The sequence below is a fragment of the Billgrantia gudaonensis genome, from assembly GCF_900100195.1.
In the GTDB taxonomy this organism is placed as follows: domain Bacteria; phylum Pseudomonadota; class Gammaproteobacteria; order Pseudomonadales; family Halomonadaceae; genus Halomonas; species Halomonas gudaonensis.
In genome coordinates this window covers 55,278-167,181 of sequence record NZ_FNES01000005.1, presented here as the reverse complement: position 1 = coordinate 167,181, position 111,904 = coordinate 55,278, and the positions used below count along the sequence as shown (strand labels likewise).

The following is a 111,904-nucleotide window of genomic DNA, read 5'->3' as shown; positions in this document are numbered from 1 at the left end:
CGCTCACCATGGCCTTTCTGGCCGTGCCGATTCTCGGCCAGCGGCTAACCCGACTCGACGTACTGGCGGGCATGATCGCCTACTCGGGCGTGTGGACGATCGCCACCCGCGGTGCGGTGTTCGACGTGGCCTTCGCCGACCCGCTGGGTGTCGGCATGGCGCTCGCCTCGACCCTGCTGTGGGCGCTCTACTGGCTGCTCAACGCCCGCGATCACCGCTCGCCGCTGGTGGCCCAGTGGCAGAACTTCAGCGTCGGGGTGCCGGTGCTCAGCGTGCTGCTGCTGGTGGGGCCGGGGTTCGCGTGGCACGGTTGGGCCGGGCTCGGTGCGGGCGTCTATGTGGGGCTCTTCGAGATGGGCATCGCCTTCGTGTTGTGGCAGTTGGCGGTCCATGAGGTGTCGCGCACGGCCAAGGTTTCCAACCTGATCTTCCTCTCGCCGCCGGTGTCGCTGCTGCTGCTGTTTCTCGTCGTCGGCGAACCGGTCCTGCCCTCGACGCTGGTGGGGCTGGTGCTGATCCTCGGCGGCCTGGGGCTGCAACAGTGGCAGAAGAGTCCGGCGCCGGCGGTTCAGTCCTGACCGGCTTCGGCCAATTCGGCACCGTTGGCTTCCAGCAGCGGCGCCAGCTTGGGCCACACCGTGTCGAGGATGGTCGGCTGTGCTTCGGCCGTGGGGTGGATGCCGTCGTCCTGCATCAGCTCGTCCTTCAGCGCCACGTTGTCGAGCAGGAAGGGCACCAGGGGCAGGTCGTAGTCGTCGGCCAGGCGGCGGTAGACACCGGTGAAGGCGTCGCGGTAGGCCTGACCGTAGTTGGGCGGGATGTCGATGCCGAGCAGCAGCACCTCGGCGCCGGCTTTCCGGCTGACCTCGATCATGTCGGCCATGTTGGCCTCGAACTGGCCGGGCGGCAGGCCGCGCAGGCCGTCGTTGCCGCCCAGCTCGAGCAGAACGATGTTCGGCTCGTGCTGTCCGAGCAAGTCGGGCAGCCGGTTCGCGCCGCCGCTCGAGGTTTCGCCGCTGATGCTGGCGTTGACCACCTTGGCCTTTCCCCCCAGGCGCTGCTGCAGCAGACTGACCCAACCCCGATCGGCCTCGATGCCGTAGGCCGCGCTCAGGCTGTCGCCCATGATCAGTACCACCGGGGGGGCATTCGCGGTGGCGGGTGCGGTCACCAGCCATAGCGGGAAGGCCAGTAGTGCCAGCCAATGGGTGGCGCGCGCCATGCGGCCCAGGAACGTTCGAACCCCATCACCAGGGAAGCCTGTCACCATGTCCCACTCCTCGACTCGTGATACCACAGCGGATCCTGCACCGATTCTACACGCCGCGGGCCTGTTCAAGGAGGTCGACAGCGGCGAGCGTCGGCTCACCATTCTGAGTGACCTGGACCTCACCGTGTTCCCCGGCGAGAGCGTGGCGATCCTGGGTCAGAGTGGCGCGGGCAAGTCGACTCTGCTGGGGCTGCTCGCCGGTCTGGATGCGGCGACGCGAGGCCGGCTAGCGATGTTCGGTCACGACCTCGCCGACCTCGACGAGGACGGCCGCGCTGCCCTGCGTGCCGGCCGGGTGGGTTTCGTGTTTCAGAACTTCCAACTGCTTCCCACACTGACCGCGCTGGAAAACGTGTTGCTGCCGCTGGAGCTGACCGATATCGGCGACCCTCAGGCTCGGGCGCGGGACTGGTTGGGTCGGGTGGGCCTGGCCGAGCGGCTGGATCATCTGCCCAAGCAGCTTTCCGGCGGCGAGCAGCAGCGGGTGGCTTTGGCGCGCGCCTTCGTCACCGGCGCCGAGCTGGTGTTCGCCGACGAACCCACCGGCAACCTCGACCCGACCACCGGAGCGCGCGTCATCGACCTGTTGTTCGCCCTCAATCGCGAGGCGGGCACCACCCTGGTGCTGGTGACTCACGACCATGCCCTGGCGCGGCGCTGCGGGCGCTGTCTGCGGCTGAGTGATGGCCGCCTGGCCGAGATGGCTCGCGAGGAGGTCGAGGCATGAGAGCGCTGGCCCTCTCCGCTCGCGGCCTGCGCCGCGATCTGCGCGCCAGCGACGTGCGTGCACTCTTCGTGGCGCTGGCGCTGGCCGTGGCGGCCTCGACCATGATCGGCTTCTTCCTCGACCGCCTCGACCGTGGCCTGACCCGCCAGGCGGGGCAGTTGATGGGCGGCGATCTGGTGCTGGAGCAGTCGCGGCCCTTCGGCGAAGAAGTGCGCAGCGCCCTCGAGGAGGCCGGCCTGACGCTTTCCGATCAGGTCGACATGGTGTCGATGGTCTCCCACGAAGGCGCCTTTCAGCCGGCGAGTCTCAAGGTGGTGGATTCCGTCTACCCGCACTATGGCGAGGCGCGCGTCGACCGCGGGAACGGGGTCGAGCGCATCGCCAGTGGTCCGCAGCCCGGTGAGGTGTGGATCGCGCCGCGCTTGGCGCTGCTGCTCGAGGTCGAGCTGGGCGAGAGTGTGCGGGTTGGCGAGACCGAACTCACCGTCGGTGGCCTGATCGAGCGCGAGCCCGATCAGTCGGCGGGTTTCGGCAACTTCAATCCGCGCCTGATGATGCATCGTGACGACATGCAGGCCACCGGCCTGGTGCAGGAGGGCTCACGGGTCGAGTTCGAGCTGCTCGCTGCCGGACCGGTCGAAGCGGTGGACAGCGTGGAGCCGCTGCTGGAGCGGTTGCGCCGCGACGGGGTGGAAGTGCGCGACGTGCGACGCGACCAGCCTGGTCTGGGCAATGCCCTGGAGCGTGCCGAGAAATACCTGAGTCTCGCCGGCCTGGCGGCGGTGCTGCTGGCTGGCGTGGCGGTGGCCATGGCCACGCGGCGCTACGTGGATCGCCACCTGGATACCGCCGCACTGCTGCGCTGTTTCGGGGCCTCCCAGCGACAGCTGACACGGCTCTTCGCCCTGCAACTGCTGTGGTTGGCGCTGGCCGCGTCGGCGCTGGGGGCGATTCTGGGGCTGGCCGGTCAGGCAGCGCTGCTCGCGCTGCTCGCCGCTTTCCTGCCGCTGGAACTGCCGCCTCCGGGCGTGTTGCCGTTGGCGCTCGGCGTATTCACCGCCGGGGCCGTATTGGTCGGTTTCGCCGGGCCCACGCTGCTGCGCCTGAAGCGTGTCAGCGCGCTCAAGGTGTTGCGCCGCGAACTCGATCCGTTGCCTGCCTCGGCGTGGCTGGTGGTGGCGGTGGCCAGCCTGGTGTTCGGCGGCCTGCTATGGCTCTACTCCGGCGACCCGGTGCTCGCCGTGGCGCTGCTGCTGGGTGGGCTCGCCATGCTCGTCGTGCTGTGGGGGCTCGGTGCTTTGCTGCTCGGACTGGTGCTGCGCCTCACCGCTCGCCTGCCTCAAGGCGGCGCCGATGACACCTGCCGCGCGCTGCGCCTGGGGGGGCGCCAGCTGGCCCGGCGGCGTAGCGCCAGCCTCGGGCAACTGCTCGCCTTCGCCGTGACCTTTTTCGCCATGGCGATGATCGCTCTGGTGCGCGGCGACCTGCTCACCACCTGGCAGTCTCAGCTCCCAGAGGACACGCCCAATCACTTTGCCATCAACATCCAGCCGAGCGAGCGCGATGCCTTCGTCGAGGTGCTCGAGCCTGCCGCCGACGATCGTACGGCGCTTTATCCCATGGTGCGCGGTCGCATCACCGCCATCAACGACCGGCCGCCCCAAGAGGCGGTGCCGGCGGAGTCGCGCGGCGACAACGCGCTGCGCCGCGAGCTCAATCTCACCTGGCGAGAAACGCTGCCCGAGGGTAACCGTCTGGTGGCCGGCGACTGGTTCGACGAACTCGCGGACGACGACTGGCTGAGCGCCGTGGATGCCCGGCCGCTCACCCAGCGTGTGCCGATCTCTCTGGAGGATGGCCTGGCCGAGCGCTTCGGCCTGTCGCTGGGCGACACCCTCGCTTTCACCATCGGCAGTCAGGAGGTCGTCGGTGAAATCGCCAGCCTGCGCGATCTCGACTGGGACAGCTTCCGCCCCAACTTCTACGTGATCTTCCCGCCCGGGGTGCTGGAGCGGTTCGGCCACAGCTACATCACCGCCTTCCATCTGGATGGCGACGACAGCGACACCGTCCGCCAACTGGCGAAGCAGTTCCCTGGCGTCTCGCTGCTCAACGTGGACGCCATCCTCGCCCAGGTGCGCGACCTGCTCACCCAGGTGACCCGTGCCGTGGAATTGGTGCTAGGTTTCGTGCTGCTCGCCGGCGTGAGCGTGCTGTATGCCGCGCTCACGGCCAGCCGCCCGGTGCGCGCCCACGAGAGCGGCCTGCTGCGAGTGTTCGGCGCCGGCAACCGGCTGATCTCGCGCGTACAGGGTGCCGAGTTCGCCATCCTCGGCCTGGCCAGCGGTCTGATGGGAGCCCTGCTCGCCGAACTGGCCACGGCGGGACTCTACGTCGCCTGGCTCGACCTCGCTCCGCGCCCGCATCCCTGGCTGTGGTTGGTGTTGCCGCTGGGCGGCGCCGCGCTGATCGGTGCCATCGGCCATGCGCTCTCCTTTGGGTTGCGCCGTCAGGCCCCGGCGGCGAGTCTCGCCCTGCTGGGGGAGGCGTAGCGCGGCGGTACTGCTAGACTGCTTCATTCTGAACTGCCATTTCACAAAGGAGGTGACGAGGTGATGTCGACGTTCGCAAGACGGCCGTGGGGGCGCTTCGCTGGAGGAACGACGTTGTTGGCAGCCCTGTTCTGGGCACCACCGGCCCTGGCCGATGACGCCGAGCGTCTGGAAACCGATCTGCGCGGCCTGTTCGGTGCCGAGGGCGCAGTCGAGATCGGTGAGGTTTCGAGTGCCTTTCTGCGTTCCCGGGTCACCGCCGAGGACGTGGCCTTCATCGGCGAAGAGGGTGAGCGCCTGATCATCGACCGCTACGTGGTCAGCGGCGACTACGACAGCCCCGATGAGGTCATCCTGGAAGGGCTGCGCCTGGACGATGGGCGTTCCGGACCGGCACTGGTGGAGATCGAGCGCCTCGTACTCGGCGAGCCGTCGCGGGCGGTCTTTGCCCTCGATGACAGCCTGGCCCCGCAGGACGTCCGCATCGGCAGCCTGGCCATGGACGACATCACCGTCGACCTTGCCTCGGAGCTGGCCCGGGAGATGTTCCGCGAGGACGAGCTGGGCGATGCCCGGGGGCGCGTGAGCATTGCGAACGTCACTGGCGAAGGATTCAGACACGACGCCATCGAGCGTCTAGAGTTGACCGATGTCGCAGGCGAGGGCGAGAGCCTCGGCGAATTCGGCGCCGGTTCCTTCACCCTTGCCTCACTGAGGCTCGAAGGCTTGCGCGGCATCGACCAAGAGGGCGAAGAACAGCTCGATGCACTGGTGCTCAGCGACCTCGTCGTCGATTCCGATCGGCTCGTCGGCAGCCTAGCGCGGTTGAGCGTCGACGGAGACTTCAGCGATGGCCAGGGCGGCGTGGAGGTTGGTGATTTCCAGGCCGACCTGGCACGCATGATCGAACTGGCGCCGGAGGATGAGCGAGCGCAGCTGCGCATGGCCAGTAACGTGCTCACCGACGGCAGCGGCGAGCTACGTCTCGACGCCGCCTTCCTCGGCACCTGGGAGGAGGGCGACGACCGGAGCCGTATCACCAGTGACAGTCAGGTCACGATCCACGATGCCCTGAGGCTGCTGCTGGATGTCGAGCTTCCGGTGGTACTGCCGGAGGGCGTCACCCCCGAGGCCGTGTTCGCCGATGTCGAAGTGCTCGACATGGCGACGCTGCTGGGCGGGGAGGCACGCCTGACCTTTGTCGAGCAGGGGCTGTTCGGCCGCCTGGTCACCCTGGGTGCGGCCATGGAGGGGGTGACCGAGAGCCAGTACCTCGAGCAGGCCCGCACCCAGGCCGAAGGGTTCGGGATGATGTTCGGACCCGAGGTGCAGCAGTTCCTGCTGGGGTTGGTCGGTCTGGCCGAAGGCGCCGCCCAAGAAATCGATGTGACGGTGAGCCTGCCTGCCGAGAGCAACCTGAAAACCTATACCGGCGATCCCCTGGCGCTGCCCGACAAGCTGTCGCTCGAGGTCGAGACACGCTGATATCCGGCCACCACTCGGGTGGGTCGGGGCATTGCGAAGGCGCCGTCAGGCGCCTTCGTCTTCTGCATGCCGGCTATGCCAGTGTCGTTTCCGCGTCGAGCTGCAGTAGCGCGCAGCGACCGCACGACTGTTCCACGCCTTCCCACATCGGACTTTCCACTCGATACTTGCCGCTGCTCAGGCGCTTGACCCGGATCGTGGCGACGAAGGGACCGCCGACGACGAGCGGGTCGGACTTGCCGCCGATGGCCATCTCCAGCGTCTCGCCTTCCCCGGCCTGCCAGGCCGTTGCCTCCGCCGGTGTCTTGGTGTTGGCGCCGTTGGGACGGGCCTACGCTTTCGTCCGAAAACTGCCTGCGCTCGGTCATACGGCGTTAAACATCGGCTCGTGGGCGAGTCCGATCAAAGTACTCATTGACACCACGTAAACTCGCGCGCGAGCCCAGTCCGTCTTTTCACCGATTTTCGCCTTGCCCGACCACCGCGCGACGACGTTTCGGACAACGCTTAGAACTCCTCCAGCGTCTCGCGGTAGTCGATGAAGTCCTCGCGGCGCGTTTCGATGCGACCGGCGGCAGATCGGTCGCCGTTGCGTTCGGCGACGTCGCTGCCGACGTCGAGCTGGCGGATGGCACGGTCGATCTCGCCGTTGAGCTGCAGTTGTTCGGCGCGTGCCAGATGGCCCCAGGCCTCGCGGCCGCTGCGGCCTGCGGCTTCGGCGAGCAGACCGAAAGCCTGGGGTTCTTCCGGACGGTCCTCGGTGAGGTCGCGAAGCACGCGATAGGCTTCTTCGGGGTCGCGCTGCAAGAGGGCTTCGCCCAGTATCAGGCGAGCCGGCACATAGCCGGGCATCAGCCGCAACAATTGCTGGCTGCGCTGAATGGCGGCATCGTAGCGGCCGGCCTCGAAGGCGACCTCGGCGGCGCTGGCCGGTAGGAGGGCCAGGTCGGGCAGCGACTCGGCGAGCCGGTCGAGCTCGTTCAGCGCGCCGTCCACGTCGCCTCGTCGGGCGGCGATGAGTGCCTCGAGGTAGCGTCGGGCCGACTCGGGGGCGTCGCCCTGGGCCAGGCGAGTGACGGCCTGTTGAGGCTCGCGCTCATGCAGGGTCAGCAGTGCTCGTGCCCGGATCATGTGGTATATGGGGGTGTCCCGCGCCGATTCTCTGGCTTCCAGTTGGCTGGCACGGGAGGCGATATCGCTGAGACGCGACTCGGTGAGGGGGTGAGTCAGCAGGAACTCGGGAGGGTTGCCGCCCTGCAGGCTGACCTGGCGCTGCATCGCGCGAAACATGCGCACCATGGCCTGAGGGTCGAAACCGGCCTGGGTCATCGCTTGCAGTCCGATGCGGTCGGCCTCCTGCTCGAAGCGCCGCGAATAGCTGAGCTGGTCCTGCAACAGTGCTGCCTGGGAACCCATCGCGGCGGCCATGCCGGCATCGCCGCCGCCGCTGGCAGCGATCAGCATGCCGGCCAGCATGGCTGCCATGGCGGGCAACTGGGTCTGCTCGGCACGCGCCACGCTGCGGGCATAGTGACGCTGTGAGAGGTGGCCGAGCTCGTGGGCAATCACCGACGCGACGGCATCCTCCTCCTCGGCAAAGGCGAACAGCCCGGCATTGACCCCGACCACGCCTCCCGGAACGGCAAACGCATTGAGCGTGCGACTTTCCACCAGGGTGATCACCGTGCGAGTGCTCGCCAGATCGCTGTGCGGCAGGAGTCGCGATACGAGAGACTCGACGTACGCCTGCGCGAAAGGATCCTGCCAGGTGGGTGCCTGGGCACGAAACTGACGCAGCCAGGCCCGTCCCAGCTCGTACTCCTCGTCGGTGACGCCTTGGCTGGCACCGCCCAGGCTGGGCAGCCCATAGTCATCCGCGGCCTGGGCAGGCAGCAGCGCAAGGCCGGCGATCAGCGAGCCGGCTATGAGGCCGGAGCGAAGGTGACGCAGCATGGCCTTCCTCGTGGTAGCAGAACGATCGGTTCTCTCTCGGACATTGCTTCGACCTGCAAAGTGCCTTTAAATCGCAGGGGATTCGATGACGCTGGCAGGCGACATCGCCATTCATCATCTCGGGAGACCCCATGGCTGTGCAACCCGACGACGTGCTCGATGCCCGTGGCCTTCCCTGCCCGCTGCCGCTGCTCAAGGCCAAGCAGGCGCTGTCGCGCCTCACCGAGGGACAACTGCTAGAGGTGCTGGCGACCGATGCCGGCTCGTGGCGCGATTTCGAGACATTCGCCGAGCAGAGCGTACATCAGCTCGTGGCCCGTGAGACGCGCGACGACACCTTCCATTATTGGCTGCGCAAGGGCGGGGAGCCAACGCCATGACACTGCGTACCGTCTTCAAGGGCTGGGTCGAGCACTACTTCTCCGATGAAGAAGCCGTGATTCTACTGGTGCTGCTGGCACTGGGGTTTGCCGTGGTGGTGGTGCTGGGCCGCATGCTGGCACCGTTTCTCACGGCGCTGGTGATCGCCTTCCTGCTGCAGGGGGCCGTGAGTTGGCTGGAACGGCAGGGCGCCCCCCACCTGCTGGCGGTGATGGTGGTCTTTCTCGGTTTCATCGGCATATTGCTGGCCATGGCCTTCATCCTGATGCCGCTGATCTGGAACCAGTTGGTAGGCCTGGTTCAGGAGACGCCGCGCATGTTCGCCAGTGGGCAACAGCTGCTGGACGACCTGCAGGCGCGCTACCCCAACCTGATCACCCCCGACCAGATCCAGAACTGGATCGCCGCGGCGGGGCGTGAGATGACGCAGTTCGGGCAGCGTGCGCTGACGCTGTCGTTGGCGTCGCTGGGCAACGTCGTGGCGCTGATCGTCTACCTGGTACTGGTACCGATCCTGGTGTTCTTCATGCTCAAGGATCGTGACCGCCTGGTGGGCTTCACGCTGTCTCTGCTGCCGCAGCAGCGCGACCTGATGACGCGCATCTGGCAGGAGATGGACGACCAGATCGCCAATTTCGTGCGCGGCAAGTTCATCGAGATCGTCATCGTCGGCACCGTCTCCTTCCTCACCTTCGCCTTCTTCGGGCTGCCTTATGCGGCGCTGCTGGCCGTTCTGGTGGGCTTCTCGGTACTGGTACCCTATATCGGTGCGGCGGTGGCCACGCTGCCGGTGGCGGCGGTGGCCGGCTTTCATTTCGGGATGACCGACGAGTTCGTCTACGTGCTGGTCGCCTACGGCATCATTCAGGCACTGGACGGCAACGTACTGGTGCCGATCCTGTTCTCCGAGGCGGTCAATCTGCATCCGGTGTCGATCATCCTGGCGGTGCTATTCTTCGGCGGAGTTTGGGGGTTCTGGGGCATCTTCTTCGCGATTCCGCTGGCCACGCTGATCAAGGCGCTGGTCTATGCATGGCCGAGGGGGATCCAGTCACGTCAAGCGGACGTGGCACAGCAGGAACTGGTGGAGGAGTGACGGCGCGCCTCAAGACTCGGCGTCCAGTTCCTGTGCGGCTTCCAACACCTCCTGAGCGTGGCCCTTGACCTTGACGCCGCGCCATTCCCGGGCCAGCCGGCCTTCGGTGTCGATCAGAAAAGTGCTGCGCTCGATGCCCAGGTGCTCCTTGCCGTAGAGCTTCTTGAGCTTGATGACGTCGAACAACCGGCAGAGCGTCTCGTCCTTGTCGGAGATGAGCTCGAAGTTGAAGTCCTGCTTGGCCTTGAAGTTTTCCTGGGCGCGAATGCCGTCGCGGGAGACGCCGAGGATCACGGTGTTGGCCGCGTCGAAGGCCGCCTTGCGGTCGCGAAAATCGCCCCCTTCGGTGGTGCAGCCCGGGGTGCTGGCCTTGGGATAGAAGTAGACGACCACCTGCTTGCCCCGGAGTTCGGAGAGGGTCACGGTGGTGTCGCCGGTGGCGCTGGCGGTGAAGTCGGGGATGGGCTGGCCGATGGCTACGGTCATGGGAGCTCCTGGTCGATCGTGAGGGTTCAGGGGAGCCCTCGATTACACGCAACTGCTGCGGCGCTGTCAAAGCGGCCGGCGTGCTGTACAGCCTTGGGCTGCCTGAGTACCATTTACCCTTTGGCAACGGGGCGCTGCGGTGGATCCAATGCGCGAGAGCGGCAACAGCGAGAGGTAGGACATGATCACAGGCAGCATCGTCGCCCTGGCGACGCCGATGAAAGTCAATGGCGACATCGATTGGGAGGCCCTGCGTCGCCTGGTGAATTTCCACCTCGACAACGGTACCGATGCCATCGTCGCCGCTGGCACCACCGGTGAGCCCACCACCATGTCGTTCGCCGAGCACTTCGACGTCATCCGTACCGTGGTCGAGGAAGTGAACGGCCGCATACCGGTCATTGCCGGGACCGGTGCCAATGCCACTTCCGAGGCAGTGGAACTGGCGCGCTACGCCAGCGAGGTGGGCGCCGACTACTGTCTCTCGGTGTGTCCCTACTACAACAAGCCCACCCAGGAAGGACTCTACCAGCACTTCAAGGCGGTGGCCGAGGGCAGTCGCCTGCCGGTGATCCTCTACAACGTGCCGGGGCGTACCTGCTCGGATCTCTACAACGAGACGGTATTGCGTCTCGCCGAGGTGAGCAACATCATCGGCCTCAAGGATGCGACCGGCAACCTGGAGCGTGCCGAGGACTTGATCGCGCGTTTGGCGGGCAGCGGCTTCATGCTCTATTCCGGCGACGATGGCACGGCCTGCGACTTCATGCTGATGGGCGGCCACGGCGATATCTCGGTGACGGCCAATGTCGCGCCGCAGGCCATGCATGAACTGTGCGTCGCGGCGGTGGCCGGCGATACCGATCGGGCACACCCGATCAATACGCGCCTGATGCCGCTGCATACCAACCTCGGTATCGAGGCGAACCCGATCCCCGTCAAGTGGGCCCTGAATCGCATGGGGCTGATCGAGCCGGGCATACGTCTGCCGTTGACCTGGCTTTCCGAGAAATACCATTCGACCGTGGGCGAGGCCCTGCAACTGGCCGGCGTGATCGATGATTGAGCGGTGCCTGCCCACTCGGCGACGCACTGCCCCGACAACCCGATGCAAGGTGGATGCATGAACTCTGCGCTGAAATGGATGCCGCTGGTGGCGGTCGCTGCTCTGGCCACTGCCGGCTGTGCCCGCGAGGGCTTCTACGATGACCGAAACCTCGACTACGTGGAGGCACAGCGCAGCGATCCACTGGTGCTGCCCGAAAGCCGCAACGACCGGCGTTATCAGGATGCCATGCCGGTACCCCGTGCCAACGCCTCGCGGCCTGGGAGCGAGCCCGCCGAGACGCCGCTGCCCTCGCGCCTGGCTGCCGGACGTGCCGTGGAGCGCGACTTCGTCGAGCGTCGTGAAGTGGGCAGCGATCGCTGGCTGGTGGTCGGCGCCGACCCGGGCACGGTATGGCCGCAGTTGCAGGACTTCGCCAGTTCCCGCGGGCTCTCCGTTCAGGACGTGAACAACGAGCGCGGCGAGATCGTGACCAGCCAGGGGCGGTTGAGCGTGAGTCAGGGGCTGCGCTCCGGCGACAGCGAAGTGCGCTGTGAGCAGGGGGGACGTCCGGTGGCCAGCTGTCTGAATGCCCTGGAGCAGCACTTCAGCGCGCGCAGCGCGACTGCCAGTGCCGCGTCGCTCAGCGGGCAGCGCCTCGCCACGCAAGAGCGCCTGCGTTTCACCCAGCGCAGCAGCGGCGAGTGGGTCGTCGAGATTCCGCTCGACATCGACCGCGTCTGGGCAGAGCTCGACCACCAGTTGGAAGCCGACTTCGCCGTCGAGGGGCGTCGTCAGCTGCTCGAGCAGGATGCCGACGACCACGACTTCCTGATCGAGTACATGACGGCCAGCGAGCGCGAGCGCGGCATGATCGACATCATCCTCAGCCCGGACGTGCGCCAGATGCCGCAGACCATTCGTCTGGCGCTGGAGTCGGAGGGGCCCGAGCGGACGGTTCTTCGCGCCATCAACGAAAGCGAGCGGCGCTTCACCGAAGAAGACGCCCGTGAGCTGCTGGAGCGGGTGGCGAGCCTGCTGCGCTGATGGCCGGGAGGCGTGAGCCGGACGGTCCGGACGGGCGATTGCACTTCGCATTGCTGGGCAGCGGCAGCAAGGGCAACGCCACCCTGGTCAGCGACGGCGAGACCTGCTTGCTGGTCGACTGCGGTTTCGGCCTGCGCGAAGCGGAGCGGCGCCTGGCGCGTCTCGGTGTGCACCCACGCCAGATCGATGCCGTGCTGGTCAGCCACGAGCATGGGGATCACGTGCGCGGAGTGGGGCCGCTGGCCCGGCGTCACGGCGTGCCGGTCTACCTGACCCCGGGCACGTGGCTCGCCGGTCGGCTGGGCGAGATGCCGAGCCATCATTGGATTACGCCGCAAGCGCCCTTTGCGATCCGCAGCATCCGTGTCGAGCCGGTTACGGTGCCTCACGACGCCCGCGAGCCGGTTCAGTTTCGTTTCACGGCCGGCATGCGCAGCCTGGGCGTGCTCACCGATCTCGGCCACGGCACCGATCATGTGGCCCGAGCGTTCGCCGGCTGCGATGCCTTGGTACTGGAGTGCAACCATGACGTGCAGATGCTTGCCGAGGGCCCCTATCCACCGCGTCTCAAGCGTCGCGTGGGCGGCAACTGGGGCCATCTGGCCAATGCCCAGGCAGCGGCACTGCTGCCGCGGCTGGGGCTCGATCGTCTCCAGCGCATCGTCTGCTCGCACCTCTCCGAACACAACAATCGTCCCGAGCGGGTCAGGGAGGCCCTGACGCCGCTGCTCGACGGTGACGACTCGCGGCTGCTCGTGGCCGCCCAGGTCGAGGGCGTGGCCTGGCAGCGCATCGATTGATCTCCCTTCCTTTCCGTATCCGTGCCCGGAGGCATCCATGGAAAAGCGTCAAGAACTCTATGCCGGCAAGGCCAAGTCGGTCTTCGCCACCGACGACCCCGACCATCTGATACTGACGTTTCGCGACGATACCAGCGCCTTCGACGGCGAGCGCATGGAGTCGCTGGCACGCAAGGGCAGGGTCAACAACCGCTTCAACGCCTTCATCATGGAGAAGCTGACCGAGGCTGGGATTCCCACCCACTTCGTGCAGCGCCTCTCCGACACCGAGAGCGTGGTCAAGAAGCTGGACATGATTCCGGTCGAGTGCGTGGTGCGCAATCTCGCCGCCGGTGGGCTGGTCAAGCGCCTCGGCGTGGAAGAGGGCAAGGAACTGAACCCGCCCACCTTCGAGCTGTTCCTCAAGAACGACGCCCTGCACGACCCGATGATCAACGAGTCGCTGGCCGAGACCTTCGGCTGGGCCACCCCCGCACAGCTCGCCGAGATGAAGTCGCTGACCTTCCGCGTCAACGACGTGCTCAAGCGGCTGTTCGCCGACGGCGGCCTGCTGCTGGTGGACTACAAGCTGGAATTCGGCCTCTTCAAGGGTGAGATCGTGCTGGGCGACGAGTTCTCTCCGGACGGCTGCCGGCTGTGGGATGCCAAGACCCGCGAGAAGCTCGACAAGGACCGTTTCCGCCAGGGACTCGGCGGGGTGATCGAGGCCTACGAGGAGGTCGGGCGGCGCATCGGCGTCGGTTTCGACTGAAACCATGGCTCGCTCAGCCTTGGGCCGCCACGATCTCGATGACCTGCAACAGGGTCCGATCGTCCTCGTCGGCTACGGCCTGAAAGCGCACGTCCACGTCGCGCAGCCGCACGCCGTAGATCCGCGACTCGCTCCCGTTGCGGTAGGCGGGGCGCGGGTCCTGGGCCAGCACTTGTTCGATCAGGGCGCGTAGTGAATCGCCATCGGGGCGAGTGGCCAGCGCTGCATTCGCGGCGGCCGAAAAACTCACGTCCAGAAGCCGAGGCGCTGCGCTGGCATAGCCGCCGCGTGCTTCGGGGCGCGACTCGGTCCAGGGCAGGTAGGGCTTGATGTCGAGCACCGGCGTGCCGCTGACGAGGTCGGCGCCGCCGAGCAGTAGCCTCACGCCGTGGCGCGTGTCGATGTCGAGGAGTTCCACCAGCGACAGGCCCAGCCGGTTGGGCCGGGAAGGACTGCGGCTGGCGAACACGCCGACCTTGGCGTTGCCTCCCAGGCGGGGAGGGCGCACCAGCGGCGTCCAGCGTGGTGGACTTCGGTGGAAAAGGAAGGTCAGCCACAGGTGGCTGAAGGCATCGAGCCCGCGTACGGCGAGAGGGTCGTCGTAGGGCGCCACCAGCGTCAGCACGGCACGAGCGGCCGGCGCTAGCCCGGGCTGGCGGGGGATGCCGAACTTGTCGGGAAAGTCGCTTTCCAGGTGGCCGATCGGGGTCAGCGCATGAGAGGGTGTAGTGGGTTGCGTCATGGAGCGATTATGCCCGTCCCAGACGAGGTGGGCGAGTCCATTGGCGCCAGGCTCCTGCTTGTGTACTCTCGTTGCAGTCTCATTGGCGCAGGGCAAACATGATGCAAACGGCGATGAGCGGCGCCAGGCAGGCAACGCCGCGCATCCTCTATCGGCTGGCCAAGGCGAAGGATGCCGCCGACCAGGCCGAGGTCTTCCACCATGCCGTGATGCAGGGCGCCGCGGCGCACTATAGCGTCATTCAGCGCGAAGCCTGGGCTGGGGTGCTGCCCCGGGAAGCCAGTGCCTGGGTGGCCCGACAGGCGCTCTACACCACGCTGGTCGCGACTTGCGACGGTCGCTGCGTGGGCTTCACCGAGCTGGACATCCCTTCCGGGCGTATCGTCACTCTCTATGTGTGGCCGTCGTTGGCACGCCGCGGCATCGGCACCACCTTGCTGGTTCACGCCGAGCGGCTACTGCTGGAACATGGCGTCGACCGCGTGCGGATCGAGGCGAGCCTGATGCTCGTCGATGCCTTGGTGCGGCGGGGCTGGCGGGATCTCGGCGAGGAGTGGGTGGAACGCGGCGGCGAGCAGATCGAGCGTCGCCGCCTCGAGAAGCGTCTGATTGCCGTGGAGACCTGACTTCTCAGCCCTGTTCGATGAAACGCATCGACAGGTCGATCGCCTGGATGTCCTTGGTCAGGGTGCCGCTGGAAATGCAGTCGACGCCGGTTTCTGCGATGGCACGCAGGGTCGATTCATCGACGTTGCCCGAAGCTTCCAGGGTGGCGCGGCCAGCCGTGCGCTTGACCGCCTCGCGCAGGTCGTCGAGCGAGAAGTTGTCGAGCATCACGATGTCGGCACCGGCGTCGAGCGCCTGATCCAGTTCCTCGAAGGTTTCCACTTCGACTTCCACCGGCAGGTCGCTGGCGATGCGCCGTGCTTCATCCACTGCCGCAGCGATGCCGCCGCAGGCGGCGATATGGTTCTCCTTGATCAGGAAGGCGTCGTACAGGCCGATGCGGTGATTGTGGCCGCCGCCACAGGTGACCGCGTACTTCTGGGCGAGGCGCAGGCCGGGCAGGGTTTTGCGGGTGTCGAGCAGTCGCACGCCGGTGCCCTCGAGGCGATCCAGGAAGTGGCGGGTACGAGTGGCCGTGGCGGAGAGAGTCTGCAGTAGATTGAGCGCGGCGCGTTCACCGGTCAGCAGACTGCGTGCAGGGCCTTCGAGTTCGAGCAGGCAATCGCCGGCCTCCAGGCGGTCGCCGTCGGCGGCGGCCCAGCGCAGCATCACGCTGGCATCCAGACGACGAAAGAGCTCGTCGACCCAGGCCACGCCGCACAGCACGGCCGGCTCGCGGGTGATGACCCGCGCCCGTGACCACTGCGCCTCGGGAATCAACTGAGCGGTGATGTCACCGGGCCCGACGTCCTCGGCCAGAAGGTGAGCGGCGCTGGCCCGGATTTCCTCGGCAAGGGCATCCTGGTAGTGCATGGCGGCTCCGGTTCTGTTGATGGGGTTCGGGATTCGTCATTATAGGGGAAACACCCATCTCGGCGTCAGGGGAGCGGCATGCGAATCGACGATCATTGGCTGGTTGGCGCACGGCAGGTACCGTCGCCCAATCAGGACGCACGGCCGGCGAGCGAGGTCTCGGCGGTGGTGCTGCATTCGATCAGCCTGCCTCCGGGCGTGTTCGGCGGCGATGCCATCGAGCGACTGTTCACCAACCGCCTCGACCCCGCTGGGCATCCATTCTTTGCCGCCATTGCCGGGCTGCGCGTCTCGGCGCACCTGTTGATCCGCCGCGACGGCGAGTGCGTGCAGTTCGTGCCGTTTCAGGCACGTGCCTGGCATGCCGGTCGCTCTCGTTGGCGAGACGGAGCTCGCCAGCGCCGTGCGCTCAACGACTTCACCGTGGGCATCGAGCTGGAAGGCGATGAGGTGACGCCGTACCGTGCCGCCCAGTATCAAGCCCTGGCGCGCACGCTGCGGGCCTTGATGGTCGCCTATCCAGCCATCACGCCATCACGTATCACCAGCCACGCCCATATTGCACCGTTGCGCAAGAGCGATCCTGGGGCAGCCTTCGACTGGGCCTACCTGCGCCGCTGTCTGGTGAAAGAGTCGTGGGAGAATTAATCATACGGTAGTTTTATTACATCCGCCGCGGATGAGGTCGTCCCCGGCCATTGGTTGCGTAAGAGCTTGTGTTGCAATGCAATGTGGAAATAATGGAAAAGATTTTCATGACGTATGAATTGGCAGCGCGCCCCGTTTGCGGTATGTTCTGCGACATTGGTGGTACGTACCACAGCGCTTATTATGTAAAAACACTACAAGTTGCCGCCCGGCGGCCCGGTTTCCCCTGATCGTCAGCCAAGCTACCGCCCCCGTCGTGACGACGTGGGCCATACTGACATCACATCGTCATTCGGAGAGACGTCTATGAGTCTGGAAGCAAGAGAGGATCTGGATCCGATCGAGACCGAAGAGTGGCTGGAATCCCTCGAATCGGTTCTGGACCATGAGGGCGAGGAGCGTGCCCGATATCTGCTGACGCGTCTGGCCGATCGCCTGCGCCGCGATGGTACGCAGCCCCCATTTTCGGCAACTACGCCGCATCGCAACACCATCCCGGTGCATCGCGAAGCGCCGATGCCGGGCGACCTCTTCATGGAGCGCAAGATCCGTTCCATGATCCGCTGGAACATGGCGGCGATGGTCACTCGTGCCAATCGCAAGCACAAGGGCATCGGCGGCCATCTGGCCAGCTACATGTCCAGCGCGACCCTCTATGAGGTGGGTTTCAACCATTTCTTCCGCGCCCCCAACGGCGACTTTCAGGGCGACTTGGTGTTCATCCAGGGCCACAGCTCCCCGGGCATCTACGCCCGTGCTTTCCTCGAGGGACGGCTCACCGAAGACCAGATGGACAAGTACCGCCAGGAAGTCGATGGCGACGGCCTCTCCTCCTATCCGCACCCTTGGTTGATGCCCGACTTCTGGCAGTTGCCCACGGTCTCCATGGGACTGGGGCCGATCATGGCCATCTATCAGGCCCACGTCATGAAGTACCTCGATCAGCGAGACCTGCAGCCGATGCAGGATCGCAAGGTCTGGGCCTTCCTGGGCGACGGCGAATGCGACGAGCCGGAATCGCTGGGTGCGATCCATCTGGCCAGCCGCGAGAAGCTCGACAATCTGATCTTCGTCATCAATTGCAACCTGCAGCGTCTCGACGGTCCGGTGCGCGGCAATTCGCGGATCATGGACGAGCTCGAGGGCGTCTTCCGCGGCGCGGGCTGGAACGTGCTCAAGGTGGTCTGGGGGCGGCTGTGGGATCCGCTGTTCGAAAAGGACAAGAAGGGCGTCCTGCAGAAGGTCATGGACGAGACCGTCGACGGCGAATACCAGAACTGCAAGTCCAACGGCGGTGCCTACACCCGGGAGCACTTCTTCGGCAAGTACCCGGAAACCGCCGAAATGGTCAAGGACATGTCCGACGAGGACATCTGGAAGCTCAACCGCGGCGGTCACGACCCCTTCAAGGTCTATGCGGCCTACCATGAAGCGGTGAACAACACCAACGGCCGTCCCACCGTGGTGCTGGCACACACCGTCAAGGGCTATGGCCTGGGTGCCGACGGTGGCGAGGCGGACAACGAAGCTCACCAGGTCAAGTCCATCGACGACCAGGAAGTGCTCAAGCGCTTCCGCGACCGTTTCGGCATCCCGATCTCCGACAGCGAGATCGAGCACGAAATGCCCTACTACAAGCCGGCCGACGACACGCCGGAGATCAAGTACATGCACCTGCAGCGCGAGCGGCTGGGTGGCTACCTGCCGGCGCGTCGTCACGACTTCGAGCCCCTCGACATCCCCGGATTGGACGACAAGATCTTCGCCAGTCAGATGGGTGGCTCCAAGGGTCGCGAAGTCTCTACCACCATGGCCTTCGTGCGCATCCTGAACGGTCTGGTCAAGCACAAGGGCTTCGGCAAGCAGGTGGTGCCCATCGTGCCCGACGAGGCTCGCACCTTCGGCATGGAGGGGATGTTCCGCCAGCTCGGCATCTACACCTCCGAGGGACAGAAATACGAGCCCATGGACAAGGGCCAGTTGATGTTCTATCGCGAGGACAAGGCCGGTCAGGTGCTCGAGGAGGGCATCACCGAGGCGGGCGCCATGTCATCGTGGATCGCCGCGGCCACCTCCTACGCCAACCACGGTCTGCCGCTGCTGCCGTTCTACATCTATTATTCGATGTTCGGTTTCCAGCGCATCGGCGATCTGGCCTGGGCAGCCGGTGACCTGCAGGCGCGCGGCTTCCTGGTGGGCGGCACTGCCGGACGCACCACGCTCAATGGCGAGGGCCTGCAGCACCAGGATGGCCACAGCCACATCCAGGCAGCGACGATCCCCAACTGTCGCAGCTATGACCCCACCTATGCGCATGAAGTGGCGGTGATCATCCAGGACGGCCTGAAGCGGATGTTCGTCGACAAGGAGCCTTGCTTCTATTACCTGACGGTGATGAACGAGAACTACGAGCACCCCGAGCTCGACGAGGTGCCGGCCGACGATATCGTCAAGGGCATGTACCGGCTCCGCGGAACCCAGGGCCAGAAGGGCCACGTTCAACTGCTGGGATGCGGCACCATCCTGCGCGAGGTCGAGCAGGCCGCCGAGCTGCTCGAGGCCGACTGGGACGTGGGTGCCGACATCTGGAGCGTGACCAGCTTCAACGAGCTGCGCCGCGAGGCGCTGGAGATCGACCGCCAGGCCTTCCTGCACCCCGAGGACGAGCGGGGCAAGCCGCACGTCACCGCCTGTCTGGAGGGCATGAAGGGGCCGGCCATCGCCTCCACCGATTACATGAAGCTGTTCGCCGATCAGGTCCGTGCCTGGGTGCCGACCGACTACCATGTATTGGGGACCGATGGCTATGGCCGCTCGGATACCCGCGAGAAGCTGCGCCACTTCTTCGAGGTGGACCGCTACTACGTGACCGTGGCCGCGCTCAAGGCGCTGGCCGACCGTGGCGAGCTGGATCGCAAGGTCGTCTCCGAGGCGATCGCGAAGTACGGCATCGATCCCGACAAGCCCAATCCGCTGACCAGCTGATCCCGGTGGCCGGGCGGGGAAACCCGCCCGTTCCAGGCACGATTTGGAAGGAGCGCGACCTTGAGTAGCGAAATCATCAAAGTTCCCGACATCGGCGGCAGCGAAGATGTCGAAATCATCGAAGTGGCCGTTGCCGAAGGCGACGTCATCGACGCCGAAGATACTCTGATCACTCTGGAGTCCGACAAGGCCAGCATGGATGTCCCCGCACCCAAGGGTGGCAAGGTGGTCAAGGTGCTGGTCAAGGAGGGCGACACCGTTTCCGAGGGCGACGACATCCTCGAGCTGGAAGCGGAAGGCGGCGGCGAGGCCGCGGCCGACGACAAGGATGCAACGACCGACGAACCCGCACCGGCCGACGCGGCGCCGGCCGAGCCGGAGAAGCCGGCGGCCCGTTCCGGTGCTGGCGCCAGTCGCACCGTCGAGGTCAGGGTGCCCGATCTGGGCGGCTCCGAGGACGTCGAGATCATCGAAGTCGCGGTCGCCGAGGGCGACGAGGTCGCCGAAGAAGACACTCTGATCACCCTGGAGTCCGACAAGGCTTCCATGGACGTGCCGAGCCCGTATGCCGGCAAGCTGGTGTCGCTGGCCGTCAAGGAGGGCGACACCGTCTCCGAGGGCGATGTCATCGGCACCATGGAGATAGCCGGAGAAGGTGGTGGTGAAGAGGCCGCGCCGACAGAGGCACCCGCGGAGTCCCCGGCAGCCGAAGCGGCGCCCGAAGCAGCGGCGCAGGCAGCTCCCTCCGGCGAGCCCGAGCGCAAGGAGATCCGCGTGCCGGACCTCTCCGGTGCGTCCGACGTGCCGATCATCGAGGTCGCCGTCAGTGCCGGCGACGAGGTGAACGAGGAAGACCCGCTGATCACCCTGGAATCCGACAAGGCCTCCATGGACGTGCCGAGTCCCTACCAGGGAAAGTTGGTCGAGCTCACCGTCAAGGAAGGCGACACCGTTTCCGAGGGCGACCTGATCGGCTATATCGAGACGGCCGGGGCCGCCAAGCCAGAGTCGGCGGCACAACGGTCGGAGAAGCCGGCGCAGGCGGCCAAGGCCGACAAACCCGCCCCGACCCCTGCCGGCACGCCGAGCCCCGAGGCGCAGATGGCGGCTCACAAGCCGCGTTCGGGCAAGCTGGTGCATGCCGGTCCGGCAGTGCGCATGCTGGCCCGCGAACTGGGTGTCGATCTGGCCCTGGTCAAGCCTTCCGGACCCAAGGAGCGGGTACTCAAGGAGGACGTCCACGCCTACGTCAAGCAGGTCATGGCGGGCAAGGCCGAAGCTCCCGCCCAGGCCGCCGCGGCGGGGGGTGGTGGCATTCCGCCGATCCCCGATCAGGACTTCAGCCAGTTCGGCGAGGTGGAAGAGAAGCCCATGGGACGCCTGATGAAGATGGGCGCCACCAACCTGCATCGCAGCTGGGTCAATCTGCCTCACGTCACCCAGTTCGACGAGGCTGACATCACCGAACTGGAGTCCTTCCGCAAGTCCATGAAGGCCGAGGCCGAGGCTCAGGGCGCCAAGCTCACGCCGCTGCCTTTCCTGATCAAGGCGTGTGCCTTTGCCCTGCGCAAGTTTCCGCAGTTCAACGTCAGCCTCAAGGCCGACGGCGAGACGGTGGTGTGGAAGCATTACGTCCACATCGGCATCGCCGTGGACACGCCGGAAGGGCTGATGGTGCCGGTGATTCGCGACGCCGACAAGAAGTCGTTGATCGAGCTGGCCAAGGAGAGCGTCGAGCTGGCCGGCAAGGCACAGTCGAAGAAGCTCAAGCGCGAGGAGATGACCGGCGGCTGCTTTACCATCTCGAGTCTCGGCTCGATCGGTGGCACGGCTTTCACGCCCATCGTCAACGCCCCTGAGGTGGCCATCCTCGGCGTCTCCAAGGCGCAGATGAAGCCGGTTTGGGACGGGACGGACTTCGCGCCGCGACTGATGATGCCGCTGTGCCTTTCCTACGACCACCGGGCGGTCAACGGGGCCGATGCGGCGCGCTTCACGGCCTTCCTGGCCGCCGCGCTCAGCGATATCCGCCGTCTGCTGATGTGATCCGTCAGACGGCCCGTACTGCGACGGCGCCCCGTACCGGGGCGCCGTCGTCGTGTGGCGATACCAAAGTGCAACTGGCTCACTAATCATCTGAAATGGCAGCGCCTTTTTCGATTTCTGGCGGTGCGGGCGGTGAGGTTCCGGTTGTCTGGCCGAGATGGCGCGGGTAAGGTTTCCTGCCAACCGTTTCCCTGCGTTATTCCAACGACATTACCTCATTCAAGGAGCACACCGATGCGTTTGATCCTCTTGGGCCCTCCCGGGGCCGGCAAGGGCACTCAGGCCCAGTTCATCTGCGAACGGTTCAACATCCCGCAGATATCCACCGGCGACATGCTGCGCGCTGCGGTCAAGGAGGGCAGTGAACTCGGTCTCAAGGTCAAGGAGATCATGACCACCGGCGGGCTGGTTTCCGACGACATCATCATTGCCCTGGTCAAGGAGCGCATCGCTCAGCCCGACTGCGAGAATGGCTTTCTGTTCGACGGCTTTCCGCGCACCATTCCCCAGGCCGAGGCGATGAAGGAAGCCGGGGTGAAACTCGATCACGTTCTCGAGATTGCCGTGGACGACGAGGAGATCGTCAATCGCCTGGCCGGCCGCCGCGTGCACCCCGACTCCGGACGCGTCTATCACGTCGATTACAATCCACCCAAGGAGCCGGGCAAGGACGACGTCACCGGCGAGGCGCTGATCCAGCGCGACGACGACCGCGAGTCCACGGTGCGCAACCGCCTCTCGGTCTATCACGAGCAGACCGCACCGCTGGTCGACTACTACCAGCAGTGGGCCAAGGAAGACCCCGAGGCGGCACCGGCCTACCACCGGGTGGCCGGTGTGGGCAGCGTCGACGAGATCACCGGCCAGGTGCTCGAGGCACTCGAGGGTTAACCCCGTTCGGCTCGGTTCATGAAGGCCGGCCTCGGCGGGCCTTCGTCGTCGTGGGCCGGGTTGCGTATAATGCGCCTCTACACTGATCTGCGATGACCCGAGACCATGTCGACCCTGCTGGCCCTGGATGCCTCCTCGCGTGCCTGCTCCGCTGCCCTGCTGATCCGCCGTCCCGGCGAGACGGACGCCCTGATCGCGCGCTTCGCCCACACGCCCCGTGAGCACACTCGCCGTCTCTTGCCGATGATCGACGAGGTGCTGGCCGAGGCGGGCCTGGACCCAACGGCCCTGGACGCCGTGGCCTACGGTCGCGGCCCCGGTTCCTTCACCGGCCTGCGCATTGCCGCAGGCGTTGCCCAGGGGCTCGCCTTCGGCCTGGATCGACCGCTGCTTGGCGTTTCCACCCTGGAGGCTCTGGCGCTGAGCGCCCACCGACGTCATCACTTTCGGCACATCGTCACGGCGCTGGATGCGCGCATGGGAGAGATCTACGTGGCGGCCTGGCGCTGTCATGATGGCATTGTAGAAGCGCTCAGCGCCGAGGCGGTGCTGCCGCCCGAGCGCCTGCGTCTGCCAGAGGAGAGCGACGAATTCGACTGGGTGGGCGTGGGCTCCGGCTGGGCGCTGCGGGAGGCCATGCCCGCCACGGTTCTGGCGAGTCTCGGCCAGTGCCTGGTCGACCCGGAACCCGCCGCCGAAGAGATGGCGTTGCTCGCCGCGCGCGATCTGGCTTCGGGGGGCGGCCAACCGGCCCAGGCGGTGCAGCCGGTCTATCTGCGCGATACCGTCGCCTGGCAGAAGGGACGATGAGCGATTCCCGGGCGGCGGTCGTGGTATCGGATGCCGGCCTGGCGCAGCGGCTGGGGTTGCCCCTGGGGGATGCCGCCGAGGCCGAACTGGTGCTGCGCCGCGAGGGCGACCGGCTGGTACTGGGTGGTGATCCGCGGCGTTTCGGCGCACCGCTGGCGGTGGATTTCGTCGCCGGCCGAGTCGCCCATCGGCGCCGTTTCGGCGGCGGGCGCGGCCAGCTGATCGCCCGTGCCTGTGGCCTGACGGGAGGGGTCACGCCCAGCGTGATCGATGCCACTGCCGGACTGGGACGCGACGCCTTCGTGCTGGCGAGTCTCGGCGCCGAGGTGTTGATGATCGAGCGGGTGGCGGCGATCGCCGCGCTGCTCGACGACGGCCTGGCTCGGGCGCTGGCCGCTCCCGATACAGCGGCGATGGCGGCTCGACTGCACCTCGCCCATGGCGATGCCACCCGTGAGCTCGCCGCCCTGGTGGCGGCTAGCGGGGTGGCGCCCCAGGTGGTTCATCTCGACCCCATGTTTCCTCACCGTGCCAAGTCCGCGCTGGTCAAGAAGGAGATGCGCCTGTTCCGTGTCCTGGCCGGCGACGACGACGATGCTCCGCGACTGCTCGAGGCGGCGTTGGACGTGGCCAGCCACCGCGTGGTGGTCAAGCGTCCGCGCCAGGCGCCGCCCATCGCCGGGCCGCCGCCGCGCCATGTCCTCGAAGGCAAGACGAGCCGCTATGATCTCTACGTCCATCGCTCCCTGAAAGGATGAGCCGTGGTTCAGTCGCGGGTGACCAACTGCAGGCGATGGCGTAGCGCCGGGTCGAAGAGTGCCCGTGTACGTTGTGCCGCTTCCGGCAAGGCCGTCGCGTAGTACAGCCGGCCCTCTCGTTGGACGATCCAGCCTTCGGCTTCCAGGCTGTCGATCAGCCGGGCGAACAGGCGGCGATCGAAGAACTCGGGAGCGTTGCGGCCGGAGAGCATCGCCAGGCGTTCGGCCATCTGCTGGCTGCGCTCGATGATGCCATCCCGGTCGTGGCTGCCCGTTGGCACCTCGAGCAGCAGCGACAGCAGCAGGTAGCCGCGCTCCAGCGATGGCTGCATCAGTCGCCCCAGCAAGCGCAGCTGCTCGCTGGCTTCGAGCGCGTCGGCACGTCGCCAGCCTTGGGCGTCGGCGTTGAGCAGCTCCGCACGAGTCAGGGCATCGAGCAGCGCCGGCAGGGTTCGATGCAGCGAATCGCCGGGCAGGAAGAGCTCTCTGGCCAGGATCGGCCAGGGAGGTCCGAGGCACTCCTGCAGACTGGTCAGGTCGTGGTGCGCCTCGTGGCGGAAGGCGAAGGCGACGAGCCCCGCCGAGGCGAACAGGTGCAGCACGTTGTTGCGATACCAGGCGAGCAGTTCGGCCTGCTCCGGGGTGGCGGTGAGAATGTCGCCCAGCGGATGGCGGCGTCGCCGAATCATGCCGAGGCCGATGACGTGGTCGATCCAGTGGGTCGGCTCCCCCTCGGGCAGACTGGCATGGTCGCCGCCCGGGCAGCGCCGCTGCAATGCGGCGAGCAGGGCCAGCTGACGCGCCATGAGGCTTTCTTCGATGGCGTGGTAGGGCGTGGCCAACAGCACCAGGGCGACCAGGTTGACCGGGTTCAGTGCAGCTGCGGCATTGATGCGTTGGGCGAGCTCCGTTCCCAGGCGAGGTAGCGACTCGCTGATCCAGGGGGCCCGCGAGGTGGCCTCGCCGCTGCGCCAGGCCGGTACGCTGGCGTCGAGGAATGGCGCAAGCAGCAGCGGCTCGCCGATGTTCACGGCGACCCGACCGAAGGGCTGGCGCAGCCGGGCGAGCACGCGGAGCAGGCCCAGCGGTGACTCCTTGCGCTTGCCTGCCCCGCGCAGCTCGCGTTGATAGCTGCTGCCTTCGAGTATGCGTTCGTAGCCAATGTAGACGGGGACGAAAGCGAGGCGCTGCCGGTCGTCGTCGGCGGCCAGGCGATGGAAGGAGCGAAGCGTCATCGCCAGCATGCCGGGGCGTGGGGTGAGCAGGCGGCCGCTGCGTGAACGCCCGCCCTCCATGAAGAATTCCAGGGGATGGCCGGCGGCCAGCAGGCGATGCAGGTATTCGGTGAAGACCGCGGCGTAGAGGGAATTGCCGCGAAAACTGCGCCGCAGGAAGAAGGCGCCGCCACGGCGCAGCAGTGGGCCGATCAGCGGCATGTCGAGGTTGCGCCCGGCGGCGATGTGCGGTGGCATCAGGCCGTCGCGGTAGAGCACGTAGGAGAGCAACAGGTAGTCGATGTGACTGCGGTGGCAGGGCACGTAGACCAGAGTGTGGTCGCCGGCCAGCACCTTGACCCTTTCGAGGCCACGCACGTCGACGCCGTCGTAGAGCCGGTTCCATAGCCGACGCAGTACGCCGTCGAGGAAACGCAGCACCGGATAGGTCATGTTCGAGGCGATCTCGTGACCGTAGCGTCGCGCGCGGCGGGCCAGGCGAGCCTGCGGCCGCCCCTCGATGTCGGCTTGCTCGGCCATGGCTTGGCGCACGCTGGGACTGGCCACCAGCCCCTGAATCAGCGTGCGACGATGGGACAGATCGGGGCCCAGTACGCGCGTACGGACACGCCGGAAATGGACGCGCAGCAGGCGGGCGGCCTTGCGTTCCGCCAGGGCGGTGCCGCGGTCGTCGAGCAGGTCGCGCAGGTGCAGTGGGGCTCCGAACTGGACTTCTACGTCGCGCCCGTTGACCAGTACAGACAGCGCGCGGCGCAGGCGGCCGGTGAGCGGCCAGCTGTCGGCGGCCAGCAGTCGCCACATCCCGAAGCGTTTGCCGGGGGCGCGTCCCCAGAAAATGCTCACGGGGATCAGTTGGATTTCCAAGTCGTGATGCTCGGCGACCAGGTCGATGGCGTCGTGAAGGGCGTGTCGTCGGTGTCGGCGCTGCGGCCGCGGGAGGGCGAGCATGGCCGGCAGGCGCTGCGCAGCCACCCGATAGCGACCGGTGGCCGGCGGCAGATCATGACGCCGACACAGGCACTCCAGCAGCAGGGCATCGGAGAGGGCGGGGCGAGGCAGAACGTAGAGCGTGATCGCCTGCGGGTTCAGCGCCAGCGTCGTCGGGTCTGGCTCCAGGTGGCGCACTGCCACCCAGCGACCGAGGAGTCGCTTCAGCAAGGAGCGCAAGGGCTTGGGCAGGGAGCTTGCAGCGGCCATCCGTTTGCCTGTCCGATGAGCGAGAGAGCAGTATAGCTCGGGTTGGTGCTGGGTTGGCAGGCGCGGGACTGTCCCTCGGGAAGTGAGCGTGCGTCAATGCCAGCGTGTCGAAACGAAGCAACCAGGGAGTCGGGGCATGCAGGGCATCTGGCGGGAGGGCAATCGTTTCCGGTTATTGGCGGAGTCTTCTCGCTTCCTGCCAGCCGTCTTCGAAGCCATCGACGAAGCGAGCGAGTCGGTGTTGGTGGAGCTCTACCTGATGGAGTCGGGGCGCCTGGCCACGGCGCTGATCGATGCCCTGACCCGAGCTGCGGGGCGCGGCGTGACGGTGGCCCTGATGCTCGACGGTTACGGCGCCATGGGGCTGTCGGCGGCGGACCGGCGGCGCCTGGAAGAGGGAGGCGTGGCGCTGCGTCTGTTCAACCCGCTGGGATTTCATTCGCTGGTCCGCAACCTCACCCGCGACCATCGCAAGCTGGTGGTGGTGGACGGTCGGCTCGCCTTCACCGGCGGTTTCGGGGCCGTGGACGAATTCCTCGAGGCTTGGTACGAGGTGGCAGTGGCCATCGAGGGGCCGGTGGTGGCGGACTGGGTGCGATTGTTCAGCCGCCTTTGGGATTCGCCGATGACTCGCGGTACCGGCACTCCGGCGTTGGTGCATCGAATCGGTGTGGCCGAGCAGCGGCGCGAGGACTATCGGGGCATGCGCGGACGGGTGGTCTGGGGGCAGGGCTATCGCTACCAGGCCATCCGCCACTCGCTGCATGGGCGCATCTCTGCCGCTCAGCGGAGGATCTGGCTGTGCACCCCTTACTTCGTGCCGACGCTGACGCTGCGCATGCGGCTGGCTCGGGCGGCGCGGCGTGGCGTCGACGTGCGACTGCTGCTGCCGGGCAAGAACCATGACGTGCCAGGGGTGCGCTACGCGGGGCAGCGTTTCTATCGACGCCTGCTGCGCAGCGGAGTGCGTATCTTCGAGTTCCAGCCGAGCTTCATCCACGCCAAGTTCGCCCTGGTCGATCGCTGGTCGAGCGTCGGGTCGTGCAATTTCGATCACTGGAGCCTGCATTGGAACCTGGAGGCCAACCAGGAGGTGGACGACGCCCGTTTCGCTAGCGAGGTGGCGGGACTCTTCGAGCGCAACTTTGCCGCCAGCCACGAGATCCACCACCGCGAGTGGATTCGACGCCCCTGGTGGCAGCGCGCCCGGGAGTGGTGCTTCGGTACCCTGGATGCGTGGCTGACCAGGCTACGTTAGTGGCGAGCCACGAGCCACGAGCCACGGGTTTCGAGTTGCGGGTTTCGAGGGGCGAGTTAGGCTATTGCCCGCAGCCCGCAGCCCGCAGCCCGCAGCCCGCAGCCCGCAGCCCGCAGCCCGCAGCCCGCAGCCCGCAGCCCGCAGCCCGCAGCCCGCAGCCCGCAGCCGCTTACCGCCTTCCCTTGCCGCGACCGGCCGGTTTCTTCTTGCGTGGCGTGGGCTTGGCTTTCTCCGGCGGTACGCGAAAGTGCAAGTAGAGATCCAGCACCAGCTCCGGCAACTGGCCGGCCAATTCATCGAGCCGCGAGGCATCGGCGGTGAGCTCGGCCATGTCGGGCTCGTCGTCGAACAGGCCCGAAAGCGCCATGAAGGGCAACAGCAGAGTGGCGACGGCCTCTTCGTCTTGAGCGAACCAGCTCGTTTCGTCGAGGAATACGCCTTCCATGAATCCGGCGCACCAGTCGCCGATGGGCGTCTCCTCCGGAGGCAGGCCATCGAGGGACGTGTCGAAAGGCAGTTCGGGAAGCCCGCCCTGCTCGAGTACGTCGATGGCATTCCTGCGCAGCCGCTCGAGCAGCTCGAGGATTTCGCTGCGCTCGGTGGCGTCGGCGAAGCGGGGCTCGCCGTGAAACAGCTCGGCGATCCACACCGCCGGCTCCACCTCGCTCGGGGCGACGGCCAGCGCCACCAGGAAACCGTGGGCGCCAATCAGGTCGAGAGCCTCCTCGCTGACCCGATCGGAGGCAAAAAAGTCGTCGAGCCGTTCTAGCTGGTCATCGTCGAGGAGCGGTTCGGGCTGGGGCGTGTCTGACATCGTGGCTCTCGCTGCATTTCGGGGGATCGCGGGATAGCGGGCTGGACGCCGCCATGACAGGACGGCATTCTAGCATCCCATGGACCGACCAGCGCTTCCCGACCCCTGTGCCGATTGGCTCGACAGCCTCGACGAGGCGGCGTTGCATCGAGCGCTGCATGAGCGCGTCGAGGCCGCTTTTCAACTGTGCCGGGAGATGCATGCGCATCTGCCTCGTCCTCGGGTGTGGCTCGACCTGCGCGGCCAGTGCGCCGGCCAGGCACACTTCGGCCGCGCCGGGCTGCGTTTCAATCCCGTGCTGCTGCGTGAAAACCGCCAGGCGTTCTTCGTCGATGTGGTGCCCCACGAGATGGCACACTGGCTGGTGCATCACCTCGAGCAGGGCGACCGAATGCGCCCCCACGGCCACGAGTGGCGCACGGTCATGCGGCAGCTGTTCGGCCTGCCCGCGCGGGTGACTCACCGTTTCGACACTCGACATGCGAGTCCGGCACCTTATCGCTATCGCTGCGCCTGCCGCGAGCATGCCTTCACCGCACGCCGTCACGCTCTGGCTCGCGGAGGACGGGTCTATCGCTGCCGCGAGTGTGCTCAGACCTTGGTCTATCAGTCTTTGGAATTGGTTTCTATATAGGGTGCAACCTCATGAAAATAAAAAGAAAATCGTTGATACCAAGGTCTAAGTGGAAGGTGGCGTGCAGAGGTATATGCTGAAAGGCAGATTCCGGCTCCGACCCACAACGACAAGCGGTCGGTGACATACACTGAGAGGGTGCATTTCCTGGAAGAGGCCATTCAATGACCGAACAGCAGAAAGTCTATCCGGTACGCGACGACTTCGCCGCCAACGCCTGGGCCGACAAGGCCAAGTACCAGGCCATGTACCAACAGTCCGTAGACGATCCCGAGGGCTTTTGGGCGGAGCAGGCGAAGCGCCTCGACTGGTTCAAGGCACCGACGAAAATCAAGCATACGTCCTTCGATTCCCACAACGTCGATATCCGCTGGTTCGAGGACGGCAGCCTCAACGCCAGCGTGAACTGCCTCGACCGCCATCTCGAATCGCGCGGCGATCAGACGGCGATCATCTGGGAAGGCGACGACCCCAAGGACTCCAAGCACATCTCCTATCGCGAGCTCCATGCGCGCACCTGTCAGATGGCCAATGGGCTAAAGGAATTGGGCGTGAAGAAGGGCGACGTCGTCACGCTCTACATGCCGATGATCCCCGAAGCGGCCATGGCCATGCTGGCCTGCGCGCGCATCGGCGCCATCCATTCGGTGGTATTCGGTGGTTTCTCTCCGGATGCGCTGGCCCAGCGCGTGGTCAATGCCGATTCCAAGCTGGTGATCACCGCCGACGAGTCGGTTCGCGGCGGCAAGCAGGTGCCGCTGAAGGACAACGTCGATGCCGCCCTGACTCGCGACGGCACCGAAGTCTGCGAGAAGGTGCTGGTGGTCGAGCGCACCGGTGGGGAGATCGGCTGGAAAGAGGGGCGCGACGTCTGGTTCCACGAACTGGTCGACAAGCAGTCCACCGACTGCCCGGCCGAGGAGATGAACGCCGAGGATCCGCTGTTCATTCTCTACACTTCCGGTTCCACCGGCGCTCCCAAGGGGCTCAAGCACACTACCGGCGGCTATCTGTTGCATGCTGCGCTCACGCATCAGTACGTCTTCGACTATCGGGAGGGCGAAGTCTACTGGTGTACCGCCGACGTGGGCTGGGTCACCGGTCACAGCTACATCGTCTATGGGCCGCTGGCCAACGGCGCCATCACCCTGATGTTCGAAGGGGTGCCTAGCTATCCGAGTCACGGCCGCATGGGGGAGATCGTCGACAAGCACGACGTCGCCATTCTCTACACCGCGCCCACGGCGGTGCGTGCGCTGATGGCGCATGGCGACAACGTCATGGACTCCAGCAAGCGCGACAGCCTGCGCCTGCTCGGCTCGGTGGGCGAACCCATCAACCCCGAGGCCTGGGAGTGGTTCTACCGGGTGATCGGCAATTCGAAGTGTCCCATCGTCGATACCTGGTGGCAGACCGAGACCGGCGGCATCATGATCGCGCCGTTGCCGGGAGCCATCGATCTCAAGCCGGGCTCCGCGACGCTGCCGTTCTTCGGCGTGTTGCCGGCGCTGGTCGACAACGAAGGCAACCTTCTGGAAGGGGCCACCGACGGCAATCTGGTGATCCTCGATTCCTGGCCGGGGCAGGCTCGCTCCATCTGGGGCAATCACGAGCGCTTCGTCCAGACCTATTTCTCCACCTATCAGGGCATGTACTTCACCGGCGATGGCTGTCGTCGCGACGAGGACGGCTACTACTGGATCACCGGTCGCGTCGACGACGTACTCAACGTCTCCGGTCACCGCATGGGTACCGCAGAGATCGAATCGTCGCTGGTGGCTCACGAGGCCGTGGCCGAGGCGGCCGTGGTGGGCTTCCCCCACGACATCAAGGGGCAGGGCATCTACATCTACGTGACCCTGGGGGATGGCTTCGAGGAGAGCGATGAGCTCAAGAAGGAGCTGACCCAGTGGGTGCGCAAGGACATCGGGCCGATCGCCTCGCCGGACGTCATCCAGTGGGCCCCGGGGCTGCCCAAGACGCGCTCGGGCAAGATCATGCGCCGCATCCTGCGCAAGATCGCCGCCAATGAGTGCGATGGACTGGGGGATACCAGCACCCTGGCCGATCCCAGCGTGGTCGACGAGCTCATCGAGCATCGGGCCAACCGCTAAGGTGGCCTTGCCCGTTTCGCTTGACCCCTTTGCCGGCCTTTGGGCCGGCTTTTTGCTGGCTGTCGTCAAGGAAATGTCAGTTGCCTTGTCGAGCGCTTGGGAAACGCTTTGGCGTTGGGGTAACATGCCGTGACCGAATGTCGTGATCGTTGCCCCACGCGATCGTGCCAGCGCCCCTGCAGTCGGCTTGCCCACTGCCCGAGGAACCGGAGGAGAATCCATGGCCTTTGCCCAGAAATTCATCGTTGCCGATGACCATCCGCTGTTCCGTGCAGCCCTGACTCAGGCGTTGCGTCAGCTGGCACCGCAGGCCGAGATCGTCGAATCCGATACCATGGAGGCCACCAACGAGGTGGTCACCCGCCATCCCGATGCCGACTTGATTCTGCTCGATCTGCACATGCCCGGGGCGCACGGCTTTTCCGGGTTGATCCAGCTGCGTGGTCAGATGCCGGACATCCCCGTGGCCGTGGTTTCCGGCAGCGACGAGCCTCATGTGGTGCGCCGCGCCATCGATTACGGAGCTTCGGGCTTCATTCCCAAGTCGTCGTCACTGCAGCTGATCGCCGAAGCCGTGAGCGAGATCCTCGACGGGGAGGTATGGTTGCCCCAGGAACTGGCCGATGCGCTGGGTGAGGTCGACGAGGAGGAAGCTCGTTTCGCCGAGGCCATCGCCTCGTTGACGCCGCAGCAGTTCCGCGTGCTCAACATGCTGACCGAAGGGCTGCTCAACAAGCAGATCGCCTACGAGCTCAACGTCTCCGAGGCCACCATCAAGGCCCACGTCACCGCCATCCTGCGCAAGCTGGGCGTGCACTCTCGAACCCAGGCGGTGATCGCCGCCCAGAAGCTCGAGGTGGAGCCGCCGAAGGTCGAATCCTGAGCTTCGAGCTTCGAGCTTCGAGCTTCGAGATACGGGTTTCGGGTTTCGAGGGGCGAGTTAGGCTATGGCCCGCAACCCGCAACCCGCAACCCGCAACCCGCAACCCGCAACCCGCAACCCGCAACCCGCAACCCGCAACCCGCAACCCGCAACCCGCAACCCGCAGCTAGGCCCTGGCTGCGCGGCTGGCCTGCAGGGTGCGGGTGAGCAGGGCACGCAGGGCGGCGGGGCGTACCGGTTTCTGCAGCAGGTGGTAGCCGGTGCGCTTCACCTCCTCGGCGACTTCTTCGGTGCGGTCGGCAGTGATCACGATGCCCGGCACGGCATCCTCGAGGCGCTCGGCCAATGCCTCCAGGGCCATCAGGCCGGTGACCTCGTTATCCAGGTGGTAGTCGGCGAGAATGGCGTCGGGGTCGCCGTCCAGATGACGCAGGATCGACTTGGCACCGCCGATGCTGGTGGCGGTGAACACCTCGCAGCCCCAGCCGGAGAGCATGGCTTTCATGCCTTCGAGAATCAGCGTCTCGTTGTCGATGCAAAGGATGCGCGTACCGGCGAGCTTGTTGCCGGCACGGCGGGAGGCAGGGGCTTCGCGGGGAGGACTCACCCGTTGGGCAGCGACCAGCGGGACGCTCACCGAGAAGACGGTGCCGAAGCCTTCCCAGGAGCGCACGCGTAGCGGATGGTCGAGTACCCGGCTCATGCGGTCGGCGATGGATAGGCCGAGCCCCAGGCCTTTCTCGCTCTCCTTGTGGCGCGAGACCTGGTCGAGGCGACGAAACTCCTGGAATATCTCTACCTGCTTGGATTCGGGAATGCCCGGGCCTGAGTCCCATACTTCGATGGTGAGCCGCTCGGCGTGACGCCGGCAGCCCAGCAACACGCGTCCTTCCTGAGTATAGCGGATGGCATTGGACAGGAAGTTCTGAATGATCCGGCGCAGCATCTGCGGGTCGCTGTCGACCCAGCTCCGAGTCGAAACCACCACCAGGTCGAGTCCGCGCTCCTCGGCCATGACCTCGAACTCGGCGCGCAGCGGCTGGACGATGTCGGCCAGCGCGAAGTGGCTGCGTCGCGGCGTCAGTGCGCCGGCATCGAGCTTGGAGATGTCGAGCAGAGTACCCAGCAGTTCTTCGGCGGCCTGCAGAGAGTTGTCGATATGGCCGATGGTGCGCCGCAGTTCCTGGGCATCCACCTCGGGGGAGAGCGCCGAGGTGAACAGTCGCGCCGCGTTGAGCGGCTGCAGCAGGTCGTGGCTCGCGGCGGCCAGGAAGCGGGTCTTGGAGGCATTGGCGTCCTCGGCGACCTGCTTGGCCTGGCGCAGCGCCTGTTCGGCCTCGGCACGTACGCGGTTCTCCTGGCGTAGGGCGGCATTGGCTTCGGAGAGCGCCTGGGTGCGCTCGCGGACACGCTCTTCGAGGGTTTCGTTGGTCTCCTTGAGGGCGAACTCCGCCAGGCGGCGCTCGGTGATGTCCTGGTAGAGGGAGAAGAAGCCGAGGATGGCTCCGCTGTCGCCAAAGTGCGGCGTATAGGTGACCAGCATGTAGCGAATGGCATCGCCACTGCCCATGGAGACCTCGAAGCTGACCCGCTCGCCGGCGAGAGCGCGGCGAATCCAGGGGGCTCGCTCGCGAGCCATCTCGCCGGTGATCACCGTATCGACGTGCTTGCCGATCACTTCGTTGCGGTCGATGCCGAAGGCCTGCTCGTAAGCGCGGTTGGTGAAGAGGTAGCGGCACTCCTTGTCGAAGTAGGCGATCAGCGCCGGCACGTTGTCGGTGTAGATGCGGATGTTGTTCTCCGAGCGGATCAGCGCTTCCTCGATGCGCTTCTGCTGGGTGATGTCCAGGTAGGTATAGACGAAGCCGCCGCCGGGCATGGGATTGCCCTGCACTTCGAGCACGCTGCCATCCTGGCGGTAGCGCACGTAACGGTGGGGTTGACCTTCGCGAATGTTGTCGAGGAGCAGGCGGACGTGTTCCTCGGGGTCGCCGGGACCGTATTCGCCGTTGTGGGCGTTGTAGCGGAAGATCTTGTCGATGGGCGCGCCGACGCGAATCAGATGGTCGGGAAAGCGGAACAGCTCCAGGTAGCGCTGGTTCCACACCACTAGGCGCAGGTTCTGGTCGACCACGCTGATGCCCTGGCTGATGTTCTCGATGGTGGCCTGAAGGAGGGCACGGTTGAATTCCAGCACCTGGGAGGCTTCGTCGACGATGGAGATGACGTCGGAGATGCCGATGCCGCGCCCCTGCAGTGCCGAGTTGACCACGATGCGTGCCGACGAGGCGCCGAGCACCGAGGCCAGGAAGCGTTCGGTGAACTGAATGACGTCGATGGAGGCGCGGGCGCTCTCGTCGAGACGCTGACCGCTGCGCCGCGCGTAGTCTTCGAAGGCGCGGGCCACCTGACCGGCGCCCAGGAAGCGTTCGCACAACACCTTGAGGTCCCCCACCGTGGTGGCCCCGGTCCAGGGGCGATTCACCGAGGTTTGGCGGGTCTCCACGCTGTCGACGAACAGCGAGGCCTGGATGCGCTCGACGACCCGCTGAGCGGTGACCTGCGACACGAAGATGTAGAAGAACAGGTTGAGCCCCAGCGACAGCATCACGCCGTGGGTGAAGGAGTCGCCCACGTTGAGCCCGAACAGGGCGGTGGGGGTGAGCCAGGCTGCCCCGAAGGGGCCGCCGTCGAGCCAGTCGTTGGGTAGCACGCCAGCGTTGATCATCGCCGGCATCAGCAGACTATAGGCCCAGATCGCGAAACCGGCGTTCATGCCGGCCACTACGCCCATGCGGTTGCCGCGCTTCCAGTAGAGGCCGCCGATCAGCGCCGGGGCGAACTGGGCCGCTGCGGCGAAGGAGAGCATGCCGATGGAGGCCAGCGAGCCGAACTCGGCGACCATCTGGTAGAAGCCGTAGGCGAGACCGAGGATCACGCCGATGGTGATGCGCCGGGCACGCAGCACCAGGCGTCCGTAGTCGCGGGGCCGGGCATCCAGCCAACGCAGTCGGAACAGCGCCGGAATGACGATCTCGTTGGAGATCATGATCGACACTGCCACGGTGGCCACGATCACCATGCCCGTGGCGGCAGAGAAGCCGCCGATGAAGGTGAGCAGGGTGAGCCACTCGTTGCCCGAGGCCATGGGAATGGCCAGCACGAAGGTATCGGGCTCCACGCTGCCATCGGGGAACAGGGACAGCCCTGCGGCCGCCAGCGGAACGACGAAGAAGGCGAAGGCCAGCAGATAGAGCGGGAAGAGCCAACGTGCCTTGGTGGCATCGTCGCGGTGGGTGTTCTCCACCACGGCGACGTGGAACTGGCGGGGCAGGCAGAGAATGGCCAGCATCGCCAGCAGGGTCTGTGCCCAGAAGCTCTGGCCGAAATCCTGGTCGGCGAGCTGGCGCTGCAGTTCGAGCTGAGTGTCTGCCTGTCCCAGCAGGTCGCCCAGTCCGTCGAACATGCCCCAGGTGACGAAAGCGCCGAGCAGCAGGAATGACAGGAGTTTGACCAGCGACTCGAAAGCCACGGCGTGGATGAGCCCTTCGTGGTGCTCGGTGGCGTCGGTATGGCGAGTGCCGAAGAGGATGGCGAAAGCGGCCATCACCATGGCCACGAAGAAGGCGGTGTCCGTGAACAGCGGCGTTGGCCCCACTTCGCCGTTGCCGGTCAGGATGTCGAAGGAGACCGCCACGGCCTTCAGCTGCAGAGCGATGTAGGGCAGGGTGCCGATCAGGGCCACCAGGCTGGCGAAGGCGGCCAGCGATTGTGCCTTGCCGTAGCGCGAGGCGATGAAATCGGCGATGGAGGTGATGTTCTGTCGCTTGGCGACGCGAATCATCTTGGCCAGTACCGGCCAGAACAGCAGGAACGTCAGGATCGGCCCCACGTAGATGCTGGCGAAAGACCAGCCGGCGGTGGCCGCCTGGCCGACGGCGCCGTAATACGTCCAGGAGGTGCAGTAGATGGCCAGCGCCAGGCTGTAGATCACTGGTCGCCGACGGCTGGCACCATGCTCCCGGGCACGACGGTCGCCGCGCCAGGCAATGGTGAACAGCACGGCGATGTAGAGCAGCGATACGGCGATCAGTAGCCAGCCAGCGAACATGCGAACTCCCCCTGTGTCTGTGCCCATTCTAGGGCAAGGCGGGGGGCCTCGGCATCTGGTGGCATCGCCAGGTCGGGCGGTAAGGCCGCGGTGTCTCTCAGGCGTCGGTGCACACGGCGCCGAACAGCGGGTTCGAGTCGTCGAGACGGCGCAGTCGATCGGTCCGGGGGGTGCGCGACTCTCCCTCCAGCGGGACCAGTTCCCGGGTCGTGCAGTTCATCAGGTAGGCCTGATGGGAGAACCGCTCGACGTACTCCCGCTCGAAGCGGTAGAGAATGAACTCGACCAGCCGCTGGTCGTCGGCTTCGCTCTGCGAGCTCGCCAGGCTCTGTTCATCGACCACCGTGAAGGCCGTGGTCAAAGGCGCGAGGAAGGTCCAGGGGCGCCAGAAGGCGGTGCTCTGTTCGGTGTCGACCACCCGCGCCGAGTCGGGCAACTGCGCGCGCTTGTGCTCGAACCAGGTGTATTCGTGGTGGATCTGGTAGCCGAGGATGCCGAGCCCGGCGCAGACCGGAACGATCCAGCGTGGCAGCCGCTTGGCGGAGAGCGTACGAAGCAACAGGCCGATGCCCGCCGCGCCAAGTCCGGCGAAGACCGCCGCAATCAAATGCCAAATCATGATAGGAGCTTCCTGACAGCCATCGGGCTTCCCGAGGGAAGCCCGATGAACGGTTGGTTCCGGCGCCGCGATGGCGACGGGGTGGAATTATGATTCAGTGATCGACCGCTGAGCCAGCTCCTTTGGGATAGCGGACGCTTTCCACCAGATCCTGGATCTCCTGGGGCGGTTCTTCGGTCGCATTGGAGACCAGGAAGGCCACCCCGAAGTTGACCAGGGCGCCGATCGCACCGATGGAGAGCGGCGAGATGCCCAGCACCCAGTTCTCTGGGGTGTCCGGCAGGTTGTTGGTCCCGGGAATGAAGAACCAGCCCTTGTAGATGAAGATGTAGACCAGGGTGAAGATCAGGCCGGAGAGCATGCCTGCCACGGCGCCCTTGTTGTTCACCCGCTTGGAGAAGATCCCCATCATCAGCGCCGGGAACAGCGAGGCGGCGGCGATGCCGAAGGCCAGCGCCACGACCTGTGCGGCGAACCCGGGCGGATTGGCGCCCAGATAAGTGGCGACGACGATGGCAATGGACATGGAAATCCGCGCGGCCAGCAACTCGCCTTTCTCGGTGATGTTGGGGTTGATCGACCCCTTGATCAGGTCGTGACTGATCGCCGAGGAGATGGCGAGAAGCAGACCTGCCGCCGTCGACAGAGCCGCTGCCAGACCGCCCGCGGCGATCAGGCCGATGACCCAGCCGGGCAGATTGGCGATCTCCGGGTTGGCCAGCACCAGGATATCATTGTTGACCGACAGTTCGTTGCCTTCCCAGCCGCGATCTTCGAAGTCGGCAGAGTCGTTGTAGAACTGGATGCGGCCGTCGTCGTTCTTGTCCTCGAAGGTGATCAGACCGGTTTCTTCCCAGGTCCGAATCCATTCGGGACGGTTCTCGTAGAGGATGGGGTTGGTTGCCGCCTCCTCGACGTTCTCGACCTGGCCGGCCATTTCCGGGTAGATGGTGGTGGCCAGGTTCAGGCGCGCCATCGAGGCCACGGCCGGTGCGGTCAGGTAGAGCAGGCCGATGAAGACCAGTGCCCAGCCGGCGGACCAGCGTGCGTCGGCCACCTTCGGCACCGTGAAGAAGCGGATGATGACGTGGGGCAGGCCGGCGGTACCGATCATCAGCGACAGGGTGAACAGCACCATGTTGAGCTTGTTGTCCACGTCCGCCGTGTACTCGTTGAAGCCCAGCGCGGTGACCACTTCGTTGAGCTTGGTCAGCAGCGGCACGCCGGATTCACTGTGCTCGGAGAACAGGCCCAGCGGCGGCAGAGGGTTGTCGGTCAACTCCAGAGAGATGAATACGGCGGGAATGGTGTAGGCGATGATCAACACGATGTACTGGGCCACCTGGGTGTAGGTGATACCCTTCATACCCCCCAGCACCGCGTAGAAGAACACCACCACGGCGGCGATGATCAGGCCGGTGGTCGCGTCGACCTCCAGGAAGCGCGAGAAGGCCACGCCGGCACCCGCCATCTGGCCGATGACGTAGGTCACCGAGGCGACGATCAGGCAGATCACCGCCACCAGTCGAGCCTGCTTGCTGTAGAAACGGTCACCGATGAATTCGGGGACGGTGAACTTGCCGAACTTGCGCAGGTAGGGGGCCAGCAGCATGGCCAGCAGCACGTAACCACCGGTCCAGCCCATCAGGAAGGTGGAATTGGCATAGCCACCGGCGGCGATCAGGCCGGCCATGGAGATGAAGGAGGCCGCCGACATCCAGTCGGCCCCGATCGCCATGCCGTTGGTGATCGGATGCACCCCGCCACCGGCGACGTAGAAGTCTTTGGTCGAGCCGGCCTTCGCCCAGATGGCGATGCCGATATAGAGGGCGAAGGAGGCACCCACGAATAGGACGTTGATGGCGAATTGACTCATGCTGGCTTACTCCTCAAGCCCGAATTTTTTGTCGAGTTGATTCATCTTCCAGGCGTAGAAGAAGATCAGGGCGATGAAGGTCAGAATGGAGCCTTGCTGGGCGAACCAGAAGCCCAGGTCGGTTCCGCCGATGGGAATGCCGGCGAGCAGGGGGCGAAGCAGAATGGCACAGCCGTAGGACACGGCCGCCCACACGACCATGCAGCCGGCGATCAGGCGGAGGTTGGCCTTCCAGTAAGCCTCGGCATTGGATTTTTCGTCTGCCATGTTGTTGCTCTCCACTTGTTGTTGAGGTTGGAAGCGACATAGAGAGTTGGAGGTGGTATAGCGGGAGTCTTGCGCTCACCGCGCCGCCCTCTCTATTGATGAAAGAGGCGGTCATGACGTGGCGAGCCAGGCCGCTAAGTCGTCATGGCATCCCTGCGGTTCCTTGCGATGGCCGGCAAGGGAAAGCCTCACATGACTCACTAGCAATACTGGGCAATGAGCGCGGAAAAAAAATCCCAGACTTTGGTATCATGAACGAATATCGATACAAGTCGGAAAATATTATTCCTTTATAAACAAGTGCTTATTGCGTGCTATGGGACTTTTCGGGAAGAGGGTTAAGCAATATTGAACGATGGTATAGGGCGACGATGTAAACAGGTCATCACAGCGATCGCCTTGTAATACGATCGTCTAATGCGGCCTCCGTTAGGACGATTGTCTAGCTACTCTCTGCCACGATCCTTTTGCTACCCTGCCAGTGGAAACACTTGGCAGGTCGCCCTGATGAACCGCCGTGCACCGGGTGATTCGGCTCCGGTTCCCTTGCTGGAGGAGGGCGCTGGCGACACTGCGACCGCGCGATCGAGTCGTTAACGAGCAAACCCGCGGCAACGCAGCTTCGACACGGCCCCAGCGCCGGCGTGTGGCCGTCGCTTCTTGAGGAGAGTGCCATGGTGGACATCGATCTCTCTCAGCCCCCCTTCACGCTGCTGGACGATGCGGGGCGTGAGCGCATACGCAACGGTGTCGATCTGGCCTACTTCGACCGCGATGAGATCATTCTCGATACCGGCCAGTCGGGCGAATACGTCTTTCTGATCCACAAGGGAGAAGTCGCCGAGCTGGATACCACCCTGCCCGGGGCTCGCGAGCGTATCGGCCACTACACTCAGGGCGACCTGTTCGGTGCCATCAGCATCCTCAACGGCAAGAGTCGGTACCGTTTCCGTGCCGAGCAGGAGAGCCTTTGCTATCTGCTGCCCAAGGCGCTGTTCCTGGCGCTGTGCGACGACTACCCCGCCTTTGCCGAGTTCTTCCGCCAGACACTGGCCCACAAGACACGCCTGTTGACCGAACAGCGGGCCGAAGGCGGCGTGACCATGGCTGGCTTCATGTTGGCCAAGGTCAGCGAGTGCATGCGCGAGCCGCTATGCGTGGGACCCGAGGCGACCATCGCCGAAGCGGTGACCACCCTGCGCGACAGTCATGCCGACAGCCTGCTCGTGCAAGGGGCGCACGGGGCGGGCATGGTGACCAAGACCGATTTGCTCAATGCCCTGGTGCTCGACGGCCTTAGCCAGGATCGGCCCGTGCTGGAGGTGGCGCATTTCGAGCTGGTCACGGTCCTGCCGGCACAGTATCTCTTCGAGGCCCTGGTGATCATGACCCGCCACAAGGTGGAGCGCGTGGTGGTGATGGAGCAGGGGGTTCCCAGCGGCGTGGTCGAACTCACCGACGTGCTGAGCTTCTTCTCCAGCCGCAGCTACGTGGTCAGCCTGCAGGTCGAGCAGGCGGGCAGCCTGGAAGCCCTGACCCGCGCCAGCCACCGTACGCCGGAACTGGTCAAGGCGCTGATGGCTCAGGGAGTCAAGCTGCGCTTCGCCATGGAGCTACTGGCCGCGCTCAACGGCCGCATCATGTCCAAGGCGTGGAATTTCCTGATCGAGCAGCGCTACCACTCGCACAGCTGCCTGGTGGTCATGGGTAGCGAAGGGCGTGGCGAACAGATCCTCAAGACCGATCAGGATAACGCTCTGATCCTCGAGGACGACCTGGAGTGGCCCGACCTCGACGAGTGCATGCGGACGCTGACCGACACGCTCATCAAGCTGGGCTATCCTGCCTGCCCCGGCAACATCATGGTCTCCAACCCCGAGTGGGTGGGCACCGAATCGCAGTGGCGTCAGCGCATCGTCAAGTGGGCGGCGACACGTGACGGCGACAGCCTGATGAAGCTCGCCATCCTGCTCGACAGCCATGCCGTGGCGGGCAATCCGGCGCTGCTCGACCGAATGCGCGACGTGCTGTTCGAGCAGTGTTCGCGTGACGAGCTGCTGCTCTCCTACTTCGCTCGTGCTGCGCTGCGCTTTTCCACCCCGCTGACGCTGTTCGGTTCGCTGAAGAAGCCTCAGCACGGCATCGACATCAAGAAGGGCGGGATCTTTCCCATCGTCCATGGCGTACGCACCATGGCGCTGGAGCGGCGCATCGAACCCACCTCGACGCTGGAGCGTCTGGACGCTCTGGCGGCGGATGGGCGGCTCGACGAGCGCACCGCCGAGAACCTCGGCGAGGCACTGTCGCTGTTCACCGAGCTGCGCCTCAAGCAGCAGCTGGCCCGGCTCGATGGCGATCTGGAGGGCAAGGATGCCAACCGGGTGGTCGTGCAGGAACTGTCGTCGCTGGAGCGCGATCTGCTGCGCGAGGCGCTGCATATCGTCAAGGAATTCAAGCAACATCTTTCGCACCGTTATCACCTGGAATACAGCTGATTGCCGGCAGGCATCGCATGGCGAGCGTGCCACGACACCATCAACGACGAACGAGAGGAGCCAATCGGCATGCTACGAGCCTTGCGCCGGGTCAGCGATCGCCGCCGTCACGTGGACGGCGAGTATGGCTGGCTGTTCCATCCCTACACCGGCGACGAGCTGGTTGCCATCGACTGCGAGACGACGGGGGTGGATACCCGCACTGCCGAGCCCGTGGCCATCGCTGCGGTGAAAGTGCGCGGCGATCGCGTTCTGACCAGTGAGTCGCTGGACCTGCGCCTGCAACGGCCGGCGACGCTGTCCGGCGACTCCATTCGTATCCACGGCCTGCGCGGCGTCGACCTGGACGATGGCGAGCAACTCGAGCGAGCGCTGGTTCGCCTGCTCGACTTCATCGGCAATCGTCCCCTGTTGGGCTGGCACCTCGATTTCATTCTGGCCGTGCTCGATCGTCAGCTGCGCCCGCGTTTCGGTTTCGACCTCCCCAATAGCGGCATCGATGTCTCCCAGCTCTATTTCCGGCAACTGCGGCGCAGCCACGTAGAGGCCGATGCCGCGGGGTTGCGCTTCGAGACCGTGGCCAAGTCCCTGGGGGTGCCGGTGATGGGACGTCATACGGCACTGGGCGATGCGGTGACAACGGCGCTCATGTACCTGCGCCTGGAGCGCACGGCAGGCGCACGCCACCAGGAGGCGTGAGACCGTCAGGCAAGGGGCCGCGGCACCTCCACGCAGACCTTGCCGATGGATCGTCCCCGGCAGGCATCGCTGCCCACGATTACCCTGGAGAGGCCGCCGTGCGGCGTGCCAGGCGGCGCCGGCAGTGGTAGCATGGCGGCCGTCATCCACCCGACCCTGGCAGCGCCGTGACCATGCAAGACGTCGTGACCTTCGATCCGCTCGCCCCTGAGACCGACCATGCCGCATCCGCCCCCAATTCCCATGCCGAAACGGCGGACGGCGGCTCGCCGCTGGCGCGACTCGGCGCCAAGGGGCGGCGGGAATTCAACAAGCTGCAGAAGCGCCTGCGCCGCCAGGTGGGTAATGCCATCATCGATTACGGCATGATCCGCGAGGGCGACAAGGTGATGGTGTGCCTGTCCGGCGGCAAGGATAGCTACACGATGCTGGAGATTCTGCGCAATCTGCAGCGCAACGCACCGGTGAACTTCTCGCTGACGGCCGTCAATCTCGACCAGAAACAGCCTGGCTTTCCCGAGCACGTGTTGCCGGAATACCTGGAATCGACCGGGGTCGACTACCACATCCTCGAGCGCGACACCTACTCGGTGGTCAAGGAGAAGACGCCGGAAGGCAAGACGACCTGTGCGCTCTGTTCACGCCTGCGGCGCGGCTCGCTCTACGGCTTCGCCGAGGAGATCGGTGCCACCAAGGTGGCGCTGGGTCACCATCGCGAAGACATCCTCGAGACGCTGTTCCTCAACCTGTTCTTCGGTGGCAGCCTCAAGGCGATGCCGCCCAAACTGCTCTCCGACGACGGCAAGAACATCGTGATCCGCCCGCTGGCCTATTGTCGCGAAGCGGACATCGCGGAGTTCGCCCGGTTGATGGATTTTCCGATCATTCCCTGCAACCTGTGCGGTTCCCAGCCCAACCTGCAACGTCAGGCCGCCAAGGAGATGCTGGCCGAGTGGGAAGCCAAGCACCCCGGTCGTTTGGAGAGTCTGTTCAAGGCGGTCACCAACGTGGCGCCGTCACAGCTCGCCGACCGTGAGCTTTTCGATTTTCAGGGGCTGGAGGAAAGGCAGGCGCGCATGCAGGCCGATCGCATCGCGCTTCGCAACGAACTCTGAGCCAAGCGGCAACCGACGCAACGCGCCCCCGCTGGGTCACAGTGGGGGCGCGTTGGTCTGGTCGGCGCGTTTCAGTGCTCTTCCTGAGCCTGTTCGATCAGCGCCTCCAGGTTGAGGATGTTGACTTCGCGTCCCGAGACTTCCACCAGCTTCTGCTGCTGGAAGCGTCCGAGGATACGGCTGACGGTTTCCACCGCCAGCCCCAGGTAGTTGCCGATGTCCGCGCGCGACATGGAGAGGCGGAAGCTGTAGGGCGAATAGCCGCGCCGGCGAAAGCGGTCGGAGAGGCTGGTGAAGAAGCTCGCCAGACGCTGGTCGGCGGTCTTGCGTGAGAGCAGGCGCATCATGCGCCGATCGTCGCGCAGTTCCTTGCTCATGCTGCGGTAGAGCTGGCCGCGCAGCTCGGGCAACTGCTCGGACAACGAGTCGAGGCGGTCGAAAGGGATCTCGCAGACCGTGGTGGTCTCCAGGGCGATCACGCTGCCCGGGTAGGCCTGCTCGTCGATGCCGTCGAGCCCCACCAACTCGCTGGGCAGGTAGAAGTTGGTGACCTGATCCTCTCCCGAGCCTTCGGTAGTGATCTGCTTGAGACTGCCTGAGCGTACCGCATAGACGCTGTTGAAGCCGCTGCCCTGACGAAACAGTGCCTCCCCCTTCTTGAGGGGCGCGCGGCGGCGAATGATCGCATCGAACTGTTCCATGTCCTCGATCTCGAGCGCCAGAGGCAGGCACAGGGAACTCAAGCTGCAGTTCTGACAACGGGTTTCGTGCAACAGCGAGCGCCGCTTGCTGGCCGCATTGACAGCCATGGCCACCTCCTCGTCGTGATCATGGCGTCATTATGGAGCATTCTGCAGCGCGGGAAAATGGCGGATGCGACGATTGGACGCAGACAAGTGGGGAACTTTGCGGTTCCCCCTAGGCCGGGGAAGGCGCTGGTTCGCCAGGTGGGGGGCTGTGACGGGCGTCGAAGGCGTGGGCCAGGCATGCGGCGCGCAAGCGGCCCAGTGGCGTGACCAGCAGGCGATTGCCCTGGCGTTCCACCAGGCCGTCGCGGAGGGGAGCTTCGAGGCGGCGCAGCGCCTCGGCGAAGTAGCGTGTGGCGTCCAGGTCGAAATGTTCGCCCACGGCATCGAGATCCAGCGCCATGTCGCACAGCAGCCGCTCGATGGCATGGCGTCGCACTCGGTCGTCGAAAGTCAGGCGCAGGCCCTGGGCGACCGGCAGGTGGCTGGCGTCGAGGGCGGTTTCGTAGGCGGCCAGGTCGAAGGGATTGCGGCTGTAGGTATCGTCGATGCGGGAGTAAGCCGAGACGCCAAGTCCCAGCAGGTCGTCGGTGGGTCTGTCGGAGTACCCTTGCAGGCCGCGTGCGAGCCGGCCCTGACGCTGGGCGATGGCAAGGCTGTCTTCGGGGCGGGCGAACTGGTCCAGGCCGAGATGCACGTAACCCGCGGCCGTCAGCTGAGCAACGGTGGTACGCAGGATGGCGAGACGTTCGGCGGTATCGGGCAGTGCCTCGGCTTGGATGCACCGCTGGACGGGAAAGTGTTGCGGCTGGTGGACGTAGTCGATCACCCGCAGGCGCGGTGGCGCCATGGCGATGATCTGCTCCAGGGTCGCCGCGAAGCTGTCGCAGGTCTGGCCGGGAAGGCCTGCGATCAAGTCCAGGTTGAGCGAACGAAAGCCCAGGCGGTCGGCCTCGTCGATCAATGCCTCGGTGAGGATTCGCGGCTGAACGCGATTGACGGCGCGTTGTACCTTCGGGTCGAGGTCCTGCACGCCCAGGCTCAGGCGGTTGAAACCCAGCGCCTGTAGATGGCGCAGGGTGAAGACGTCGGCTTCCCGCGGGTCGACCTCGATGGCGTAATCCCTATCGCGACTGCCCGACAGGCCGAAACGCGCGTCGAGCCGGTCGATCAGGTCGCTCATCTGGTCAAGGGAGAGGAAGGTGGGCGTGCCACCGCCCCAGTACAGCTGCTCGATCTCGCGTCCGGTATCCAGGTGGCGGCGAGCCAGGACCATCTCGCGGTCCAGGCGGGAAATGTAGGGATCGGCCAGCCGGGTGAGCTTGGTCGCGACCTTGGAACGATCGCAGTAGAAGCAGATCTTGCGGCAGAACGGCAGGTGCACGTACAGCGCGAGAGGACGTCCATGGCGGTTGCTGCGCGCCAGGGCGGCCTCCAGGTCCGGCTCGCCGAAGTCGCTGCGAAAGGCCCCGGGGGTCGGATAGCAGCAATAGGAGTCGCCGCCGCTGGCATAGCGACGCAGCGTAGCGTCGTCCCAGGCAGGGAGCTCGGGCATCTCTCGATGGGCTGACGTCGCGGAGACGAGCATGGGGCACTCCGGCATGGCGAGAAGTGTCTTCATGCTAGCGGGCGCCCGTCCGAGGCGGATTGAGCTGCGTCAAACGAAGTGCAATGGCGAAGAATTCCCGCCTCAATGCGCCAGGGTGTGGCTGTTCAGGGGCAGCAGCGTCCCGAGCTGCCAAAGCGCGAAGCCGATGATCGTCAAGGCGGCCACGCTGCGCGTGGCCGGATGGCGAATCAGGGCCCCCATCTGGCGCGCGGCCAGCCCGGTGACGAGCAGGGCGGGCAGGGTTCCCAGGCCGAAGGCGCCCATCAGCGCGGCGCCATGCCAGGGGTCGGCAACCGCCAGGCTCCAGGCCAGCATGGAGTAGACCAGGCCGCAGGGCAGCCAGCCCCAGATGGCTCCCAGTGCCACTGCCTGAGGAACCTTGACCACCGGCATCAGCCGGCGGCCAATGGGCTCGAGATGCTTCCACAGTCGCTTGCCCAGCGCTTCGACCTTGAGCAGCCCCTTCCACCAGTCGGCGATGTAGAGCGCCATCAGGATCAGCATGACGGCAGCGAAGGCCTGCAGTACCAAGCGCAGTTGGGTACTCAGTGCGAGCAGGGTGCCGAGGCTGGCCACCAGCGCACCGGCGACCATGTAGCTGGCGATGCGTCCGGCGTTGTAGCCGAGCAGCAGACCCGAGAGGCGTGCCGGCGAACGCATGCTGGGCGGTACGGCAAAGGTCAGCGCGCTCATGATGCCGCCGCACATGCCGATGCAGTGTGCGCCCCCCAGCAGGCCGAACACGAAAGCGGCGGCCAGCGGCGGCAGGTCGAGGCCGGTCGGGTCCATCAGCGGTCGTCGCGTTCGGAGGGTGAGTCGACGTCCGTCGCGTTGCGGCGTTCGCGGCGGCGCTTGCGTTCTTCCGGCGTGAGGTCGTTTTCGTCCTCGTCGAAGAGGATACGGTGGGCGGGGCCCTCGAGGTCGTCGAACTGGTCGTTCTTGACTGCCCAGAAGAAGGCCCACACGGCGAGGCCCAGCAAGATCAGAGAGAGAGGAATCAGCAGGTAGAGAATGCTCATGCGGTCACCGGGCGGGCGGCAGAAGATGGATCGGTGGCGTGGGTACGGCGAAAACGGCCGAGACGCAGGGCGTTGCCCACCACCACCAGCGAGCTGGTCGACATGCCCAAGGCGGCTACCCAGGGAGGCACGATGCCCAGCGCTGCCAGCGGGAGAGCCGAGGCGTTGTAACAGACCGACCAGATCATGTTCTGGCGCATGATGCGGCGCGTGGCACGGGCGATCTCGACGGCCTCGACGATACGACCCAGACGCGGACCGAGCAAGACGGCATCGGCGCTGGTGCGAGCCAGGTCGGTGGCGCCGTTCATGGCCAGCGAGACGTCGGCGCCGGCCAGGACCGGGACATCGTTGATGCCGTCGCCAACCATGGCGACCGTGTGTCCCTCGGCCTGGCGCCGACGGATGTGGGCCAGCTTGTCCTCGGGGCTGGCGCCGGCACGCCAGTCGGGGATGCCGAGCTGGCCGGCAAGGGACGCAACGGCGGTCTGGGTGTCGCCGGAGAGCAGCTCGACGGCAATGCCACGTTCGATCAGGGTGGCGATCGTCTCGGCGGCGTCCTCGCGCAGGCGGTCGTGCAGGGCGAACCACGCTCGAGGTTCGCCGGCCTCCGCGAGCAGCAGCCAGGTACCGTCACCGGGGGGCGTCGGGTCATGATCGGGGGCGGCGAAGGCGGGTTTGCCGAGCCGCCAGGGGATGCCGTCGATCAGCCCGCTCACGCCCTGGCCGGTGACGCTACTGCGTTCGCGGGCAATCGGCTCGGCGCCGCGCCAGGGACGAAAGGCGCGGGCGATGGGGTGTTCGGAGTGCGCTTCGAGAGCTGCCGCCATGGACCGGGCCCGTGCGGCCGGCAGCTGGCCGAGAGGGCGCGTCTCGACCAATTGCATCTCGCCACAGGTCAGGGTGCCGGTCTTGTCGAAGATGATGCGGTCGACCTGGGAAAGGGTCTCGATGGCGTCGGCGCGGGTGACCAGGACGCCACGGCGACGCAGCTGGCCATGACCGGCGGTGAGTGCCGTCGGCGTGGCCAGCGCCAGCGCACAGGGGCAGGTCACCACCAGCACGGAAAGCGTGACCCAGAGGACCCGGCCGGGGTCGATGAACCACCATACGGTGGCCACGCCGAGCGTCACGAACAGCAGGCGCAGCACGAACAGGTGCGCCATGCGCGAGGCCAGTTGGGCGAGACGCGGGCGGCTGGCGAAAGCGCGGTCGGTGAGGTCGACGATGCGTGCCACGCGAGCATCCTTGCCGGCGTGGGTGACGCGCACCGTCAGCGGACCGTCGATGTTCAGGCTGCCGCCGGTAACGCTGTCGCCGATGCCCCGGGTGACCGGCTGATACTCGCCGGTGAGCATCGACTCGTCGAGGCTCGATTCGCCTTCCTCGATGACGCCATCGGCGGGCACGCTGTGGCCCGGCTTGACCAGCACCCGGTCATCGCTGACCAACTGGTTGGCCGGCAGGATGCGTTCTTCACCGCTCGGCTCGAGGCGCACGGCCGAGAGCGGCAGGGCGCCAGCGAGGGCATTGCCGGTATGTCCGCTGCGCCGACGTGCACGTGCCTCCACGTAGCGCCCGAACAGCAGGAAGAAGGTGAACATCGCCACCGAGTCGAAATACACCTCACCGGTGCCGGTGAGTACGGCATAGCCGCTGGCGAGATAGGCGCCGCCGACGGCGATCGAGACCGGCACGTCCATGCCCAATACCCGGGCACGAACGTCGCGCAGCGCATTGCGAAAGAACGGCATGGCCGAGAAGAACACGACCGGGGTGGCCAGGGCGAATGAGAGCCAGTGGAAGAGCGCCAGGAAGTCGGCGCTGATGGCCCCCGGGGCGGACACGTAGATGGGAATCGAGAACATCATGACCTGGGCCATGCCCACCGCGGCCACGATCAGGCGCCGTACCGTCATGCGCTCCTCGAACTGCAGCCGCTGCTGAGCGAGATCCGGCTCGTACGGCTGGGCGGTGTAGCCGATGGCGGCGAGTTCGGCGAGCAGGCGCGAGAGCTTCAACCGGTCAGGATCCCAGCTGACGCGCACGCGATGGTGGCTGAGGTTGACGGCGCTGGTGGTGACGCCATCGAGTGCGTTCAGACGGTGCTCGATCAGCCAGGCACAGGCAGCACAGGTGATGCCGTCCACGGCCAGTGTGGCATGGACGAAGCCGCTGTCGCCTTCCGGGTGCACGAACTCGCTCTGCAGTCCCGGGTCGTCGAATACCGCCCAGGTTTCGGCTTTCACCGTCTGGCCCTCGTCGGGACGTTCGGGCAGCTCGGTGCGAAAGCGATAGTAACTTTCCAGGCCGCCGTCGATGATGGCATGGGCGACCGCTTCGCAGCCGGGGCAGCACAGCGGATGGCGCTCGTCGGCGAGGGTGATCGACCAGGAGGCGTTGGCCGGCACCGGGTTGCCGCAGTGGTAGCAGTCGGCGACGGCAGCGTCAGCGAGGGATACGGACATGGCAACCGGCATGAAGGGTGACGAAGATGGCCATCAATCGCGCCCGGGCAGGGCCGGCGTCAGGGCGAAGCCCCCTTCGCTGGGGAAGTCGGCCTCTCCCACCAGGCGCCACTCGGGATCCTCCTGGCTGGGTTGCAGTTGCAGGTACCAGCGATAGCGCAGGTTGTCCGGTGCCTGGCCGAGATAGCGACCGTCGCGGGCGTGTTCGAGAGTGAATTCCTGGTCGCGATCGCCGCGGGTCGGGAAGATCAGTTCGAGGTGGAGTCGCTCGGGGCGGGCCTCTCCCTCCAGGTCGACGATGATGTCGCTGGTCAGGGGATCGATGCGCAGGTCGGCGGCGAGCGAGAGCTCCGCGGCACGGCGCTGCTTGGCCAGCACCATGTTGATGGCCGTGCCGTGCTCGTAGTAGTCGTCCTGCACCATGCCATCGAAGGAGCGTACCGAGAGCACGGCGAACGTGGTGCTGACGCTGATGGCACTGAATAGCAGGCCGATCAGGAACCAGGGCCAGAACTGCTTGTACCACGGCGTGATGGAGTGCGATTCCATGGTCATCTCCGGGCGTCTCCCAGGAAGCGGATCTCATGCGTCAGGGAAATGTCGTCATTCTGCAGCGACTGCAGTCGTAGCTGTATGGCGTGGCTGGGCTGTTCGATCACCTCGGGTGCGGCGGTGACCTCGATCACTTCCAGGCGCGACTCCCCGCCGGGCACGCGAAGCGTGTCGGTGTCGAGGGTCAGTCCCGGCAGTCCGCTGACGGAGAGGCGGTAGTCGTGTGCCACACGGTCGAGATTGCGCACCCTGAGAGTGTAGACGTTGCTGATTCGCCCTTCGCGCGTCATCTGGTAGAGCTGGCCGCGTTCGCGCTCGACGTCGATGCCTACCAGACTGCGGTCGCTCACCGCCCAGGCGAACAGCCCGATCATCACGACCAGAGCCGCCAGGTAGCCGAGCAGACGCGGCCGCAGGATATGGGACTTCTTGCCCTCCAGGGCGTTCTCGGTGGTGTAGCGAATCAGCCCGCGCGGATAGCCCATCTTGTCCATGACGCTGTCGCAGGCGTCGATGCAGGCGGCACAGGTGATGCATTCGTACTGCAGGCCGTCGCGGATGTCGATACCGGTGGGACAGACCTGCACGCATAGATCGCAGTCGATGCAGTCGCCGTGCCCTGCGGCTCGTGCGTCTTCATGGCCGAGGCTGCGCTTGCGGGGGCCGCGGGGCTCGCCGCGCGCTGCATCGTAGGAGACGATTAGGGTGTCGGCGTCGAACATCACGGACTGGAAGCGCGCATAGGGGCACATGTAGATGCACACTTGCTCACGCAGCCAGCCGGCATTGAGGTAGGTGAATACGGTGAAGAACCCGACCCAGAAGTAGGACCAGCCGTGGGCGGACAATGTGGGCAGTTCCACGACCAGTTGCCGAATCGGCGTGAAGTAGCCGACGAAAGTGATGCCGGTAGCGGCGGCAATGGCCAGCCAGATGATGTGCTTGCCGGTCTTGCGCCACGCTTTTTCGGCATCCATGGCGGCGCGGTCGAGCTTGATGCGGCGATTGCGCGGGCCTTCCAGGCGATGTTCCACCCAGATGAACAGGAAGGTCCAAACGCTTTGCGGGCAGGTATAGCCGCACCATACGCGCCCGGCGAAGACGGTGATGAAGAAGAGCCCGAAAGCACAGATGATCAGCAGCCACGACAGCAGCATGAACTCCTGCGGATAGAAGGTCGCGGCGAAGAGATGGAACTCCCGTGAGGGAAGATCGAACCAGATCAGCGGCCGGTCGCCCCACTGCACCCAGGGCAGCCCGAAGAAGGCCAGCATCAGCAGCCAGTTGGCGCTGCGGCGGAGGCGCTGGAAGACGCCCTTGATCTCGCGCACGTAGATGTGGCGACGCCGGGCGTACATCTCCTGCTGGTTGGCGTGGTGTGGCGTTTTGCCACGCGGCGCGAAGTGGCCCACGGGGTCCGGGGTCACGTCTCGGGTCGGGATCTCGTCTCTCATGGCGAACTCGCGGCGGGAGCCTGGGTTAGGCAAGCGATGATGGTCGCCTCATTGTACCGGGGCGGGCACGGGGATCGGCAGAGTGCGACGGGAGGCCGCACCCTGCCGTGTCGGGCTCAGTCTTCCTGGCTCAGGCTGTAGACGTAGGCAGCGACCAGATGGACGCGCTCTTCGCCGATGTAGGCTTCCTGGGCCGGCATGTGGCCGTTGCGACCGTTACGCAGGGTCTGGCGGATCGAGTCGGCGACGCTCTGCCCCGGCGCCTGGTAGAGCCAGGTGTCGTTGGTCAGGTTCGGTGCACCCAACCCCTGGTTGCCGGTGCCTTCGGGTCCGTGGCAGGCGGTGCACACGGAAGCGTAGGTCGAGGCGCCCTGCTCGGCTCGTTCGGCGTCGTGCTCCAGACCGGAGAGCGAGAGCACGAACTGGGTCACGTTCTCGATGTTCTCCGCGCCGAGCTGCTGCCAGGAGGGCATCAGGCCATTGCGTCCCTGCTCCAGGCTGGTCACGATCTGCTCCGGCTCGCCACCGTAGAGCCAATCGTCGTCGGTGAGGTTGGGGAAGCCGTAGCCGCCTTCGGCATTGGCGCCGTGACACACCGCACAGTTGTTCTGGTAGATGCGCTCGGCCACCTGCATCGCCTCGTCATCCTGCGCCAGCTCGGGAATCGGCACTTCCTGATACTGGGCGAAGATCGGCGTGAAGCGTTCCTCGGCACGCGCCACTTCTTCTTCCCATTGGCCTTCCTGGGTCCAGCCCAGCAGGCCGGCGAAGTTGCCAAGCCCCGGATAGAGCAGCAGATAGCCCAGCGAAAAGACGATGGTGCCAATGTAGAGCTGCAGCCACCAGCGTGGCAGCGGATTGTCGTACTCCTCGATGCCATCGGCGGCGTGGCCCGTGGTCTCGACGTTGCCTTCGGCGTCCGGCGTCTTGTCGGTCTTGCGGTTGGCGTACAGCAGCCAGAAGGCGAACACCAGCGAGCCTAGCGTGATGACGATGATCCAGGCGCTCCAGAACCCGGAAAGGGAGTCGTCCCAAAGATTGTTCATGCGTTCCTGTCTCCCCTGTCTTGGCGGGAATCGGCGGGTCGGGAACCGGCCTCGTACGATGTCTCGTCGTGACGAGTCGCGGGGCGGTGGTCACGGTCGTGGGTGTCATCTTCATCGGCGAAGGGCAGGTTGGCCGCTTCGTCGAAATCCGGCTTGCGTCGCCGCGAATAGGCCCAGGCGGTGATGCCCAGGAAGGCGAGTATCAGCAGGCCGGTGATGATGCCGCGAAAGGTTCCGGTATCCATGATCAACGTGTGCCCTCGAGCACGGTACCCAGTTGTTGCAGATAGGCGATCAGCGCTGTGATCTCCTGCTCGCCGCGCACCTCGCTGGTGGCGTTCTCGATCTGCTCGTCGGTGTAGGGCACGCCAAGGGCACGCAGGGTGCGCATCTTCTTGGGCGTGTCTTCACCGTCCAGCGTGTTCTCGAACAGCCAGGGGTAGGCGGGCATGATCGATTCCGGCACCACGTCGCGGGGGTTGTACATGTGGGCACGGTGCCAGTCGTCGCTGTAGCGTCCACCCACCCGGGCGAGGTCGGGGCCGGTGCGCTTGGAGCCCCACAGGAAGTTGAAGTCGTAGATGAACTCCCCGGCCACGCTGTAGTGGCCGTAGCGCTCAGTTTCGGCGCGGAAGGGGCGAATCATCTGCGAATGACAGCCGACGCAACCTTCCCGGCGATAGATGTCGCGGCCTTCCAGTTCCAGAGCGGAGAGCGGGCGCAGGCCGTCGACCGGTTCCGTGGTCTGTTTCTGGAAGAACAGCGGCACGATCTCGGCCAGGCCGCCGAAGCTGATCACCACCAGGATCAGCACGGCCAGCAGGCCCACGTTCTTTTCGACGATCTCGTGTCTCATTGGTCTTGGTATCCCCGGTTGTTCAGGCGGTCTGCGGAATCGGCTGACGCGCGGCTTCGCTGCGCTTGACCGTCATGAAGACGTTGTAGGCCATGATCAGCATGCCCACGACCCAGAAGAGGCCGCCGACCAGGCGCACGATGTAGCCGGGGCCGCTGGCCTCGACCGCCTCGATGAAGGTGTACATCAGCGTCCCGTCGGGGTTGATGGCGCGCCACATCAGACCCTGCAGAATGCCGTTGACCCACATGGAAGCGATGTAGAGCACGGTGCCGATGGTGGCGAGCCAGAAGTGCACGGCAATCAGGCCCACCGAATGCATTTCGGTGCGACCGAACAGGCGCGGGATCAGGTGGTACATGGAGCCGATGGTGATCATCGCTACCCAGCCCAGAGCGCCGGCGTGCACGTGGCCGATGGTCCAGTCGGTGTAGTGGGAGAGCGCGTTGACGGTCTTCACCGCCATCATCGGGCCCTCGAAGGTGGACATGCCGTAGAACGACAGGGCGACCACCAGGAAGCGCAGGGTGGGGTCGGTGCGCAGCTTATGCCAGGCGCCGGAGAGGGTCATCATGCCGTTGATCATGCCGCCCCAGGAGGGGGCCAGAAGGATGATCGACATGATCATGCCCAGAGACTGCGCCCAGTCGGGCAGGGCAGTGTAGTGCAAGTGGTGCGGACCGGCCCACATGTAGACCATGATCAGCGCCCAGAAGTGCACGATGGACAGACGGTAGGAGTAGACCGGACGCTCGGCCTGCTTGGGCACGAAATAGTACATCATCCCCAGGAAGCCGGCGGTCAGGAAGAAGCCCACCGCATTGTGCCCGTACCACCACTGCACCATGGCATCGATGGTGCCGGCGTAAATCGATGTCGAATAGAACGCGGTGACCGGAATGGAGAGGTTGTTGACGATGTGCAGTACGGCCACCGTGAGGATGAAGGCGGCGAAGAACCAGTTGGCCACGTAGATATGGGAAGTTCGACGCAGCTTGATGGTGCCCAGGAAGACGATGGCATAGCTGACCCAGACCACGGCGATCAGGATGTTGATCGGCCACTCCAGCTCGGCGTACTCCTTGGTGGTCGTGTAGCCGAGCGGCAGGGTGACGACCGCCGAGAGGATGACGGCTTGCCAGCCCCAGAAAGTGAAGGCCGCCAGCTTGTCGGCGAACAGGCGCGTCTGGCAGGTGCGCTGTACGACGTAATACGAGGTGGCGAAGAGGGCCGAGCCGCCGAAGGCGAAGATGACGGCATTGGTGTGCAACGGACGCAAGCGACCGAAGCTGGTCCAAGGTAGGTCGAGATTGAGTTGCGGCCATACCAGCTGTGCGGCAAGGATGACACCGAGGAGCATGCCAACGATGCCCCACACCACTGTCATGATCGCGAACTGCCGAACTACCTTGTAGTTGTAGGTCGGGTGCTCTAATGCTGTGCTCATGTCAGATTCCCATCGAACGCGGTAACGAGAGCCGCCCGCGGCAGAGTGCCGCAGTCGACGCCCCCGGTAGGGTAATGCAGGTCAAAACAGAGCGAATTCTAGCGCAGCCGACTTGTCCACCGAAACACGGTCCAAGGGAAAAACCGTGCCGAGACTTTGACGTGCGTCGAGTTTTTGGTCACTAGGCAAGGCCGGAGTCCCGGTTTGCGGGACATTGCTGCATCCTCCGGTGCTGGCCGGTGATGGAGTGCTCCAACCGGGGTGCGACATTGCGCCACAGGCGGGCGGGCGGCGAGTGGCAGTTTTTCATTGCCCGTCGTGCCCGGTTCGTCATCTCCAGGGGAGCGGGGCCGGCGATGCGGAGCCGGCAGTATTGCCAAGGGTGGAAAGGCGTTGACAAGCGGCCGGGGGCCTGTAGAATGCAGCGCCACGTGTCCGGGGTGGTTAGCTCAGTTGGGAGAGCACCAGCCTTACAAGCTGGGGGTCACAGGTTCGAACCCTGTACCACCCACCATCATCGCCTGAGGCGTTGTCGATCACGTGGAAGCATGCTGCGGACCGGTAGTTCAGTCGGTTAGAATGCCGGCCTGTCACGCCGGAGGTCGCGGGTTCGAGTCCCGTCCGGTCCGCCACGGCAGCGACGACAAGCGGTAATCGTGGGTGATTAGCTCAGTTGGTTAGAGCACCAGCCTCACATGCTGGGGGTCACTGGTTCGAGTCCGGTATCACCCACCATGCGGACCGGTAGTTCAGTCGGTTAGAATGCCGGCCTGTCACGCCGGAGGTCGCGGGTTCGAGTCCCGTCCGGTCCGCCATCGCGAATTTCGACCCCGAGCCCAGCGGCTCGGGGTCTTCGTTCGTGGGCGATCGCCCACGCCTCGCTGTCATTCTTCCCCGTCTCGCTTTCGTCCGAACGTCCCGTGCAGTGCGTCGCGCCAGGCCAGGTGTCGGTTCGGCATGGTTTTGCGCTTCCTCGCCATCTATCATACAGTTGTTTGAAATGGCGGTGCGGCAGCGCCGCGGCGCAAACACCAGGAGGATTCCGACGTGCATTTTCCGCATCTGTTTCGCCCTCTCGAGGTGGGCCATCTGACGCTTCCCAACCGGGTGCTGATGGGCTCGATGCACACTAACCTGGAAGAAGCGCCGGACGGCTTTGCCCGCCTGGCGACCTTCTATGCCGAACGAACCCGCCATGGCGTCGGCCTGATCGTCACGGGGGGCATCGCTCCCAACTCCGAAGGTGCGGTCTTTCAAGGGGCGGCAACGCTCGAGCATCCCATGCAGGTGGCCGATCATCGCCAGGTAGTGGAGGCGGTGCATGCGGAGGGAGGGCGCATCTGCCTGCAGATTCTGCATGCGGGGCGCTATGCCTATTCGCCGGAGCTGGTGGCGCCCTCGCCGCTGCAGGCGCCGATCAACCCCTTCGTGCCGCGCGAACTGGATGGCGACGAGGTTGAGCGGCAGATCGACGACTACGTGCGCTGCGCCACTCTGGCGCGTGAAGCCGGTTACGACGGCGTCGAGGTGATGGGGTCGGAGGGCTATCTGATCAACCAGTTCCTGTGCCGGCGCACCAACCGGCGTTCCGACCGCTGGGGTGGGACGTTCGAGAACCGCATGCGGTTTGCCGTGGAGATCGTGTCGCGCATTCGTCAGGCGGTGGGAGACGACTTCCTGCTGATCTTTCGCCTGTCGATGATCGATCTGGTGGAGGAGGGCAGCACCTTCGATGAGGTGGTGGCTCTGGGGCGTGCCATCGAGGCCGCCGGAGCGGACTTGATCAACACCGGCATCGGCTGGCACGAGGCGCGGGTGCCGACCATCGTCACCAGCGTGCCGCGGGCCACCTTCACCGAGGTGACCCGACGCATGAAGGCCGAGCTCAGCGTGCCGCTGATCACGACCAACCGCATCAACATGCCCGAGGTGGCGGAACGGGTGCTCGCCGAGGGGCATGCCGACATGGTCTCCATGGCGCGCCCTTTCCTCGCCGACCCGGCTTGGGTGAGCAAGGCGGCTGAAGGGCGCGGCGACGAGATCAATACTTGCATCGCCTGCAACCAGGCCTGCCTGGATCATACCTTTCAGGGCAAGCTCACCTCGTGTCTGGTCAATCCCCAGGCGTGTCACGAGACGGAGATCATCGTCGAGCCCGCCGACGCGCCCCGTGAGATTGCCGTGGTCGGCGGAGGGCCCGCCGGCCTGGCCGCGGCGGTCACCGCAGCGAGGCGCGGACATCGGGTGACGCTCTTCGAACGCAATGCTGAGCTGGGTGGGCAATTCAACCTGGCGCGCCGCATTCCCGGCAAGGAAGAGTTCGCCGAGACGCTGCGCTACTTCCGCGTGATGCTCGACAAGCACGGCGTCGTGCTGCGCCTGGGTACCGATGTCGATGCCCAGACCCTGCAGGCTTTCGAAGCCGTGGTGCTGGCCACCGGAGTGCGACCGCGCGCGCTCGACCTGCCGGGTATCGGTCATCCCTGCGTGCTCGACTACCCAACGGCCATCCAGCACCCCGAGCGAGTGGGGCCGCGCGTGGCGATCATCGGTGCAGGCGGCATCGGTTTCGACGTGGCCGAGCTGCTGACGCATGCCGGAAGCCCGGCGCTGGATCGCGAGGCCTGGTGTGCCGAATGGGGGGTCGACCTCAGCGTTGCCGAGCCCGGCGGCATCGTCGCCCCGCAGCGACCTGCGGTGCCGCGTCGGGTCGCGCTCCTGCAGCGCAAGACGTCCAAGCCGGGCAAGGGGCTCGGCAAGACCACCGGCTGGGTGCATCGCGCCTCGCTCAGGCATCGTGATGTGGAGACGCTGGCGGGTTGCGAGTACCTGTTCATCGACGAGGCCGGCCTGCATGTCCGGCACGAAGGAGAGGAGCGCTGCCTGGCGGTGGACAGCGTGGTGATCTGTGCTGGTCAGGAGCCCGTGCGCGAACTGCTGGAGCCGCTGACCGCCAGTGGCATCGAAACTCACCTGATCGGCGGTGCGGACGAGGCGGCCGAACTGGATGCCAAGCGTGCCATCGAGCAGGGCACGCGCGTGGCGGCGGCGCTGTAACGGGCGAGCGATCGGCGTCGTGAGTTCCGGCGGCAGTGGCATCGGAAGCTGCCGTCAATGCGTAAAGCGTCCTTGCAGCGTTTATTGCTCCCGTCTTTCGCTCATCGAACCCTGCGCTTTCCCTGCGTTCTCATGAGTAGTGTCTACAGCGTTGACTCGGCGCGGATCACATGACTCCGCAAAGCTGTCTAGGCTGATGGACAACCCGGGGCGCTCATCTTGAGGGTCCGAGGGTGAGAAAACAGGAGGCTTCGATGAGCATCTTCGATCATGTGCAGAATCGCTTCGAGCGTGTCCAGCAGGAAGAGATGACCCTGCAGGAGTACCTGGAGCTGTGTCGCGAGGACCCCATGGTCTACGCCAGTGCCGCCGAGCGCATGCTCGAGGCCATCGGCGAGCCCGAGGTGATCGATACGGCCAAGGATTCGCGGCTCTCGAGGATCTTCTCCAACAAGGTGATCCGCCGCTATCCGGCGTTCTCCGAGTTCTACGGCATGGAGGAGGCGATCGAACAGATCGTCGCCTACTTCCGCCATTCCGCCCAGGGGTTGGAAGAGCGCAAGCAGATCCTCTACCTGCTGGGACCGGTGGGTGGCGGCAAGTCGTCGCTGGCCGAGCGACTCAAGCTGCTGATGGAGCGCGTGCCCTTCTACGCCATCAAGGGCTCGCCGGTCTACGAGTCGCCGCTGGGGCTGTTTTCGCCGGAAGAGGACGGCGAGCTGCTGGAGAAGGAGTACGGCATCCCCCGCCGTCAATTGAAGAGCGTGATGTCGCCCTGGGCCGCCAAACGGCTCAAGGAGTACGGCGGTGACATCTCGCAGTTCCGCGTGGTGCGCCTCTATCCCTCGCGGCTCAATCAGATCGCCATCTCCAAGACAGAACCGGGCGACGAGAACAACCAGGACATCTCGTCGCTGGTGGGCAAGGTCGACATTCGTCAGCTCGAGCTCTATTCCCAGGACGATCCGGATGCGTACAGCTTCTCCGGGGGCCTGTGCAAGGCCAACCAGGGTCTGATGGAGTTCATCGAGATGTTCAAAGCGCCGATCAAGGTGCTGCATCCGCTGTTGACTGCCACCCAGGAGGGCAACTACAACCCCACCGAAGGCATGGGCGCCATTCCCTTCGATGGCATCATTCTCGCCCATTCCAACGAGAGCGAGTGGCAGACCTTCCGCAACAACCGTAACAACGAGGCATTCCTCGATCGTGTCTACATCGTCAAGGTGCCCTACTGCTTGCGGGTGACCGAGGAGATCAACATCTACCGGAAGCTGCTCGAGCACTCCTCGCTCTCCGAGGCGCCCTGTGCGCCGGATACGCTGCGGATGCTGGCACAGTTCTCGGTGCTCTCGCGGCTCAAGGAACCGGAGAACTCGAGCATCTACTCCAAGATGCGCGTGTATGACGGCGAGAATCTCAAGGATACCGATCCCAAGGCCAAGTCGATCCAGGAATATCGCGATGCCGCCGGCGTGGACGAAGGCATGGATGGGCTCTCGACCCGCTTCGCCTTCAAGATCCTCTCCAAGGTGTTCAACTTCGACAATCACGAGGTGGCGGCCAACCCGGTGCATCTGCTCTACGTGCTCGAGCAGCGCCTCGAGCAGGAGCAGCTGCCGCGCGAGACCTTCGAGCGCTACCTGCGCTTCATCAAGGAGTTCCTGGCGCCGCGCTACGTGGACTTCATCGGCAAGGAGATCCAGACGGCCTATCTCGAGTCCTACTCCGAGTACGGCCAGAACATCTTCGACCGCTACGTCACCTACGCGGATTTCTGGATCCAGGATCAGGAGTATCGCGACCCCGAGACCGGCGAATTCCTCGACCGCCAGGCCTTGAACGAGGAGCTCGAAAAGATCGAGAAGCCCGCCGGCATCTCCAATCCCAAGGATTTCCGCCACGAGGTGGTCAATTTCGTGTTGCGGGCACGTGCCCAGAACAACGGCATGAATCCGAGCTGGCAGTCCTACGAAAAGCTGCGCGGAGTGATCGAGCACAAGATGTTCGCCAACACCGAGGAGCTGCTGCCGGTGATCTCCTTCAACGCCAAGGCGTCCTCGGCCGACCAGAAGAAGCACGAGGACTTCGTGGCACGCATGAAGGAGCGTGGCTATACCGAGAAGCAGGTCCGCCTGCTCTCCGAGTGGTACCTGCGCGTGCGCAAGTCGCAGTAGCCTGGCGGCTACGGGCTACGGGCTACGGGCTACGGGCTACGGGCTACGGGCAGAGGGGGCGTATCGGCCGCTCCTCCCCGTGTCGAACAGCGCCGCCGAGAGGGAGGTCCGCATGACCTATTTCATCGATCGGCGTGCCAACGCCAAGCACAAGAGTGCCGTCAATCGTCAGCGTTTTCTCGATCGCTATCGGACGCACATCAAGCGCTCGGTGGAAGAGGCGGTCAACCGACGCTCGATCACCGACATGGAGCGAGGCGAGAAGGTTTCGATTCCCACCCGGGACATCTCCGAGCCAGTGTTTCAGCATGGCCCAGGTGGCAAGCGCGCCATCGTCAGTCCCGGTAACAAGGAGTTCGTCGAGGGCGACCGCCTGCAGCGTCCGGGCGGTGGCAAAGGGGGCGGTGCCGGCGAGGGTGGTGCCTCCAACCAGGGCGAAGGCATGGACGAGTTCGCCTTCACCCTATCTCGGGAAGAGTTCCTCGATTTCGTCTTCGACGGCCTGGAATTGCCGCACCTGGAGCGCAAGAACCTGGTCGACCTCGATGAGGTGCGGCCGGTCCGGGCGGGCGTCTCGCGGGACGGGGTGCCGGCCAGGATCAACATCGTGCGTTCCATGCGCGAGGCCCACGCCAGACGCATCGCCATGCGCGCTCCGATTCGCCGCGCCCTGCGCGAGGCGCGCGAGGCGCTGGAAGAGGAGGAGAGCAAGGATCCTGTGCTGCGCAACCCGGCTCGGATCAATGAGCTAAAGGCGGAGATCGAGCGCCTCGAACAGCGCCTCGAGGCGGTGCCGTTCATCGATACCTACGACCTGCGCTACAACCACCTGATCAACCAGCCACAGCCCTCGAGCAAGGCGGTGATGTTCTGCGTGATGGACGTGTCGGGGTCGATGACCCAGGCCCACAAGGACATCGCTAAGCGCTTTTTCCTGTTGCTCTATCTCTTCCTCGAACGCAGCTACGAGAAGGTCGAGCTGGTTTTCGTGCGTCACCACACGGCGGCCAAGGAGGTCGATGAAGAGGAATTCTTCTATTCGCGTGAAACCGGCGGCACCATCGTCTCCAGTGCGCTCTCGCTGGTCGACGAGATCGTCACCCAGCGCTACCCACCCTCGCAGTGGAATCTCTACGTGGCTCAGGCCTCCGATGGCGACAACTGGGACGACGACTCGGTGACCTGCCGCAAGCTGCTGTTGGAGCAGTTGATGCCGCGTTTGCAGTACTTCACCTACGTGGAAATCACGCCTCATGCCCATCAGGCACTGTGGGAGGAGTACGAAACGGTAGCCGGCGAATTTCCCGAACGCTTTGCCATGCGCCAGATCGTCGAGGCCGGCGACATCTACCCGGTCTTCCGCGAGCTGTTCAAGCGCCGCGCCGCCCAGTAGCCGGCCGAGGAGGCAACATGATGCGTCGTACCCCCATCGCCACCGGATCCGACTGGACCTTCGAGGTCCTGGAGGCCTACGAGCAGGAGCTGGCCCGCCTGGCCGACGAGTACCGCCTGGATACCTATCCCAATCAGATCGAGATCATCACCACCGAGCAGATGATGGACGCCTACGCCAGCGTGGGCATGCCGGTGGGCTATCATCACTGGTCCTACGGCAAGCAGTTCCTCGCCGTGGAGCAGGCCTATCGACGGGGCCAGATGGGCCTGGCCTACGAGTTGGTGATCAATTCCGACCCCTGCATCGCCTACCTCATGGAGGAGAACACCCTGATGATGCAGGTCCTGGTGATGGCGCATGCCTGCTACGGGCACAATTCCTTCTTCAAGGGCAACTACCTGTTTCGTACCTGGACGGATGCCAGCTCCATCGTCGACTACCTGGTGTTCGCGCGTAAATACGTCGCCGAGTGCGAGGAACGCCACGGCGTGAACGCCGTCGAGCAACTGCTGGATGCCTGCCATGCACTGCAGAATTACGGGGTCGATCGCTACAAGCGCCCCTCGCCGATCTCTGCCGAGGAGGAAGCGCGACGTCAGAAGGAGCGCGAGGAGTACCTTCAGGCCCAGGTGAACACCCTGTGGCGGACCATTCCCGGCCGCCAGGATGGCGATACGCTGCCTGGCAGTCTGGGTGACGATGAGGATCCGTTGGGCCTGCATCGCGGCGAGCGCTATCCGCCAGAGCCGCAGGAGAACCTGCTCTACTTCATCGAGAAGAATGCGCCGCTGCTGGCACCCTGGCAGCGCGAGATCGTGCGCATCGTGCGCAAGCTCGCCCAGTACTTCTACCCCCAGCGCCAGACCCAGGTGATGAACGAGGGGTGGGCGTCGTTCTGGCACTACACCCTGATGAACCGCCTCTACGACGAAGGGCTAGTCGACGAGGGGGTGATGCTCGAGTTCCTTCAGTCGCATACCGCCGTGGTCAGCCAGCCGCCCTTCGACAGCCCCTACTACGGCGGTATCAATCCCTATGCGTTGGGATTCGCCATCTTCTCCGACATTCAGCGCATGTGCCAGCAGCCCACTGCGGAGGATCGCGAGTGGTTCCCGGATACCGCCGGCAGCGACTGGCTCGAGACCGTGCATTTCGCCATGAAGAACTTCAAGGATGAGTCCTTCATCCAGCAGTTCCTGTCGCCCAAGGTGATCCGCGATCTCAAGTTGTTCACCGTGGTCGACGACGACCAGGACGAGATGCTGGAGGTGACGGCGATTCACGACGAGCGGGGGTATCGCCGCGTGCGTGAGGCGCTCGCCGCCCAGCACGCCCTGGCCGTACGCGAACCCAACATCCAGGTCTATGCCGCGGACATCCGCGGGGATCGTTCGTTGACGCTGCGTCACGTCCAGGACAACCGTCGTCCGCTGGCGCGCACCGTCTACCCGGTGATGCGCCACCTGCATCAGCTATGGGGCTTTCCGGTCAAGCTGGAGTCGCTGCTCGAGGACGGCAGCGTGGCGCGTCGCTATCATTGGCCGCTGCCCGATGACGAGGAGGAAGAGAAGGTCCGCCACTGAATGACCGGCGCCTCGGGTGACAGCGGCTCAGTCGGCCGGTGCCCAGGACTGACACCAGCCGTCGGGCGTCACCCGGTACTGCGGGAAGATCTGACACCCTTGGGTGTTCGCTTCGAAGAACAGGCAGTTGCGGCACGTCTCGCCAGCGCTGTAGCCGGGATGGCCGTCGGCTTCGCGGGCGTTTTCCACGTAGCCGAGGGCGCGCGCTTCTTCCCGCTCGGGATCCAGATACGGCAGCTCCTGAGCCGCTGGGCGCCGAGCCAGCATGCCCGCACCCAGCGGCAGCACGACCAGGCCCAGCAGGCCCTGGCGCAGGAAGAAACGACGGCGCTCGTCGATCATGCTAACTCCTCGTCGTCACGTCATGGTGGACTCATCATAGCGTCATCGATGGTACCTCACCTGCCCGGACTTCGCTGAGACTGCCTTTGGTCTGCCCCAGCGATTCTGCCGTTCGGCCAGGCCTGATATACTCGCCAGCAGCTTGCGGCGAGTCTCGCCGCAGGAGTCACCGAGCGGGAGGATGCCCGATGCAGAACGCCGTGATCCTGATCAATACCGACAAGGGCCAGGTCAAGGCCGTGGCCGAGCGGCTCGCCGATGTCGACGGCATCAGCGAGGTCTATTCCACCTGCGGGCGCTACGATCTGGTGGCCATTGCCCGCACCCGCGATTTCGAAAGCCTGGCCGAGCTCGTCACCGAGCGCCTCAATGCCGTGGAAGGCATCCGCGACACCGAGACGCTCAACGCCATGCAGGTGCACTCCCGACACGACCTGGAGACGATGTTCTCCCTCGGGTGGTAAGAGTCTGCCGCACCGCCATACCTACCTCAGGAGCCCTTGCGTTCACGGATGACACGCCGCCGAAAGTCCATCCTGCGTTCTCGCTGGCGCCGTTCGTTGCGCCGTTTCGCCGTCACCCTGCTCTTCGTGCTGGTGGGCAGCGGACTCTGGTACAGTCAGGAGCGGGCCTATCGCGATAGCTTGAGCTGGATGGGCGTGCCTACCTGGGAGCGCCTTTCGCCCCTCACGCTGCATCGCGTATTGAGAAACGACGGCTTCCTGGTCGGCTGGTCGGACGTGCGCGTCAATCCGCTGTGGGTCAGCTACTGGCTGCACGAGGTGGACGGTGTCAGCATCGGTGCGCGGCCGGGCTTTCGCCGCGACTGGCGTACCCTGTGGCCGGTCGCTCCCGACAGCTACTTCGGCAGCGGCTACGATCGTGGCCACCTGGCACCCAACTATGCCATCGCTGCCGTGCATGGAGCCGGTGCTCAGCACGACACCTTCCTGATGAGCAACCTGACGCCGCAGCGCCCCGATCTCAATCGGCGACTCTGGCAGCGTCTGGAGGAAGTGGTGATCGACCACTTCGTACCGCGCTTCGCTGCCGTGCAGGTGATCACCGGCCCGGTGTTCGCCGAGCGCTTCCTCGATGGTGTCCGGCGCCGCGTGGGACTGGTGGAAGTGCCGGAGGCGTTCTACAAGATCATCGTGGTGCCCGCCGAGACGTCCAGGGTACTGGCCTTTCTCATGCCGCAGGACGTGCAGGGGGATGAGCCTCTGGACGACTTTCTGGTCAGCGTCGACGTCATCGCGGCGCGCACGGGGCTCGACTTCTTTCCGCAACTGCCCGAGTCGGCGGCCGGGTCGTTGGAGGGGGAAGTGGTGACCGACGGGTGGGCCCTGGAGTCGGTGAGCCGGCTGCCGGGGCGTTTCGAGTAGGCACGGAAAAACCGCGATCCGATGTCGCGGCTTTTTCTCATTGCGTGATGTTCAGCGGCACGATGCGTGGTGCCCAGGAGAGGACTTGAACCTCCACGTCCGTAAGGACACTAGCACCTGAAGCTAGCGCGTCTACCAATTCCGCCACCTGGGCGCATCATGCGTTTCGTCGTGTTCGGGCATTCCATGTGAATGGTGCCCAGGAGAGGACTTGAACCTCCACGTCCGTAAGGACACTAGCACCTGAAGCTAGCGCGTCTACCAATTCCGCCACCTGGGCGAACACGAGCGAACCGAGCTGACAAAGAGCATGGAAATGGATTCCCGGTGGAACCCTGGTGCCCAGAAGAGGACTTGAACCTCCACGTCCGTAAGGACACTAGCACCTGAAGCTAGCGCGTCTACCAATTCCGCCATCTGGGCAGGCGAGGCGTATGGTACCGGAATCCTGGCGCAATGCAAGCCCCGCGCGCGGGTGGAAAGGGGATGGACGTTCGATACGCTGGGGTTGGGGTCGTCGCGGGGCGGGCGCTATACTGCGGCCATGACAATCGACCCGATCATTTCGACCCTACGCCTGCGGTGCTTTTCCGGCGCCTTTCCGGGCCCGCTTCCATCGACGCCGCCAAGGATGCTCCTCGCATGACCCAATGGACGCTCAGTGACGACCCGCACGCCAGCCGCGAGGCCCACAAGTACGACAAGCCGGCACCCAGCCGCGAGTACCTGCTGGCGCGCTTGCAGGAGTATGGCAAACCCATTACCCACGAGAAGATGAGCCGGCTGCTGGGTCTCGACGACGAGGATCTGCAGGAGGCGGTGAGACGTCGCCTCTCGGCCATGGAGCGCGATGGCCAGGTGCTGCGCAATCGCGCCGGGGCCTATGCGCTGATCGACAAGCTCGATCTGATCAAGGGCAAGGTGCTCGGGCATCGCGATGGCTTCGGCTTCTTGTTGCGCGACGATGGCAAGAAACCCGACCTGGTGCTGCCCCCGCGTCAGATGCGTCGCGTCTTCCACGGCGACCACGTGCTGGTGCGCATCAGCGGGCGCGACCGTCGTGGCCGCGACGAGGCCACCATCGCCGAGGTGTTGGCGCGCAATACCCAGACCATCGTCGGCGTCTATCGCGAAAACACCCCGGAGTTCGGGGTGTTGATTCCCGAGAATCCGCGCATCACCCAGGAAGTGATCATTCCCCACAGTGCCTGCGGCGGTGCCCAGGACGGTCAGGTGATCTCGGCACGCATCGTCAAGCAGCCCGAGACTCGGGTGCAGCCGGTGGGCGAGGTGGTCGAGGTGCTCGGCGAACGCATGGATCCGGGCATGGAGATCGACATCGCCATCCGCAGCTACGAGATCCCCGCCGAGTTTCCGCCGGAGGTGCACGACCAGATCGCCGGCATGTCCGCCGAAGTGGCCGAGGGCGACAAGGCGCATCGCGTCGACCTGCGCGACGTGCCGTTGGTGACCATCGACGACGAGAGCGCCAAGGATTTCGACGACGCCGTGTGCGCCTGGAAGACCAAGTCCGGCAGTTGGAAGCTGCTGGTGGCCATCGCCGACGTTTCGCACTACGTGCGGCCCGGCAGCGCCCTCGATCAGGAAGCGATCCGGCGCGGCAACTCGGTCTACTTTCCGGGGCAGGTGGTGCCGATGCTGCCGGAGCTGCTCTCCAACGGACTCTGCTCGCTCAATCCGGACGTCGACCGCCTGGCGATGGTCTGCGAGATGAACATCTCGAAGAACGGTGCCATCAGCCGCTATCGTTTCTACGAGGCGGTGTTCCGCTCCAAGGCGCGACTCACCTATAACAAGGTGGCGGCGATCCTCGACGACGAGGACCAGGAGGGCGATGCCCTGCGCGAGCAGTACCGCGAGCTGGTGGAGCCGCTCAAGAACCTGCACGGGCTCTACAAACTGCTGCGCGAAGCCCGCGAGGCGCGCGGAGCCATCGACTTCGAGACCACCGAGACGGCCATCGTCTTCAATGACGAGCGCAAGATCGAGAAGATCGTGCCGCGCAGCCGCAACGATGCCCACAAGCTGATCGAGGAGTGCATGCTCGCCGCCAACGTGGCCACGGCGCGCTTTCTCGACAAGCACGACCTGCCGGCGTTGTATCGCATTCATGAGAAACCCTCGCCGGAGCGGCTCGACAAGCTGCGGCTGTTCCTCAATGAGTTGGGGCTGTCGCTGGGCGGGGGGGACGATCCCAGCCCGCAGGACTACCAGGCGCTCGCCGAGGCGATCAAGGATCGTCCCGATGCCGACGTCATCCAGACGGTGATGCTGCGCTCCATGAGCCGGGCGGTCTATTCGCCCCAGAACGACGGCCACTTCGGACTGGCCTACCCGGCCTATGCGCACTTCACCTCGCCGATCCGCCGCTATCCCGACCTGATCGTGCATCGTGCCATCCGCTCGGTGATTCGCGGTCCGCGCCAGACCAACACCGTGCTGCGCGCCGAAGGGGCGCCGGTGGAGCCCCCCAGCAAGTGGGCCCCCTATACCTTCGAGCAGATGCTCGAACTGGGCGAGCACTGCTCGATGACCGAGCGTCGCGCCGACGATGCCACCCGCGACGTGGAAGACTGGCTCAAGTGCGAGTTCATGTCCGACAAGCTGGGCGAGGTCTACGACGGCAGCATCGCCTCGGTGACCCAGTTCGGTATCTTCGTGCGTCTCGACGAGGTTTACGTGGAAGGGCTGGTGCACGTCACTTCGCTACCGTCAGACTACTACCACTACGAGCCGGAGAAGCATCGTCTGAAGGGCGAGCGCAGCGGCATGAGCTATCGTCTCGGCGACGGCGTCACCGTTCAGGTGGCCCGCGTCGATCTGGACGAACGCAAGATCGACTTCGCCCTGGCCGACGACAAACCGCGCCCCAAGCGTCAGCCGCGTCGTCGCCGCGCCGTGGATGCCGCTCCGCAGCGGGGGCGCGCCGAGGCCGGCGCGCAGAAGAAAAAGAAGGGCGAGTCGACGCCCGCGGGGGAGGCCCAGAGCCAGGGCAAACGGCGTAGCCGTGGCGGGCGTGGCAACAAGCCGCGTTCGCGCCAGCGTTGAGTCGCGGTGGAGGCCCGGTGAACGAGAAGCGACGTACCAAGGGCAGGCCGGGAGGCAAGCCCCGGCGAGGCCGGCGCCCCACGACGCCGGGACCACCTGGACTGGAGGCGGTGTTCGGCGTGCATGCCGTGGAAGCGTTGCTGGCCCGTGGCGAGCCGCCTCGCGAACTGTGGGTGCAGGAGGGAGCCGCCGAGCGGCGCCTTACCACCCTCGTGGATCGAGCGCAGGCGGTAGGGCTCGAGCCCCTGGCACAACCCCGCGAAGTCCTGGATGCGCTGGCCGGCGGTGCGGCTCATCAGGGCGTGGTGGCGTTCTGCTCGCCTCTCGCCGGGCAGGATGAGGCGGCACTGTGGTTTCAGCTGGAGGCCTGGCCGTTCGAGGCGCCGCCGCTGTTGCTGGTGCTCGACGGCGTCACCGACGTGCACAATCTGGGCGCCTGCCTGCGCACTGCCGATGCCGCCGGCGTACACGGCGTCATCGTGCCCAAGGACAAGTCGGCGCCCCTCAATGCGACGGTGCGCAAAGTGGCCTGTGGTGCCGCCGAGAGCGTACCGGTCTATCAGGTCACCAACCTGGCCCGGTCGCTGGCCCGGCTGAAGTCGTTGGGCGTGTGGTTGATCGGCACGGCCGGCGAGGCCGAGACGATGCTGTTCGACGCCGACTTGTGCGGTCCCGTGGCGCTGGTGATGGGGGCCGAGGGCAAGGGGCTTCGTCGTCTCACCCGAGAAGCGTGCGATCTCCTGGTCAAGCTGCCCATGGCCGGCAGCGTCTCGAGCCTCAACGTCTCCGTCGCCACCGGCATCGGCCTGTTCGAGGCGGTGCGCCAACGGACCCACTGAGCCACGAGCCACGAGATACGGGCCACGAGCCTCGAGCCACGGGTTTCGAGTTGCGGGTTTCGAGGGGCGAGTTAGGCTATTGCCCGCAGCCCGCAACTTGCGCTCTTCGCGCGCAGTCTTTAGAATGCTTGCGCCCGCTCCTGCGTGAGTGGGCGTTTCCATTTCACCTCCTTGCTTCCTCTGAGCGACAAGGCTCCTCATGTGGAAGCTGCCAAACCGCAAGGAGATCCCATGCGTCATTACGAAATCGTGTTCATGGTCCATCCGGACCAGAGCGAGCAAGTGCCGTCCATGGTCGAGCGCTACTCCAGCATCGTCACCGAGAGCGGTGGTACCGTGCATCGCCTCGAAGACTGGGGCCGCCGTCACTTGGCTTATCCGATCAACAAGATCCACAAGGCTCATTACGTGCTGATGAACGTGGAGTGCAGCGGCGAGGTCCTCGATGAGATCGAGAACATCTTCCGCTTCAACGACGCCATCATTCGTAGCCTGGTGGTGCGCTGCAAGGAAGCCATCACCGAGGCGTCGCCGATGATGAAGCCGGCCGAAGAGAAGCGGGTCCGCCGCGAAGAGAAGCCGCGCAGCGCCGAAGCCACCGCTTAAGTCCCATTCGCTCGCCCAAGGAGTCTTTTCCATGGCACGCTTTTTCCGCCGCCGTAAGTTCTGCCGTTTCACCGCCGAAGGCGTGAAGCAGATCGACTACAAGGATCTGGATACGCTCAAGGCCTACATCACCGAGACCGGCAAGATCGTTCCCAGCCGTATCACCGGCACCAAGGCGCGTTACCAGCGTCAGCTGGCGACCGCCGTCAAGCGCGCTCGCTATCTGGCACTGCTGCCCTATACCGACAGCCACCAGTAACCCGGCCGTCCGATGTTGCCAATCGCCCGCTGGCTGATGCGCGGCACGCCCCATGCAACCGGCGGGGCTGCCGTAGCCGCCATCGTCCCCTGGCTGTTCTGGCTCAGCGGCGCCATTGCTGCGCTGGTCACGTTGCGTCGCGGTCTCTCCCCGGCCCTGCCGGTGATCGTGGCAGCGGCCGTGCCGGCCGGCTGGTGGTGGATGCAGGGCGATGCGATACCGCTGGCCAGCGTACTGCTGGTCACGCTCATGGCGCTGGTGCTGCGTGAACGCATGCGCTGGAGCGAAGCGCTGATCGTCGGCACACTGGCCGCAGCGGTCATGGTGCAGTTGGAGCTCTTCGTGCCGCCGGGCGGCACCGGTCCACTGCTCGAGCAGCTGCGTCAGGGGTCGACCGAGATCGATGCCATGCTCGACGAGCTGGTACGGCAGGGCTATGACACCGAGGCGCTGACCGCTCTACTGGTGGGCGGCGTGACCGGGCTGGTGGTGCTGCTGGCGTCGGTCGCCTGTCTGGCGCTGGCGCGCAGTTGGCAGGCGGGGCTCTACAACCCCGGCGGGTTTCGCCAGGAGTTCCATGCGCTGCGCCTGTCGGGTCGAGAGCTCGCCGTGCTGGTGGGGCTCGCCGTGGCAGGCGGCCTGCTGGGCCTGCAGGCCCTCGTCACGCTGGCCTGGGTGCCGCTGCTGGTGTGCGGCGTGGCGTTGGTACATGGCTTCATCGGAGCCAAGGGCATGAACGGGCTGTGGCTGGTCGCTTTCTATGTGTTGCTGATCACCACCTGGCCCATGATTCTGATCGTGCTGCTGGTGGCTTTTCTCGACGTGTTCGCGGACTTCCGCGGCCGTCTGGCCTCCCGCAGCGATTGACATAGAGGTTCACGAGATGGAAGTCATTCTGCTCGACAAGATTGGCAAGCTGGGCGGCCTGGGCGACCAGGTCACCGTCAAGCCCGGCTATGGCCGCAACTACCTGGTTCCCTACGGGCTGGCCGTGCCGGCGACCAAGGACAACATCGCTGCTTTCGAGACACAGCGAGCCGAGCTCGAGGCCCAGGCCGCCGAGCGCAAGGCCGAAGCCGAGGCGCGTGCCGCCCAGCTCGCCGACATCGAACTGTCGCTGGTCGCCAAGGCCGGTGACGAGGGCAAGCTGTTCGGCTCCATCGGACCTCGCGACCTGGCCGAGGCGATCTCCTCAGCGGGGATCGACGTCGCCAAGAGCGAGGTGCGCATGCCGGAAGGGCCGATTCGCGCCACCGGCGAGTACGACATCGACCTGCACCTGCATGCCGAAGTCGATGCCACCGTGCGCGTGGTGGTGGTGGCCGAATAAGCCGCTACGCCTGCTAGCGCTCTGCCCCGCACCCGACAGGGTCGCGGGGCTTTTCATTGGCGGCCGACGCATTTGGACGGCCGCTGGGTTGCGCTAGAATGACCCCTCGGCCCCGTGGAGTCCGTCTGTCATGAACGATGTCGTCGCCCCCGACCAGGAAACCGCAGCGCTCAAGGTGCCTCCGCACTCTCTAGAGGCGGAGCAGTCGGTGCTGGGCGGCCTGATGCTCGACAATTCCGCCTGGGACAACATCGCGGACCGGCTGGTGGCCGACGATTTCTATCGTTATGAGCACCGGCTGATCTTCAACGTCATGTCCAGGCTGGCCGAGGCGGCGCAGCCGCTCGATGTGGTGACGCTCTCCGAGGCGCTGGAGGGGCGCGACCAGCTCGAGACGGTGGGGGGGCTGGCGTATCTGGCGGAACTGGCGCGCAACACGCCGTCCGCCAGCAACATCCGCGCCTATGCCGACATCGTTCGCGAGCGCGCCACGCTGCGCAAGCTGATTCGCGCCGCCAGTCAGATCGCCGACGGGGCCTTCAGCCCCCAGGGACGGCCCGCGGACGAGTTGCTCGACGAAGCCGAGCGGTTGGTCTTCCAGATCAGCGAGGAACGACCCAAGAGCGGCGGCCCCATCGGCATGAGCGAACTGCTCGCCAAGGCGGTGGACCGCATCGACGAACTGTTCAACATGCAGGGCGAGATGACCGGCCTCTCCACCGGCTTTCGCGACCTCGACGAGATGACCTCCGGGCTGCAGGCGTCGGATCTGGTGATCATCGCGGGGCGTCCCTCCATGGGCAAGACGACGTTCGCCATGAATCTGGTGGAGCATGCGGTGATCTCCAGCGACAAGCCGGTCATGGTGTTTTCCATGGAGATGCCGGCCGATGCGCTGATGCTGCGCATGCTGTCGTCGCTGGGACGCATCGATCAGACTCGCGTGCGTACTGGCCAGCTCGAGGATGAGGACTGGCCACGGCTCACCTCGGCGGTGAACCTGCTCAAGGACAAACAGTTGTTCATCGACGACACGGCAGCGCTGTCACCCAGCGAGATTCGCTCTCGAGTCCGCCGGGTGGTCCGCGAGCACGGCAACCTCTCGATGATCATGGTCGACTACCTGCAGCTGATGCAGATTCCCGGTTTCTCGGAAAACCGGACCGGAGAAATCTCGGAAATCTCGCGCTCACTGAAAGGGATCGCCAAGGAGTTCGGTTGCCCGCTGGTCGCGCTCTCGCAGCTCAACCGCTCGCTCGAACAGCGCCCCAACAAGCGGCCCGTCATGTCGGATTTGCGGGAGTCCGGGGCCATCGAGCAGGATGCGGACATCATCGCCTTCGTCTACCGTGACGAAGTCTACAATCCGGACAACCCCGACAACCAGGGGCTGGCCGAGCTGATCATCGGCAAGCAGCGTAACGGTCCCATCGGTACCGTGCACATGGCTTTCATCGGCAAGTACACTCGCTTCGAGGATCTGGCACCCGACAGCTACGGCGAGGCGTTCGGCGGCTGAGCGGCTTGAGTCCCACCGGCGAGTTCGTATAATGCCGATCCCCTGAACAGTACATGAAGGAGACACCATGGCAGGCGGATTCAGGCGCGGCAAACGCACGCCCAAGCTGGAGGCGCGCGGCGAGCTGCAGTCGGTCGAGCGGGAAGGGCCGTTCAAGGAGTGGCTGGGCATGCCGGATCTCTACCGCTTCCATCTGGTGGTGGATGGCGAGGCGTACAGCTACCAGACGGAAGATGCCGAACTCACCGTTGCGGTCGGTGATCGCGTGGTGTTCCGCTACAAGGAAACCAAGGCGGGAAAATGGGTCGACCGCAACTCGCTTGCCAAGGCGATCGATCCCTCCGATTATCAGTGATTTGTGGAACCCTTCCGGGCGTCGAGGAGTCATAATTCCAATATTGGCTCGTCACCGTCGCGTCATCTTCCGGCGTCAAGCTGTGGCGGTGCGCCAATCACAAGACACTTGGAGAACGCCATGGAGTTTCACGACCTAGAGGCCTTCGCGGCCCATCGCGACAACTACGAGATTCGCGTCATCACCCACGCCGGCAGTCACTGCTATCAGGTCGAGCTGGAAGACCTGGAGGGAGCCCGTCATACCCTCGAGCGTCGCGGCAAACCCATGCTCTTCCGTTCGCTGGAGGATGTCTACCTGGAACTCAAGCGGGCCGGCATACATCGTGCCTTTCTGGTCCAGTACGTCCCCCATGACGAGGTCATCGGGCGCGAGGCTCACTACCGGGATCCGCTGACCTCGCGAATGCCGCTGGTGTTCTGAACGGAGATGCCACGAGTTTTCTGTAAGCTGTACAGATCGGCGTGATAGTACAACTTCATGCCATGGGCAAGCATTGCCTGATACACTGGGCCGACGCCGCTACTGATCACAAGGAGCCCAGGGCATGACAGCATCGCAAGTGGAGCTGGACCAACCTGGCCAGGGACGCCTGGCCCACTCACCCGCCGATCATCCGCCGATTCCGCGCGCCAAGGTGGGTGTCGTGCTGGCCAACCTGGGAACGCCCGATGCCACCGACTACTGGTCCATGCGCCGCTATCTCGGCGAGTTCCTCTCCGACAAGCGGGTGGTGGACTACCCCAGTTGGAAGTGGCAGCCGCTGCTGCAACTGATCATCCTCTCCCGGCGACCCTTCAGTTCCGGTGCCGCCTATCGAGGCATCTGGAACACCGAGAAGAACGAGAGCCCGCTGCTCACCATTACCCGCGAACAGACCCGCAAGGTCGCCGAGGGGCTGGAGGCGCTGTACGGCGATCGGGTGATGGTCGACTTCTGCATGCGCTACGGCAACCCCTCCACCGACAGTGTGCTGCGCCGGATGCAGGCCGCGGGCTGCGAGAAGATCCTGTTCTTTCCGCTCTACCCACAGTACGCCTCGCCGACGACGGCCACGGCCAACGATCAGGCCTTTCGCACCCTGATGAAGCTCAAGTGGCAGCCGGCGATTCGCACCGTCCCTGCCTACTTCGAGCATCCGCGGTACATCGACGCCCTGGCCAATTCGGTGGAAGAAACCTATGCCTCCGCCGAGGGGCGCCCCGAGGTACTGGTGGCGTCATACCACGGCGTGCCCAAGCGCTTCCTGATGGAGGGCGACCCCTATCACTGCCAGTGCCAGAAGACCACGCGTCTGCTGCGCGAGCGATTGCGGTGGGAGCCGGAGGCCATCGAGACCGCCTTTCAGTCGCAGTTCGGCCCCGAGGAGTGGGTGGGGCCGCAAACCGTGGATCATGTCGCCGAGCTGGCGAAACGAGGCAAGAAGCACATCGCGGTGATCTCGCCGGCCTTCTCGGCCGACTGCGTGGAGACGCTGGAGGAGATCAACGAGGAGATCAAGGAGAGCTTCCTCGAAGCCGGTGGTGAGCGTTTTACCTATGTGCCTTGCCTCAACGACCGCGACGATCACGTCCAGGCGCTGCTGGCGGTGATTCGCAACGAACTGGCCGGATGGTGCTGAGAACGGCGCCTCAGACGATCTCGCGGCGCTTGAGGCGCGACCGCTTGGCCTTGGTGCGCCACGGATGGTGGGCACGGGCCGGACGTGCCACCCGGCTCTGGCCGACGTCCTCGTCGCGGAACTCCGGCAGCGAGCCGCGCGTGCCGGTGTAGAAGCGCAGGTGCATGTGCAGGCCGGTCTTGGCCAGCATGTGCCCGGTCACCGGGGCGGTGATGAACAGGAACAGGGTGATCAGCAGCTCCTGAACGTGGAACTCGCGCTGGGTCACGGTGAAGTAGAGCATCGAAGCGATCAGCACGCAGCCGATGCCCAGGGTGGTGCCCTTGGTGGGGCCGTGCAGGCGCATGAAGAAATCCTTGAGCTTCAGCATGCCCAGCGAGCCGGTGAAGGCGAACAGCCCGCCGGCGACCAGCAGGAAGGCGATGATGCCTTCGGTGATGACATAGAACGTCATGATCTCGCCCTCTCCGTCATTCGATGATGTCGCCGCGCAGCAGGTAGCGGCAGATGGCCATGGTTCCCACGAAGCCCAGCATGGCGATGAGAATCGCGGCCTCGAAGTAAGTCTTGGTGTTCAGCCACAGGCCCAGCAGCACGATCAGAGCGATGGAGTTGACGTAGAGGGTGTCCAGCGCCAGCAGGCGGTCCGGTACGTCGGGGCCCACGGCCAGGCGATAGACGTTCATCGCCATGGCCATGACGATCAGCGTCAGGCTGATCCACAAGGCGGTGTCTAGCATTCGAAGATCTCCTTGAGCGGCCGCTCGTAGCGCTCCTGGATCTCGCGGATCAGGGCCTGTTCATCGTCCATGTCCAGGGCATGGATCAGCAGCGACGAGCTGTCCAGGCGGATGTTGGTGGAGACGGTACCCGGCGTCATGGTGATGGTGTTGGCCAGCAGGGTGATGGCGAGGCGATCCTTGAGGGCCAGCGGATACTCGATGAAGCCGGGGTGCGCCTCGCGACTGGGAGAGAGAATCAGCCGGCTCACCTGCAGGTTGGCGACGATGATGTCCCACAGCACCACCAGCACGAAGCGGGCCAGCTTGATCGGATGCTTGACGCGTGGCAGCGGCTCCCAGAAGCCCTGGGTCAGCAGAGGAATCGTCACGGCGAGGAAGCTGCCCAGCAGGATGTGGCCAAAGGCCAGGCTGCGCACCATCAACAGCCAGACCACCAGCAGCACCAGCGATAGTACGGGGGTCGGAAGGTAGCGTTTCAGGCGAGTCATGGCGCGTCTCCCTGGATGGCCTGGAACCGGGTGGCCCGAGCAGTCGGGGCATCGCCCAACAGTTCGGCGATCACGACCTGGGGCTGGGCGAGTTGCCGGGCCGTGGCCTGCGTGTACTCGCTCATCGGCCCGCCGAAGATCACCAGCAGCGGAGCACTGGCCAAGAGCCAGAGCACGCCGGCGAGCTGGGCGCCGCTGACGCGACCGGCAGCCACTTCACCCTTGTAGCTGGCCCAGAACAGCACCGAGCCGGCCCGCGACAGGGCGATCAGAGCGCACAGGCCGGCCAGCAGCAGCAGCGGCCACAGCCACAGCCGGGCGCTGTCCTCCACCGCTTGCATCAGCATCAGCTTGCCCAGGGCGCCGGCCAGGGGCGGCAGACCGGCCACGGCCACCGCCCCGACCAGGAACAGCCCGCCGAGCAGGAAGCGCTGATAGAGGCGCCGGGCACGCACCAGTCGGGTGCCGGCCTTGGCACGCTGCTGACCGATCAACTCGGCGACCAGGAACAGCGCGCCGCAGATCAGGGTGGTATGGGGAAGGTAGTAAAGCAGGGCGGTGTTGGCCGCCGGGCTTTGCAGCGCCGTGCCGGCCAGCAGGGTGCCTACCGAGATCAGCACCAGGTAGGCGATCAGGATGCGCAGATCGCGGGCGGCGAGCACGCCCACCGCCCCCAGCACCAGGGTCGCCAGGCCCGACCACCACAGCCAGGCGTCGATGGGCTCTTCCGCCGGACTGTCGGCGAAGATCAGCGTCTGCACGCGGAGAATGGCGTAGAGACCGACCTTGGTCATGATGGCGAACAGCGCCGCCACCGGGGCTGGGGCTGCGGCATAGGTGCGGGGCAGCCAGAAATAGAGGGGCAACAGCGCAGCCTTGAGGCTGAAGACCACGATCAGCAGCAGGCCGCCGGCGGTCACCAGAGCCGCCTGATCGTTGGGCATGTCGGCGACGCGGCGTGCCATGTCGGCCATGTTGAGGGTACCGGTCGCGCCGTAGAGAATGCCCAGCGAGATCAGGAACAGCGCCGAGCCGGCCAGGTTGAGGATCACGTAGTGCAGGCCGGCGCCCACCCGCGCCTTGCCGCCGCCGTGCATCAGCAGCGCGTAGGAAGCGAGCAGCAGGATCTCGAAGAAGACGAAGAGGTTGAAGATGTCGCCGGTGAGGAAGGCGCCGTTCAATCCCATCAGCTGCAGCTGGAATACGCCGTGGAAGTAGGCGCCGCGCTGGTCGTCGCCGGCGCAGGCGAAGATCACGCAGCCCACGGCCAGCACGGCGGTGATGGTCAGCATCAGCGCGGAGAGCCGATCGAGCATCAGAATGATGCCATAGGGCGCCTGCCAGTTGCCCAGAGCGTAGAAGGCCAGCTCGCCGCCGCTGGCGCGTGACAGCAGGGCGAGGTTGATCAGCAAGAGCAGGGCGGTGAAGGCCACGCTGAGTTGCCGCTGATGCCGTTCGGAGGTGCGGTTGGAGAGCAGTAGCAGAACCAGAGCCGCGGCCATCGGCAGGACGATGGGCAGGGCGAGCAGATGTTGGCTCATCAGCGTGTGTCTCCTTCTTCGCCCTGCTGGCCGTCAACGTGGTCGCTACCGAGTTCGCTGCGCGCCCGCACGGCGAGAATGACCACGAAGGCGGTCATGGCGAAGCCGATCACGATGGCGGTGAGCACCAGCGCATGGGGCAGCGGGTCGGTGGGGCTGATCGAGGCGCCGATGACCGGCGCCGAATTGGTGCGCAGTCCGCCGCTCGAGAACAGGAAGAGGTTCACCGCATAGGAGAGCAGCGACAGGCCGATGATGACCGGGAAGGTTCGACCGCGCAGCAGCAGGTAGATGCCGCAGGCGGTGAGCACCCCGACCACCAGTGAGAACAGAGCTTCCATCAGCGTTCCTCCAGACTCGGACGGTGGATGGTGGTGACCCGGCCCAGGTTGACCAGAATCATCAGGGTGGCGCCGACCACGGCGAGGAAGACGCCCAGATCGAACAGCATCGCCGAGGCCAGTTCGAAGTCGCCGATCAGCGGCAGGTGGAAGTGGCCGAACGACGCGGTCAGGAAGGGGTAGCCGAACAGCCAGCTGCCGACCCCGGTAGCCAGGGCGACGGCCAGCCCCGAGACGGCGATGACGGGATAGGAAACGGGCAGCCGGGCCCGCGTCCAGTCGTGGCCGCGCGCCATGTACTGCAACAGCAGGGCGGTAGCGGTGATCAGTCCGGCGATGAAACCGCCGCCGGGCTGGTTGTGGCCGCGCAGGAAGATGTAGACCGAGACCAGCAGGGCAAGCGGCAGCAGGATCTGCGATACCACGGCCAGAATCATCGGATGGCGCTGCTGGGACCAGCGGATGCCCTCGACGTTACCGGCGGGCATGAAGAGCTTCAGGCGGTTGAGCAGCTTGAAGGTGGCCAGGCCAGCCAGGGTGAGCACGGTGATCTCGCCGAAGGTATCGAAGCCGCGGAAGTCGACCAGAATGACGTTGACCACGTTGGAACCGCCGCCTCCGGGTACGCTCTCGCGCAGGAAGTAGTCGGCGATGGACAGCGTTTCGCGGGTCAGCAGCGCATAGTTGAGCATGGCGATCACCAGCCCCATGGCCACGGCGAGGATCAGGTCGCGCAGGATGCGTCGACCGGAGACCAGCAGCGGCGGGCGCTGGGGCAGGAAGAACAGTGCCAGGATCATCAGGATCATGGTGACCACTTCCACCGACAGCTGCGTCAGCGCGAGGTCTGGCGCCGAGAAGCGCACGAAAGCCAGCGAGACCATCAGACCGACCACCGACAGCATCAGGATCGACACCAGTCGCCAGCGGTGACTCAAGGCGCTGCCGATGGCACCGAAAATGGCCAGCGCCGCGCCCAGTACCAGCATGGCGTCCAGCGACTGCAGGCCGGCCGCACCGGTGAGGGTATCCAGCTTCATCAGGCCGATGCCGACCATGGCCAGGGCACAGAGAATCAGCAGGGCCTGGTAGCGCTGCAGCGAGCCGTTCTCCAGGCGCAGGGTCAGCCACAGGGCTGCCTTGATCACCCGCACGACGGCAGCCTCGAAGATCCGGCTGGCATCGCGTGCCGGGAACAGCGTGGCCACCGCCGCGAAGCGACGCTGCTGGCGAAGCACCACGACGCCGCCGGCCACGGCGATGGCGCTCATCAGCAAGGGCAGATTGAGGCCGTGCCACAGCGCCAGGTTCAGTTCGGGCGTGGATGCGCCCTGGATGGCCAGGCTCGCGGCGCTGACCAGGGGGTCGGCAAGGGTCATCGGGAACAGCCCGACCAGCAGGCTCATGACGGCCAGGAAGAGCCCCGGTGCCAGCATGCCGCGTGCAGGATCGTGGACCTTCAGGGGTGGCTGAGCCTTCTCCTCGCGGGTCAACTTGGGGGCGGCGAAGAACAGGCTCCAGATCAGGCGCAGAGAATAGGCGACCGACAGGGTGGCGGCGAGCACCACCAGCAGTGGAATGATTCCGCTCAGCGCGCCCAGCAGGCCGGTCTGCAGGCTCTGGTCGAGGAGCATTTCCTTGGACAGGAAGCCGTTGAACGGCGGGATGCCGGCCATGGCGGCGCCGGCCAGCAGGGTCAAGGTGCCGGTGAGCGGCATCATCGACCACAGCGCGCCGAGGCGGTCGATGTCACGGGTACCGGCTTCATGATCGATGATCCCCACGCTCATGAACAATGCGGCCTTGAAGATGGCGTGGTTCAGGATGTGAAAGGCGGCAGCGGCCAGCGCCAGCGGGCTGCCGAGGCCGAGCAGCAGGGTGATCAACCCCAGGTGGCTCACCGTCGAAAAGGCCAGAATGCCCTTGAGATCGCGCTCCAGCAGGGCGAACCAGGCGGCATACAGCATGGTGGCAAGCCCCGCCAGGGTCAGGCACAGTGACCACAGCGCGGTATCGCCGAGGGCCGGGTTGAGGCGTGCCATCAGGAAGACGCCGGCCTTGACCATGGTTGCCGAATGCAGGAAGGCGGAGACCGGCGTGGGCGCTGCCATGGCGTGGGGCAGCCAGAAGTGGAACGGAAACTGCGCCGACTTGGTGAAGGCGCCGAACAGCACCAGGGCGACGATCAGCGTGTAGTGTTCGGAGGCGCGAACGACGTCGCCGGCAGCGAGCACCTCGCCAAGGGCGAAGGTGCCGGCAGCCTGCCCGATCAGCAGGAAACCGGCGAGCAGCGCCAACCCGCCGGCCCCTGTGACGGCCAATGCCATGCGCGCGCCACGTCGGGCGTCGCTGCGGTGTCCCCAGAAGCCGATCAACAGGAAGGAAGAGATGCTGGTCAACTCCCAGAACAGCCACAGCAGGATCAGGTTGTCGGCCATGGCAATGCCCAGCATGGCGGTCATGAACAGCATCATGTAAGCGAGGAAACGACCGTCGTCCTCGTCGGCGCTGAGGTAGTGGCCGGCGTAGTAAAGGATCAGACTACCGATACCCAGGATGAGCAGGGCGAACAGCAACGTCAGGCCATCGATGCGCAGTGCGAGGTCGAGGCCGAGCAGCGGCATCCAGGGTATCTGCAGGCTGACCACGTCGCCGGCCAGCACGGCCGGTGCCTGGGACAGCGCCAAGGCCAGCGCGAGCAGGGGGGCGACGAGGGTGGCGTTGACGCAGGTGCGACGGCCATGACGCGAGGTCATCACCGGCACCACGATGCCAGCGATGGTGAGAAGGGGAATCCACAGCAATGACATTGGTGGTTCGTCCATTCTGACGACGGTTACGGTGGCATCGCCGCCAGGACCGGGCCGGCGCATGATCGGGGCATCGATGCGGGGCGTCGTGCAATGCGTCAAATGCCGCAGGCAGGCGCATTGGGTCGAAGGCGATGCGGGATCGCGCCGCTGACCCGTTGGGAACGTCACATGAACAAACGGCGGTGGCTTGTTATTCTGTCGGGCCCATTGCTCGACGGGAGACGCCGCTGGCGGTCAGCCGCGGCGCAGAGTTTATCGGCTTTGTCGGGGCAGATACACCCGCCTGGCGGCGCATGGGCTCATCCATTGGGATAAGGCTTCGAGGAAAAATGACCGGCGTCAATTTACTCGCCGGAGAATGGTCGCCGTATCGCCTGAACCGCTGCCGTTGGCGTGTCGGCAACACTCTGCACTAGGCTCCAAAAGGGTCAGCGGGTGGCTTGGTCGGCGGCTTGACCCGCGGGCAATGGCGGCAGGGAAGGGAAACGGGAAGAGGACATGATGATGCAAATAGCCGTGCTGTCGGGGTTCGTACTGGCGGCCTTTGCGCCGCTCTTGTATCGCTGGCTGGGCCAGCGTACGGCGGCGATCATGGCTCTGTACCCCTTGGCCATCGTGGTGTGGCTGCTGGCACAGTGGCCCACCGTGGTGGGCGGCGGAGACCCCGTGTGGCTGGAGATGGCTTGGGTGCCCGGCATGGACATCACCCTGACCTTCTTCATCGACGGTCTCGGTCTGCTGTTCGGACTGCTGATAGCGGGCATCGGCGCTCTGGTCCTCGTCTACGCCGGCGAGTACCTGCGCGGCCATCCCGATCTGCCGCGTTTCCTGGTGATCATCACGGCCTTCATGATGTCCATGCTGGGGCTGGTGCTTGCCGACAACCTGGTCACCCTGTTCGTGTTCTGGGAATTGACCAGCATCACCTCTTACCTGCTGATCGGTTTCAACCACACCGATCTCTCCGCGCGCAAGGCAGCCTTGCAGGGGCTGTTCGTGACCGTCGCCGGCGGGCTGGCATTGCTGGCCGGTCTGGTGATGCTGGGCGTCGCGGGCGAGAGCTGGTCGCTGGCCGAACTCGCCACGCGTGGCGAACGACTGCGCGGCCATGATCTCTATACGCCGATGCTCATCTGCCTGCTGCTGGGCGCCTTCACCAAGTCGGCGCAGTTTCCCTTCCACTTCTGGTTGCCCAACGCCATGGCGGCGCCCACGCCGGTATCGGCCTATCTGCACTCGGCGACCATGGTCAAGGCCGGCATCTACCTGATGGCGCGCCTGCAGCCGAGCCTGGGGGGAACCGAGCTCTGGGTCGTCACGCTCTCGCTGGTCGGGGGAGTGACCATGTTCACCGGCGCTTTCCTGGCCATCCGCCATACCAACGTCAAGAAACTGCTCGCCTATTCGACGGTCATGGCGCTGGGCACCTTGACCATGCTGCTGGGGATCGGCACCGAGGGGGCGCTGATCGCGTTCGTGACCTTCCTGCTCGCCCACTCTCTCTACAAGGGCGCACTGTTCATGGTGGCGGGCATCCTGGACCACGAAACCGGCACCAAGGACGTCACTGCCATGGGAGGGCTGAGAGCCCTGATGCCGCTGACGTCGGGGGTGGCGTTGGTCGCCGCGCTCTCCCTGGCGGGAGTGCCGCCGCTGCTGGGCTTCATCGGCAAGGAGTTGATGCTCGACTCGGTGCTGGGCGCTTCGCACTTCATGGCATTGCTTCTATTGCTGGCTTTCATGGCAGCCATCCTGACCATCGCCGTGGCGGCCGTCGTGGCGCTGCGGCCTTTCTTCGGCGAGCAGCGTCAGACTCCGCGAGCGGCGCACGAGCCACCGCTGGCGATGCTGCTCGGGCCGGCGGTGCTGGCAGTGGCGTCTCTGCTGCTGGGTCTGGTGCCTGGGGGGCTGGATCGCCTGGTCGGGGTCACCGTGGCAGGCATCGGCGCGGCGCGGGCGGGTGATGTCCATCTGGCCCTGTGGCACGGCATCAACCTGCCGCTGTTGATCTCCCTGGTGGCCCTGGTGCTGGGGTGGGTGACGTATCGGCGCTGGGATCGGGTGCGCGCCCGGCTGGCCTATCTCGATCCGCTCATGGCCCGCGGACCCGAGGCGGGTTACGACGCCGTCATGACGGCGATCGTGCGCGTGGCGGAGTGGCAGACGCGCGCCTTGCAGAATGGCTATCTGCGCAACTACCTGGCGATGACGCTGCTGGTTCTGGTCGGCCTGGTGGGGCATGCCTTCTTCTTTCGGCATGCGCCCCAGTTCGCGTTCTCGGTCGACGTCTACCTGCACGAGGCGGTGGTGGCCGGGCTGATGATTGCCGGCGCCGTGACAGCCTGCCTGATGAAGTCGCGTCTGGCGGCTGTGGCGGCGGTGGGCGTGATGGGGTTCTCCATCGCCCTGACCTTCGTGCTGTTCAGTGCCCCCGACCTGGCGATCACCCAACTGCTGGTCGAGACGCTGACGGTGATCCTGCTGGTCCTGGTACTGTTTCGTCTGCCGCGTTTCGCCAACCTCTCGGCGCCGACGGAGCGCCTGCGCGACCTGGTGGTCGCCAGCGCGTTCGGCATCATGGTGACGCTGCTGATGCTGGCGGTGCTGGGCGGCGAGCGCTTGCCGCGCATTTCGGATTACATGGTGGAGAACAGCCAGCCGCTGGGCCATGGTCACAACATCGTCAACGTGATACTGGTCGATTTCCGTGCGCTGGACACGTTGGGCGAGATCTTCGTGCTGGCCCTGGCGGCGATCGGCGTCTACGCCATGCTGCGCTTCCATGCCGCCGCGCCTGGCGGGCGTCAGCCGACACCTCGGCGGGAGGAAGACGATGGTTAAGTCGGGTACGCTGATTCTCAATGTGGCGGCGCGTTTCCTGCTGCCGCTGCAACTGCTGTTTTCGCTGTTCCTGCTGCTGCGTGGGCACGATGAGCCCGGCGGGGGCTTCATCGCCGGCCTGGTGGCCGCCGGCGCCTTCGCGCTCTACCTGTTCGCCTTCGGACTGACGGCGCTGCGCGCCATGATCAAGGTGTCGCCGCGCGACCTGGTCGGACTGGGGCTGCTGCTGGCGTTGCTCTCGACCTTGCCGGCCTGGTGGCAGGGGGAGCCGTTCTTTACCTCGCAGTGGTGGACGATCCCCCTGATCGGCTACAAGGCTTCGACACCGCTCATCTTCGATATCGGCGTCTATCTGGTGGTGCTCGGCTCGGTATTGACTGCGCTGACCGCACTGATGGCGACCGACCGCGATCCCGAGGAGGCATGATGGAACCCTTGATGGCCGTGTCGATCGGCGTGCTCTTTGCCTGTGCCATCTACATGATGCTGCGCCGTTCGATCGTCAAGCTGGTGATCGGGCTGATGCTGCTCTCCAATGCTGCCAATCTGCTGATCTTCTCGACGGCAGGCATGGTGCGCGGCAAGCCTCCGCTGGTGCCCGAGGGGTTGGCGTCACCGGCAGGCAGCGTGGCCGACCCGCTTCCCCAGGCGCTGGTGCTGACGGCCATCGTGATCGCCTTCGGCGTGCTGTCGTTTTCCGTGGTGCTGCTGCGTCGTGCCTGGGAGGTCGTCAGGGCCGATGACCTGGACAAGATGAAGGATACCGATACGTGAACCCACTGATCGCTCTCCCCATCCTGATACCGTTGTTTTCCGGTGCGCTATCGCTGGTATTCTGGCGATTTCGCGGCATGCAGCGCTTCATCGCCGTGGGGGGAACGGCGGCCCTGCTGCTGTCGGGCATCTGGCTCCTCGATGCGGTCTCCGAGCAGGGCATCCTCGTTTCGCAGATGGGCGGCTGGCCGGCGCCGTTCGGCATCAGTCTGGTGGCCGACCTGCTCGGCGCGATCATGGTGCTGCTGACCGGCATCATCGGTTTTGCCGTGGCGATCTATTCCCTGGCGAGCATCGGTCGCGGCCATGTGGCCTTCGGCTATTTTCCGTTGATGCACCTGCTGTTGGCCGGCGTGGCCGGGGCCTTTCTCACCGGGGACATCTTCAACCTCTACGTGTGGTTCGAAGTGATGCTGGTAGCCTCCTTCGCCTTGCTGATACTGGGCAGCGAGAAGGCGCAGATGGAAGGGGCGATCAAGTACGTGACCCTCAATTTGATGTCGTCGGTGATCTTTCTGATCGCGGTCGGTCTGCTGTACGGCAAGGTGGGCACCCTGAACATGGCGGACATCGCGCAACGCCTGGCGCTGCTGGAAGGCGACGGCATGGTGGACGTGCTGGCCATGATGTTCATGGTGGCATTCGGCATCAAGGCGGCGGCGTTTCCGCTGTTCTTCTGGCTGCCGGCGTCCTATCACACGCCGCCGGTGGCGGTGTCGGCGCTGTTTGCCGGGCTGCTCACCAAGGTGGGGGTCTATGCGCTCTACCGGGTGTTCACGCTGATCTTCCATCACAGTCCGGGCTACACCCACGAGATCCTGCTGTGGGGCGCGGGACTGACCATGCTGTCCGGCGTGCTGGGAGCGGCGGCGCAGTTCGAATTCCGGCGCATCCTGTCGTTCCACATCGTCAGCCAGATCGGCTACATGATCCTGGGTCTGGCGCTGTTCACGCCGCTGGCCATCGTCGGCGGCGTTTTCTATATCATGCATCACATCATCGTGAAGACGAATCTGTTCCTGATCAGCGGCATCGTGCACCGCTTGCGCGGCACTTACGACCTCAAGAAGCTCGGCGGCATCTATCGGCGCTATCCTTGGCTGGCCGTGCTGTTTCTCATACCGGCACTGTCGCTGGCGGGGATTCCGCCGCTGTCGGGGTTTTTCGCCAAGTTCATCGTGATTCGTGCCGCCATCGAGGCGGAGGCGTATGGCGTGACCTTCATCGCCCTGCTGGTGGGACTGCTGACGCTCTATTCGATGATCAAGATCTGGGCCGAGGCGTTCTGGAAGACATCGCCGGAGGATGGCGATAGCGACCCGTACCCGGAAGTGAGTCATCGCGAACTGTGGCTGGTCGGGGCGCCGGTGGTAGCGCTGGCGGTGTGCACACTGGTGATCGGTTTCAACGCCGAGCCCATCTACGCGTTGGCCGAGGCGTCGGCCGACCAGCTGTTGTCGCCGGAGCGCTACATCGAGGCGGTACTCGGCGCGAATTCGGAGGTGCAGCCATGATCGGGGCCGCCTGGAATCTGCTGCTGGGCTTTGCCTGGGTGGTGCTGTCGGGGGACTTCAGCGGGCGCAACCTGCTCGCCGGGCTGGTGTTCGGCTACCTGGCTCTGGCACTTCTGCAGCCGCAGGTGCCGGCACTGGCCGGCTATGCGCAACGTCCGCCTCGGCTGATCGCCTTCGTGGGGTTCTTCCTCAAGGAGTTGCTGCTGGCCAACCTCAAGGTGGCCTTCGACGTGGTGACCCCGCCCTGGTACATGCGGCCGGGGGTCATCGCCATGCCCCTGACCGCCGAAAGCGATTTCGAGATCGCTTTCGTGGCCAATCTGATCTCGCTGACGCCGGGAACCCTGAGCCTCGATGTCTCGGATGACCGCAAGGTGCTCTATATCCATGCCATGTTCCTGGATGACGAGGAGGAACTGCGCAGCGGCCTGGCCGAGCTCGAACGACGAGCGCTGGCGCTATTCGACTGAACGTGGAGGTGACATTGCCGACCGTGATCCTGCTGAGCCTCGTATTGATGACGTTGGCGCTGTGCCTGGTGTTCGCACGCCTGTTCATCGGCCCCAGCCTACCCGACCGAGTCGTGGCGCTGGAGCTGTTCTCGTCGATGATCGTCGGCATCATCGGCGTGGTGGCCATCGCTACGGACGTGCCGAGTCTGCTGGACGTGGCCATCGTGATGGCGCTGATGGCCTTCATGGCGGCCATTGGCTTCGCTCGCTTCCTGGAGCGTGGAGGGCCGCGAGATGATTGACGTCGTCAAGCAGGGCTTGATTCTTGCCGGTGCCATCTTCATGTTCCTGGCATCGCTGGGACTGCTGCGTCTGCCGGACCTGTTGACGCGCATGCACGCTACCACCAAGGCGGCCACGCTGGGGGCGACGCTGATCATGCTGGCCGTGGCCCTGCACTTCGCCGATGTGGCCATCGTTGCCCGTGCGTTCGGGGTCATCATCTTCATCATGATGACGGCGCCGGTGGCGGCGCACGTCATCGGGCGAGCGGGCTACTTCGTGGGGTCCAAGCTGTGGGACGGGACGGTGAAGGACGAGTTGCGCCCCAATTACGACCCCCTGACCCACGAACTCAAGAGCGGACGCGAGACCGAAGCCAATGCGCGGTGCGAGGCGAAGCTCACGCCGCGCGAGGGTGACGGTCAATAGCGCCGAGCGCCATGCCAAGTCCGGTAGCGCTTCGGCGCCTGGCCTGTATCGGGATTGTTGCCGAACTGCTGGAACCGGGCCTGCCGAGGTGGTCGTGATACGCGATCTGCGCGATGATCGCCTCTGCACACTCCATGAAGGACAGGAAACACCATGAAGCGCACCCTGACCCTCGGCCTGATGATGGCGCTGCTGGCCGGCTGCCAGGGCAGCCCTGCCGGCGTGGCGAATGCCGCGGACGGACTGGCTGCCGACCAGGCGGCCGAGTCGGCCGATGACATGGCAGAAGCAGCGGCCACGGTCGGCGATTTCGCCGCCTGGCTGGCAGACTTTCGACGCCAGGCCCGCGCCGAGGGAATCGACGCTGCGACCCTCGATCAGGCCCTGGATGGGCTGCGCTATCGGCCTCGAATCATCGAGCTCGACCGCTCCCAGCCCGAGTTCGTGCGGCCCATCTGGCAGTATCTCGACAGTGCCGTCTCGGCGAGTCGTGTCACCACCGGGCGCGATCGTCTGGCCGAGCATCGCGACACGGCGAGAGACGTCGCGCGGCGCTATGGAGTCCCGGCCGAAATTCTGGTGGCGATCTGGGGCGTGGAGAGCAACTATGGCGGCAATTTCGGCGACTTCTCCACCCTCGAGGCTCTGGCCACCCTGGCCTTCGATGGGCGGCGCCGCGACTTCGCCCGCGACGAGCTGATGGCGGCGCTGCGCATCATCGAGGCGGGTGACATCGCCCCCGAGCGCATGATCGGCTCCTGGGCCGGGGCCATGGGACACACGCAGTTCCTGCCCTCGAGCTTCACGGCCTATGCCGTCGATGCCGACGGCGATGGTCGCCGTGACATCTGGGGCAGCATCCCCGACGTACTGGCCTCCACGGCCAACTACCTGGCCGAGTCGGGCTGGCAGCCGGGCGCTACCTGGGGAGAGGAGGTGCGCCTGCCCCCGGGCTTCGATTATGCCCAGGCCGAACTCTCCACGCGGCGCTCGAGCCGCGAGTGGGCCGAGCTGGGCGTGCGCCCGGTAGGCGGCGGTGAGCTGCCGGACTTCGAGGCGGCGGCGGTGATCACGCCGGCCGGGGCGAGCGGACCGGCCTTCCTGGTGGGCCCCAACTTCCGCGCCATTCTGCGCTACAACAATGCGACCAGCTATGCCTTGGCCGTGGGCACCCTGGCCGAGGAAATCGCCGGCCGCGATGGCATCCTGGCCGGTTGGCCGCGCGACGAGCAGCCGCTGGCACGCCGTCAGGTCCGTGAGATGCAGCGCTCCCTCAATCGGCGCGGCTACGAGGTGGGCGTGGCCGATGGCATCCTCGGTCCCAATACCCGTCGCGGCCTGCGCGAATTCCAGCGCGCCATTGGCGAGATCCCCGACGGCTTCGCCACGCGCCGCCTGCTGGAACGACTGACCGATTAGCACGATGAGGAGAACGTGGATGAGACAACGCAGCCTGGTAGCGGCACTGGCCGCGGCACTGCTGGCGCTCGCTGCGGGTGGTGCCCAAGGCGAGGCAAAGGTTTTCGGCTGGGTGGAGAAGGCGACGCTCGAACCTTGGGGCGTCGAGGTGAAGGCCAAGCTCGATAGCGGCGCTCTGACCTCCTCCCTGGATGCCCAGGACATCGAGCGCTTCGACAAGGATGGCGAGCGCTGGGTGCGATTCCGCCTGGAGCTCGAGGACGAGGCGAGCGGCGAGACCTTCTCCAAAACGCTGGAACGACCGGTCTACCGCCGTTTGAAGCTGATCGGCGCCGGTGGCAGCGATCGCCGTCCGGTGGTCCTGCTCGAGGTATGCCTGGGCGACACGATCTACGAAGAGCAATTCAGCCTGCGCGACAGGGGGGGCATGAATTACCCGATGCTGCTCGGGCGCCGTACCATCGGGCATCTGGGGCTGCTCGACGTGACCGAGACCTTTCTGACCGAGCCCGACTGCGGCGAGGATGCTGAACTGGTGGAGCATGACCCCGACGAGGAAGCCCCACCTGACGGCGGGAAGACCGAAGAGAGCTAGCCGTGCGTCGGAGTCGACCGGCGTTGAGTCCGGCAGTCCGCTAGAAGAGGCGTGCCAGCAGGGCGGTGACTGCCGTCTCCACGCGCAGGATGCGCGGCCCCAGGTGAATGCCCTGGCAGCCCGCGGCCTGCAGCCGTTCCACCTCCCAGGGAATGAAACCGCCTTCCGGCCCGACCAGCAGCAGGGTCGGTTCGTGAATCCCGCGTGGGCATTCGGTCGGCATGCCGGGGTGAGCGAACAGGCCGCGACGGTCGTCGAGCAGGCCGGGCAGTTCGTCCTCGACGAAGGGGCGAAAACCCTTGGCCAGGGTGACCTTCGGCATTGCGGTGTCGCGAGCCTGTTCCAGGCCCAGCACCAGATGCGCGTGGATCTTGTCGGCAGTGAGCTCCGGCGACTGCCAGTAGCTCTTCTCTACGCGCCGGGTGTTGAGTAGGGTGAGTTCCTTCACGCCCAGCGCGGTGACGTGCTCCAGGGTTCTCGCCAGCATGCGAGGTCGCGGTAGTGCCAGCACCAGGTGCACCGGCAGCGGCGGCGGAGAGGCCTGGTCCAGGGCGTCCAGGGCGAAGCGTGCCTCGTGGGCGTCGAGGGAGAGCAGTTCGCCGTGGCCGATGCCGCCGCCCTCGACGCCCACCGTCAAGCGGTCGCCCGGGCGAGCGCGATGCACCTCGTTCAGGTGGCGCAGGCGACGAGGGTTTCGCACTCGGGCCAATCCGGGGGTGACGAGGTCGTCGGGAGCAAGCAGTATCAGGTTCATCGGCTCTCGTGAAAGGCTTGGATTTGCATGGGCGGTGGGGCGGTGCACAATAGCGGCATGACGAGCGCCCGCCAGCCACGACAAGGAGAAACGCCGTGCGCGTGATTCGCAAGTATGCCAACCGTCGGCTCTACGATACGGAACAGAGCCGCTATGTGACCCTCGAGGATCTGCGCCGCCTGATTCTCGATGAAATCCCTTTCCGCGTCGAGGACGCCAAGAGCGGCGAGGATCTGACCCGCACCATCCTGCTGTCGATCATCATCGAGCAGGAGCAGGCCGACGGCGAATCGCAGGTCTTTTCCAACGACCTGCTGGCGCAGTTCATCCGCGTCTACGACATGGCCCAGCCACTGCCGCTGGCCCGCTATCTCGAGCAGGGCACGCAACTGATGCTCGAGCAGCAGAAGCACATGCAGGACCAATGGCAGCAGGCCATGCGCCACTCGCCCATGGAGCTGATGCGCGAGCTGGCCGAAGAGAACATGCGCTTCTGGCAGCAGACCATCGGCCAGGCCGCCAACGGCAAGGGCCAAGGCGATGGCAAGGAAGACGACAAGACGTCGTGAGGCAAGCGGCGTTGCCCAGCGCTTTCTGACATAATGCCGCGACGTGACGAGATGCCAAAGGGTTGAATGAATGAAGGTGCTGATCATCGGCGGCGGTGGCCGCGAACATGCCCTGGCCTGGAAGATCGCGCGGTCGCCGCGCGTCGACCGCGTCTTCGTGGCCCCCGGCAATGCCGGTACCGCCCACGAGGCGGGCGTGGAGAACGTTGCCATCGATGTCGCCGATCTCGATGGCCTGGTGGCCTTCGCCCGCGAGCGTGATGTGGCCCTGACCGTGGTCGGCCCCGAGGCGCCGCTGGTGGCCGGCGTGGTCGATCGCTTCCGCGCCGCGGGACTGACCGCCTTCGGCCCGACCGCGGGTGCCGCCCAGCTCGAAGGGTCCAAGTCCTTTTCCAAGGACTTCCTGGCCCGCCACGCCATTCCCACCGCCGAGTACCGCACCTTCACTGCGGTGGCTCCGGCGCTCGAGTACCTCGCCGAGCAGGGGGCGCCCATCGTCATCAAGGCCGATGGGCTGGCTGCGGGCAAGGGCGTGATCGTCGCCGAAACCCTGGCCGAGGCCGAGGCGGCGGTGCGCGACATGCTCGAAGCCAACGCCTTCGGCGATGCCGGGGCGCGGGTGGTGATCGAGGAATTCCTCGACGGGGAAGAGGCGAGTTTCATCGTCATGGTCGACGGCGAGACGGTACTGCCGCTGGCCACCAGTCAGGACCACAAGCGCGCCTACGATGGCGATGCCGGCCCCAACACCGGGGGCATGGGCGCCTATTCGCCGGCGCCGGTGGTCACCGAAGCGGTGCATGAGCGCATCATGCAGCGCGTCATCCAGCCCACGGTGCAAGGCATGGCGGCGGAGGGGTATCCCTATACCGGCTTCCTGTATGCCGGCTTGATGATCGACGCCGAGGGCAACCCCAAGGTGATCGAGTTCAACTGCCGCTTCGGTGACCCCGAGACTCAGCCGATACTGTTGCGTCTCCGGTCGGACCTCGCCGCGCTGTGTCTGGCCGGGGCACGGGGCGAGCTGGCCGGCCATACCTGCGACTGGGACCCGCGTGCCGCCGTGGGCGTGGTCATGGCTGCCGGCGGCTATCCGGGCAGCTACCGCAAGGGCGATGCCATCCACGGGCTCGACGCTGCCGAGGACACCGGCTGCCAGGTCTTCCATGCCGGCACCGCCGAACGGGATGGCCGGGTCGTCACCGCCGGCGGTCGGGTGCTGTGCGTCACCGCGCTCGGCGAAGGCGTCAGCGCGGCGCGCGACCTCGCCTATCGCGGCGTGGCGGCGATCCACTGGCCCGATGTCGAGTATCGTCGCGACATCGCGTTCCGCGCCATCGCCCGGGAGCGCCGGGCCGGCTGATCGCCCCGCGCCCCGCGATCCGCGAACGACAAGAGGAGGCGTCAGCATGGAGCGCATCAGACTGGACTTCCCTGACGAGGCGATCATCCACCGCCACACGCTGGCGGTGCGCATCACCGACATGAACTACGGCCGCCACCTGGGGCACGACGCCCTGGTGTCGCTGCTCCATGAGGCGCGCGTGGCGGCATTGGCATCGCTAGGCCTCGTCGAATGGGACCTGGGCGGCTGCGCCAGCGTGGTCGCCGACCTCGCCGTGCAGTACCAGGCCGAGGCGCGCTGGCCCGATGCGCTGATGGCGGAGACCGCCGTGCGTCCGCCCGAGGGCAAGGCGCTCACCGTCTACCAGCGCCTGCGCCACGCGGATGACGACCGGCTGGTGGCCACGGCGCGGCTCAACCTGGTGCTGCTCGACCCGGCGAACGGGCGGCCCGCCGCGGTGCCGGCGAGCGTGCGCGATGCCCTCGTGCAGGCAGGAGCCGCCTGATGTCCCGCGAGTATCCGGTCATTGCGGTGACCGGCTCCTCGGGGGCCGGCACCACCACGGTGAAGCGTACCTTCGAGCGCATGTTCGCCCGTGAGGACGTGCACGCCGCCTACGTCGACGGCGATGCCTTCCACCGCTACACGCGCGACGAGCTGGCGCGCATCTTCCGCGAAGAACCCGAACGCAAGGATGAGCTCTCGCACTTCGCCGTGGAGGCCAATCTGCTCGATCGCCTCGAGACGCTGTTTCAGGAGTACGGCGAGCATGGAACCGGTACCTATCGCCACTACATCCATGCCGAAGACAAGCAGATGATCGAGGCCGGCTATCAGGTCGGTACCTTCACCGAGTGGCAAGCGCTGCCCTGCGGTACCGATCTGCTCTTCTACGAAGGATTGCACGGCGGGCTGGTCACCACCGATCACGACATCGCCCGTCACGTCGACCTGCTGATCGGCGTGGCGCCGACCATGAATCTGGAGTGGATACAGAAGATCGACCGCGACACCAAGCTGCGCGGCTACTCCCAGGAAGCGGTGATCGACACCATCCTGGGCCGCATGGACGACTACGTGCGCTACATTCAGCCGCAGTTCTCGCGGACACACATCAATTTCCAGCGCGTGCCCACCGTGGACACCTCCAACCCCTTCGAGGTGCAGGACATTCCCACCGACGCCGAATCCTTCGTGGTGATTCGTTTCCGCGATCCCTCCACGGTGGACTTCCCCTGGCTGCTGGCAATGATCCAGGATGCCTTCATGAGTCGCCCGCATACCCTGGTGGTGCCGGGCTCGCGCATGCCGCTGGCCATCGAACTGATCATCGCGCCGCTGGTGCGCCACCTGCTCGCCCAGCGCCGTTTCCGCTGAACCGCTCATTCGAACCACGCCACGGAGATCGATGACCATGGATTGCCTGTTCTGCAAGATCATCAATCGCGACATTCCTGCCGACATCGTCTTCGAAGACGACGAGGTGCTGGCCTTCAACGACATCAACCCCCAGGCGCCCACCCACATCCTGATCATTCCCAAGCGCCACATCGCCACTCTCAACGACATCGCCGACGAAGACCGCGCCCTGGTGGGACGGCTGCCCCAGGTTGCAGCCCAACTGGCCAGGGAGAGAGGCTTCGCCGACGACGGCTACCGGGTGGTGATGAACTGCAATGAACAGGGCGGTCAGACCGTCTATCATATACACATGCATCTGATGGGCGGCCGACGCTTTACCTGGCCGGCTGGGTAGTCGGCATCTCTGCGGGCAACCGCGCGAATTGCGGCGTTCGGCGCATCGGATGCATCCCAGGTGTCGCTGCATGGCGCACCTGGGTCTCGGTCGGCTTTGCCTGTCCGGACAGACGGCTAGTGCAGTCAGGCGTCGACGATGGAGAACGAGTGGCTGATTTCCACGCCACCCTGGGCGAGCATGATCGAGGCGCTGCAGTACTTGTCGGCAGAGAGTTCCACGGCGCGCTGCACCTGTTTCTCCTTGAGCCCGTTGCCGCTGACCGTGAAGTGGACGTGTATCCGAGTGAACACCGCCGGTACGGCATCGGCGCGCTCGGCCTCGATGTGGGCCACGCAGTCGCTGACCGGAGCGCGGGACTTCTCGAGGATCTCCATCACGTCGAAGGCGGTGCAGGCGCCCATGCCCATCAGCAGCATCTCCATGGGGCGCGGGCCGGTGTTGCGGCCGCCGTGGTCGGGCGGCCCGTCGATGACCACGCTGTGGCCGCTTCCCGATTCGGCGACGAACTGGCGGCCGTCGGTCCATTTCACAGTGGCTTGCATGGCGGGTTTCCTCGAGTCGTGGTGAAAACGCAGGCGGCCAGCATAGCAGCTGGCGCGGCGTGGCTCAGCTCCGTGTGCCGCGCAGGCGGTCATCCAGTTCAGCCAGCCGTTCGGGAGTTCCCACGTCGACCCAGGCGCCGCGGTGATGGGTTCCTCCCACTCGTCCTGCGTCCATGGTCTTCTGGAGGTGCGGTGCCAGAGGAAAGGCGCCGGGCGCCTGGTCGGCCATCAGCGCCGGGTCGAGCAGGCTGATGCCGGCGAAGGTCAGACGCGGCTCGCCCACCGCGTGCACGCGGCCTTCGGCATCCAGGTGGAAGTCGCCGACGGGGTGATGAGCGGGGTTGTCGACCAGCACGAGGTGGGCCAGGTCGTCTTCCAGAGCCGGCAGACCGGCGAGTTCGAAATCGCACCAGACGTCGCCGTTGATCAGCAGGAAGGGCGCCTCGCCGAGCAGCGGCAGGGCCTTTCGGATGCCGCCGCCGGTTTCCAGGGGCGCGGGTTCGTGGCTCCAGGCGATGCGCACGCCGATCTCGCGTCCGTCGCCCAGTGCCGTCACGATCTGCTCGGCGCGGTAGCTGACGTTGATCACCACCTCGGTGATGCCCGCCCCGGCCAGTCGCTCCAGATGATGGACGATCAACGGTTTGCCGCCCACCCGCAGCAGCGGCTTGGGGCAGCGGTCGGTGAGTGGACGCATGCGCTTGCCGAGCCCGGCGGCGAGGATCATGGCCTTCATGTCGACGCCTCTTCCGCCGCGGCCAGTCGTGCCGTCAGCGCCGGGCGGAACGTCTCGTCGAGCCAGGCCCGGAAGGCGTCGTGACCGGCGAGGCCGTCCAGCGCCGTTTCGAGATGGGCGAGGAAGTGCGGCAGCCGCTCGAGGTAGCCCGCACGACCGTCGCGCAGCGTCAGTCGGCAGAATATGCCCAGCACCTTCAGCGAGCGCTGGGCCGCCATGGCCTGCGTCTGCTCGAGGAAGGTTTCCGGGGGCAGCGTGCTCGGCAGTCGGCCATCGTGCACGGCCCGCTGTCGAAAGGCTTCCACCCAGGCGCCGAAGCGCGCGGGTGGGAAGCGGCAGTAACGCCCGCACAGCAGGGAGATCAGATCGTAGCTGATGGGCCCGGCCACGGCGTCCTGAAAGTCGATCAGGTAGAGGCGGTCGTTCGCCACCATCAGATTCATGGCATCGAAATCGCGGTGCACGCTCACTACCGGCTGCGCCAGGGCGCTGTCGATGAGTGCTTCGCGCAGCGTCTCCCAGCCCGGAGGTACCGCCAGATCGAGCCATGCGTTCAGGCACCACTCGGGGAAGAGATCGAGCTCGCGGCCGAGCAGGGTGGTATCGTAGGCCGGCAGCTCGTCGGGGCCGGCGCGATTCTGCAGCTCGTGAAGCAGCGCCATGGCCCGTTCGTGCCATGCCAGGGTGTCGGGGGCCTCATTGCCGGCAAAGCAGTGCTGCAGCGGGGTGTCGCCGAGATCGTCGAGCTCCAGGAATCCGGCGTCGAGGTCGACGGCGTGCAATGCCGGCACCGGCAGGCCGGCGGCCCGCCAGCGCCGAGCGATGGCCACGAAGGGATGGCTGTCCTCGCGTTCGGGCGGGGCGTCCATGAGCATGCGCGTGGTGTCGTCGGGCAGGGTCAGGCGGAAGTAGCGGCGAAAGCTCGCATCGCCTGCCGCCAGGCGCAGGCGGATGGCATGGGAGGGGAGACCGTGGCACTCGGCCGCCCAGCGGTGCAGGCGGTCCAGTCGCTGGGCGGGAGACGTATCGGGCATTCAGGCTCCTGTTGGATGGGCCGGCCGGTTGACGCTCGTGGCGGGCCAACGCATGCTGAGCCGCGGGTGCGGCGCATGCGATGGGCGGTTCGGCCTGTATAATACCGATTCTCTTTGCCAAGGACACCGAGGACCATGGGCAAGCGACATTCAGGGATGGCCCTCGCCGGGCTGGTGACTGCTGGGCTGGTCAGCGTACCGGCGGGTGCCGCACCTCCCGAGCCGCTGCCGGCGGAGCAACTGGACTTCCGCCCGTGGGGCGACGACCGGCCGGCCGGCGCCTTGTGCCGTGGGCGCTACGTCATGCCCGAGTACCGCATACCCGCTGCGAACGACCCGGAGCGTGTGCGCAGCGAGTCGGAACGTGCCGACTACGGCCAGGACGGTGAGACGATCCTGCGTGGCGAGGTGGTGCTGCGCCGCGGTGACAGCCAACTGGAAGCGACTCGCGTCAGGGTTCCATCCGACCGGGAACGGGCCCTCGCCAGTGGCCCCCTGGCGCTGCGCGATCCGGGGTTGCTGGTGCGTGGCGATGCGGCCGAGTTGTCGCTGGTGAGCGATGCGGCCAGCGTCGACGCTGCCCACTACGTGGTTCACGAGCAGCACCTGCGCGGCGATGCGCTGCGCCTGGCGCGCCTGGAGGATGGTCGCTACCGGCTGACCTCGTCGAGTTTCACCACCTGCGACCCCGGCGACGACCTGTGGCGGCTGGTGAGCAGCGACCTGGTGCTGGATCGAGAAAAGGGGTTCGGCACGGCACGTCATGCGCGTCTGGAAGTGGGCCGGGTACCCGTTTTCTACTGGCCCTGGGTGCGCTTTCCCATCGACGAGCGCCGCCAGACCGGCTTCCTGTGGCCCGAGCTGCAGGCCTCGGGAGATGGCGTCGACTACGCACAACCCTTCTACTGGAACATCGCGCCGAACCAGGACGCCACCATCACCCCGCGCTGGATCAGCGACCGCGGCCTGTTGCTGGGCGGCGAGTACCGCTATCTCCTTCCCTCGGACCGGGGGCAGATCGAAGGTGCCTATCTGGCCGACGATGATGGCGGCGGCGGCGACCCCGATGCCGCCTCGCGGCGGCACGAGGGCGAGTCGCGCTGGTACGTCGACTACCGGCACAGCGGCCGCTTCGATGCCCGCAACACCTACGACCTGCGCTACGGCGCCGCCAGCGACGGCCGCTATTTCGATGATTTCGGCAGCCTGTTCGGCGACGACCCCTCCAACATGCAGCGCTTGGCACGTCTGAACCACCGCGGCGAACGCTGGCAGCTGGAAGCGCGTGCCCAGGGCTTCCAGCGCCTCGACGACCCGTTACGCGACCGCAACAAGCCCTTCTATCGGCTGCCCAGCCTGAGCGCCAGCGCGCGTTGGTCGCAGCCGAGCGGTTTCTATCAGCAGTGGGGCTCCAACTACACTTACTTCTGGCGCGACGTGAACGAGGCCGAGCTGCCGAGCAACGAGCGCTATGACCGTGAGTCGGCCGTTGGCTCGCGCGTGCATCTGACGCCGGCGGCCGGCTGGCGTTTCGACGCCAGTTGGGGGCATTTCGAACCGCGCCTGGAGTGGCTGGCCACCGCTTACGATCTCGACTATGGCCAGCGCGACGTCGACCGCGACACGTCCTTGACCCGGCAGGTGCCGGTGACCTCCATCGATGCCGGCCTGGTTTTCGAGCGCGAGCTCGACGTCTGGGGACGCGATTACCGCCAGACCCTGGAGCCGCGGGTCAACTACGCCTTCGTGCCGGGCCGCGACCAGCGCGAGTTCCCCGATTTCGACACCAACGAGCGCGCCTTCTCCTGGGGGCAGCTGTGGTCGCCGCACCGCTTCACCGGCGCCGATCGGGTCGGCGACCTCAATCGGCTGTCGCTGGGCGTCGACTCGCGCCTGCTCGAGGACGACTCGGGTCGCGAGCGTCTGGCGCTGGGCCTGGGTCAGGCACTCTACTTCGATGATCGCTACATCGACATGGGCAACGACGAAGCGTCCGGCGACCCCGATGTACTGCCCAGGTCCCCGGAAGAGGGTGGCAACTTCCAGCGCTACCATCGTGCCACCCGGGAGCGCTCGCCGCTGGTCGCGCGGCTCGATTGGCAGGTCACCGATGCCTGGCGCACCCGTTGGCAGTGGCTCTACGACGATCAGCTCGAACGCACCGAACGCGCGTCGTTCGACGTGCAGTACCGTGCCGATGCAGGCCATGTGGTGAACCTCGGCTACCGCTGGGAACTCCAAGGGTTCGATCCTTCGGTCGAGCGTGACGACGATGACTTCCGCAATTTCGACCGCGAAGAGTTCGATCTCTCGGCGGCGTGGAAGCTGTCGCCGCAGCTGGAGCTGATCGGCAAAGCGACGTATGACAACACCAACGACCGAATGCTGGAGCAGCTGGCGGGTGTGCAGTGGAACGACTGCTGTTATGGTCTGCAGCTAGTGTGGCGTGAGTGGGTCGAAGACGGTGACACCGCCCGCCTCGCCGACGACACCACCGATCGCGGGTTCTTCCTGCGCTTCGTGTTCAAGGGGTTGGGCGGTGTCGGCGGCGATGCCGGCAGCGAGTTCGGACAGACCGTTCCCGGCTATCGCGCCACCCCGTTGCGGGTCGGCCAAGACGATTTCTGACAAGAGACCACATGAGAGGAAACATCGACATGCGCAGTGAGCGAACCACGAGGCTGGGCGTGGCCCTGGCGCTGGCCCTGGGGATCGGCATGGCCCCGCTGACCCTGCTCGCCCAGGAGAGCGAGAGCGATTTTCAGCCGGTGGCCAGACAGTCGCTGGATCGCATCGTGGCCGTGGTCAACGACCGGGCCATCATGGCCAGCGAACTGGAGCAGCGCGTGGAGCAGGCGCGCAGTCAACTGGTCGACAACGAGATCGAGGTGCCGGAAAACGCCTCGCTGCGCGAGCAGATGCTCGATCGCCTGATCGTCGAGGAGATTCAGCTGCAGCTTGCCGAGGATGCCGGCTTGTCCGTCGACGACACCGAACTCAACCGCCAGGTGCGCGGCATTGCCGAAAGCAACGGCATGACCCTGGAGCAGTTCGCCGATGCCCTGGAGGAGGACGGGCTTAGCCTGGGCCGGGTGCGCGACGAAGTGCGTCGTCAGTTGCTGCTGCGCGAGCTTCAGCAGCGCCAGGTGGGCGGCCGCGTCAACCTGACCGAGCGAGAAGTCGAACGCTTCCGCGAGCAGCAGGGCGGTAACGTCAGCCGGGAGCAGGCCAGTCGGGCGCTGTTCCAACGCAAGGCCAACGAGGCGCTGGAAGCCTGGATTCAGGAGATTCGCGCCGATGCCTTCATCGAAAAGCGGCTTTCCGCATCGCGTTGATGGCGTCTAGCTCGCCCCCCTTGCTGGCATTGACCACCGGCGAACCGGCGGGGGTGGGCCCTGAACTCGTCGTCCAGCTCGCTGCTGCCGGCGAGCTGCCGGCGCGGACGGTGGCGGTGGGCGATCCGGCGCTGCTCGCCGAACGCGCAGCGCGGCTTGGCGTGAGGCTCGAACTCCAAGAGCTGGCGCCGGGCTCGAGCGTGCCCGCCTCGGCGCCTGGCATTCTGCCGGTGTGGCCGGTGGCGCTGCACGCGCCGAGCCGTCCAGGCAGGCTCTCCGTGGCCAACGCGGCCTACGTGCTCGAGACGCTCGACGTGGCGATCCAGGCCTGTCGCGTCGGCCAGGCCGATGCCATGGTCACCGCGCCCCTGCACAAGGGGGTGATCATCGAATCGGGACACGCCGGGTTCCGTGGCCACACCGAGTACCTGCGCGATGCCTGCGGCATCGACGAGGTGGTGATGATGCTCGCCACCGATCGGGCACTGCATGCCCATGAGGCGAGTTGGGTGGGCGGCGGTGCGCTGCGCGTCGCATTGGCCACCACCCATTTGCCGCTACGCGAGGTGGCCGATGCCGTCACCGCGTCGCGCCTGGAGCGCATCCTGAGGATTCTGCATGCCGATCTGGTGCGCTGGTACGGCGTGAAGACTCCCAGCATCGCCGTATGCGGGCTCAACCCTCACGCCGGCGAGGGTGGCCATCTGGGCACGGAGGAGCGCGATGTCATCGCCCCCGTGCTCGAGGCGCTGCGCGCTGAAGGGTTTGCTCTTGACGGCCCGCTGCCGGCGGATACCCTGTTCACTCCGCGCCACCTGGCCGGCATCGACGCCGTGCTGGCCATGTACCACGATCAGGGGCTGCCGGTGCTCAAGTATGCCGGTTTCGGCCGTGCCGCCAATGTGACGCTGGGCCTGCCGTTCCCCCGTACCTCGGTGGACCACGGCACAGCGCTGGATCTGGCCGGGCGCGGGGAGGCCGACCGCGGCAGCCTGCGCGTGGCCCTCGCGCTGGCCGCCGAGATGGCTGGGCGTGGGGCTTGCCGGTCAACCTGAGCGGAGCCGCTTGAGGGGGCGCCGGAGACAGGCCGAAGCGCAGGTCCGATGCCTGGGATGGTATCGGTAAGCGCCCAAGGACGGGGCTGCAGCGCCTCCGATAGGTCGGCCGCACGGGGCTCGGCCGCACGGGGCCTGTCGACGGAAAGCCCCGCCTCGGCGGCGAGGCGATTGTTCGAAGACATACCGATAGAAGGACGATCCTGAATGGTATCCCGCCCGCCGGCCCCTCGCGCCCGCAAGCGCTTCGGCCAGAACTTCCTGCGCGACCCCGGTATCATTGCGCGCATCGTGCGCGCCATCGCCCCGCGTCCCGGCGAGCGCATGATCGAGATCGGCCCCGGCCAGGGTGCCTTGACCGAGCCGCTGCTCGAGGCAGCCGGTGGCCGCCTAGAGGCGATCGAACTCGATCGCGACCTGGTGCCGGGGCTTCGCGTGCAGTTCTTCGATCACCCGAACTTCGTCGTCCACGAAGCCGATGCGCTGACGTTCGATTTCCGCGAACTGCGCGGCGATGGCGAGGCGCTGCGCGTGGTGGGCAACCTGCCCTACAATATCTCCACCCCGCTGATTGCCCACCTGCTCGAGGCGGGCGATGCCATCGCCGACATGCACTTCATGCTGCAGAAGGAAGTCGTGGAGCGACTCGCCGCCGAGCCCGGCGGCGCCGACTGGGGGCGGCTGTCGGTCATGGCCCAGTATTGCTGCCGGGTCGAGGCGCTGTTCACGGTGCCGCCTGAGGCCTTCGTGCCGCGCCCCGGGGTCGATTCGGCCATCGTGCGCCTCACTCCCCACGCCACGCTACCGTTTCCGGCGCGCGACGAGGCGCTGCTCTTCGACGTGGTACGCCAGGCCTTCGGCCAGCGGCGCAAGACGCTGCGCAACAATCTCAAAGGGCGCGTCGACGGCGAGGCGCTGGAAGGGCTGGGCATCGATCCCGTCCGCCGACCGCAGACCCTGACCGTGGAAGAATTCGTGCGTATCGCCAACCACCTGGCGACGGCCGAGGAGAGGGGATCATGAGCGAAGCGCCTGCGATGCCGCCGCTGCACGCCATTCGCATCGACGTGGAACCGGCCTACCGCGCCGAGGAGTCGTCCTGTGCCGAAGCCCGTTACGTCTTCAGCTATACCGTGACGATCCACAACCACTCCGCCCGCAGTCTGCAGTTGCTGGCGCGTCACTGGAAGATCACCCAGGGTAGCGGCCAGGTACAGGAAGTGCGTGGCAAGGGCGTGGTCGGCCAGCAGCCGATGATCGGCCCAGGGCAGACCTTCCGCTATACCAGTCGTGCCATCCTCGATGCCCCGGTGGGCGTGATGGAGGGTGAGTACACCTGCGTGGACACGGTCAGCCAGCGGCCTTTCGATGTGCCCATTGCACCGTTTCGGCTGGCCGGGCCCAACCAGGTGCATTGAATCACTGGACGAGGAGATGCCATGACCACCTATGCCATCGGGGATCTGCAGGGTTGCCATGCCGAATTCGTCGAACTGCTCGAACGGCTCGCCTTCGATCCCAGTCGCGACCGGCTATGGCTGGTCGGCGACCTGGTCAATCGCGGCCCCGGCTCTCTGGCCTGTCTGCGTGAGGTGCGGGCTCTGGGCGAGGCGGCCGTCACGGTACTCGGCAATCACGACCTGCACCTGCTGGCGGTGGCCCGCGGGGGCGCTTCGCTCAACCGCAAGGATACCCTGGCGTCGATTCTCGAGGCTCCGGATCGTGAAGCGCTGCTCGACTGGCTGCAGAGCCAGCCGCTGCTGGTGCGCCGGGGGGACGATGTCATGACCCACGCCGGGCTGCTGCCGCAGTGGTCGGTGGAGCAGGCCGAGCGGTTGGCTCGGGAGGTGCAGACGCGGCTCGCCGGCGAGCGCTCCGGTGCTTTCCTCGAAGCGATGTACGGCAATACGCCGCGCTGCTGGCACGATGAGCTGGCAGGGCTCGACCGTCTGCGCGTCATCGTCAACGTCTTCACCCGCATGCGCTTCATCGACGCCGAGGGGTGCCTGGACTTCACCGCCAAGGAAGGGCTCGACAGCGCACCGCCCGGTTTCGCTCCCTGGTTCCAGTTCCCGCGCGACGACGAGGTGCGCTTGATCTTCGGTCACTGGGCGGCTCTGCAGGGCAAGACGGCGGGACGGCGGGTGCGGGCCGAAGCGTTGGACACCGGTTGCGTGTGGGGGGCGAGTCTCACCGCCCTGAACCTGGACAGCGGCGAGCGCACGAGCGTGCCCAGCCGGCAACGACGCTGAGGGGGAGGCATGACCGGCATGGGCGATCCCGTCATCGAAGGACTCGACGTCTATCGCGTGGGCGGGGCGGTGCGTGACGCCTACCTCGGCTGGCCGGTGAACGACACCGACTGGGTGGTGGTGGGGGCCACGCCCGAGACCATGGAGCGACGCGGCTTCAAGCCAGTGGGGCGCGATTTTCCGGTCTTCCTGCATCCCGAGACCCATGAGGAGTACGCCCTGGCGCGTACCGAGCGCAAGTCGGGTCACGGCTATACCGGGTTCACCGTGCACGCCAGTCCAGACGTGACGCTGGAGGAGGATCTGGCGCGGCGCGACCTGACCATCAACGCCATGGCCGAAACGCCGGCGGGAAGGCTCGTCGACCCCTACGGCGGACTCGCCGATCTGCGTGCTCGAACCCTGCGGCATGTCTCGCCGGCTTTCGTCGAGGATCCGCTACGCGTGCTGCGTACGGCGCGCTTCCTGGCCCGTTATGCTCACCTCGGCTTCACCATCGCCGACGAGACCCGGGCGCTGATGCGGCAGCTGGCCAGCAGTGGCGAGATCGGGCATCTGGTGGCCGAGCGCGTGTGGGCGGAAACCGAGAAGGCCCTGTCCGAGCCGACGTCGGCTGCCTACTTCCGGGCATTGCACGACTGTGGGGCATTGGCGGCGTTGCTGCCGGAGCTGGCCGGCAATGAGCGGCAGCTGGATACGGCGCTGGACCGGCTCGACCGGCTGCCCGCCATGCTCGAGGCCAACGAACGGCGGCGCTGGCGCTGGGCGCGGCTGGTGGAGCATCTCGACGATGAGACGCGTGAAGCCATCGCCGAGCGGCTGCGCCAGCCGCGGGCCTACCGCGATCTGGCCCGCCAAGCCGCGCTGACACGCTGGCTGTGGCAGGCCAGCGCGCTCGATGCCAACGGCGTGCAGCGGTGGCTGGATGCCATCGACGCCTGGCGGCGCCCTGAACGGGTGGCGCCTCTGGTGGGCCTGTTGCAACGCGAGGCACCGCCGCATGCGGCGGCCGTGGCGCGCGGCTGGGCTGCGGCCCGGCAGGTGACGCCGCAACCGCTGTTGGAGGCAGGGTACCGAGGGGCCGCTCTGGGGGAGGCACTGGCGCGGGAGCGCCGCGTCAGGCTGGCCGAAGCGCTCGGCACGGCATGAGCCCGATTCTCGCCTACGGCCGGTGCCGGTGAAGCGGCTCATGAGGTGGGAGAGAGCTGTCGGCCGGCCCAGGTGAAGGACACCGGCCACAGGCGCTGGCCGTTCGGCTCGAAGTCCCTCCATAGTTCGGCGTAGGTGAGCCCGAGGCCGGGGTGTCTTCCATCCGGCAGCAGTTCGGCCAGCGGCTGGAGAACGAAGGCATGGCGCAGGATTTCGTCGCGAGGCAATTCGACGCCGTCGTTCACCCCGGTGAGGTCGCCGACGGTGAGCAGGTCGATATCCAGGGTTCGGGGGCTGAACTTGGGGCTGTTCGGGTGGCGTCCATGAGCGGTTTCCAGCCGTTTGCACCAGGCCTGGAGTTGGCCCACGCGCCAGTCGCTGTCGAAGATCACCACCAGGTTGTAGAAGTTGCGGCCATCCTCGAAGCCCACCGGCTCGCTTTCGAAGACCCGGGATACCCCGAGTGGTCCGAAGGTCTCGGCCAGGGCGTCCAGGCAACCGCGCAGGTGGCGTTCGCGGTCGATGTTGCTGCCCAGGCTGACGCTGATCAGTCGCATGCGTTGCTCTCCACGAGGGTACCGCGCTCGATGCGTATGCCCACGGCGTGCGCGCTGGGCACTGCGCCGGGCTTGCGTACGGTCAGGCGCAGCCAGGCGACGGCGAATTCGTCGCGCAGCATTTCGGCGAGGCGCTCGGCGAAGGTTTCCACCAGCAGGAAGGCGTGGTCGGTGGCGAAGCGCGTGCAGCGATCGCTGATGGCGGCGTAGTCCAGGGTCTGGTTCAGGTCGTCGTTCGCCGCTGCCAGCCGGATGTCGGTGGCGAGCTCCAGGTCGAGCAGCAGGCGCTGGGTGATGCGGCGCTCCCAGTCGTAGACTCCGATCACGGTATCCACGCCGAGCGACTCGATCAGTACACGGTCCATTCTGAGCGTTCCGGGGCTGGGCTAGGATTGGCCGCCGATTGTACGTGAGCCATGGGAGGGATGACAGTCGTCCGCTGTTCCCGGTGCAAGGTGGGTGGCAGAATGATGCGAGGACCCGCGGCCTATCGGACTCAACGCTGATCGACTGCGACATGATGCGGCTGTCCCGTGACGATCGGGCAACGCCGACAGGCGGCAGAAAGGAGCGAAACCGAGTGACAGCGGTCGAGTGGCAGTTGCCGTGGATGGTGGCGCTGGGCTACCTCAGTGGCTCCTGGCTGGGAGCGCTCAGCGTGTGCCGGTTGGCTGGCGTGGAGAGCCCGTTTCACTCCGGTTCCGGCAATCCGGGCTTTTCCAACGTCCTGCGCCTGCATGGCCGGCGCTTGGCGCTGGCCACGCTGGTGGTGGATGCCGTCAAGGGCATGCCGGCGCTGTGGCTGGCCATGGCGCTCGGTTTTCCGCCCTGGGCGCAGGGTCTCGTGGGGCTGGCCGTTCTGCTCGGACACAGCTATCCGGTATGGCATCGCTTTCGCGGCGGAAAGGGCGTGGCCAGCGCCTTCGGGGTTATGCTGGTGCTCATGCCCGGAGTGGCGCTGGCCTGTGCCTTGCTGTGGCTGTTGGCGGCTCGCCGGTTGCGTACCGCGGCAGTGGCCTCGCTGGCCAGCGCCTGCCTGGCACCCGTAGCGAGCCTGTGGCTGGCGCCCGACTACGTCCTGGTGGTGATCGCCTTCACCTTGCTGGTGCTGGTGCGTCACCTGCTCAACATTCGCCGCCTGCGCCATGGCGAGGAGCCGGGTTTATGAGCCAACCCGGGCTTCGCCCGGAGCGGTAAGCTATAAGCTGTAAGAGAAAACCGTTGCCACTGGTCAGCGCAGAGGCATCTTCATGGCTTACGGCTTACGGCTTACGGCTCCCGCAGGGAGTCCAACGGCCAGCGCGGCACCGCCTGCATCAGACCGGGCTCGTCGCGCTCGCCGGCCATCAGGCGCTGCGCACCCACATAGGCGATCATGGCGCCGTTGTCGGTGCAGAAACGCCCACGGGGGTAGTAAACGCGGGCACCACGCTTCGTGCATGCCGTCGCGAGACGTTCGCGTAGCCTCACGTTGGCGCTGACGCCGCCGGCCACCACCAGTCGCTTGAGGCCGGTGTCGTCCAGCGCGCGGCGACATTTGATCGCCAGCGTGTCGACCACGGCTTCCTCGAAGGCGCGCGCCACGTCGGCACGAGCCTGGTCGTCGAGTGCTCCGGCCGCCTCGAGTTGGCGAATCGCCGTGAGCGTGTGCGTCTTGAGCCCCGAGAAGCTGAAATCCAGGCCCGGGCGATCGGTCATCGGGCGCGGGAAGCGCCAGCGCGACGGATCTCCCGCCGCGGCCAGCTTCGCCACCTGCGGCCCGCCGGGGTAGTCCAGGCCCAGCATCTTGGCGGCCTTGTCGAAGGCCTCTCCCGCAGCGTCGTCCACCGATTCGCCGAGCAGTCGGTAGCGACCCAGCCCTTCCACCGCGACGAGCTGGGTGTGTCCGCCGGAAACCAGCAGGGCGACGAAGGGAAAGTCAGGCGATTCCGGTTCCAGCATCGGTGCCAGCAGGTGGCCTTCCATGTGGTGCACGCCGAGCACCGGAATACCCAGTGCGCGGGCCATGCCGTGTGCGGTGCTGGCGCCCACCATCAGGGCGCCCACCAGGCCGGGGCCGGCAGTGTAGGCGATGGCGTCGATCTGGCTTCGCGTCAGACGGGCCTCGTCGAGCACCTGCTGGATCAGCGGCAGCAGCCGCCGGGTATGGTCCCGAGAGGCGAGTTCCGGCACCACGCCGCCGTACTCGGCATGCATGGCGACCTGGCTGTAAAGGGCATCGGCGGTGAGGCCGCGCTGGGTGTCATAGACGGCGACGCCGGTCTCGTCGCAGGAGGTTTCGATCCCGAGGACTCGCATGGAACGCTCTCGCGCTGGGGTGAGGAGGGCATTCTAGCAAATCGCCCCGGCGCTGGCTTCCGGGAGACTCGCGGGTGAATGGGACACCGCGGCCCCGCATCGCTGTTTCTTTCAGCCACTGGCCCGAGTGACTCACGTGCAGGAGGTCGACGAGCGGCGGGCGTTGTTGCGTGTCGCCGGGTGTCTCCGCGCCGGTCGGGCGCCGATCGACTTGGAGGCGTGCCCTCCTGGCGACGTCAAGCCCGGGCTGCGTTTCACGGTGGGGCATTTGCAAAGCGCGCGGCCGACGACTAGAATATCGTGCGCTGCAACACTGGGTCGTGCATCCAGGGGGCGTTTCCATCATGCCGCGGTCGTCATGAACGATGGCGGCGCATCGCTGCCCAACGTCATGGGTAAGGTGCACGCAGGGAAACGTTCGTGGAGGGTGTGCGTACAAACCGAACTCGAGATTCCTTAAGGTAGGTGAGTGCTTAATGCCTTCTGTCAAAGTACGTGATAACGAGCCGTTTGACGTCGCCCTGCGTCGCTTCAAGCGTTCCTGTGAAAAAGCCGGCATTCTGTCCGAGGTTCGCCGTCGCGAGCACTACGAGAAGCCGACTGCAGAGCGCAAGCGCAAGGCGGCCGCCGCGGTCAAGCGTCACGCCAAGAAGCTTCAGCGTGAGCGCAAGCGTTTCGAACGGCTCTATTGATCCGTACTGTGGAGCGGCTGCGGCGTGCTGCGCCGACCGCTTCGGAAGGACGAGCAAGCGGCCGCCAGTGGGTGGCCGCTTGTTTTTCCACTGTTCCTGTCGGCTGCCCTGATTCCGTCGCCCCGCGGCCGTCATTCCCATTCTGACGTGGCGATACCTCCATGGCCGGTCCGATTCCTCAGCGCTTCATCGACGATCTGCTGGCCCGTGTCGACGTGGTCGAGGTGGTTGGCGAGCGCGTGGCACTCAAGAAAACCGGTCGCAATCATTCGGGGCTGTGTCCCTTCCATCAGGAGAAGACGCCCTCGTTCACCGTCAGTGCCGACAAGCAGTTCTACCACTGTTTCGGTTGCGGTGCCCACGGCAATGCCGTGCGCTTTCTGATGGAATACGACCGCCTGTCGTTTCCCGAGGCCGTGGAACGGCTGGCGGGGCGTCTGGGCCTGGAGGTGCCGCGGGAGGGGAGTGACGACCCCCAGGCTCAGATCCGGGAGCGCAAGCGCAAGGAAGGGGTCAATCTGCTCGAGCTGGCGGCGAGCTACTTCCGCGAGCGGTTGAAGATGCCCGAGGCGCAGGTGGCGCGGGAGTACCTGTCGAACCGCGGGCTGTCGAGCGAGGTGCTGGCCGATTTCGGCATTGGTTATGCTCCCGACGGTTGGGAGGGGCTCAAGCGGCACCTCGCCGAGCGCGGCATTCCCGAATCGGTGCAGGTGGAGTACGGCCTGCTGGTACACCGCGAGGAGAGTGGACGCACCTATGATCGCTTTCGTGATCGGGTGATGTTCCCCATTCGCGACGTGCGCGGCCGGACCATCGCCTTTGGCGGTCGCGTGCTCGGCGATGCCAAGCCGAAGTATCTGAATTCGCCGGAAACGCCGGTGTTTCACAAGGGGCGTGAGCTCTACGGCCTGTACGAGGCGCGCCAGGCCAATGCCCGCCTGGAGCGGCTGCTGATCGTCGAAGGTTACATGGACGTGGTGGCGCTGGCGCAGTTCGGCATTCGCAATGCCGTGGCGACGTTGGGCACCGCCACCAGCGAGGAACACCTGGCGCGGCTGTTTCGGGTCGTCGACGAGGTGGTGTTCTGTTTCGACGGCGACCGTGCCGGCCGCCAGGCGGCGGCGCGGGCCCTCGAGACGGTGCTGCCGCTGATGATCGACGGTCGCCAGGCACGCTTCCTGTTCCTGCCCGAGGGGGAGGATCCGGACAGCCTGGTACGTCGTGAGGGATGCGAAGCCTTCACGGATCGCATCACCTGTGCCAGCCCGCTGTCGGAGTTTCTCTTCGATCAAGCGGCGCGGGGTCGCGACCTGGCTCGTATCGAGGACCGCGAGCGCTATGCCAGCCAGGTGCTGGGCGTCATCGGCAAATTGCCGGAGGGCGTTCTTCGGACGCTGCTGCTCGGCGAACTCTCGCGGCGCACCGGGGTCGATGAATCACGCTTCACGGCGCTCATGGACCGCGCCGAGCCGAAGACGACGGCGCCCGAGCCGCCGGCAGAGGCGATGGCGCATCATGGATCGCCGTCCCGTTCGCATGCGGCGGGCGAGACGGCACTGGAGCCTCTGGCGAGGATCCTTCAATTGCTGGTGCACGAGCCTGGACTGGTGGAGCGCCTGCCAGACGATGCCGAATGGCTGCCCGAGGGGGCGACGCAGGATGCAGCGCTTTGCCGCGAGGTGGTACGCCTGCTGCGAGCCGGGCGTTACCGCAGCTCACAGGTTCTGCTGGCGCACTTTCACGGCAGCGAGGCGGGCCAACGGTTGACGGCGCTGGTGCGGCGCGAGCTGCTGATTCCCCGCGAGGCGCGCCGAGCCGAGCTCGATGGGTTGGTTGCGCATCTGCGTCGGCATCGTCGGCGCCAGTCGCCACGCGAGGAGTACGAGGCGCTGTTGGCCAGGGAACGTCAAGGCGAGCGCCTGCCGCGTGAGGCTAGAGAGCGGTTGGCGATGCTGCTGCAGGAGTTGAAAGCCTAGCCGACGGGCAAGGTGTTGGCAGGGGGGTTGAAAATTCTCCTACCATCACCAAATAGAGGGTAATTACCCAGCGCCAGCTCAACCGAACAAACTAACACACCTGAGATGACGAGCAAATGGCCGAACTGGCGGGACACCGGGCTTTCCCGTTATACTGTTCGGCTTGATGACTTTTCTCCGCCCAGCGCTTCAGGTGCTTCATTCTTCTTCGTCGAGATAGGGTTTCTATGGCTGGAAATGCGCAGCAACAGTCGCGTCTGAAGGAGTTGATCGCGCGCGGCAAGGAACAGGGCTTCCTGACCTATGCCGAGGTCAACGACCACCTTCCCGAGGATATTGCCGACCCCGATCAGGTGGAAGACATCATCGGCATGATCAACGACATGGGTATCAGCGTCGTCGAGGAAGCTCCCGATGAAGATACCTTGATGATGTCCGATCACTCCACCGACGAGTCGGCGGCGGAAGAGGCCGTGGCCGCGCTGGCGGCGGTGGAGAGCGACGTGGGTCGCACCACCGACCCGGTGCGTATGTACATGCGCGAGATGGGCACCGTGGAGCTTCTCACCCGCGAGGGTGAGATCGAAATCGCCAAGCGCATCGAGGAGGGAACCCGAGAGGTCATGTCTGCGCTGGCCTGGCTGCCGGGTGCGGTGGATTCGATCCTCGTCGCCTACGATGCCACCCAGGACGAGGAAGCGCCGGGGCGGCTGTCCGATCTGTTTTCCGGCTTCATCGATCCCGATGAGGGCATACCCGGCGTGGCCGAGGCCGAGGTTCCCGAACCCTTGCCTCAAGCGGAGCTCGACGAGAACGGCGAGGGCGACGACGCCGACGAAGAGGACGACGACACCAGCAGCAACGAAGGTGGCCCCGACCCGGAAGAGGCGCGAGCGCGTTTCGAGCAGATTCGCGAGCAGAACGCCCGGGCCCAGGCAGCCATCGCCGCGCACGGCCGGGCTTCCGCCGAGGCGCGGGCCGAGCTGGCACGGCTGGCCGAGCTCTTCTCGCCGATCAAGCTGGTGCCCAAGCACTTCGAGCGCCTGGTTGGGCAGGTGCGGATCAGCGTCGAGCAGGTGCGGGCCCAGGAGAAGGCCCTGATGCAGCTGTTCGTCAAGCAGGCCAAGGTGCCGCGCAAGACCTTCATCAAGGCGTTTCCGGGCAACGAATCCCGTCAGGATTGGCTGGATGACTTCATCGCCAATCACGCCAAGTACGCGGATCGGCTCGAGGCACTGCGCGGCGACATCCTGCGGTCGCAGCGGCGCATCGCCTTCGAGGAGGAGATGGTGCAGCTGGCGGTGCCGGAGCTCAAGGAGGTCAACCGTCGACTCTCCATCGGCGAGGCCAAGGCGCGCCGAGCCAAGAAGGAGATGGTCGAGGCCAACCTGCGGTTGGTGATCTCCATCGCCAAGAAGTACACCAACCGCGGCCTGCAGTTCCTGGATCTGATCCAGGAGGGCAACATCGGCCTGATGAAGGCGGTGGACAAGTTCGAATATCGTCGTGGTTACAAGTTCTCGACGTATGCCACCTGGTGGATCCGTCAGGCGATCACTCGCTCGATTGCCGATCAGGCGCGCACCATTCGCATCCCGGTGCACATGATCGAGACCATCAACAAGCTCAATCGCGTGTCGCGGCAGATGCTGCAGGAGATGGGCCGCGAGCCGACCCCGGAAGAGCTCGGCGAGCGTCTCGAGATGCCCGAGGACAAGGTGCGCAAGGTGCTCAAGATCGCCAAGGAGCCGATCTCCATGGAGACGCCCATCGGCGACGACGACGATTCGCACCTGGGGGACTTCATCGAGGACGGTACCATGATTCTGCCCCTCGATTCGGCGACCGGCGAAGGGCTGATCGAAGCGACCCGCAACGTCCTGGGCGGCCTCACTGCCCGGGAGGCCAAGGTGCTGCGCATGCGCTTCGGCATCGACATGAACACCGACCACACCCTCGAGGAGGTCGGCAAGCAGTTCGATGTCACCCGCGAGCGCATCCGTCAGATCGAGGCCAAGGCGTTGCGCAAGCTGCGCCACCCCAGCCGTTCCGAGCCGCTGCGTTCCTTCCTCGACGAATAGTCGTACGCCGCTCGCGCATACCGACGACGGCGCCCGCAGTCTCTGGCTGCGGGCGCCGTCGTTTGCGATCACGTCGCGCGCTGCGCTCGATGCCAGCGTCGGGCCAGCAGCGCGAATTCGATCACCGCGATCAGGATCAAGCCGTAGCCCAACAGCTCGACGACCTCCTCCGCGGCACTCTTGAAATCGCGAACATAGTACTCCTGGAGTACCGCCATCCAGAAGTCGGCGCGGCCGTAGAGCCGGGAAAAGACGTAGGTCGTCAGCACCCCGGCGGCGAACAGGCCGAACGCGAAGGTGTTGGAGAAGTGGGCGAACTGCTCGAGGAAGCGCCGGCGGTGTCGAATCACCCAATACAACGTGGGCAGTACCACCAGACTCACCAGCAACTGCCAGGCGCCGTCGAAGACATGGGCATCCAGGTGCACATCCTGCTCGCGAATCAGCGAGCTGGCCACGAAGGCCAGCAACAGCAGGGTGACTTCGGGGAGGGCGCGTAGCCGCATCCAGGTATCCAGCAGCAGTAGCGTGGCCGTGGCGAGCAGGGCGGTCTGAGCCAGCTCGGTGAAGCCGCGTTCGGAGAAGCGTACCGCTTCCAGGTGAAACGCTTCGAGGTAGGCCCCTTGAGCGAGGCCGGCTATGAGCAGGATGTACAGGGCGGCACGCAGACAGACGGCGCCGAACCGGATCGGCCAGCCTTGGCCATTGGGCGCTGTTGGCATGGGAATACCTTTCATCGAGGAATCGTCGCGGCCTATTGTAGTCCCCTCTGGGAAGTTAGCCCATGGGGAGGGGGGCGGCATTGTCGCTGCGGGCCACTTCTTCGACGATCCAGTCGTGCACGGCGGCCACGCGACGATCGTCCAGAGAGCCGGTCGGATAGACGATGCCATAGCGCTTGCCGGTGGAGACTCGCTCGCTGAAGGGGGCGATCAATGCGCCGGTACTGAGTTCGTCGGTGAGCAGGGCCTGGCGGGCGATGGCCACGCCCATGCCGGCGACGGCTGCCTCCTGGGCCAGGCGGTGTCGGTTGAAGGTATAGCCGCGGCGAACGTTGAGCGGCTCGGCACCCACGGCCTGCAGATAGTGTTCCCACTGGGCATACGGCTGACTGCCACGCCAGGCGGTGACGTCGTGGAGCAGTGGGTACCAGGCCAGGTCCGCGGGACGCGACAGCGGGGGGCGGCGGCGCAGCAGTGCCGGGGCGCAGACGGGAAAGATCACCTCCTCCATCAGTGGCGTGCAGGCCAGTCCAGGGTAGTGGCCGTCGCCGAGGTCCACGGCCAGGTCGAACTCGCCTTCACGCAGCGACAGGCTGCTGTCCTCGGCGATCACCTGCAGTTCGATGTCCGGAAAGCGGGCCTGCAGGCGCGGCAGGCGCGGCATCAGCCACAGGCTGAGGAAGGCCGGCACGCTGCGCAGGCGCAGAATGCCGCTCATCACGCCGCTGCGCAGGCGCTTAATCTCCATCCCCACCGACTGGTAGGCCTCGTCGACCACGGCAGCCAGTCGACGCCCCTCCTCGGTCAGCTCC

Annotated in this window: 103 protein-coding genes, 7 tRNA genes and 1 pseudogene (2 of these 111 only partly in view); 69 read left to right on the top strand and 42 right to left on the bottom strand. The window is 65.7% G+C overall.

All coding sequences use genetic code 11. The annotated features are described in order from the left end of the window. Window positions 1-578, top strand: the 3' portion of a protein-coding gene (locus BLP96_RS08325) for a DMT family transporter (protein WP_422666814.1). It extends 292 nt beyond the left edge of the window; 578 of the gene's 870 nt are visible here — the last part of the coding sequence; its start codon lies off the left edge, out of view; its stop codon occupies window positions 576-578. Here BLP96_RS08325 and BLP96_RS08320 read toward each other — a convergent pair. Beyond that, window positions 569-1,270, bottom strand: coding sequence for an arylesterase (locus tag BLP96_RS08320; RefSeq protein WP_422666812.1), 702 nt, complete (start codon window positions 1,268-1,270; stop codon window positions 569-571). The two genes, BLP96_RS08325 and BLP96_RS08320, sit on opposite strands and share 10 nt — an antisense overlap. Here BLP96_RS08320 and BLP96_RS08315 point away from each other — a divergent pair. The 3 genes from BLP96_RS08315 to BLP96_RS08305 all read left to right on the top strand — a co-directional run bounded on the left by BLP96_RS08315 (window position 1,269) and on the right by BLP96_RS08305 (window position 6,034). After that, a complete protein-coding gene (locus tag BLP96_RS08315) occupies window positions 1,269-1,997 on the top strand; it encodes an ABC transporter ATP-binding protein (RefSeq protein ID WP_089685011.1) in 729 nt (242 codons plus the stop codon). The two genes, BLP96_RS08320 and BLP96_RS08315, sit on opposite strands and share 2 nt — an antisense overlap. Beyond that, window positions 1,994-4,549: an ABC transporter permease gene (locus BLP96_RS08310; protein WP_089685008.1), complete on the top strand. Its 2,556-nt coding sequence runs from the start codon at window positions 1,994-1,996 to the stop codon at window positions 4,547-4,549. The genes BLP96_RS08315 and BLP96_RS08310 overlap by 4 nt, the downstream gene beginning before the upstream one ends. Window positions 4,550-4,612: 63 nt before the next feature. Next, the gene (locus BLP96_RS08305; RefSeq protein WP_143005085.1) at window positions 4,613-6,034 is read left to right on the top strand and encodes a hypothetical protein; all 1,422 of its coding nucleotides are present in this window, start codon (window positions 4,613-4,615) and stop codon (window positions 6,032-6,034) included. 73 nt (window positions 6,035-6,107) lie between these two features. Here the strand turns inward: BLP96_RS08305 and BLP96_RS08300 are convergent. Both BLP96_RS08300 and BLP96_RS08295 read right to left on the bottom strand, forming a co-directional pair. Further along, window positions 6,108-6,320: pseudogene (locus tag BLP96_RS08300) on the bottom strand (MlrC C-terminal domain-containing protein); the annotation flags it as partial. Between the two features lie 221 nt (window positions 6,321-6,541). After that, a complete protein-coding gene (locus BLP96_RS08295) occupies window positions 6,542-7,987 on the bottom strand; it encodes a M48 family metalloprotease (RefSeq protein ID WP_089685000.1) in 1,446 nt (481 codons plus the stop codon). A 131-nt stretch (window positions 7,988-8,118) separates the two neighbouring features. On the opposite strand from BLP96_RS08295, the gene BLP96_RS08290 reads away from it, so the two are divergent. Continuing rightward, on the top strand, window positions 8,119-8,367 hold the full coding sequence (locus BLP96_RS08290) for a sulfurtransferase TusA family protein (protein WP_089684998.1): 249 nt from the start codon (window positions 8,119-8,121) through the stop codon (window positions 8,365-8,367). Beyond that, complete coding sequence (locus BLP96_RS08285; protein ID WP_089684996.1) at window positions 8,364-9,464, top strand: AI-2E family transporter; 1,101 nt, start codon at window positions 8,364-8,366, stop codon at window positions 9,462-9,464. Before BLP96_RS08290 ends, BLP96_RS08285 begins: the two co-directional genes overlap by 4 nt. Window positions 9,465-9,473: 9 nt before the next feature. Here BLP96_RS08285 and BLP96_RS08280 read toward each other — a convergent pair whose 3' ends face one another. After that, window positions 9,474-9,950: a peroxiredoxin gene (locus BLP96_RS08280; RefSeq protein ID WP_089684993.1), complete on the bottom strand. Its 477-nt coding sequence runs from the start codon at window positions 9,948-9,950 to the stop codon at window positions 9,474-9,476. A gap of 181 nt (window positions 9,951-10,131) precedes the next feature. Between BLP96_RS08280 and dapA the strand changes: the two genes are divergently transcribed. Genes dapA through purC form a run of 4 tightly spaced genes read left to right on the top strand, consistent with a single transcriptional unit; the run spans window position 10,132 to window position 13,593 of the window. Then, the gene (gene dapA, locus BLP96_RS08275; protein ID WP_089684990.1) at window positions 10,132-11,016 is read left to right on the top strand and encodes a 4-hydroxy-tetrahydrodipicolinate synthase; all 885 of its coding nucleotides are present in this window, start codon (window positions 10,132-10,134) and stop codon (window positions 11,014-11,016) included. Window positions 11,017-11,073: 57 nt separating this feature from the next. Beyond that, window positions 11,074-12,042, top strand: a complete 969-nt coding sequence (locus tag BLP96_RS08270) for a lipoprotein, NlpB (protein ID WP_245682202.1) — start codon at window positions 11,074-11,076, stop codon at window positions 12,040-12,042. After that, a complete protein-coding gene (locus tag BLP96_RS08265; RefSeq protein WP_089684988.1) occupies window positions 12,042-12,842 on the top strand; it encodes an MBL fold metallo-hydrolase in 801 nt (266 codons plus the stop codon). The genes BLP96_RS08270 and BLP96_RS08265 overlap by 1 nt, the downstream gene beginning before the upstream one ends. Before the next feature lie 37 nt (window positions 12,843-12,879). Beyond that, window positions 12,880-13,593, top strand: coding sequence for a phosphoribosylaminoimidazolesuccinocarboxamide synthase (purC, locus tag BLP96_RS08260; RefSeq protein ID WP_089684986.1), 714 nt, complete (start codon window positions 12,880-12,882; stop codon window positions 13,591-13,593). Between the two features lie 13 nt (window positions 13,594-13,606). Here the strand turns inward: purC and tsaA are convergent, their stop codons facing one another. Further along, window positions 13,607-14,335, bottom strand: a complete 729-nt coding sequence (gene tsaA / locus BLP96_RS08255; RefSeq protein WP_089684983.1) for a tRNA (N6-threonylcarbamoyladenosine(37)-N6)-methyltransferase TrmO — start codon at window positions 14,333-14,335, stop codon at window positions 13,607-13,609. Between the two features lie 98 nt (window positions 14,336-14,433). Between tsaA and BLP96_RS08250 the strand changes: the two genes are divergently transcribed. Then, a complete protein-coding gene (locus tag BLP96_RS08250) occupies window positions 14,434-14,961 on the top strand; it encodes a GNAT family N-acetyltransferase (RefSeq protein ID WP_245682201.1) in 528 nt (175 codons plus the stop codon). Between the two features lie 4 nt (window positions 14,962-14,965). On the opposite strand, the gene nadC is transcribed toward BLP96_RS08250, so the two are convergent. After that, the gene (gene nadC / locus BLP96_RS08245; protein WP_089684980.1) at window positions 14,966-15,814 is read right to left on the bottom strand and encodes a carboxylating nicotinate-nucleotide diphosphorylase; all 849 of its coding nucleotides are present in this window, start codon (window positions 15,812-15,814) and stop codon (window positions 14,966-14,968) included. 78 nt (window positions 15,815-15,892) lie between these two features. Here nadC and ampD point away from each other — a divergent pair, with 78 nt between their 5' ends. From ampD to BLP96_RS08215, 6 genes are all read left to right on the top strand, one after another. Continuing rightward, window positions 15,893-16,462, top strand: a complete 570-nt coding sequence (gene ampD, locus BLP96_RS08240; RefSeq protein ID WP_089684978.1) for a 1,6-anhydro-N-acetylmuramyl-L-alanine amidase AmpD — start codon at window positions 15,893-15,895, stop codon at window positions 16,460-16,462. Between the two features lie 306 nt (window positions 16,463-16,768). Further along, window positions 16,769-19,447: a pyruvate dehydrogenase (acetyl-transferring), homodimeric type gene (gene aceE / locus BLP96_RS08235; protein ID WP_089684976.1), complete on the top strand. Its 2,679-nt coding sequence runs from the start codon at window positions 16,769-16,771 to the stop codon at window positions 19,445-19,447. 60 nt (window positions 19,448-19,507) lie between these two features. Continuing rightward, window positions 19,508-21,493 (top strand): pyruvate dehydrogenase complex dihydrolipoyllysine-residue acetyltransferase, encoded by a 1,986-nt coding sequence (gene aceF / locus BLP96_RS08230; RefSeq protein ID WP_089684973.1) that lies wholly within the window; start codon window positions 19,508-19,510, stop codon window positions 21,491-21,493. 234 nt (window positions 21,494-21,727) lie between these two features. Continuing rightward, a complete protein-coding gene (adk, locus tag BLP96_RS08225; RefSeq protein ID WP_089684970.1) occupies window positions 21,728-22,384 on the top strand; it encodes an adenylate kinase in 657 nt (218 codons plus the stop codon). A 105-nt stretch (window positions 22,385-22,489) separates the two neighbouring features. Further along, window positions 22,490-23,194, top strand: a complete 705-nt coding sequence (tsaB, locus tag BLP96_RS08220; RefSeq protein ID WP_089684968.1) for a tRNA (adenosine(37)-N6)-threonylcarbamoyltransferase complex dimerization subunit type 1 TsaB — start codon at window positions 22,490-22,492, stop codon at window positions 23,192-23,194. After that, window positions 23,191-23,952: a class I SAM-dependent methyltransferase gene (locus BLP96_RS08215; protein WP_089684965.1), complete on the top strand. Its 762-nt coding sequence runs from the start codon at window positions 23,191-23,193 to the stop codon at window positions 23,950-23,952. Before tsaB ends, BLP96_RS08215 begins: the two co-directional genes overlap by 4 nt. 8 nt (window positions 23,953-23,960) lie before the next feature. Here BLP96_RS08215 and plsB read toward each other — a convergent pair whose 3' ends face one another. Next, window positions 23,961-26,384, bottom strand: a complete 2,424-nt coding sequence (plsB, locus tag BLP96_RS08210) for a glycerol-3-phosphate 1-O-acyltransferase PlsB (protein WP_089684963.1) — start codon at window positions 26,382-26,384, stop codon at window positions 23,961-23,963. Between the two features lie 136 nt (window positions 26,385-26,520). On the opposite strand from plsB, the gene BLP96_RS08205 reads away from it, so the two are divergent. Next, entirely contained in the window at window positions 26,521-27,642 is a 1,122-nt protein-coding gene (locus BLP96_RS08205; RefSeq protein WP_089684961.1) for a phospholipase D-like domain-containing protein, read from the top strand. Between the two features lie 169 nt (window positions 27,643-27,811). Here BLP96_RS08205 and BLP96_RS08200 read toward each other — a convergent pair whose 3' ends face one another. Continuing rightward, complete coding sequence (locus BLP96_RS08200) at window positions 27,812-28,456, bottom strand: YecA/YgfB family protein (RefSeq protein ID WP_089684959.1); 645 nt, start codon at window positions 28,454-28,456, stop codon at window positions 27,812-27,814. A 79-nt stretch (window positions 28,457-28,535) separates the two neighbouring features. Here BLP96_RS08200 and BLP96_RS08195 point away from each other — a divergent pair, with 79 nt between their 5' ends. From BLP96_RS08195 to BLP96_RS08185, 3 genes are all read left to right on the top strand, one after another. Next, window positions 28,536-29,090, top strand: a complete 555-nt coding sequence (locus BLP96_RS08195) for a SprT family zinc-dependent metalloprotease (RefSeq protein ID WP_089684957.1) — start codon at window positions 28,536-28,538, stop codon at window positions 29,088-29,090. Between the two features lie 164 nt (window positions 29,091-29,254). Continuing rightward, window positions 29,255-31,204 (top strand): acetate--CoA ligase, encoded by a 1,950-nt coding sequence (acs, locus tag BLP96_RS08190; RefSeq protein WP_089684955.1) that lies wholly within the window; start codon window positions 29,255-29,257, stop codon window positions 31,202-31,204. A gap of 220 nt (window positions 31,205-31,424) precedes the next feature. Then, window positions 31,425-32,087, top strand: a complete 663-nt coding sequence (locus tag BLP96_RS08185; RefSeq protein WP_089684953.1) for a LuxR C-terminal-related transcriptional regulator — start codon at window positions 31,425-31,427, stop codon at window positions 32,085-32,087. 166 nt (window positions 32,088-32,253) lie between these two features. On the opposite strand, the gene BLP96_RS08180 is transcribed toward BLP96_RS08185, so the two are convergent. The 4 genes from BLP96_RS08180 to BLP96_RS08165 all read right to left on the bottom strand — a co-directional run bounded on the left by BLP96_RS08180 (window position 32,254) and on the right by BLP96_RS08165 (window position 38,960). Then, complete coding sequence (locus BLP96_RS08180) at window positions 32,254-36,198, bottom strand: hybrid sensor histidine kinase/response regulator (RefSeq protein WP_089684951.1); 3,945 nt, start codon at window positions 36,196-36,198, stop codon at window positions 32,254-32,256. A gap of 97 nt (window positions 36,199-36,295) precedes the next feature. Beyond that, the gene (locus tag BLP96_RS08175) at window positions 36,296-36,817 is read right to left on the bottom strand and encodes a hypothetical protein (protein ID WP_089684948.1); all 522 of its coding nucleotides are present in this window, start codon (window positions 36,815-36,817) and stop codon (window positions 36,296-36,298) included. A gap of 94 nt (window positions 36,818-36,911) precedes the next feature. After that, entirely contained in the window at window positions 36,912-38,693 is a 1,782-nt protein-coding gene (locus BLP96_RS08170; RefSeq protein ID WP_089684946.1) for a sodium:solute symporter family protein, read from the bottom strand. 6 nt (window positions 38,694-38,699) lie between these two features. Next, on the bottom strand, window positions 38,700-38,960 hold the full coding sequence (locus tag BLP96_RS08165; RefSeq protein ID WP_089684944.1) for a DUF4212 domain-containing protein: 261 nt from the start codon (window positions 38,958-38,960) through the stop codon (window positions 38,700-38,702). A 674-nt stretch (window positions 38,961-39,634) separates the two neighbouring features. Here BLP96_RS08165 and BLP96_RS08160 point away from each other — a divergent pair. From BLP96_RS08160 to ttcA, 3 genes are all read left to right on the top strand, one after another. Beyond that, the gene (locus BLP96_RS08160; RefSeq protein WP_089684942.1) at window positions 39,635-41,455 is read left to right on the top strand and encodes a putative nucleotidyltransferase substrate binding domain-containing protein; all 1,821 of its coding nucleotides are present in this window, start codon (window positions 39,635-39,637) and stop codon (window positions 41,453-41,455) included. 69 nt (window positions 41,456-41,524) lie between these two features. Next, window positions 41,525-42,154: a 3'-5' exonuclease gene (locus BLP96_RS08155; protein ID WP_089685165.1), complete on the top strand. Its 630-nt coding sequence runs from the start codon at window positions 41,525-41,527 to the stop codon at window positions 42,152-42,154. 173 nt (window positions 42,155-42,327) lie between these two features. After that, the gene (gene ttcA, locus BLP96_RS08150; protein WP_089684940.1) at window positions 42,328-43,269 is read left to right on the top strand and encodes a tRNA 2-thiocytidine(32) synthetase TtcA; all 942 of its coding nucleotides are present in this window, start codon (window positions 42,328-42,330) and stop codon (window positions 43,267-43,269) included. A gap of 71 nt (window positions 43,270-43,340) precedes the next feature. Here the strand turns inward: ttcA and fnr are convergent, their stop codons facing one another. The 11 genes from fnr to ccoN form a co-directional block, all read right to left on the bottom strand. Next, entirely contained in the window at window positions 43,341-44,078 is a 738-nt protein-coding gene (fnr, locus tag BLP96_RS08145) for a fumarate/nitrate reduction transcriptional regulator Fnr (protein ID WP_089684939.1), read from the bottom strand. Window positions 44,079-44,187: 109 nt separating this feature from the next. Next, complete coding sequence (gene hemN / locus BLP96_RS08140) at window positions 44,188-45,636, bottom strand: oxygen-independent coproporphyrinogen III oxidase (protein ID WP_422666811.1); 1,449 nt, start codon at window positions 45,634-45,636, stop codon at window positions 44,188-44,190. 69 nt (window positions 45,637-45,705) lie between these two features. Next, complete coding sequence (locus BLP96_RS08135) at window positions 45,706-46,413, bottom strand: sulfite exporter TauE/SafE family protein (protein ID WP_089684937.1); 708 nt, start codon at window positions 46,411-46,413, stop codon at window positions 45,706-45,708. Beyond that, window positions 46,413-46,643: a cbb3-type cytochrome oxidase assembly protein CcoS gene (gene ccoS / locus BLP96_RS08130; RefSeq protein WP_089684935.1), complete on the bottom strand. Its 231-nt coding sequence runs from the start codon at window positions 46,641-46,643 to the stop codon at window positions 46,413-46,415. The genes BLP96_RS08135 and ccoS overlap by 1 nt, the downstream gene beginning before the upstream one ends. Beyond that, complete coding sequence (locus tag BLP96_RS08125) at window positions 46,640-49,111, bottom strand: heavy metal translocating P-type ATPase (RefSeq protein ID WP_089684933.1); 2,472 nt, start codon at window positions 49,109-49,111, stop codon at window positions 46,640-46,642. The genes ccoS and BLP96_RS08125 overlap by 4 nt, the downstream gene beginning before the upstream one ends. A 33-nt stretch (window positions 49,112-49,144) precedes the next feature. Then, window positions 49,145-49,660 carry a FixH family protein gene (locus BLP96_RS08120; RefSeq protein WP_089684931.1) on the bottom strand — a complete coding sequence of 172 codons (516 nt, stop codon included), beginning with the start codon at window positions 49,658-49,660 and terminating at the stop codon, window positions 49,145-49,147. A 2-nt stretch (window positions 49,661-49,662) separates the two neighbouring features. Beyond that, complete coding sequence (gene ccoG, locus BLP96_RS08115; protein WP_089684929.1) at window positions 49,663-51,117, bottom strand: cytochrome c oxidase accessory protein CcoG; 1,455 nt, start codon at window positions 51,115-51,117, stop codon at window positions 49,663-49,665. 116 nt (window positions 51,118-51,233) lie between these two features. Then, window positions 51,234-52,163: a cytochrome-c oxidase, cbb3-type subunit III gene (gene ccoP, locus BLP96_RS08110; protein ID WP_089684928.1), complete on the bottom strand. Its 930-nt coding sequence runs from the start codon at window positions 52,161-52,163 to the stop codon at window positions 51,234-51,236. Beyond that, window positions 52,160-52,408, bottom strand: coding sequence for a cbb3-type cytochrome oxidase subunit 3 (locus tag BLP96_RS08105; protein ID WP_089684926.1), 249 nt, complete (start codon window positions 52,406-52,408; stop codon window positions 52,160-52,162). The genes ccoP and BLP96_RS08105 overlap by 4 nt, the downstream gene beginning before the upstream one ends. A 2-nt stretch (window positions 52,409-52,410) precedes the next feature. Then, the gene (ccoO, locus tag BLP96_RS08100; RefSeq protein ID WP_089684924.1) at window positions 52,411-53,019 is read right to left on the bottom strand and encodes a cytochrome-c oxidase, cbb3-type subunit II; all 609 of its coding nucleotides are present in this window, start codon (window positions 53,017-53,019) and stop codon (window positions 52,411-52,413) included. Between the two features lie 22 nt (window positions 53,020-53,041). Continuing rightward, the gene (gene ccoN, locus BLP96_RS08095; RefSeq protein WP_089684922.1) at window positions 53,042-54,466 is read right to left on the bottom strand and encodes a cytochrome-c oxidase, cbb3-type subunit I; all 1,425 of its coding nucleotides are present in this window, start codon (window positions 54,464-54,466) and stop codon (window positions 53,042-53,044) included. A gap of 438 nt (window positions 54,467-54,904) precedes the next feature. Between ccoN and BLP96_RS08090 the strand changes: the two genes are divergently transcribed. From BLP96_RS08090 to BLP96_RS08055, 8 genes are all read left to right on the top strand, one after another. Next, window positions 54,905-54,980: transfer RNA gene (locus BLP96_RS08090), tRNA-Val, on the top strand. Window positions 54,981-55,021: 41 nt separating this feature from the next. Continuing rightward, window positions 55,022-55,098: transfer RNA gene (locus tag BLP96_RS08085), tRNA-Asp, on the top strand. A gap of 26 nt (window positions 55,099-55,124) precedes the next feature. Continuing rightward, a tRNA-Val gene (locus BLP96_RS08080) sits at window positions 55,125-55,201 on the top strand. A 3-nt stretch (window positions 55,202-55,204) separates the two neighbouring features. Next, window positions 55,205-55,281: transfer RNA gene (locus BLP96_RS08075), tRNA-Asp, on the top strand. Window positions 55,282-55,513: 232 nt separating this feature from the next. Then, a complete protein-coding gene (locus BLP96_RS08070) occupies window positions 55,514-57,523 on the top strand; it encodes an NADPH-dependent 2,4-dienoyl-CoA reductase (protein ID WP_089684920.1) in 2,010 nt (669 codons plus the stop codon). 254 nt (window positions 57,524-57,777) lie between these two features. Continuing rightward, on the top strand, window positions 57,778-59,700 hold the full coding sequence (locus tag BLP96_RS08065; RefSeq protein WP_089684918.1) for a PrkA family serine protein kinase: 1,923 nt from the start codon (window positions 57,778-57,780) through the stop codon (window positions 59,698-59,700). A 112-nt stretch (window positions 59,701-59,812) separates the two neighbouring features. Next, complete coding sequence (locus BLP96_RS08060; RefSeq protein WP_089684916.1) at window positions 59,813-61,093, top strand: YeaH/YhbH family protein; 1,281 nt, start codon at window positions 59,813-59,815, stop codon at window positions 61,091-61,093. 17 nt (window positions 61,094-61,110) lie between these two features. Further along, window positions 61,111-62,679, top strand: coding sequence for a SpoVR family protein (locus tag BLP96_RS08055; RefSeq protein WP_089684913.1), 1,569 nt, complete (start codon window positions 61,111-61,113; stop codon window positions 62,677-62,679). A 27-nt stretch (window positions 62,680-62,706) separates the two neighbouring features. Here the strand turns inward: BLP96_RS08055 and BLP96_RS08050 are convergent, their stop codons facing one another. After that, window positions 62,707-63,021: a high-potential iron-sulfur protein gene (locus BLP96_RS08050; protein WP_089684911.1), complete on the bottom strand. Its 315-nt coding sequence runs from the start codon at window positions 63,019-63,021 to the stop codon at window positions 62,707-62,709. Between the two features lie 188 nt (window positions 63,022-63,209). Here BLP96_RS08050 and BLP96_RS08045 point away from each other — a divergent pair, with 188 nt between their 5' ends. Together BLP96_RS08045 and BLP96_RS08040 are read left to right on the top strand one after the other, a co-directional pair. Further along, window positions 63,210-63,485: an Lrp/AsnC family transcriptional regulator gene (locus BLP96_RS08045; RefSeq protein WP_089684909.1), complete on the top strand. Its 276-nt coding sequence runs from the start codon at window positions 63,210-63,212 to the stop codon at window positions 63,483-63,485. Between the two features lie 48 nt (window positions 63,486-63,533). Continuing rightward, window positions 63,534-64,406: a DNA/RNA non-specific endonuclease gene (locus BLP96_RS08040; RefSeq protein WP_089684907.1), complete on the top strand. Its 873-nt coding sequence runs from the start codon at window positions 63,534-63,536 to the stop codon at window positions 64,404-64,406. A 67-nt stretch (window positions 64,407-64,473) separates the two neighbouring features. Here BLP96_RS08040 and BLP96_RS08035 read toward each other — a convergent pair. The 3 genes from BLP96_RS08035 to BLP96_RS08025 form a co-directional block, all read right to left on the bottom strand. After that, window positions 64,474-64,560, bottom strand: a tRNA-Leu gene (locus BLP96_RS08035). 39 nt (window positions 64,561-64,599) lie between these two features. After that, window positions 64,600-64,686, bottom strand: a tRNA-Leu gene (locus tag BLP96_RS08030). 56 nt (window positions 64,687-64,742) lie between these two features. Next, window positions 64,743-64,829 (bottom strand) — tRNA-Leu (locus BLP96_RS08025). Window positions 64,830-65,048: 219 nt separating this feature from the next. Between BLP96_RS08025 and rnr the strand changes: the two genes are divergently transcribed. The 10 genes from rnr to hemH all read left to right on the top strand — a co-directional run bounded on the left by rnr (window position 65,049) and on the right by hemH (window position 74,004). After that, the gene (rnr, locus tag BLP96_RS08020) at window positions 65,049-67,475 is read left to right on the top strand and encodes a ribonuclease R (protein ID WP_089684905.1); all 2,427 of its coding nucleotides are present in this window, start codon (window positions 65,049-65,051) and stop codon (window positions 67,473-67,475) included. Between the two features lie 17 nt (window positions 67,476-67,492). Next, the gene (gene rlmB, locus BLP96_RS08015; protein WP_422666810.1) at window positions 67,493-68,314 is read left to right on the top strand and encodes a 23S rRNA (guanosine(2251)-2'-O)-methyltransferase RlmB; all 822 of its coding nucleotides are present in this window, start codon (window positions 67,493-67,495) and stop codon (window positions 68,312-68,314) included. Between the two features lie 231 nt (window positions 68,315-68,545). Next, entirely contained in the window at window positions 68,546-68,920 is a 375-nt protein-coding gene (rpsF, locus tag BLP96_RS08010; protein ID WP_089684903.1) for a 30S ribosomal protein S6, read from the top strand. Window positions 68,921-68,951: 31 nt separating this feature from the next. Further along, the gene (rpsR, locus tag BLP96_RS08005) at window positions 68,952-69,179 is read left to right on the top strand and encodes a 30S ribosomal protein S18 (protein ID WP_023004506.1); all 228 of its coding nucleotides are present in this window, start codon (window positions 68,952-68,954) and stop codon (window positions 69,177-69,179) included. Window positions 69,180-69,191: 12 nt separating this feature from the next. Then, entirely contained in the window at window positions 69,192-70,046 is an 855-nt protein-coding gene (locus BLP96_RS08000; protein WP_089684901.1) for a hypothetical protein, read from the top strand. A gap of 16 nt (window positions 70,047-70,062) precedes the next feature. After that, window positions 70,063-70,509, top strand: coding sequence for a 50S ribosomal protein L9 (gene rplI, locus BLP96_RS07995; RefSeq protein WP_089684900.1), 447 nt, complete (start codon window positions 70,063-70,065; stop codon window positions 70,507-70,509). Between the two features lie 130 nt (window positions 70,510-70,639). Then, complete coding sequence (gene dnaB / locus BLP96_RS07990) at window positions 70,640-72,028, top strand: replicative DNA helicase (RefSeq protein WP_089684898.1); 1,389 nt, start codon at window positions 70,640-70,642, stop codon at window positions 72,026-72,028. A gap of 67 nt (window positions 72,029-72,095) precedes the next feature. Next, a complete protein-coding gene (locus BLP96_RS07985; protein ID WP_089684895.1) occupies window positions 72,096-72,383 on the top strand; it encodes a hypothetical protein in 288 nt (95 codons plus the stop codon). Window positions 72,384-72,503: 120 nt separating this feature from the next. After that, window positions 72,504-72,806, top strand: coding sequence for a DUF6482 family protein (locus BLP96_RS07980; RefSeq protein ID WP_089684893.1), 303 nt, complete (start codon window positions 72,504-72,506; stop codon window positions 72,804-72,806). A 124-nt stretch (window positions 72,807-72,930) separates the two neighbouring features. Further along, window positions 72,931-74,004, top strand: coding sequence for a ferrochelatase (gene hemH / locus BLP96_RS07975; protein ID WP_089684890.1), 1,074 nt, complete (start codon window positions 72,931-72,933; stop codon window positions 74,002-74,004). 10 nt (window positions 74,005-74,014) lie between these two features. Here the strand turns inward: hemH and BLP96_RS07970 are convergent, their stop codons facing one another. The 6 genes from BLP96_RS07970 to BLP96_RS07945 are packed head-to-tail and all read right to left on the bottom strand — an operon-like array spanning window position 74,015 to window position 79,927. Further along, window positions 74,015-74,458 carry a Na+/H+ antiporter subunit G gene (locus BLP96_RS07970; protein WP_089684888.1) on the bottom strand — a complete coding sequence of 148 codons (444 nt, stop codon included), beginning with the start codon at window positions 74,456-74,458 and terminating at the stop codon, window positions 74,015-74,017. A 16-nt stretch (window positions 74,459-74,474) separates the two neighbouring features. After that, entirely contained in the window at window positions 74,475-74,744 is a 270-nt protein-coding gene (locus BLP96_RS07965) for a K+/H+ antiporter subunit F (RefSeq protein WP_089684886.1), read from the bottom strand. After that, a complete protein-coding gene (locus BLP96_RS07960; RefSeq protein WP_089684884.1) occupies window positions 74,738-75,235 on the bottom strand; it encodes a Na+/H+ antiporter subunit E in 498 nt (165 codons plus the stop codon). The genes BLP96_RS07965 and BLP96_RS07960 overlap by 7 nt, the downstream gene beginning before the upstream one ends. Beyond that, entirely contained in the window at window positions 75,232-76,776 is a 1,545-nt protein-coding gene (locus BLP96_RS07955) for a monovalent cation/H+ antiporter subunit D (protein ID WP_089684883.1), read from the bottom strand. Before BLP96_RS07955 ends, BLP96_RS07960 begins: the two co-directional genes overlap by 4 nt. Then, a complete protein-coding gene (locus tag BLP96_RS07950) occupies window positions 76,776-77,117 on the bottom strand; it encodes a Na+/H+ antiporter subunit C (protein WP_089684881.1) in 342 nt (113 codons plus the stop codon). The genes BLP96_RS07955 and BLP96_RS07950 overlap by 1 nt, the downstream gene beginning before the upstream one ends. Then, a complete protein-coding gene (locus tag BLP96_RS07945) occupies window positions 77,117-79,927 on the bottom strand; it encodes a monovalent cation/H+ antiporter subunit A (RefSeq protein ID WP_089684879.1) in 2,811 nt (936 codons plus the stop codon). The genes BLP96_RS07950 and BLP96_RS07945 overlap by 1 nt, the downstream gene beginning before the upstream one ends. A 507-nt stretch (window positions 79,928-80,434) precedes the next feature. Between BLP96_RS07945 and BLP96_RS07940 the strand changes: the two genes are divergently transcribed. The 9 genes from BLP96_RS07940 to rloA3 all read left to right on the top strand — a co-directional run bounded on the left by BLP96_RS07940 (window position 80,435) and on the right by rloA3 (window position 88,236). Beyond that, window positions 80,435-82,771, top strand: coding sequence for a putative monovalent cation/H+ antiporter subunit A (locus BLP96_RS07940; protein WP_089685160.1), 2,337 nt, complete (start codon window positions 80,435-80,437; stop codon window positions 82,769-82,771). Further along, entirely contained in the window at window positions 82,764-83,198 is a 435-nt protein-coding gene (locus BLP96_RS07935) for a Na+/H+ antiporter subunit B (protein ID WP_089684877.1), read from the top strand. Before BLP96_RS07940 ends, BLP96_RS07935 begins: the two co-directional genes overlap by 8 nt. Then, window positions 83,198-83,545, top strand: coding sequence for a Na+/H+ antiporter subunit C (locus tag BLP96_RS07930; RefSeq protein ID WP_089684875.1), 348 nt, complete (start codon window positions 83,198-83,200; stop codon window positions 83,543-83,545). The genes BLP96_RS07935 and BLP96_RS07930 overlap by 1 nt, the downstream gene beginning before the upstream one ends. Continuing rightward, window positions 83,542-85,059, top strand: coding sequence for a Na+/H+ antiporter subunit D (locus BLP96_RS07925; RefSeq protein ID WP_089684873.1), 1,518 nt, complete (start codon window positions 83,542-83,544; stop codon window positions 85,057-85,059). The genes BLP96_RS07930 and BLP96_RS07925 overlap by 4 nt, the downstream gene beginning before the upstream one ends. Next, entirely contained in the window at window positions 85,056-85,529 is a 474-nt protein-coding gene (locus tag BLP96_RS07920; RefSeq protein WP_089684871.1) for a Na+/H+ antiporter subunit E, read from the top strand. Before BLP96_RS07925 ends, BLP96_RS07920 begins: the two co-directional genes overlap by 4 nt. Before the next feature lie 14 nt (window positions 85,530-85,543). Next, window positions 85,544-85,813 (top strand): MrpF/PhaF family protein, encoded by a 270-nt coding sequence (locus tag BLP96_RS07915; protein WP_089684869.1) that lies wholly within the window; start codon window positions 85,544-85,546, stop codon window positions 85,811-85,813. After that, a complete protein-coding gene (gene mnhG / locus BLP96_RS07910; protein WP_089684868.1) occupies window positions 85,806-86,222 on the top strand; it encodes a monovalent cation/H(+) antiporter subunit G in 417 nt (138 codons plus the stop codon). Before BLP96_RS07915 ends, mnhG begins: the two co-directional genes overlap by 8 nt. Window positions 86,223-86,375: 153 nt before the next feature. Further along, entirely contained in the window at window positions 86,376-87,641 is a 1,266-nt protein-coding gene (locus BLP96_RS07905; protein WP_089684865.1) for a lytic murein transglycosylase, read from the top strand. 19 nt (window positions 87,642-87,660) lie between these two features. After that, on the top strand, window positions 87,661-88,236 hold the full coding sequence (gene rloA3, locus BLP96_RS07900) for a retropepsin-like aspartic peptidase RloA3 (protein ID WP_245682200.1): 576 nt from the start codon (window positions 87,661-87,663) through the stop codon (window positions 88,234-88,236). Window positions 88,237-88,276: 40 nt separating this feature from the next. On the opposite strand, the gene BLP96_RS07895 is transcribed toward rloA3, so the two are convergent. Further along, window positions 88,277-88,990, bottom strand: coding sequence for a 16S rRNA (uracil(1498)-N(3))-methyltransferase (locus BLP96_RS07895; protein ID WP_089684862.1), 714 nt, complete (start codon window positions 88,988-88,990; stop codon window positions 88,277-88,279). A 95-nt stretch (window positions 88,991-89,085) separates the two neighbouring features. Here BLP96_RS07895 and phaR point away from each other — a divergent pair, with 95 nt between their 5' ends. The 5 genes from phaR to BLP96_RS07870 all read left to right on the top strand — a co-directional run bounded on the left by phaR (window position 89,086) and on the right by BLP96_RS07870 (window position 92,660). Continuing rightward, a complete protein-coding gene (gene phaR, locus BLP96_RS07890; RefSeq protein WP_089684860.1) occupies window positions 89,086-89,559 on the top strand; it encodes a polyhydroxyalkanoate synthesis repressor PhaR in 474 nt (157 codons plus the stop codon). A gap of 70 nt (window positions 89,560-89,629) precedes the next feature. Further along, on the top strand, window positions 89,630-90,922 hold the full coding sequence (gene purD / locus BLP96_RS07885) for a phosphoribosylamine--glycine ligase (protein ID WP_089684858.1): 1,293 nt from the start codon (window positions 89,630-89,632) through the stop codon (window positions 90,920-90,922). Between the two features lie 46 nt (window positions 90,923-90,968). Continuing rightward, window positions 90,969-91,409, top strand: coding sequence for an acyl-CoA thioesterase (locus BLP96_RS07880; protein WP_089684856.1), 441 nt, complete (start codon window positions 90,969-90,971; stop codon window positions 91,407-91,409). After that, entirely contained in the window at window positions 91,409-92,281 is an 873-nt protein-coding gene (locus tag BLP96_RS07875) for a phosphoribulokinase (RefSeq protein WP_089684854.1), read from the top strand. Before BLP96_RS07880 ends, BLP96_RS07875 begins: the two co-directional genes overlap by 1 nt. A 37-nt stretch (window positions 92,282-92,318) precedes the next feature. After that, window positions 92,319-92,660, top strand: a complete 342-nt coding sequence (locus BLP96_RS07870; protein WP_089685157.1) for a histidine triad nucleotide-binding protein — start codon at window positions 92,319-92,321, stop codon at window positions 92,658-92,660. 125 nt (window positions 92,661-92,785) lie between these two features. On the opposite strand, the gene BLP96_RS07865 is transcribed toward BLP96_RS07870, so the two are convergent. The 3 genes from BLP96_RS07865 to BLP96_RS07855 form a co-directional block, all read right to left on the bottom strand. Next, the gene (locus tag BLP96_RS07865; protein ID WP_089684852.1) at window positions 92,786-93,205 is read right to left on the bottom strand and encodes an OsmC family protein; all 420 of its coding nucleotides are present in this window, start codon (window positions 93,203-93,205) and stop codon (window positions 92,786-92,788) included. Window positions 93,206-93,269: 64 nt separating this feature from the next. Beyond that, window positions 93,270-93,941 carry an N-acetylmuramate alpha-1-phosphate uridylyltransferase MurU gene (gene murU / locus BLP96_RS07860; protein WP_089684851.1) on the bottom strand — a complete coding sequence of 224 codons (672 nt, stop codon included), beginning with the start codon at window positions 93,939-93,941 and terminating at the stop codon, window positions 93,270-93,272. Continuing rightward, window positions 93,938-94,975: an aminoglycoside phosphotransferase family protein gene (locus BLP96_RS07855; RefSeq protein ID WP_089684849.1), complete on the bottom strand. Its 1,038-nt coding sequence runs from the start codon at window positions 94,973-94,975 to the stop codon at window positions 93,938-93,940. The genes murU and BLP96_RS07855 overlap by 4 nt, the downstream gene beginning before the upstream one ends. A gap of 135 nt (window positions 94,976-95,110) precedes the next feature. Between BLP96_RS07855 and BLP96_RS07850 the strand changes: the two genes are divergently transcribed. From BLP96_RS07850 to BLP96_RS07820, 7 genes are all read left to right on the top strand, one after another. Continuing rightward, window positions 95,111-97,603: an LPS-assembly protein LptD gene (locus BLP96_RS07850; RefSeq protein ID WP_089684847.1), complete on the top strand. Its 2,493-nt coding sequence runs from the start codon at window positions 95,111-95,113 to the stop codon at window positions 97,601-97,603. Between the two features lie 29 nt (window positions 97,604-97,632). Next, complete coding sequence (locus BLP96_RS07845; RefSeq protein WP_089684845.1) at window positions 97,633-98,310, top strand: SurA N-terminal domain-containing protein; 678 nt, start codon at window positions 97,633-97,635, stop codon at window positions 98,308-98,310. Continuing rightward, window positions 98,310-99,365, top strand: coding sequence for a 4-hydroxythreonine-4-phosphate dehydrogenase PdxA (gene pdxA, locus BLP96_RS07840; RefSeq protein WP_089684843.1), 1,056 nt, complete (start codon window positions 98,310-98,312; stop codon window positions 99,363-99,365). The genes BLP96_RS07845 and pdxA overlap by 1 nt, the downstream gene beginning before the upstream one ends. 207 nt (window positions 99,366-99,572) lie before the next feature. Beyond that, window positions 99,573-100,388, top strand: coding sequence for a 16S rRNA (adenine(1518)-N(6)/adenine(1519)-N(6))-dimethyltransferase RsmA (rsmA, locus tag BLP96_RS07835; protein ID WP_089684841.1), 816 nt, complete (start codon window positions 99,573-99,575; stop codon window positions 100,386-100,388). 14 nt (window positions 100,389-100,402) lie between these two features. Continuing rightward, window positions 100,403-100,783, top strand: a complete 381-nt coding sequence (gene apaG / locus BLP96_RS07830) for a Co2+/Mg2+ efflux protein ApaG (RefSeq protein WP_089685155.1) — start codon at window positions 100,403-100,405, stop codon at window positions 100,781-100,783. Between the two features lie 21 nt (window positions 100,784-100,804). After that, entirely contained in the window at window positions 100,805-101,617 is an 813-nt protein-coding gene (locus BLP96_RS07825) for a symmetrical bis(5'-nucleosyl)-tetraphosphatase (protein WP_089684839.1), read from the top strand. Window positions 101,618-101,635: 18 nt separating this feature from the next. After that, window positions 101,636-102,766: a tRNA nucleotidyltransferase/poly(A) polymerase-related protein gene (locus BLP96_RS07820; RefSeq protein ID WP_245682198.1), complete on the top strand. Its 1,131-nt coding sequence runs from the start codon at window positions 101,636-101,638 to the stop codon at window positions 102,764-102,766. A 38-nt stretch (window positions 102,767-102,804) separates the two neighbouring features. Here the strand turns inward: BLP96_RS07820 and folK are convergent, their stop codons facing one another. After that, a complete protein-coding gene (folK, locus tag BLP96_RS07815; RefSeq protein ID WP_089684835.1) occupies window positions 102,805-103,323 on the bottom strand; it encodes a 2-amino-4-hydroxy-6-hydroxymethyldihydropteridine diphosphokinase in 519 nt (172 codons plus the stop codon). Further along, window positions 103,314-103,688, bottom strand: coding sequence for a dihydroneopterin aldolase (gene folB / locus BLP96_RS07810; RefSeq protein ID WP_089684833.1), 375 nt, complete (start codon window positions 103,686-103,688; stop codon window positions 103,314-103,316). Before folB ends, folK begins: the two co-directional genes overlap by 10 nt. Before the next feature lie 245 nt (window positions 103,689-103,933). Here folB and plsY point away from each other — a divergent pair, with 245 nt between their 5' ends. After that, window positions 103,934-104,491, top strand: a complete 558-nt coding sequence (gene plsY, locus BLP96_RS07805; RefSeq protein ID WP_422666813.1) for a glycerol-3-phosphate 1-O-acyltransferase PlsY — start codon at window positions 103,934-103,936, stop codon at window positions 104,489-104,491. A gap of 101 nt (window positions 104,492-104,592) precedes the next feature. Here the strand turns inward: plsY and tsaD are convergent, their stop codons facing one another. After that, window positions 104,593-105,621, bottom strand: coding sequence for a tRNA (adenosine(37)-N6)-threonylcarbamoyltransferase complex transferase subunit TsaD (tsaD, locus tag BLP96_RS07800; protein WP_089684831.1), 1,029 nt, complete (start codon window positions 105,619-105,621; stop codon window positions 104,593-104,595). Between the two features lie 476 nt (window positions 105,622-106,097). Here tsaD and rpsU point away from each other — a divergent pair, with 476 nt between their 5' ends. The 3 genes from rpsU (at window position 106,098) to rpoD (ending at window position 110,370) form a co-directional block, all read left to right on the top strand. Next, a complete protein-coding gene (gene rpsU, locus BLP96_RS07795) occupies window positions 106,098-106,313 on the top strand; it encodes a 30S ribosomal protein S21 (protein ID WP_010629611.1) in 216 nt (71 codons plus the stop codon). A gap of 161 nt (window positions 106,314-106,474) precedes the next feature. After that, the gene (gene dnaG, locus BLP96_RS07790) at window positions 106,475-108,289 is read left to right on the top strand and encodes a DNA primase (protein ID WP_089684829.1); all 1,815 of its coding nucleotides are present in this window, start codon (window positions 106,475-106,477) and stop codon (window positions 108,287-108,289) included. A 227-nt stretch (window positions 108,290-108,516) separates the two neighbouring features. After that, a complete protein-coding gene (gene rpoD, locus BLP96_RS07785) occupies window positions 108,517-110,370 on the top strand; it encodes an RNA polymerase sigma factor RpoD (RefSeq protein ID WP_089684828.1) in 1,854 nt (617 codons plus the stop codon). A 68-nt stretch (window positions 110,371-110,438) separates the two neighbouring features. Here rpoD and BLP96_RS07780 read toward each other — a convergent pair whose 3' ends face one another. Then, window positions 110,439-111,092 (bottom strand): hypothetical protein, encoded by a 654-nt coding sequence (locus BLP96_RS07780; RefSeq protein ID WP_089684826.1) that lies wholly within the window; start codon window positions 111,090-111,092, stop codon window positions 110,439-110,441. Window positions 111,093-111,147: 55 nt separating this feature from the next. Beyond that, window positions 111,148-111,904 carry the 3' portion of a LysR substrate-binding domain-containing protein gene (locus BLP96_RS07775; protein ID WP_089684824.1) on the bottom strand. 185 nt of this gene lie beyond the right edge of the window, so the window shows 757 of its 942 coding nt (coding positions 186-942); its start codon lies beyond the right edge, outside the window; its stop codon occupies window positions 111,148-111,150.

Bases quoted from the DNA above. Each gene is read 5' to 3' on its own strand.
- BLP96_RS08315 (WP_089685011.1), top strand. From the start codon at position 1,269: ATGTCCCACTCCTCGACTCGTGATACCACAGCGGATCCTGCACCGATT.
- BLP96_RS08320 (WP_422666812.1), bottom strand. From the start codon at position 1,270: ATGGTGACAGGCTTCCCTGGTGATGGGGTTCGAACGTTCCTGGGCCGC.
- BLP96_RS08310 (WP_089685008.1), top strand. From the start codon at position 1,994: ATGAGAGCGCTGGCCCTCTCCGCTCGCGGCCTGCGCCGCGATCTGCGC.
- BLP96_RS08305 (WP_143005085.1), top strand. From the start codon at position 4,613: ATGTCGACGTTCGCAAGACGGCCGTGGGGGCGCTTCGCTGGAGGAACG.
- BLP96_RS08295 (WP_089685000.1), bottom strand. From the start codon at position 7,987: ATGCTGCGTCACCTTCGCTCCGGCCTCATAGCCGGCTCGCTGATCGCC.
- BLP96_RS08290 (WP_089684998.1), top strand. From the start codon at position 8,119: ATGGCTGTGCAACCCGACGACGTGCTCGATGCCCGTGGCCTTCCCTGC.
- BLP96_RS08285 (WP_089684996.1), top strand. From the start codon at position 8,364: ATGACACTGCGTACCGTCTTCAAGGGCTGGGTCGAGCACTACTTCTCC.
- BLP96_RS08280 (WP_089684993.1), bottom strand. From the start codon at position 9,950: ATGACCGTAGCCATCGGCCAGCCCATCCCCGACTTCACCGCCAGCGCC.
- dapA (WP_089684990.1), top strand. From the start codon at position 10,132: ATGATCACAGGCAGCATCGTCGCCCTGGCGACGCCGATGAAAGTCAAT.
- BLP96_RS08270 (WP_245682202.1), top strand. From the start codon at position 11,074: ATGAACTCTGCGCTGAAATGGATGCCGCTGGTGGCGGTCGCTGCTCTG.
- BLP96_RS08265 (WP_089684988.1), top strand. From the start codon at position 12,042: ATGGCCGGGAGGCGTGAGCCGGACGGTCCGGACGGGCGATTGCACTTC.
- purC (WP_089684986.1), top strand. From the start codon at position 12,880: ATGGAAAAGCGTCAAGAACTCTATGCCGGCAAGGCCAAGTCGGTCTTC.
- tsaA (WP_089684983.1), bottom strand. From the start codon at position 14,335: ATGACGCAACCCACTACACCCTCTCATGCGCTGACCCCGATCGGCCAC.
- BLP96_RS08250 (WP_245682201.1), top strand. From the start codon at position 14,434: ATGATGCAAACGGCGATGAGCGGCGCCAGGCAGGCAACGCCGCGCATC.
- nadC (WP_089684980.1), bottom strand. From the start codon at position 15,814: ATGCACTACCAGGATGCCCTTGCCGAGGAAATCCGGGCCAGCGCCGCT.
- ampD (WP_089684978.1), top strand. From the start codon at position 15,893: ATGCGAATCGACGATCATTGGCTGGTTGGCGCACGGCAGGTACCGTCG.
- aceE (WP_089684976.1), top strand. From the start codon at position 16,769: ATGAGTCTGGAAGCAAGAGAGGATCTGGATCCGATCGAGACCGAAGAG.
- adk (WP_089684970.1), top strand. From the start codon at position 21,728: ATGCGTTTGATCCTCTTGGGCCCTCCCGGGGCCGGCAAGGGCACTCAG.
- tsaB (WP_089684968.1), top strand. From the start codon at position 22,490: ATGTCGACCCTGCTGGCCCTGGATGCCTCCTCGCGTGCCTGCTCCGCT.
- BLP96_RS08215 (WP_089684965.1), top strand. From the start codon at position 23,191: ATGAGCGATTCCCGGGCGGCGGTCGTGGTATCGGATGCCGGCCTGGCG.
- plsB (WP_089684963.1), bottom strand. From the start codon at position 26,384: ATGGCCGCTGCAAGCTCCCTGCCCAAGCCCTTGCGCTCCTTGCTGAAG.
- BLP96_RS08205 (WP_089684961.1), top strand. From the start codon at position 26,521: ATGCAGGGCATCTGGCGGGAGGGCAATCGTTTCCGGTTATTGGCGGAG.
- BLP96_RS08200 (WP_089684959.1), bottom strand. From the start codon at position 28,456: ATGTCAGACACGCCCCAGCCCGAACCGCTCCTCGACGATGACCAGCTA.
- BLP96_RS08195 (WP_089684957.1), top strand. From the start codon at position 28,536: ATGGACCGACCAGCGCTTCCCGACCCCTGTGCCGATTGGCTCGACAGC.
- acs (WP_089684955.1), top strand. From the start codon at position 29,255: ATGACCGAACAGCAGAAAGTCTATCCGGTACGCGACGACTTCGCCGCC.
- BLP96_RS08185 (WP_089684953.1), top strand. From the start codon at position 31,425: ATGGCCTTTGCCCAGAAATTCATCGTTGCCGATGACCATCCGCTGTTC.
- BLP96_RS08180 (WP_089684951.1), bottom strand. From the start codon at position 36,198: ATGTTCGCTGGCTGGCTACTGATCGCCGTATCGCTGCTCTACATCGCC.
- BLP96_RS08175 (WP_089684948.1), bottom strand. From the start codon at position 36,817: ATGATTTGGCATTTGATTGCGGCGGTCTTCGCCGGACTTGGCGCGGCG.
- BLP96_RS08170 (WP_089684946.1), bottom strand. From the start codon at position 38,693: ATGAGTCAATTCGCCATCAACGTCCTATTCGTGGGTGCCTCCTTCGCC.
- BLP96_RS08165 (WP_089684944.1), bottom strand. From the start codon at position 38,960: ATGGCAGACGAAAAATCCAATGCCGAGGCTTACTGGAAGGCCAACCTC.
- BLP96_RS08160 (WP_089684942.1), top strand. From the start codon at position 39,635: ATGGTGGACATCGATCTCTCTCAGCCCCCCTTCACGCTGCTGGACGAT.
- BLP96_RS08155 (WP_089685165.1), top strand. From the start codon at position 41,525: ATGCTACGAGCCTTGCGCCGGGTCAGCGATCGCCGCCGTCACGTGGAC.
- ttcA (WP_089684940.1), top strand. From the start codon at position 42,328: ATGCAAGACGTCGTGACCTTCGATCCGCTCGCCCCTGAGACCGACCAT.
- fnr (WP_089684939.1), bottom strand. From the start codon at position 44,078: ATGGCTGTCAATGCGGCCAGCAAGCGGCGCTCGCTGTTGCACGAAACC.
- hemN (WP_422666811.1), bottom strand. From the start codon at position 45,636: ATGAAGACACTTCTCGCCATGCCGGAGTGCCCCATGCTCGTCTCCGCG.
- BLP96_RS08135 (WP_089684937.1), bottom strand. From the start codon at position 46,413: ATGGACCCGACCGGCCTCGACCTGCCGCCGCTGGCCGCCGCTTTCGTG.
- ccoS (WP_089684935.1), bottom strand. From the start codon at position 46,643: ATGAGCATTCTCTACCTGCTGATTCCTCTCTCTCTGATCTTGCTGGGC.
- BLP96_RS08125 (WP_089684933.1), bottom strand. From the start codon at position 49,111: ATGTCCGTATCCCTCGCTGACGCTGCCGTCGCCGACTGCTACCACTGC.
- BLP96_RS08120 (WP_089684931.1), bottom strand. From the start codon at position 49,660: ATGGAATCGCACTCCATCACGCCGTGGTACAAGCAGTTCTGGCCCTGG.
- ccoG (WP_089684929.1), bottom strand. From the start codon at position 51,117: ATGAGAGACGAGATCCCGACCCGAGACGTGACCCCGGACCCCGTGGGC.
- ccoP (WP_089684928.1), bottom strand. From the start codon at position 52,163: ATGAACAATCTTTGGGACGACTCCCTTTCCGGGTTCTGGAGCGCCTGG.
- BLP96_RS08105 (WP_089684926.1), bottom strand. From the start codon at position 52,408: ATGGATACCGGAACCTTTCGCGGCATCATCACCGGCCTGCTGATACTC.
- ccoO (WP_089684924.1), bottom strand. From the start codon at position 53,019: ATGAGACACGAGATCGTCGAAAAGAACGTGGGCCTGCTGGCCGTGCTG.
- ccoN (WP_089684922.1), bottom strand. From the start codon at position 54,466: ATGAGCACAGCATTAGAGCACCCGACCTACAACTACAAGGTAGTTCGG.
- BLP96_RS08065 (WP_089684918.1), top strand. From the start codon at position 57,778: ATGAGCATCTTCGATCATGTGCAGAATCGCTTCGAGCGTGTCCAGCAG.
- BLP96_RS08060 (WP_089684916.1), top strand. From the start codon at position 59,813: ATGACCTATTTCATCGATCGGCGTGCCAACGCCAAGCACAAGAGTGCC.
- BLP96_RS08055 (WP_089684913.1), top strand. From the start codon at position 61,111: ATGATGCGTCGTACCCCCATCGCCACCGGATCCGACTGGACCTTCGAG.
- BLP96_RS08050 (WP_089684911.1), bottom strand. From the start codon at position 63,021: ATGATCGACGAGCGCCGTCGTTTCTTCCTGCGCCAGGGCCTGCTGGGC.
- BLP96_RS08045 (WP_089684909.1), top strand. From the start codon at position 63,210: ATGCAGAACGCCGTGATCCTGATCAATACCGACAAGGGCCAGGTCAAG.
- BLP96_RS08040 (WP_089684907.1), top strand. From the start codon at position 63,534: ATGACACGCCGCCGAAAGTCCATCCTGCGTTCTCGCTGGCGCCGTTCG.
- rnr (WP_089684905.1), top strand. From the start codon at position 65,049: ATGACCCAATGGACGCTCAGTGACGACCCGCACGCCAGCCGCGAGGCC.
- rpsF (WP_089684903.1), top strand. From the start codon at position 68,546: ATGCGTCATTACGAAATCGTGTTCATGGTCCATCCGGACCAGAGCGAG.
- rpsR (WP_023004506.1), top strand. From the start codon at position 68,952: ATGGCACGCTTTTTCCGCCGCCGTAAGTTCTGCCGTTTCACCGCCGAA.
- BLP96_RS08000 (WP_089684901.1), top strand. From the start codon at position 69,192: ATGTTGCCAATCGCCCGCTGGCTGATGCGCGGCACGCCCCATGCAACC.
- rplI (WP_089684900.1), top strand. From the start codon at position 70,063: ATGGAAGTCATTCTGCTCGACAAGATTGGCAAGCTGGGCGGCCTGGGC.
- dnaB (WP_089684898.1), top strand. From the start codon at position 70,640: ATGAACGATGTCGTCGCCCCCGACCAGGAAACCGCAGCGCTCAAGGTG.
- BLP96_RS07985 (WP_089684895.1), top strand. From the start codon at position 72,096: ATGGCAGGCGGATTCAGGCGCGGCAAACGCACGCCCAAGCTGGAGGCG.
- BLP96_RS07980 (WP_089684893.1), top strand. From the start codon at position 72,504: ATGGAGTTTCACGACCTAGAGGCCTTCGCGGCCCATCGCGACAACTAC.
- hemH (WP_089684890.1), top strand. From the start codon at position 72,931: ATGACAGCATCGCAAGTGGAGCTGGACCAACCTGGCCAGGGACGCCTG.
- BLP96_RS07970 (WP_089684888.1), bottom strand. From the start codon at position 74,458: ATGACGTTCTATGTCATCACCGAAGGCATCATCGCCTTCCTGCTGGTC.
- BLP96_RS07965 (WP_089684886.1), bottom strand. From the start codon at position 74,744: ATGCTAGACACCGCCTTGTGGATCAGCCTGACGCTGATCGTCATGGCC.
- BLP96_RS07960 (WP_089684884.1), bottom strand. From the start codon at position 75,235: ATGACTCGCCTGAAACGCTACCTTCCGACCCCCGTACTATCGCTGGTG.
- BLP96_RS07955 (WP_089684883.1), bottom strand. From the start codon at position 76,776: ATGAGCCAACATCTGCTCGCCCTGCCCATCGTCCTGCCGATGGCCGCG.
- BLP96_RS07950 (WP_089684881.1), bottom strand. From the start codon at position 77,117: ATGGAAGCTCTGTTCTCACTGGTGGTCGGGGTGCTCACCGCCTGCGGC.
- BLP96_RS07945 (WP_089684879.1), bottom strand. From the start codon at position 79,927: ATGTCATTGCTGTGGATTCCCCTTCTCACCATCGCTGGCATCGTGGTG.
- BLP96_RS07940 (WP_089685160.1), top strand. From the start codon at position 80,435: ATGCAAATAGCCGTGCTGTCGGGGTTCGTACTGGCGGCCTTTGCGCCG.
- BLP96_RS07935 (WP_089684877.1), top strand. From the start codon at position 82,764: ATGGTTAAGTCGGGTACGCTGATTCTCAATGTGGCGGCGCGTTTCCTG.
- BLP96_RS07930 (WP_089684875.1), top strand. From the start codon at position 83,198: ATGGAACCCTTGATGGCCGTGTCGATCGGCGTGCTCTTTGCCTGTGCC.
- BLP96_RS07920 (WP_089684871.1), top strand. From the start codon at position 85,056: ATGATCGGGGCCGCCTGGAATCTGCTGCTGGGCTTTGCCTGGGTGGTG.
- mnhG (WP_089684868.1), top strand. From the start codon at position 85,806: ATGATTGACGTCGTCAAGCAGGGCTTGATTCTTGCCGGTGCCATCTTC.
- BLP96_RS07905 (WP_089684865.1), top strand. From the start codon at position 86,376: ATGAAGCGCACCCTGACCCTCGGCCTGATGATGGCGCTGCTGGCCGGC.
- rloA3 (WP_245682200.1), top strand. From the start codon at position 87,661: ATGAGACAACGCAGCCTGGTAGCGGCACTGGCCGCGGCACTGCTGGCG.
- BLP96_RS07895 (WP_089684862.1), bottom strand. From the start codon at position 88,990: ATGAACCTGATACTGCTTGCTCCCGACGACCTCGTCACCCCCGGATTG.
- purD (WP_089684858.1), top strand. From the start codon at position 89,630: ATGAAGGTGCTGATCATCGGCGGCGGTGGCCGCGAACATGCCCTGGCC.
- BLP96_RS07880 (WP_089684856.1), top strand. From the start codon at position 90,969: ATGGAGCGCATCAGACTGGACTTCCCTGACGAGGCGATCATCCACCGC.
- BLP96_RS07875 (WP_089684854.1), top strand. From the start codon at position 91,409: ATGTCCCGCGAGTATCCGGTCATTGCGGTGACCGGCTCCTCGGGGGCC.
- BLP96_RS07870 (WP_089685157.1), top strand. From the start codon at position 92,319: ATGGATTGCCTGTTCTGCAAGATCATCAATCGCGACATTCCTGCCGAC.
- BLP96_RS07865 (WP_089684852.1), bottom strand. From the start codon at position 93,205: ATGCAAGCCACTGTGAAATGGACCGACGGCCGCCAGTTCGTCGCCGAA.
- murU (WP_089684851.1), bottom strand. From the start codon at position 93,941: ATGAAGGCCATGATCCTCGCCGCCGGGCTCGGCAAGCGCATGCGTCCA.
- BLP96_RS07855 (WP_089684849.1), bottom strand. From the start codon at position 94,975: ATGCCCGATACGTCTCCCGCCCAGCGACTGGACCGCCTGCACCGCTGG.
- BLP96_RS07850 (WP_089684847.1), top strand. From the start codon at position 95,111: ATGGGCAAGCGACATTCAGGGATGGCCCTCGCCGGGCTGGTGACTGCT.
- BLP96_RS07845 (WP_089684845.1), top strand. From the start codon at position 97,633: ATGCGCAGTGAGCGAACCACGAGGCTGGGCGTGGCCCTGGCGCTGGCC.
- pdxA (WP_089684843.1), top strand. From the start codon at position 98,310: ATGGCGTCTAGCTCGCCCCCCTTGCTGGCATTGACCACCGGCGAACCG.
- rsmA (WP_089684841.1), top strand. From the start codon at position 99,573: ATGGTATCCCGCCCGCCGGCCCCTCGCGCCCGCAAGCGCTTCGGCCAG.
- apaG (WP_089685155.1), top strand. From the start codon at position 100,403: ATGCCGCCGCTGCACGCCATTCGCATCGACGTGGAACCGGCCTACCGC.
- BLP96_RS07825 (WP_089684839.1), top strand. From the start codon at position 100,805: ATGACCACCTATGCCATCGGGGATCTGCAGGGTTGCCATGCCGAATTC.
- BLP96_RS07820 (WP_245682198.1), top strand. From the start codon at position 101,636: ATGGGCGATCCCGTCATCGAAGGACTCGACGTCTATCGCGTGGGCGGG.
- folK (WP_089684835.1), bottom strand. From the start codon at position 103,323: ATGCGACTGATCAGCGTCAGCCTGGGCAGCAACATCGACCGCGAACGC.
- folB (WP_089684833.1), bottom strand. From the start codon at position 103,688: ATGGACCGTGTACTGATCGAGTCGCTCGGCGTGGATACCGTGATCGGA.
- plsY (WP_422666813.1), top strand. From the start codon at position 103,934: ATGGTGGCGCTGGGCTACCTCAGTGGCTCCTGGCTGGGAGCGCTCAGC.
- tsaD (WP_089684831.1), bottom strand. From the start codon at position 105,621: ATGCGAGTCCTCGGGATCGAAACCTCCTGCGACGAGACCGGCGTCGCC.
- rpsU (WP_010629611.1), top strand. From the start codon at position 106,098: ATGCCTTCTGTCAAAGTACGTGATAACGAGCCGTTTGACGTCGCCCTG.
- dnaG (WP_089684829.1), top strand. From the start codon at position 106,475: ATGGCCGGTCCGATTCCTCAGCGCTTCATCGACGATCTGCTGGCCCGT.
- rpoD (WP_089684828.1), top strand. From the start codon at position 108,517: ATGGCTGGAAATGCGCAGCAACAGTCGCGTCTGAAGGAGTTGATCGCG.
- BLP96_RS07780 (WP_089684826.1), bottom strand. From the start codon at position 111,092: ATGCCAACAGCGCCCAATGGCCAAGGCTGGCCGATCCGGTTCGGCGCC.